Source organism: Colwellia meonggei, assembly GCF_057537295.1.
Window position 1 is genome coordinate 1268773 of record NZ_BAAJLZ010000001.1, and the last position, 87050, is coordinate 1355822.

At 38.2% G+C, this 87050-nt stretch carries 81 protein-coding genes, 4 tRNA genes and 1 pseudogene (1 of these 86 running past the window's edge); 61 read left to right on the top strand and 25 right to left on the bottom strand.

Annotation, left to right across the window (positions count from 1 at the left end; genetic code table 11):
- A protein-coding gene (locus AC27E9_RS05725) for an OsmC domain/YcaO domain-containing protein (RefSeq protein WP_487128092.1) crosses the window boundary here: on the top strand, positions 1-1912 show its 3' portion. It extends 272 nt beyond the left edge of the window; the window shows 1912 of its 2184 coding nt (coding positions 273-2184); its start codon lies beyond the left edge, outside the window; its stop codon occupies positions 1910-1912.
- Positions 1913-1995: 83 nt separating this feature from the next.
- Here the strand turns inward: AC27E9_RS05725 and AC27E9_RS05730 are convergent, their stop codons facing one another.
- Entirely contained in the window at positions 1996-2754 is a 759-nt protein-coding gene (locus AC27E9_RS05730; protein WP_487128094.1) for a PAS domain-containing protein, read from the bottom strand.
- 150 nt (positions 2755-2904) lie between these two features.
- Here AC27E9_RS05730 and AC27E9_RS05735 point away from each other — a divergent pair, with 150 nt between their 5' ends.
- The 10 genes from AC27E9_RS05735 (at position 2905) to AC27E9_RS05780 (ending at position 13418) form a co-directional block, all read left to right on the top strand.
- Positions 2905-4083, top strand: coding sequence for a Gfo/Idh/MocA family protein (locus AC27E9_RS05735; RefSeq protein WP_487128096.1), 1179 nt, complete (start codon positions 2905-2907; stop codon positions 4081-4083).
- Position 4084: 1 nt separating this feature from the next.
- A complete protein-coding gene (locus tag AC27E9_RS05740) occupies positions 4085-5137 on the top strand; it encodes a sugar phosphate isomerase/epimerase family protein (protein ID WP_487128098.1) in 1053 nt (350 codons plus the stop codon).
- A gap of 8 nt (positions 5138-5145) precedes the next feature.
- Positions 5146-6351 carry an MFS transporter gene (locus AC27E9_RS05745; protein WP_487128100.1) on the top strand — a complete coding sequence of 402 codons (1206 nt, stop codon included), beginning with the start codon at positions 5146-5148 and terminating at the stop codon, positions 6349-6351.
- Between the two features lie 34 nt (positions 6352-6385).
- On the top strand, positions 6386-7252 hold the full coding sequence (locus AC27E9_RS05750; protein ID WP_487128102.1) for a sugar phosphate isomerase/epimerase family protein: 867 nt from the start codon (positions 6386-6388) through the stop codon (positions 7250-7252).
- A gap of 18 nt (positions 7253-7270) precedes the next feature.
- Positions 7271-7996 carry a 3-keto-disaccharide hydrolase gene (locus AC27E9_RS05755; protein WP_487128104.1) on the top strand — a complete coding sequence of 242 codons (726 nt, stop codon included), beginning with the start codon at positions 7271-7273 and terminating at the stop codon, positions 7994-7996.
- Entirely contained in the window at positions 7996-9678 is a 1683-nt protein-coding gene (locus AC27E9_RS05760; protein ID WP_487128106.1) for a GMC family oxidoreductase, read from the top strand. The genes AC27E9_RS05755 and AC27E9_RS05760 overlap by 1 nt, the downstream gene beginning before the upstream one ends.
- Before the next feature lies 1 nt (position 9679).
- Positions 9680-10420, top strand: a complete 741-nt coding sequence (locus AC27E9_RS05765; protein ID WP_487128108.1) for a gluconate 2-dehydrogenase subunit 3 family protein — start codon at positions 9680-9682, stop codon at positions 10418-10420.
- 232 nt (positions 10421-10652) lie between these two features.
- Positions 10653-11078 (top strand): hypothetical protein, encoded by a 426-nt coding sequence (locus AC27E9_RS05770; protein ID WP_487128110.1) that lies wholly within the window; start codon positions 10653-10655, stop codon positions 11076-11078.
- A 95-nt stretch (positions 11079-11173) separates the two neighbouring features.
- Positions 11174-12913, top strand: coding sequence for a nitrilase-related carbon-nitrogen hydrolase (locus tag AC27E9_RS05775; protein ID WP_487128112.1), 1740 nt, complete (start codon positions 11174-11176; stop codon positions 12911-12913).
- Between the two features lie 148 nt (positions 12914-13061).
- A complete protein-coding gene (locus AC27E9_RS05780; protein WP_487128114.1) occupies positions 13062-13418 on the top strand; it encodes a hypothetical protein in 357 nt (118 codons plus the stop codon).
- A gap of 108 nt (positions 13419-13526) precedes the next feature.
- Here the strand turns inward: AC27E9_RS05780 and ubiT are convergent, their stop codons facing one another.
- On the bottom strand, positions 13527-14081 hold the full coding sequence (gene ubiT, locus AC27E9_RS05785) for a ubiquinone anaerobic biosynthesis accessory factor UbiT (RefSeq protein WP_487128116.1): 555 nt from the start codon (positions 14079-14081) through the stop codon (positions 13527-13529).
- A gap of 308 nt (positions 14082-14389) precedes the next feature.
- Here ubiT and ubiU point away from each other — a divergent pair, with 308 nt between their 5' ends.
- From ubiU to AC27E9_RS05810, 5 genes are all read left to right on the top strand, one after another.
- Positions 14390-15385, top strand: a complete 996-nt coding sequence (gene ubiU / locus AC27E9_RS05790) for a ubiquinone anaerobic biosynthesis protein UbiU (protein WP_487128118.1) — start codon at positions 14390-14392, stop codon at positions 15383-15385.
- A gap of 54 nt (positions 15386-15439) precedes the next feature.
- Complete coding sequence (locus AC27E9_RS05795; RefSeq protein ID WP_487128120.1) at positions 15440-16321, top strand: U32 family peptidase; 882 nt, start codon at positions 15440-15442, stop codon at positions 16319-16321.
- A gap of 93 nt (positions 16322-16414) precedes the next feature.
- Positions 16415-17557, top strand: coding sequence for a JmjC domain-containing protein (locus AC27E9_RS05800; protein ID WP_487128122.1), 1143 nt, complete (start codon positions 16415-16417; stop codon positions 17555-17557).
- 111 nt (positions 17558-17668) lie between these two features.
- The gene (gene rsuA, locus AC27E9_RS05805; RefSeq protein WP_487128124.1) at positions 17669-18358 is read left to right on the top strand and encodes a 16S rRNA pseudouridine(516) synthase RsuA; all 690 of its coding nucleotides are present in this window, start codon (positions 17669-17671) and stop codon (positions 18356-18358) included.
- A gap of 397 nt (positions 18359-18755) precedes the next feature.
- Positions 18756-19181 (top strand): hypothetical protein, encoded by a 426-nt coding sequence (locus tag AC27E9_RS05810; protein WP_487128126.1) that lies wholly within the window; start codon positions 18756-18758, stop codon positions 19179-19181.
- 142 nt (positions 19182-19323) lie between these two features.
- Here the strand turns inward: AC27E9_RS05810 and blaDIM are convergent, their stop codons facing one another.
- Positions 19324-20112 (bottom strand): DIM/SIM/IMP family subclass B1 metallo-beta-lactamase, encoded by a 789-nt coding sequence (gene blaDIM / locus AC27E9_RS05815; RefSeq protein ID WP_487128128.1) that lies wholly within the window; start codon positions 20110-20112, stop codon positions 19324-19326.
- A gap of 235 nt (positions 20113-20347) precedes the next feature.
- Here blaDIM and AC27E9_RS05820 point away from each other — a divergent pair, with 235 nt between their 5' ends.
- Positions 20348-20635: a hypothetical protein gene (locus tag AC27E9_RS05820; RefSeq protein ID WP_487128130.1), complete on the top strand. Its 288-nt coding sequence runs from the start codon at positions 20348-20350 to the stop codon at positions 20633-20635.
- Positions 20636-20673: 38 nt separating this feature from the next.
- Here the strand turns inward: AC27E9_RS05820 and AC27E9_RS05825 are convergent, their stop codons facing one another.
- From AC27E9_RS05825 to mfd, 4 genes are all read right to left on the bottom strand, one after another.
- Positions 20674-21441, bottom strand: coding sequence for a substrate-binding periplasmic protein (locus AC27E9_RS05825; protein ID WP_487128308.1), 768 nt, complete (start codon positions 21439-21441; stop codon positions 20674-20676).
- 41 nt (positions 21442-21482) lie between these two features.
- The gene (locus AC27E9_RS05830; RefSeq protein WP_487128131.1) at positions 21483-21773 is read right to left on the bottom strand and encodes a DUF1244 domain-containing protein; all 291 of its coding nucleotides are present in this window, start codon (positions 21771-21773) and stop codon (positions 21483-21485) included.
- Between the two features lie 38 nt (positions 21774-21811).
- Positions 21812-23377 carry a CsiV family protein gene (locus tag AC27E9_RS05835; RefSeq protein ID WP_487128133.1) on the bottom strand — a complete coding sequence of 522 codons (1566 nt, stop codon included), beginning with the start codon at positions 23375-23377 and terminating at the stop codon, positions 21812-21814.
- A 163-nt stretch (positions 23378-23540) separates the two neighbouring features.
- The gene (gene mfd, locus AC27E9_RS05840) at positions 23541-27056 is read right to left on the bottom strand and encodes a transcription-repair coupling factor (protein ID WP_487128135.1); all 3516 of its coding nucleotides are present in this window, start codon (positions 27054-27056) and stop codon (positions 23541-23543) included.
- 660 nt (positions 27057-27716) lie between these two features.
- On the opposite strand from mfd, the gene AC27E9_RS05845 reads away from it, so the two are divergent.
- The 3 genes from AC27E9_RS05845 (at position 27717) to AC27E9_RS05855 (ending at position 30166) form a co-directional block, all read left to right on the top strand.
- On the top strand, positions 27717-28376 hold the full coding sequence (locus AC27E9_RS05845) for a YehS family protein (RefSeq protein ID WP_487128137.1): 660 nt from the start codon (positions 27717-27719) through the stop codon (positions 28374-28376).
- A gap of 92 nt (positions 28377-28468) precedes the next feature.
- The gene (locus AC27E9_RS05850) at positions 28469-28960 is read left to right on the top strand and encodes a hypothetical protein (RefSeq protein WP_487128139.1); all 492 of its coding nucleotides are present in this window, start codon (positions 28469-28471) and stop codon (positions 28958-28960) included.
- Between the two features lie 219 nt (positions 28961-29179).
- Positions 29180-30166, top strand: a complete 987-nt coding sequence (locus AC27E9_RS05855; RefSeq protein WP_487128141.1) for a YeiH family protein — start codon at positions 29180-29182, stop codon at positions 30164-30166.
- A gap of 33 nt (positions 30167-30199) precedes the next feature.
- Here the strand turns inward: AC27E9_RS05855 and AC27E9_RS05860 are convergent, their stop codons facing one another.
- On the bottom strand, positions 30200-31066 hold the full coding sequence (locus AC27E9_RS05860; protein ID WP_487128143.1) for a PA4780 family RIO1-like protein kinase: 867 nt from the start codon (positions 31064-31066) through the stop codon (positions 30200-30202).
- Positions 31067-31175: 109 nt separating this feature from the next.
- Between AC27E9_RS05860 and AC27E9_RS05865 the strand changes: the two genes are divergently transcribed.
- Positions 31176-32141, top strand: a complete 966-nt coding sequence (locus AC27E9_RS05865; RefSeq protein ID WP_487128145.1) for a 2-hydroxyacid dehydrogenase — start codon at positions 31176-31178, stop codon at positions 32139-32141.
- Between the two features lie 24 nt (positions 32142-32165).
- Here AC27E9_RS05865 and AC27E9_RS05870 read toward each other — a convergent pair whose 3' ends face one another.
- The gene (locus AC27E9_RS05870; protein ID WP_487128147.1) at positions 32166-33035 is read right to left on the bottom strand and encodes a LysR family transcriptional regulator; all 870 of its coding nucleotides are present in this window, start codon (positions 33033-33035) and stop codon (positions 32166-32168) included.
- Between the two features lie 279 nt (positions 33036-33314).
- On the opposite strand from AC27E9_RS05870, the gene AC27E9_RS05875 reads away from it, so the two are divergent.
- Together AC27E9_RS05875 and fghA are read left to right on the top strand one after the other, a co-directional pair.
- The gene (locus AC27E9_RS05875) at positions 33315-34445 is read left to right on the top strand and encodes an S-(hydroxymethyl)glutathione dehydrogenase/class III alcohol dehydrogenase (RefSeq protein ID WP_487128149.1); all 1131 of its coding nucleotides are present in this window, start codon (positions 33315-33317) and stop codon (positions 34443-34445) included.
- Between the two features lie 61 nt (positions 34446-34506).
- Complete coding sequence (gene fghA / locus AC27E9_RS05880; protein WP_487128150.1) at positions 34507-35346, top strand: S-formylglutathione hydrolase; 840 nt, start codon at positions 34507-34509, stop codon at positions 35344-35346.
- A gap of 170 nt (positions 35347-35516) precedes the next feature.
- On the opposite strand, the gene AC27E9_RS05885 is transcribed toward fghA, so the two are convergent.
- The 3 genes from AC27E9_RS05885 to AC27E9_RS05895 all read right to left on the bottom strand — a co-directional run bounded on the left by AC27E9_RS05885 (position 35517) and on the right by AC27E9_RS05895 (position 39868).
- Positions 35517-36128, bottom strand: a complete 612-nt coding sequence (locus AC27E9_RS05885; RefSeq protein WP_487128152.1) for a class GN sortase — start codon at positions 36126-36128, stop codon at positions 35517-35519.
- Position 36129: 1 nt separating this feature from the next.
- The gene (locus tag AC27E9_RS05890) at positions 36130-38313 is read right to left on the bottom strand and encodes a marine proteobacterial sortase target protein (RefSeq protein ID WP_487128154.1); all 2184 of its coding nucleotides are present in this window, start codon (positions 38311-38313) and stop codon (positions 36130-36132) included.
- 355 nt (positions 38314-38668) lie between these two features.
- Complete coding sequence (locus AC27E9_RS05895; protein ID WP_487128156.1) at positions 38669-39868, bottom strand: serine hydrolase domain-containing protein; 1200 nt, start codon at positions 39866-39868, stop codon at positions 38669-38671.
- A 303-nt stretch (positions 39869-40171) separates the two neighbouring features.
- Here AC27E9_RS05895 and AC27E9_RS05900 point away from each other — a divergent pair, with 303 nt between their 5' ends.
- The 7 genes from AC27E9_RS05900 to AC27E9_RS05930 all read left to right on the top strand — a co-directional run bounded on the left by AC27E9_RS05900 (position 40172) and on the right by AC27E9_RS05930 (position 44131).
- Positions 40172-40546, top strand: coding sequence for a putative zinc-binding protein (locus AC27E9_RS05900; protein ID WP_487128158.1), 375 nt, complete (start codon positions 40172-40174; stop codon positions 40544-40546).
- A gap of 140 nt (positions 40547-40686) precedes the next feature.
- Positions 40687-41196 (top strand): GrpB family protein, encoded by a 510-nt coding sequence (locus AC27E9_RS05905; RefSeq protein ID WP_487128160.1) that lies wholly within the window; start codon positions 40687-40689, stop codon positions 41194-41196.
- 164 nt (positions 41197-41360) lie between these two features.
- Positions 41361-42098, top strand: a complete 738-nt coding sequence (locus AC27E9_RS05910) for an SIMPL domain-containing protein (protein ID WP_487128162.1) — start codon at positions 41361-41363, stop codon at positions 42096-42098.
- A 278-nt stretch (positions 42099-42376) separates the two neighbouring features.
- Positions 42377-42580: a hypothetical protein gene (locus tag AC27E9_RS05915; protein ID WP_487128164.1), complete on the top strand. Its 204-nt coding sequence runs from the start codon at positions 42377-42379 to the stop codon at positions 42578-42580.
- 36 nt (positions 42581-42616) lie between these two features.
- Complete coding sequence (locus tag AC27E9_RS05920; protein ID WP_487128165.1) at positions 42617-43036, top strand: hypothetical protein; 420 nt, start codon at positions 42617-42619, stop codon at positions 43034-43036.
- 104 nt (positions 43037-43140) lie between these two features.
- Complete coding sequence (locus tag AC27E9_RS05925; protein WP_487128166.1) at positions 43141-43485, top strand: hypothetical protein; 345 nt, start codon at positions 43141-43143, stop codon at positions 43483-43485.
- A gap of 46 nt (positions 43486-43531) precedes the next feature.
- Positions 43532-44131, top strand: coding sequence for a GNAT family N-acetyltransferase (locus AC27E9_RS05930; protein WP_487128167.1), 600 nt, complete (start codon positions 43532-43534; stop codon positions 44129-44131).
- Positions 44132-44189: 58 nt separating this feature from the next.
- Here the strand turns inward: AC27E9_RS05930 and fur are convergent, their stop codons facing one another.
- Entirely contained in the window at positions 44190-44633 is a 444-nt protein-coding gene (fur, locus tag AC27E9_RS05935; protein ID WP_487128169.1) for a ferric iron uptake transcriptional regulator, read from the bottom strand.
- A gap of 214 nt (positions 44634-44847) precedes the next feature.
- On the opposite strand from fur, the gene AC27E9_RS05940 reads away from it, so the two are divergent.
- The 3 genes from AC27E9_RS05940 (at position 44848) to AC27E9_RS05950 (ending at position 47577) form a co-directional block, all read left to right on the top strand.
- Entirely contained in the window at positions 44848-45306 is a 459-nt protein-coding gene (locus tag AC27E9_RS05940; RefSeq protein ID WP_487128171.1) for a DUF4442 domain-containing protein, read from the top strand.
- 89 nt (positions 45307-45395) lie between these two features.
- Entirely contained in the window at positions 45396-47003 is a 1608-nt protein-coding gene (locus tag AC27E9_RS05945; RefSeq protein WP_487128173.1) for a methyl-accepting chemotaxis protein, read from the top strand.
- A gap of 199 nt (positions 47004-47202) precedes the next feature.
- The gene (locus tag AC27E9_RS05950; protein WP_487128175.1) at positions 47203-47577 is read left to right on the top strand and encodes a GNAT family N-acetyltransferase; all 375 of its coding nucleotides are present in this window, start codon (positions 47203-47205) and stop codon (positions 47575-47577) included.
- A 16-nt stretch (positions 47578-47593) separates the two neighbouring features.
- Here the strand turns inward: AC27E9_RS05950 and AC27E9_RS05955 are convergent, their stop codons facing one another.
- The 5 genes from AC27E9_RS05955 to AC27E9_RS05975 all read right to left on the bottom strand — a co-directional run bounded on the left by AC27E9_RS05955 (position 47594) and on the right by AC27E9_RS05975 (position 50544).
- Positions 47594-48268 carry a hypothetical protein gene (locus AC27E9_RS05955; RefSeq protein ID WP_487128177.1) on the bottom strand — a complete coding sequence of 225 codons (675 nt, stop codon included), beginning with the start codon at positions 48266-48268 and terminating at the stop codon, positions 47594-47596.
- 230 nt (positions 48269-48498) lie between these two features.
- Positions 48499-49026 (bottom strand): flavodoxin FldA, encoded by a 528-nt coding sequence (gene fldA, locus AC27E9_RS05960; protein ID WP_487080708.1) that lies wholly within the window; start codon positions 49024-49026, stop codon positions 48499-48501.
- A 22-nt stretch (positions 49027-49048) separates the two neighbouring features.
- A complete protein-coding gene (ybfE, locus tag AC27E9_RS05965) occupies positions 49049-49336 on the bottom strand; it encodes a LexA regulated protein (protein ID WP_487128179.1) in 288 nt (95 codons plus the stop codon).
- Positions 49337-49348: 12 nt separating this feature from the next.
- Positions 49349-49570 (bottom strand): DUF2788 domain-containing protein, encoded by a 222-nt coding sequence (locus tag AC27E9_RS05970; RefSeq protein WP_487128181.1) that lies wholly within the window; start codon positions 49568-49570, stop codon positions 49349-49351.
- A 209-nt stretch (positions 49571-49779) separates the two neighbouring features.
- The gene (locus tag AC27E9_RS05975; RefSeq protein WP_487128183.1) at positions 49780-50544 is read right to left on the bottom strand and encodes an alpha/beta fold hydrolase; all 765 of its coding nucleotides are present in this window, start codon (positions 50542-50544) and stop codon (positions 49780-49782) included.
- Between the two features lie 246 nt (positions 50545-50790).
- On the opposite strand from AC27E9_RS05975, the gene seqA reads away from it, so the two are divergent.
- From seqA to AC27E9_RS06025, 10 genes are all read left to right on the top strand, one after another.
- Positions 50791-51351: a replication initiation negative regulator SeqA gene (seqA, locus tag AC27E9_RS05980; protein ID WP_487128185.1), complete on the top strand. Its 561-nt coding sequence runs from the start codon at positions 50791-50793 to the stop codon at positions 51349-51351.
- Between the two features lie 53 nt (positions 51352-51404).
- Positions 51405-53051, top strand: a complete 1647-nt coding sequence (gene pgm / locus AC27E9_RS05985) for a phosphoglucomutase (alpha-D-glucose-1,6-bisphosphate-dependent) (RefSeq protein WP_487128187.1) — start codon at positions 51405-51407, stop codon at positions 53049-53051.
- A gap of 561 nt (positions 53052-53612) precedes the next feature.
- A complete protein-coding gene (locus AC27E9_RS05990; protein ID WP_487128189.1) occupies positions 53613-55328 on the top strand; it encodes an ABC transporter ATP-binding protein in 1716 nt (571 codons plus the stop codon).
- A 288-nt stretch (positions 55329-55616) separates the two neighbouring features.
- On the top strand, positions 55617-56717 hold the full coding sequence (gene astE, locus AC27E9_RS05995) for a succinylglutamate desuccinylase (RefSeq protein ID WP_487128310.1): 1101 nt from the start codon (positions 55617-55619) through the stop codon (positions 56715-56717).
- A gap of 345 nt (positions 56718-57062) precedes the next feature.
- On the top strand, positions 57063-58247 hold the full coding sequence (locus AC27E9_RS06000; protein WP_487128191.1) for a thiamine pyrophosphate-dependent dehydrogenase E1 component subunit alpha: 1185 nt from the start codon (positions 57063-57065) through the stop codon (positions 58245-58247).
- Positions 58247-59224 (top strand): alpha-ketoacid dehydrogenase subunit beta, encoded by a 978-nt coding sequence (locus AC27E9_RS06005; RefSeq protein ID WP_487128193.1) that lies wholly within the window; start codon positions 58247-58249, stop codon positions 59222-59224. The genes AC27E9_RS06000 and AC27E9_RS06005 overlap by 1 nt, the downstream gene beginning before the upstream one ends.
- An 11-nt stretch (positions 59225-59235) precedes the next feature.
- Positions 59236-60810 (top strand): dihydrolipoyllysine-residue acetyltransferase, encoded by a 1575-nt coding sequence (locus AC27E9_RS06010; protein WP_487128195.1) that lies wholly within the window; start codon positions 59236-59238, stop codon positions 60808-60810.
- A 616-nt stretch (positions 60811-61426) separates the two neighbouring features.
- Entirely contained in the window at positions 61427-61777 is a 351-nt protein-coding gene (locus tag AC27E9_RS06015) for a hypothetical protein (protein WP_487128197.1), read from the top strand.
- 208 nt (positions 61778-61985) lie between these two features.
- Entirely contained in the window at positions 61986-63806 is a 1821-nt protein-coding gene (locus AC27E9_RS06020) for a protein kinase domain-containing protein (RefSeq protein ID WP_487128199.1), read from the top strand.
- A gap of 30 nt (positions 63807-63836) precedes the next feature.
- Positions 63837-64217 carry a VOC family protein gene (locus AC27E9_RS06025; RefSeq protein WP_487128201.1) on the top strand — a complete coding sequence of 127 codons (381 nt, stop codon included), beginning with the start codon at positions 63837-63839 and terminating at the stop codon, positions 64215-64217.
- Between the two features lie 67 nt (positions 64218-64284).
- On the opposite strand, the gene AC27E9_RS06030 is transcribed toward AC27E9_RS06025, so the two are convergent.
- The 5 genes and pseudogenes from AC27E9_RS06030 to AC27E9_RS06050 all read right to left on the bottom strand — a co-directional run bounded on the left by AC27E9_RS06030 (position 64285) and on the right by AC27E9_RS06050 (position 68642).
- Entirely contained in the window at positions 64285-64674 is a 390-nt protein-coding gene (locus AC27E9_RS06030; RefSeq protein ID WP_487128203.1) for a bacteriohemerythrin, read from the bottom strand.
- A 33-nt stretch (positions 64675-64707) separates the two neighbouring features.
- Positions 64708-65757, bottom strand: a complete 1050-nt coding sequence (locus tag AC27E9_RS06035) for a patatin-like phospholipase family protein (protein WP_487128204.1) — start codon at positions 65755-65757, stop codon at positions 64708-64710.
- Between the two features lie 3 nt (positions 65758-65760).
- Positions 65761-66828: a serine hydrolase domain-containing protein gene (locus AC27E9_RS06040; RefSeq protein ID WP_487128206.1), complete on the bottom strand. Its 1068-nt coding sequence runs from the start codon at positions 66826-66828 to the stop codon at positions 65761-65763.
- A gap of 254 nt (positions 66829-67082) precedes the next feature.
- A pseudogene (locus AC27E9_RS06045) lies at positions 67083-67202 on the bottom strand (patatin-like phospholipase family protein); the annotation flags it as partial.
- 93 nt (positions 67203-67295) lie between these two features.
- On the bottom strand, positions 67296-68642 hold the full coding sequence (locus AC27E9_RS06050; protein WP_487128207.1) for an anti-phage deoxyguanosine triphosphatase: 1347 nt from the start codon (positions 68640-68642) through the stop codon (positions 67296-67298).
- Positions 68643-68841: 199 nt separating this feature from the next.
- Here AC27E9_RS06050 and AC27E9_RS06055 point away from each other — a divergent pair, with 199 nt between their 5' ends.
- Positions 68842-69630 (top strand): substrate-binding periplasmic protein, encoded by a 789-nt coding sequence (locus AC27E9_RS06055; RefSeq protein WP_487128209.1) that lies wholly within the window; start codon positions 68842-68844, stop codon positions 69628-69630.
- Positions 69631-69668: 38 nt separating this feature from the next.
- Here AC27E9_RS06055 and cmoB read toward each other — a convergent pair whose 3' ends face one another.
- A complete protein-coding gene (gene cmoB / locus AC27E9_RS06060) occupies positions 69669-70634 on the bottom strand; it encodes a tRNA 5-methoxyuridine(34)/uridine 5-oxyacetic acid(34) synthase CmoB (protein ID WP_487128211.1) in 966 nt (321 codons plus the stop codon).
- Between the two features lie 11 nt (positions 70635-70645).
- Positions 70646-71380: a carboxy-S-adenosyl-L-methionine synthase CmoA gene (cmoA, locus tag AC27E9_RS06065; RefSeq protein WP_487128213.1), complete on the bottom strand. Its 735-nt coding sequence runs from the start codon at positions 71378-71380 to the stop codon at positions 70646-70648.
- A 176-nt stretch (positions 71381-71556) separates the two neighbouring features.
- Here cmoA and AC27E9_RS06070 point away from each other — a divergent pair, with 176 nt between their 5' ends.
- From AC27E9_RS06070 to AC27E9_RS06150, 17 genes are all read left to right on the top strand, one after another.
- The gene (locus AC27E9_RS06070) at positions 71557-74391 is read left to right on the top strand and encodes a transporter substrate-binding domain-containing protein (RefSeq protein ID WP_487128215.1); all 2835 of its coding nucleotides are present in this window, start codon (positions 71557-71559) and stop codon (positions 74389-74391) included.
- A 150-nt stretch (positions 74392-74541) separates the two neighbouring features.
- Positions 74542-76323 (top strand): aspartate--tRNA ligase, encoded by a 1782-nt coding sequence (gene aspS / locus AC27E9_RS06075; RefSeq protein ID WP_487128217.1) that lies wholly within the window; start codon positions 74542-74544, stop codon positions 76321-76323.
- Positions 76324-76477: 154 nt separating this feature from the next.
- Positions 76478-77005, top strand: coding sequence for a crossover junction endodeoxyribonuclease RuvC (gene ruvC / locus AC27E9_RS06080; RefSeq protein ID WP_487128312.1), 528 nt, complete (start codon positions 76478-76480; stop codon positions 77003-77005).
- Between the two features lie 121 nt (positions 77006-77126).
- Complete coding sequence (gene ruvA / locus AC27E9_RS06085; protein WP_487128219.1) at positions 77127-77744, top strand: Holliday junction branch migration protein RuvA; 618 nt, start codon at positions 77127-77129, stop codon at positions 77742-77744.
- 66 nt (positions 77745-77810) lie between these two features.
- Positions 77811-78815, top strand: coding sequence for a Holliday junction branch migration DNA helicase RuvB (ruvB, locus tag AC27E9_RS06090; protein ID WP_487128221.1), 1005 nt, complete (start codon positions 77811-77813; stop codon positions 78813-78815).
- Between the two features lie 665 nt (positions 78816-79480).
- Positions 79481-79891 carry a tol-pal system-associated acyl-CoA thioesterase gene (gene ybgC / locus AC27E9_RS06095; RefSeq protein WP_487128223.1) on the top strand — a complete coding sequence of 137 codons (411 nt, stop codon included), beginning with the start codon at positions 79481-79483 and terminating at the stop codon, positions 79889-79891.
- Positions 79881-80564, top strand: a complete 684-nt coding sequence (tolQ, locus tag AC27E9_RS06100; protein WP_487128225.1) for a protein TolQ — start codon at positions 79881-79883, stop codon at positions 80562-80564. The genes ybgC and tolQ overlap by 11 nt, the downstream gene beginning before the upstream one ends.
- 15 nt (positions 80565-80579) lie before the next feature.
- On the top strand, positions 80580-81008 hold the full coding sequence (tolR, locus tag AC27E9_RS06105; protein WP_487128227.1) for a protein TolR: 429 nt from the start codon (positions 80580-80582) through the stop codon (positions 81006-81008).
- A complete protein-coding gene (gene tolA, locus AC27E9_RS06110; protein WP_487128229.1) occupies positions 81008-81910 on the top strand; it encodes a cell envelope integrity protein TolA in 903 nt (300 codons plus the stop codon). The genes tolR and tolA overlap by 1 nt, the downstream gene beginning before the upstream one ends.
- Positions 81911-81926: 16 nt before the next feature.
- A complete protein-coding gene (gene tolB / locus AC27E9_RS06115) occupies positions 81927-83285 on the top strand; it encodes a Tol-Pal system beta propeller repeat protein TolB (protein WP_487128231.1) in 1359 nt (452 codons plus the stop codon).
- A gap of 43 nt (positions 83286-83328) precedes the next feature.
- Positions 83329-83883 carry a peptidoglycan-associated lipoprotein Pal gene (gene pal / locus AC27E9_RS06120; protein ID WP_487128233.1) on the top strand — a complete coding sequence of 185 codons (555 nt, stop codon included), beginning with the start codon at positions 83329-83331 and terminating at the stop codon, positions 83881-83883.
- A 12-nt stretch (positions 83884-83895) separates the two neighbouring features.
- The gene (gene ybgF, locus AC27E9_RS06125) at positions 83896-84684 is read left to right on the top strand and encodes a tol-pal system protein YbgF (RefSeq protein WP_487128235.1); all 789 of its coding nucleotides are present in this window, start codon (positions 83896-83898) and stop codon (positions 84682-84684) included.
- 146 nt (positions 84685-84830) lie between these two features.
- A tRNA-Lys gene (locus tag AC27E9_RS06130) sits at positions 84831-84906 on the top strand.
- Between the two features lie 47 nt (positions 84907-84953).
- Positions 84954-85029 (top strand) — tRNA-Lys (locus AC27E9_RS06135).
- Between the two features lie 73 nt (positions 85030-85102).
- A tRNA-Lys gene (locus AC27E9_RS06140) sits at positions 85103-85178 on the top strand.
- A 169-nt stretch (positions 85179-85347) separates the two neighbouring features.
- Positions 85348-86394, top strand: coding sequence for a quinolinate synthase NadA (gene nadA / locus AC27E9_RS06145; RefSeq protein ID WP_487128314.1), 1047 nt, complete (start codon positions 85348-85350; stop codon positions 86392-86394).
- A 241-nt stretch (positions 86395-86635) separates the two neighbouring features.
- Positions 86636-86723 (top strand) — tRNA-Ser (locus tag AC27E9_RS06150).
- Positions 86724-87050: the final 327 nt, after the last annotated feature.

Below are 87050 nucleotides of genomic sequence, written 5' to 3' on the forward strand. Positions count from 1 at the left end.
GGAATTACCAGAAAGTGTTTCAGAAAAAGACCGTTTAGGTATTATGCGTTCAATTGACCGTTGTACCGTTAAAAAAGTTGTGCAAACGGGGCCTGAATTTAAAGTTGATATAGTTGAAAACTTAGAAGAAGACGCACAAGCTATGTTAATGGGTCACACTGAAAGTGACGCTAGCACATTTATCCTAGGTAAAGACTTACCGTTAGAAGAAACAATAGCCAATATGACCGCACTTTTAGCTGACCTAGGCATGAAAATTGAAATTGCGTCATGGCGTAATATAGTGCCTAACGTATGGTCACTACATATTCGTGATGCAGCGTCACCGATGTGTTTTACTAACGGTAAAGGGGCAACCAAAGAAAGTGCTTTGTGTTCAGCGTTAGGTGAGTTTATTGAACGCTTAAACTGTAATTTCTTTTATAACGACCAGTTTTTGGGTCAAGAAATTGCTAATAGTGATTTTGTTCACTACCCCAACGAAAAGTGGTTTAAGCTGACGGATAGTGATGAACTACCTAAAGGTATTCTCGATGATTATTGCTTAGATATATACAATCCTGATGATGAGTTGCGCGGTTCACACTTAATTGATACCAATTCAGGTATGGCTGAACGCGGCATTTGTGCTATTCCTTATCAGCGTCAATCAGATGGTGAAACAGTCTATTTCCCGTCTAATCTGATTGAAAACCTTTTCTTAAGTAACGGTATGAGTGCCGGGAATAACTTAGCTGAAGCGCAAGTTCAGTGTTTATCTGAAATATTCGAACGTGCGGTTAAACGGCAAATTATTGAACAAGAAATTGTTTTACCTGATGTACCGAAAAGCGTGCTAGAAAAATACCCTAGCATTTTAGCTGGTATTGACGCTTTAGAAGAGCAAGGCTTCCCTGTTGTAGTGAAAGATGCCTCATTAGGCGGTCAGTTCCCGGTGATGTGTGTGACTTTAATGAACCCTAGAACCGGTGGGGTTTTCGCCTCCTTTGGTGCTCACCCAAGTTTCGAGGTTGCTTTAGAGCGTAGCTTAACTGAGTTGCTGCAAGGCAGAAGCTTTGAAGGCTTAAATGACGTACCTAAGCCAACATTTAACAGTATGGCGGTAACTGAGCCTGAAAACTTTGTTGAGCATTTTATTGACTCAACGGGTGTTATTTCTTGGCGCTTCTTTAGTTCACAACATGACTTTGAGTTTTCGGAATGGGACTTCTCAGGTACAACTGAAGAAGAAAATGCTGCCTTATTTGCTATTATGGAAAGCTTAGGTAAAGAAGTTTACGTTGCTGTTTTTGACCAGCTCGGGGCAACCGCATGTCGTATGCTGGTACCTGATTATTCAGAGGTTTACCCTGTAGAAGATCTTATTTGGGATAATACCAATAAAGCACTGCTTTACCGTGCAGATATCCTTAATCTTCATATTCTTGACGACGATGCCCTAGAAAGTTTGGTAACACGTTTAGAAGATAGCCAGCTTGATAATTACATTGATATCAGAACCTTAATCGGTATTGAGTTTGATGAAAATACCGTATGGGGCCAATTAACCATTCTTGAATTGAAAATTCTCATTTACTTAGCTCTTGGTGCCTTAGAAGATTCAACTGAACTAGTGGAAGAGTTTTTACAGTTTAATGATAATACTGTTGCTCGCGGCTTATTCTATCAAGCAATGCACGCGGTACTAGAAGTTGAATTAGATGAAGAAATGGAGCTTGAACACTTTATTGAGAACTTCAATAGAATGTTTGGTAAAGAGATCATGGAAAATGTTGTTGGCTCAATTACTGGCGAAGTGAAGTTCTTTGGTTTAACAAAAACCAGCATGAAATTAGAAGGTTTAGATAAGCATCAACGATTAATTGAAAGCTATAAAAAACTACATCAAGCACGTGCAGTTGCAGCTAAATAGCATAAGTAAATATTACGCAGTTTAATTAAAAAACCGCTTATTTTAGTAAAGTAAGCGGTTTTTATTTCCTCAAACTACTACGGCTAGTTTTCGTTGTTAGACTGAGTTAAAGCTTGATAATTACTTCGTGCTTCAGAAGGCAATTCGCCAAAAAATAAGCGAAATTGTTTGCTGAAATAACTGTGGTCAGTAAAGCCCGTTTCATAGCCCACTTGTGAAATAGGGATATGACTTTCAATTAGTAAGCGACGAGCGTTCTCTAAACGCACCTCATTGATAAATTGCTTAGGGGTTTTCGTGAGGTATTTTTTAAAACGTCTTTCTAACGCACTAACTGATAAATGTGATATTTCTGCTAATTCATCAATGAGCAAGGTCTTTTGATAATTTGCTCTAACATAGTCTACTGGCACTTTGATTGCTTCGACACCAGTCAAAGCCATAGCTTGCTTTTGTAAATGTCGAGTAATGCCGTAAGAGCCTATTATCTCTCCTGCTTTATTTGACAGCGACCGCTTAGATGTCGCATACCATGCGGTATCACCAGTTTGCGTCATGTTTACTTCCAAACGTTCGGTAACTGATTGTCCTGAAAGTATTTTCTCGTCATCACGAATAAATTGTTTTGCAATATGGGTTGGTGAGAAGTCGTGATCGGTTTTACCTATTATTTGGCCTAATCCCTTCACTTTTTTGTGTTCAATAAAAGCCTGATTTGCATGAAGAAAAACATGATTTATATCCTTTATCCAGAACAATACGCCTGGAAGTAAATCAAACATATTGATAACTTGTTCAATTTCAATCTGGTTAAGAAAATCGTGATCTATTTGTGTTGGCATTAATAAACCCTTATTGAAAACTACCTTTAAGCTAAATACGTAAACGCCGAATTTATTGCATCATCAAACGATTTATTAATAACACATTTTTTCCTCTAACTTCTATAGTAGAGCTATATTTTTCAACAGTATTGTTAATATTGGTTAGCTATGAAGAAGATTAGAATGGGTATGGTTGGTGGCGGTAAAGGCGCCTTTATTGGTGCAATACATCGCATCGCCGCTTATATGGATGGTGATATTGAGCTGATATGTGGTGCGTTTAATTCTAATCATCAACGTTGTATTGAATCGGGAAAATCACTCTATGTAGCCGAACAACGTTGTTACGCCACCTATCAAGATATGTTTAAAGCCGAAGCCGCGCTTCCTGAAGGTCAGCGTATGGAGTTCGTTGTTATTGTCACTCCTAATCATTTACATTTTCCTGTTGCTAAAATGGCAATGAAATATGGTTTTCATGTTTTGTCTGATAAACCTGCCACGATCAACTTAAACGAAGCGTTGAAACTCGAAGAAATAATAGCGCAACAAAATACGCTCTACGCACTGACCCATACCTACACTGGCTACCCGCTTATTAAACAGGCAAAGCATTTAGTTGCGCAAGGTGAGTTGGGCAATATAACTAAAATAGTCATTGAATATAGCCAAGGTTGGTTGGCTTTAAAAGCCGATGAAAATAGTAAACAAGCGAGTTGGCGCTTAGATGAAAGTCAATCAGGTTTAAGCTGCTGTATGGGGGATATTGGTGTGCATGCATCAAACTTAGCCGAGTATGTTTCAGGCATGACCATTACAGAACTATGTGCGGATCTAACTTCTACAGTAAACGGGCGAACATTAGATGACGACGGCACGGTACTTTTAAAGTTCTCAAATGGTGCTAAAGGAGTTTTATTGGCTAGTCAAATATCGCTCGGTGATGAAAACAACCTGAAATTAAGAGTTTATGGTGATAGAAAAAGTCTTGAATGGTCACAATTAGAGCCTAATACCTTGTGGTTAAAATCTCACAACCAAGCAAGTGAAATGATCAGAACAGGGGTTGGAGAAATGTGTTTGGCTGCCCAACAAGCTATGCGAACTCCTGCGGGGCACCCAGAAGGATATCTAGAAGCGTTTGCTAATATCTATGCTAACTTTGTTCTACAAATCAAGGCTAAAAAAGCACAGTTACCTTGTGATAATCGGCATTTTGATTTACCTGGAATAGAAGAAGCGGTTAGAGGCATGGCATTTATTGAAAATGTTGTAAAAGCGAGTGTTTCTGAAGAAAAGTGGTGGCCTTTTACTATTGAAAGTAAACTTTCTGTAGGGAGAAAATAATATGTCCCAAATTAAAGGGCCAGGTATTTTCCTAGCACAATTTTGCCAAGATGAAGTGCCATTTAATAACCTAAAAAGTATTTGTGATTGGGTGGCAAACTTGGGCTATAAGGCAGTACAAATTCCTACGTGGGATAAACGATTATTTGACTTAACACTTGCCTATCAAAGTGAAACTTATTGCGATGAAATTAAAGGAATCGTCAGTGAAGCTGGCTTAAGTATCAGTGAATTGTCGACCCACCTTCAAGGTCAATTGATTGCGGTTCATCCTAGTTATGATAAACAGTTTGATGGTTTTTCGCCTGATGAATTTAAAAATAAACCTCAGGCGCGAACGCAATGGGCAATTGAGCAAGTTTCAATGGCAGCAAAAGTAAGTCAATCACTGAAGCTAAATGCTCATGCTACTTTTTCAGGAGCTTTGTTATGGCAAACCGTATATCCGTGGCCACAACGACCGCCTGGCTTAGTGGAGGATGGCTTTTCGGAGTTAGCGAAACGCTGGCTACCCTTGTTGAATAAATTTGAAGATGTAGGCGTTGATGTTTGCTATGAACTTCATCCAGGAGAAGACTTACATGATGGTATTACTTTTGAGCGCTTTTTAGCGGCAACGGGCAATCACAAACGCGTTAATGTTCTATATGATCCAAGTCACTTCTTATTGCAGCAGCTTGATTATTTAGCATTTATAGATATCTATCATGAGCGAATTAAGGCGTTTCATGTCAAGGATGCTGAATTCAGACCTAATGGTCGCAGCGGTGTCTACGGTGGTTATCAAAGTTGGCAACAACGTCCAGGGCGTTTTAGGTCACTTGGTGATGGACAAATCGATTTTAAACAAATTTTCAGTAAGCTAACGCAATATGGCTACAACGGATGGGCAGTATTGGAATGGGAATGTTGCCTCAAGCACCCAGCTGATGGTGCTAAAGAGGGGGCAGGCTTTATTGAAAAACATTTAATACGCACCCCTGATTATGCCTTTGACGACTTTGCTTCAAGCGGTACTGATCAATCTTTAAATCGCAGTATTTTGGGACTTTAGGAGGGCATATGTCAGATCAAACTAGTCATCACCGGTTATTTGTCGCCAGTTGTATTGCGTTAACTGTAACTGCAATGACCTTTGCCATTCGTGCAGGGATTTTAGGCCAACTTAGTCATGACTTTGGCTTATCTAATAGTGAATTAGGTTGGATTAATGCGATGGCATTTCTAGGTTTCCCCGTTGCTACGATGCTTGGGGGCTTGTTCTATAATATTTTAGGAGCAAAAAAACTAGTCATTATTGCCTTCATTGGTCATCTGCTTGGTTTGATGTTAACAATTTCAGCGGATGGTTTTTGGCTGCTTTTACTGTCGAGTTTTTGTATTGGTTTTGCCAATGGTGCCGTTGAAGCCGGTTGCAACCCGCTCATTGCTGATTTGTATCACAAAAAACAAACCACAATGTTGAATCGTTTTCATGTCTGGTTTCCCGGAGGCATTGTTATTGGTGCTTTGATCTCAAAATATATGACTGATATGAGTTTTGGTTGGCAAGCACAAATTGCGGTGATGTTAATCCCCACCCTAATATATGGTTACTTTATCATCAGCCAAAAATTCCCTCAAACCAGCCATATGGATACTTCTACTGTTAATAACATTAAAGGGCTATTTTCACCGTTATTTTTATTTATGGCTTTGTGTATGACTTTAACTGCGACAAGTGAGTTAGGCACGCAACAATGGATTGAGCGTATTTTAGGTTCTTCAGGAGCTTCACCAATGTTAATTATGGCAACGGTGACTGGCGTAATGGCCATTGGTAGATACTTTGCCGGACCTTTAGTGCATAAGTTCAACCCTGCTGGTGTACTGCTTTATTCAGCAATAATGACCTCTATTGGCATCTACACCATGAGCATAGCGTCAGGCAATATGGTCTACATATCTGCTTTGTTCTTTGCATTAGGTGTCACTTATTTTTGGCCAACAATGATTGGATTTGTTGCTGAAAACATTCCCCAATCTGGTGCATTAGGCATGTCAATAATGGGCGGCGTTGGCATGTTTGCTGTCAGTTTATGGAACCCCGTTATTGGCCAATGGATTGATGAAGCGAGAGAAAAAGCGTTAGCTGAAAACTCGACCATCGCAATTGCTGAACAGGTAGCAGGACAAGCGACATTAGCGAACTTAAGTGTTTTTCCTATGGTACTTGTCGTTGTATTTAGTGGCTTGACGATATATATGAAACGGCAGCAATCAAAATAAACAACGCTGTAATAACAATAAAAGAGAAATAACAATGAAAAAAGTTATGCTAAGCATGATGCTGTTAGCGTTATTGTCATCAGTAAACAGTTGTGCAAATGAAGATAAAGATATGCAATTGCCCAAATTAAGTGTGCAATTGTGGTCTGTTAGAGATGATTTAAAAAGTGACTTTAAAGGAACACTGAAACAACTTGCAGATATGGGTTTTGAAGGTGTTGAGTTTGCAGGTGATTTTGGTCCATATAAAAGTAATGGCAAGGGCTTAAAAAATTTCCTCAGCGAACTAGGTCTAAAAGCCAGCGGTGCACATGTTAATTTTAAGCAATTTAATGATGAAAACTTTGATCAATCCGTGGTTTTTTATCAAGATTTAGGTGCCAAGTTACTGATTGTTGGGTCTGATAAAAGAGCTTTTCACCCGCAAGGAATTAAAGCGGTAGTGAATGAACTTAATCGACTGTCAACTAAGTTAGCCCCCTTAGGCTTTAAATTTGGTTTTCATAATCATGACGATGAGTTTAATGACTTTAAAAATAGTACTTACTGGGACTATTTGGCAAGAAATACTGTTCAAGAAGTTGTATTACAACAAGATGTTGGTTGGACGACTTATGCCGGTAAAAATCCGATTGAATATGTAGAACGTTATCCTGGCAGAACCTTGACCACCCACTATAAAGCAAGCTTACCAAAAGGTACCAAAGGCAAATTACCTATTATTGGGGAAGACACCATTGACTGGTTAAACCTTATAAAAAGTAATATGTCAGTGGGCGGTACGTTATGGCTGGTTGTAGAACAGGAAGAATACCCTAATGGCTTAACGCCTATACAAGCAGTAAGAAAGTCTAAACAAGGTTTAGATAAAATACTTAAACAAGTGCAACCCAAAATATAGAGCATTGAGGTGAGGTAAGTGAAGAAATTGTATTTTCGATTAATGAACAACAATGGACGAAAATTGCTTTTGAGTATAGTGCTTTGTGTATTCGTAAGTGCTTGTAGTGCAGAAGACAATACCTTGTCGGTCGAGGAGCGAAGATCGGGGTGGCAATTACTTTTTAACGGCAAAGATATGTCGCAATGGCGTAATTTTAAACGTGATGATATTAATACTAAATGGATTATTGACCAGAATGCTATGCATTTATCCGCAGGCGGTGGCGGTGATTTATTGAGTAAAAAGCGCTATGAAAATTTTGAATTGAAATTACAGTGGAAAATATCTAATGCTGGCAATAGCGGTATTTTTATTCGTGCAGATGAATTAGGTAAACAAATATATTCACACGCTATCGAAGTACAAATACTCGACAACGACCGGCATGCTGATAATAAAGTTAGTTCACATTTATCTGGTTCAATCTATGACATATTAGCTTCACCAAAGGAATCTCATAAGCCAGCAGGGCAATGGAATCAAGTGCGTATTCGGCTTAGTAATAGTGCCTTAACTGTATGGCAAAATGGCATAAAAACAGCGGATATTGTCATTGATAGTAGAGAATGGAAACAGGCAGTTTTGTCTAGTAAATTCAGTACATGGCAAGGCTTTGCACAAACGACAGCAGGTCATATCGGTTTGCAAGATCATAGCGATGCTGTTTGGTTTAAGAATATAAAAATAAAAGAGCTAAAATAATGGCTAAATTAGACTACCAAGTAATTATCGTTGGCTCGGGTGCTGGCGGCGCGATGGCTGCGTATGCGCTTACCAAGCAAGGACACAAAGTGTTGATGCTGGAAGCGGGACGGGATTATGACCCAAAAACAGAAACCCCCATGTTTAAAACTAATGCTCAAGCGCCATTGATGGGCTCAGGCAATGTTGATAAAGACTTTGGTTTTTATGATGCCACTGTCGATGGTGGGTGGACTGTTCCTGGTGAGCCCTACACAACGGGTGAAGGTTCAGACTTTCTTTGGTGGCGTTCGCGCATGTTAGGCGGTCGAACCAATCATTGGGGACGTTATGCCTTGCGCTTTAGCCCTCATGATTTTAAAGGTTTTACACGTGATGGCCTAGGCGCTGACTGGCCGTTTGAATATGAAGAATTAGCCCCTTGGTATGATAAAACCGAAGAATTAGTTGGAATTTGTGGTACCAACACTGGTTTGGATGATATGCCAGATTCTGCTGACGGAATATTACAGCCGCCGCCTAAACCACGAATACCTGAATTGTTGGTAAGCGCCGCAGCTAAAAAACTAGGTATTACCACTGCTCCTATGCACCGTGCCGTGCTCACTCGTCCTAAAGATGATCGTCAAGCATGTTTCTATGCCACTCCATGTGGACACGGTTGTTCAATTGGCGCTGCTTTTCAAACCACAACATCACTTATTCCGATGGCCAAAGCTACTGGACTATTAACCGTTATTACTAATGCTATGGCTAAAGAAATAAATGTTGATGAGTATGGTAAAGTCAATGCCATTACCTATATTGACAAAGTGACAAAGGAAAGTCATAGCCTTGAAGCTAAAGTCATCATATTGGCTGCAAGTGCCTGTGAATCAGCACGAATATTGTTAAATTCCAAGAGCGAGCATCACCCTAATGGTTTAGCTAATTCTAGCGGTCATGTAGGTAAAAATATTATGGATTCAACAGGAGTTGGCTATGGTGCATTAATTCCGGCGCTAGCTGGTCGGCCAAAATATAACGAAGATGGTCACACCGCGAATCACTTATTCATTCCTTGGTGGGGGCATAAACTTCACGAAGAAAAGCAGTTAGACTTTCCTCGCGGTTACCATTTTGAAATAGGCTCTGGATTTCGTGCTCCAGGTGCTGGCGTAAGTGGCAACTTAGACGGTTATGGTCAACCCTTAAAAAATATTGCTAAGCAGGCTTATGGCTCGTATGTCAGCTTGTCGTTGCGTGGTGAAATGCTACCAAATGAACATTGTTATATGGAAATTGACCAGAATGTAAAAGATCAATGGGGCATACCTGTTGTTAAGTTTCATTGGCAGTGGTCTGAACATGAGCTGAAGCAAGTGGATCATGGTTTAAAAACCGCCCGTAAGATTTTAGAAACAATGGGCGCTAGTTTTACTAAACCTTTACCCAAAGCAGAAGACGCTATTCTTAAAGGTGGACAAATTATTCATGAAGTTGGCAGCACTCGAATGGGCGACTCGTCTAAAAACTCTGTTACCAATCAGTGGGGGCAGACTTGGGATTGTAAAAATGTTTTTGTTATGGACGCTGGCGTTTTTGCCTCTAATCCCCATAAAAACTGTACGCTAACTATTATGACCTTAGCGATGAGAAATGCGACTTGGCTAGCATCACAACTTGATAAAGGAGTTTTGTAAGATGGCTGTAGATAAAAACAAATACTCTAGTATTAAGCCTTATCAAAGCACTTTAACTCGCCGTAGCGCATTGAAGTGGCTCGGAGCAATTTCTGTCACTGCTACTTTTCCTGCGCTAATTGGTTGTCAAAGTTCGAGCAAAAATTTAAATACAAGTAAAGGGCATTGGCCAGAACAGAGTTTTTCTCCCATCAATGCAAAAGGCTATGGTAAAGATCCAAACCTTATTATTGCGCCAAAAAATGTTTGGCCGAGAATACTAACTACAAAACAGTTTACATTAGTAGCGGTGCTTGCAGATATTATTGTACCTCGAGAGGGGGATGTGCCATCGGCGAGCGAGGTAAATGTGCCTGATGTGGTGAATGAATGGGTTAGTGCGCCATATTCAGGACAACAAGCTGATAGGGAATATGTTCTTAATTTACTCACGTGGCTCGATGATGAATCAATATTACGTTTTAATGCTTTATTTATTGATGTTAGTGAAGCTAAGCAACTGATGATTATCGATGACATTGCCTATAACAAAGCTGATCTATCTGCGAAATTTACTAAGCCAATGTTAGCCTTTGCTCGTATGCGCCAGTTAGTGTTAGCAGCATTTTTCTGTAGTCCGGAAGGTACGAAAGATATTGGTTACCTTGGAAACGTGCCAATAGTTGGTGATTATCCTGGCCCCACTCAAGAGGCTGTTCAACATTTGAATCAAGCATTGGATAAACTAGGCTTATCGTTATAAGTGAATACAATATTGAAATTATATAATCTGTAAAGGTAATTGAGGCTAAATTTAAAATACTATAATGCTAGTTTTTAGTAGAAACTAGCATTATAGTTTTGATTTGCTATTTCTAATTATCGTCTATTTCAAAGCTTAGGAGTTTGTTATAAAATCACTATTTCAAAGCGCTTCATTTTTTGTTTTATTAGGTGTCAGCACAATATACGGTTTTCTATCGTTAGCCACCGAAATGGGCTTAGCAATTCTAGCTGGCGCACTAGGTTTAGCATTTTCAAATATTGATAAAATATCGAAGTTTAAAGGTGCTGGTTTTGAGGCTGAGATGAACATGGTACATACCATGTTAGAGAATCAAACCGAACCCTCTATCGAGCAGAAAGAGCAAGCTAAAGCACAGGCAGAACTAACCCACGACGAAAACTGCATTTTAGTGTGCTTGCAACAAGCCGGTTATACTTGGCGGTATGCTAAAACAATTGCAAGTGAAACTGGGATCAGTCAAACACAAACTGGCGCTTACCTTCACATCTTGATGGCACGAGGGATCACAAAAAATGGCAAAGGAACAAATGGAGAAATATGGTCGATTACTGCGTTAGGGAAAAGCGTTCAACAGCAGTATTTGTCGAAAATTGAACAAAATAAAAAAACATAAATTGTTTAATCTGATTTTTTATCCAAAACTCAATCAATGTAGCATTAAGCTTCTTAACCTATAAAATTAACATCTATCATTGGAATATGTAAGACATGCGCGTAGCCGTTTCCCAATTTGCCACTTCATCTAATATTCATGAAAACTTAGCAATTTGTCTTCGTATGATAGACAGCGCTGCTGAATGCAAACCTGATTTAATTGTGCTACCTGAATTTTGTAATACGTATTGTTATAGCACTCCCCCAATTGGAGAGAGGTTACAATATGAAAGTCATAATCAAGTTTGGGATGAAGCAATATCTGAACATGGCTTATTTATTAAAAGTATTGCTGAGCGAGCAAAAAAGCATGAATGTTTTATTGCATTGAATGTAACCGTTAAGGAGGATGAGCAGCAAAGCCCTCAACAAAGTGATATTAACTCTAATATTAGTGTTGTGTCATGTTTGATTTCATCTACAGGCAAGCTTATTCAACAAAATAATAAGCGTCTAATTGTAGAAGATAAAAGCATTTTTGTCTCTGATAGTAATGAAGTTGCTCAAGTTATAACTGCGCCTTTTGGACAGTTAGCTTTGCTGAATAGCAATAATGCTGCTCGTTTCAATGATTCTAGGCAATTAGCTAACGCAGGCGCGCAATTATTGTGTCAGTCAACCAGTACATTTTTACGTGACAATAGTGAGTTATATGGCGCGGCGCGCTCGTATGAAAATAATTTATTTATTGCCATAGCAAATAAAGTAAGTTCATTTGAAGTGGCAGCAGGTAATGATGATGAATTACTAGATAGTTCACGTTTGCGTGAGTATTTAGCAAACGTTTGCCAAAGCCAAATTATTGCCTGTGATGGTACGGTATTGGCAAAAATGCCTCACAATAAAGAAGGCTTCATCTTTGCTGACATCGATTTATCAATAGCGGGACTAAGCAACAAATTACGTCCTGATAATACTTGTATAATTAGCCAAATGCGTCCTGAGCTTTATCAAAAGTTGGAAGGGCAAGCCGATTTACCTCTAGCTAAAAAAATCCCTGAAACCGTTAATGTTGCGATATTTGCCACTTATAAAGCTGATGAATTTGCCATTGAGGATGTTTGCCATTATATCGAAAATAACTTGAGTGACATTATTCAATTACCTGAACTATTTTTTGTTAGTGATAAGTCACTTACCCTAGAAGCACAACAAAGATTAGGAATTGAAGGATTATGTGAGCAGCTAGTTGTGCAAATAAGCGCAATGCTTCGACCATTTCAATATGTTTGTACAAGCCTAATTCTTGATGGCGTACATCAGGCGGTTTTGATCAACCAACATGGAATACTTGCTCGCCAACCACAGTTGCATGCTTGTCAAAGGTATCGATGGACAAAATTGGGTGATGAAATAAATATTGTTGAATTGCCGTTAGAGCAAGGAACAGTAAAACTGTCAATGTTGACTGCAGATGATGCAAATATGCCTGAGCTTGTCGATGTTGTAGGCTCTAAAAACATTCACTTACTCTTAGTACCATTTGATATCCAATCATCGAATGAAGTTGAAAGTAGTTTGCTCGCTCAAGCTGTTGAACATAAGTTTTGTGTTGTTGCAGCAACACGGGAAAAAAGCTTTAGCAGGGGGGCGTTAACAGGTGATAGTAATGACAAAACAGAAAAGTCGACCGGTTTTATTGCTAGCTTTCCAAAAACGCGGAAATTATCGAGCTTATTACATTCTAAGAAATTCGATGGTTACCTTGATAAGCCAATAGTGAAGCAACAATACGGCAAAATTACTAAAGCACTAATTCACCCTGTGTTGGAAAATCGAGTTGATTCGCAGTAAAAAACTAGTTAGATAGAAAAATTAACACTTGTTTCAGATGCTTTACCAATATTGATTTCTGCATTTATCAGTAAGCTTTGTACTAGATCAAAATCATTGCTCGCCAAGTCTGTAAACTTGTTAGCGTGTTAGTTACTAAGATGATTTTATGCTGTATTTATATCTAGGTTATGTCTTTGCTCAATCCTATGCGGTAATCGAGAAACTCATTGTTTCTAATATTTCGCCACTTGCGATGTTCTTCTCTATTGTGGTCTTTATTATTTGGTCTACATTTCCAGTTGCAGGGTATTTGATTGCAAAGGCCTTTAATGCAAACGGTAATTTAAATAATAAAGCCTTGTTTGGTTGTGGCTTTGCTTTTGGTTTTGTTGAAAATATACTGTTTTATTTCAATATATTGCCTTATGGCTGGGAAACTGCAGGTACGTTCATCGTATTTATGCTGTCATTTGCTTTAGCGTTTATTCAACTAATGAGACCGAGGCAGTTATTATTGCAATAAAGCTAATTGATTTACGTTATAAACTTAACTCTAGAATAAAAATTTTAAAGGGTGTTTTATTTGAAATACACCCTATTGAACTTTAAGTGTAAATCAGAGCTATATTGCTTAAACAGGTACGCCATGTTTAATTTCTTGTTGAGTTTGTTCAACGACATCCGCAAGGATATTAATAACTTTATGAACACTGCTTGGTAATTGATCTACATCTATCGCGTCAATAAGGTTTTTCACTTCTAAGCCGAGTTCCGTATCCCCTTCAATATGTAACCTTCGTTGAAAGAATAGTGTGTCTGGGTCTTGTTTACGACCTGCAATTAACAATAAGTCATCGCCACTAGCACTAAAACTGACATCTTCTGAAACTGCTAGTTGTGGCGAAGCCATTATTAACTTGCCGTCTGCAAAGCTAAGCCACCAATGTAGGTCAATATCGGTTATTGATATTTTTAGCCATTTACCTGTTAAAAACTCAAAATCACCATCTTCAATCGCTTCTTTAAAAACCGAATGTAATGCTGGTATTAATAAATATTTCTGCAGTGAAAAAGGCACTATTCGTAAGCTAGGCTTGAGTATCTGAGGTACTAAGGTTAGGGCGCGGCGACGAACACTAAAAGGTAATTTTTGCAAGTTAGCCTGTTTGGCGATTTGATTAATCAAAGTAAATCCCATACTTATCAGGTGGCTGTGTTGGTATTGTCACAGCGTTAAATTTATACATTTCAACAATGTGATTACATTAGCATGCAGAGCAAGGCGCTTTTATGAAGCAGATCAAAGTTGAATCACTTGCCTAGTAAACCTTGTTCAGTAAATCCTGTTAAATACGCAGTACAAAGGATAGGGATATCTCGTTCAGTGAGATAAATTATCTTAAACGCTGATAAAGGAATAGTTATTTTATATCAAATAAACCTTGAATGAAGCTAGGTACACTGCCTAGCAAAATAATTTCTGGTTAGGGTGATATGGAGCTCTTGTGTCCCGCAGGTAATTTACCTGCTTTAAAAACAGCAATTGATAATGGCGCTGATGCCGTTTACATAGGTATGAAAGATGATACTAATGCGCGTCATTTTGCTGGGCTAAATTTTAATGACGGCAAATTGGCTAAAGGTGCCGATTATGTTCATCAACACGGGAAAAAATTGCATGTTGCAATAAATACATTTGCTCACCCTGATGGTGAAGAACGCTGGCGTAAAGCCGTTGATAACGCAGTTGCCATTGGCACAGATGCTTTAATTATTGCTGATTTAGGTGTGCTTGATTATGCCGCCACTAAGTACCCTGATGTTGAACGCCATGTTTCGGTACAAGCGTCTACAACTAACTTAGAAGCAATTAAATTCTTTAAAAATAACTTTGATGTTGAACGTGTTGTATTGCCACGTGTTTTATCTGTGCAGCAAGTTCGTCAACTTGCAAAAACAAGCCCGGTTAAGTTGGAAGTTTTTGCTTTTGGTAGTTTATGTATTATGTCAGAAGGGCGCTGTTATTTATCTTCCTACATGACAGGTGAGTCACCCAATACTGCTGGCGCTTGCTCACCAGCTAAATATGTTCGCTGGCAGGAAACAGATAAAGGCTTAGAAAGTCGTTTAAATGACGTACTTATTGACCGTTATCAAAGTGATGAAAATGCCGGTTACCCAACTTTATGTAAAGGGCGTTTTGAAGTTGATAATAATGTCTACCACGCACTTGAAGAGCCGACGAGTTTAAATACCTTAGAGCTTATCCCTGAACTGGTAAAAATGGGTATTGCTTCAGTAAAAATTGAAGGTCGTCAGCGCAGTCCTGCGTATGTTGAGCAAGTTGCTAAAACCTGGCGAATGGCATTAGACCGCTTCGCTGAGAACCCTGAGCAATATAATGTTGAGCAGGCTTGGATGAATACCTTAGCCAACCTCTCTGAAGGCAGCCAAACAACACTTGGCGCTTATCACCGTAAATGGCAATAAATTGTTAAATAATCACTATTGGCTAGTACTGATGGTGAATAATTGGAAATGAATATGAAATTTTCTCTTGGTCCTAGTCTGTTTTTTTGGCCAAAAAATGATGTTGAGGCATATTACCAGCAGGCATTAAACAGTAAAGCTGACATTATATACTTAGGTGAAACAGTTTGCTCCAAGCGTCGTGAGTTACGTGCAAAAGATTGGATTAATCTAGCCAAAGAACTTGCCAAAAATAGTGATAAGCAAATTGTTTTATCGACGATGGCATTACTTGAATCACCCGCTGAAATTCAAACTATGCGTCGTTTATGCGGTAATGGTGAGTTACTTATTGAAGCGAATGATTTAAGCGCCGTGCAAATGATGCACGAGTTGAACTTGCCATTTGTCGCAGGCCCAGCAATTAACTGCTACAACATTGCCACCTTAAAAGTATTACTTAAACAAGGCATGAGCCGCTGGGTTATGCCAGTAGAGCTTTCAGGTGACTGGTTAAAAACACTCTTACAACAAGCACAAGATGCAAATATTCGTGACCAATTTGAGTGCGAAGTATTTTCATGGGGCTATATGCCATTAGCATATTCTGCACGTTGCTTTACCGCTCGCTCGGAAGATAGACCAAAAGATGACTGTAAGTTTTGCTGCATTAAGTACCCACAAGGGCGAAAAATGAATAGTCGGGAAGGTGAACGGGTATTTATTCTAAACGGTATACAAACCATGTCAGGTTATCAGTATAACTTAGTGAACGAAGTATCTGAAATGGCAAATATTGGTGTCGATATCGCTCGTATTAGTGCTGATGATGACAATGCCTTTAACATGCTTGACCGCTTTGGTAACCAGTTAGTTGACGCGAAAAAGTATCCACTGGATGGCGTAGCAGAGTGCAATGGCTATTGGCACAAAATTGCTGGTATGTCAGTCGCATAATATCGTTGTTCAGCAAAAAGGCTGGCTGCATTATATAAATGCTAGCAAGCTTTAATTGCTGTTGATTTACAAGAGAGAATAAAGGTTATTTATATGTATCAGTTAAATGCTGAAGAATTTAATACAGAGCTTTTTTTACGCGAATATTGGCAGAAAAAGCCACTGGTGATTCGCCAAGGTTTTAAGCATTTCCAAGATCCTATCAGCGCTGATGAAATAGCCGGTTTAGCTTGTGAAGAAGAAGTAGAGTCACGCTTAGTTTATAAAAATGGTGAACAATGGCAAGCTGAGTTTGGTCCATTTCAGTCATATGAACATTTAGGGGATAAAAACTGGTCTTTGGTTGTGCAAGCGTTAGACAATTGGTCAGAAGACGCGGCGAAAATGATTGAACCATTTCGCTTTTTACCTCATTGGCGTTTAGATGACTTAATGGTGAGTTTTGCAACTCCAGGTGGGGGAGTGGGGCCTCATATTGATTGGTATGATGTTTTTATTTGTCAAGGCTCAGGTAAGCGCAACTGGCGTGTTGGTGACAAAGGTCAGCACCGTGAATATGCTGCTCATCCTGCTCTTTTACATGTTGACCCATTTGACGCCATTATTGATGTTGAACTAATGCCTGGCGATATTTTATATATTCCGCCAGGGTTTCCACACGACGGTATTACGTTAGAAACTAGCTTAAGTTTTTCAGTCGGGTTTCGTACTCATTCGGCGGTGAGTTTATTAAGTGGCTTTGCGGATCATTTAATTGATAATGAACAAGGTGGGCAACTGATCACCGACCCTGAGCGTCAGTCAACTCAGCACTGTGGCGCAATTAGCTCGGATGATTTTGCAAAAATTAAACAGCAATTAACCTCACTCACCAGTGATGATGAAATGCTACGTGACTTTATTGGCGCCTTTTACACCCAAGCAAAGCATGAACTTGACTTGCAAGCTGATGATGAGTTGAGTGCTCATCACGATATTAAACTAGCGATGGCAGAGCATAACTTAATGCGTTTAGGCGGCGCTAGAGCCTTTTACTTCCCTGAAACCGTTATCAACGGCGTTTGCTATATTGATGGTAAAAAAGTAACTTTTTCTCCAGCTATTGCTGATATTGTCAAATTAATGTGTGATCAGGTAGAGATCACACCAGCACAATTAACCCCATGGATGGCTAGTGATGAACTTATTACTTTTCTTGCCGAACAATTGGCGGCAGGTTACTGGTACTTCTCATAAAGTAACGTAATGAGTTACTACTGAACTTAGCTGCATTAACCTTGCTAAACGTTTAAAAATGGCGATAATAGCGGTCGCCATTTTTAATCTCTCAATAGTGATAACGTCTTTATGCGCCTTGATAAGTTTATTTGTAAAAGCACCGAATTAACCCGTTCAGAAGCTAAAAAAGTACTGAAAATGGGCAAGGTTCAAGTTAATCAAGAAGTAATAAAAGACCCTGCAACACAGGTACATGAAAACAATTCTATTACCATTGAAGGGCAAGAGCTAACAGCCCGTAGTTCCCGATATATTATTCTGCATAAACCTGTTGATACTATTTGCTCAAACGTTGACGAAATGTACCCCTCGTTATTGCACTTGCTTGATGTTGACCGTGCATTTGATATGCATATTGCCGGACGCTTAGATGCCGACACAACAGGCTTAGTCTTAATTACCGACGATGGCCGTTGGTCGCATAATATTATTTCTCCAAAAAAACAGTGCGAGAAAGTGTATCGAGTTTGGCTACGTAATCCGCTAAAAGATGATACTGCAGAAAAGTTTACTCATGGCGTGCAACTTCAAGGCGAAGATAACTTAACGCGACCAGCAAAATTAGAAAAAATTGCTGATAATGAAGTGTTGCTGACCATTACCGAAGGTAAGTATCACCAAGTTAAACGTATGTTTGCGGCTGTGGGGAATAAAGTGGTTGGCTTGCATCGTGAACAAATAGGGCCAATTAAATTAGCAGATCTAGAACTAGGACAATGGCGTTATTTGACTGAAAGCGAAGTAGCTGCATTTTTGTAGAACATGGTATCCGTAGTAGCACGATATTCTTCAGTTTTTACTTTATGAAAGCTATTATTTGTTGCCTATTTAAAGGTAGTAAGTTTAGTTAAATCGTAGTTATTTTAAAGCTTTTACTCGCACCTTAGCTTACGTATTTTATTTGTAATCTTCCGCAAGTTTTTTCATCATTTATTCTTAATAACCTATTAACTTTCTGTACTGGGCAAATACTGGGTTGAAAAGCGTGAGTTTGCTTGCGTAAAGCGATCGGTAAAAGAGGTGAAAGCCAAGATTTAGGCTAAAATATAAGGTGAATATCGTGAAAAACGGCTTTTATTCTATCTATATTCGCAACGATTATAAAGGATGAAGGAGATACAACATGGCTAGTTGTTTTAAGGATTGGTTGAATTGTATGAGAGGATGCTCACGACTGCCTGGTACTGCTGATCAAATAGCATGTGCCGCTGATTGTGACCTAGATCTTGCAAGATGTGTAAGAGATTCACTTTTTATGACCTCATCAGAAGATGCATTAGTTTTAGCGCGAACGATAAGGTCTGGCTTTCCTTTGCCACTTGAGTTTCTAGTAAAGGATGAGTCAAATGCCGCAGTAGACCCCTGTTTTAGTATCAAAGGTTTAGTCGATAAAGCTTATGAAAGTAAACCATTAAATGAAGTTGCTGACGCCTCGGTTTCAGCGCTTAAAGGCGTTACTGCCGCAGATGCAAAAGTACTTGCTGAAAGCTTTAATATTAAAACTGTGCGAGACTTTGCTAATCATGAGTTTGTAAAATATGCTCGTAGCATAGTTGCTCAGGCCGACGTAGGAGATTGTTAACTTAATTCCTAGCTTAGTTTTTATTAGCAATTAATTATCAATAAAGCACTAATTTCTTTTTGAAGTTAGTGCTTTTTATTTGGTTTAATTAGTCGTTACTGCCAAGCTTCGTTGTTATAACGTTAACACTTGAAGTGTTCATTTATTGCGTAAGATTCATTTTATTATGCGCTTCAGTCGCCAATGCTTTAGTATTGGTTAATAATTTCTTATCGCCGATTTTACCATGACCTGGCACAACAATCTTTACCTGTGGGTATTGTTCAATAAGGGTTTGCATTGATATTGGCCATTGTTTAATGTCAGCGTCACCTGTATAACCTAGAGATGTACTTGATAAGCTTTTCACAAAGCAGCCACCAAATAGTATTTTATGCTCTGGTAACCACACCACAATATTATCCATGGAGTGTCCTGCTCCAGGGTAAAACACTTCAACAGTATCGTTAACCATTAATTGCTTCTTTTTAGGGGGGGGCAGTGACAAGCTGTGTTTAGCCACGGCTTTATTACGACTTGCTAATAGCTTATTGGTGAACTCACTAGCATAAGTATCAATGGATAATTTATTTAGGTAAGAAATTCCACCAGCGCGATCATCATGAAAATGGGTAGATATACTGCTTTTTAATGTGAAACCTTGGCTGTTAATCCACGTGACTAATTGTTCTGTATCGGTGTTTGTCCAAGGCGTATCAATAATGTGAGCGTCTTTATCGTTAATGACAACAAGACCAGAAGCTGGCACTAACCCAAAACCTTTAACCTCTTTATACGAAACGTGTTGGAATACATTTTCGGCAATTTTTGAAACGGTAAGTTGATGCTTATCCTTTGTTTGGTTTGAACTTTCGGTATGTGCGTAGCTATTAAAAACGCTGAATATTGTAATAATAGCTGCAAATAGTAATTTCGAATTTTTTTTATCCATGTACCAGTTTATATTGAGTTTTTTGAAGGAATAAACAGCCTATCATTGGCTGTTAGGCTTTGTCGAGAGACATAAGGTTAGCATAAATTATTGGTTACACTTTTCTGAAGTGGCATTTTACTAATAGTGCGTTGGTTGTAGCGAGGTAACAGTTAAAAAAATTAAACTTTTATTTTTAACTGCCGATTTAATGAACAGTTGATAAATGATTTTAGTAAACCGAAAGAGAATTAAAATGGAAGTGTTCACTGATTTACTGCCGCCGAGTTATACCGCGAAAGCTGAGCCTTCGGCTAAAGATAGCAATAAGCATCAACAACAGAAAAAAAGTAAGCAAAAGCAAATAACTAAGCTGGCCGCAGAGCAAGAGTCAAGCGATATTAATTTGTATGTATTGACGGGGGAAGAGCGCCGTACAGGGGATGATCGTAGACAAAATCAAATCAATAGAGGTCGATGGTTAGAATCTCGAGGTCGCAGTGACCGTCGAGCAAGTGAATCTACAATTTTTGTTCGAGTTTAAAGAGTTTATATTGCTATCAGCACAAGAAATTAAGTTAATTACTCGGTGATTACTTCGCCGTAACGCGGCGCAATCTTAGGGACATGTTTATATCTAGCTAAAATGTTTGCAATCTCGCCCGAAGTTTTCAAGATATCAATCGCATTATTTATTCGTTTTAATGTTGCCTCTTTCATGCTTGGCGCAAATACACAGTGTATATCGTTGTTGTTTAAGATAATTACCGAATCTTCTATATCTTTAGTAAAGTAAGACGCCTCAACAGATGCGCTAATAAAGCCAGAAACTTTATTTTTTCTATACTTTTCAAAGCTTTTATCAGGAGATAAACTCGTTACTTCTAAGATATTTTTATTCTCAATATGTGCAATTAGTTCTGGGTAGATATAGCCTAATGTAGTGCCTATTTTTAAATTACTATAATTTGAAAGCTCAGCTATTGAAGTTATGCCTTTTCGATTGATCAAAATGTCAGGGTTTTTATAAAGAACAGGGCTCCAGCGTAACGTTGTAAGTTTGTACCACTTGGGGTTGGCTACACAGTGCATATCAATGATATTTCTGATTAATGATTGTGTAATTCGTTTCCGTGGAATAGGCAAAAGCTCTAGTTTCACAGCCATTTCATTGGCAATCGCATGAGTTATATCGTAAAGAATGCCACTTGTCGGTCTGCCATTTTCATCAAAAAACAATTGTGGCGCGACATTCTGTCGATAATAGGACGTACGAAGAGTTTGCTGATTTGCATAGGAAAAATCAGCTATAAATAGAGATAAAATGACTATTACAGTACTTAGCTTCATCACTCGTTAATATCTTGGTACTTCATCAAAAAAACAAAGGGTTATTTTTTCGGGTTTAATTCATTAAATTTAGCCATTTGCTCTTCGGTTGCCGGAAGTTGATGTTTTTCCTTCCATTCAGTATATGGCATGCCATAAACCTGCTCACGAGCCGCATCTATATCTACCTCTACCCCGAGTTTTTCCGCTTCGGCAACCGTCCATTTAGAAAAACAGTTACGACAAAAGCCTGCTAAATTCATTAACTCAATGTTTTGTACGTCTTTGCGGTTATCTAAATGTGCTAATAAGCGGCGAAAAACTGCTGCTTGAATTTCAACTTCTTTATCCATAGTGTCCTCTACATTATTGCTGGTTAGGCAACAAAAGTTTAATTATTGGTTTCTGCTTTTGGTTTCTTGTAAGGTCTTATTTGTACAATCATGCCCATATAAGGATGATCAAAATAGTGAACCTCACCACTAATCACTCGACGATTTTGCTTAAAGCGAATGACTTTTGCTTGAGTTGGTAGTGCATCACGACTGTTTTGTGAATTAGTGTTATTTATCGCTGGTGAAGCGTCGCTTAATCTTGCGGTCGCAAGTTCAGCCAAGTTTTTATCAAGGACATTAAAGTCAGCAGTAATAAATAAATAATGCTTTAAATGAACGTTAAATAAGCCATCAATAAACCAGTCTTGCACTGGTGCTATTGGAGCGATATTTTGCTCAACATTAACATTTGTCTCATCATCAAGTTGTAGGGATAAATCATCACTTTCAATAGTGTTTAGTAAAGTGTCGGTGTCGTCTGTGATTGCTGATATTTGCGATACAATGTCAGCTATTCTTGTTTGCTTGGCTTGTGCAAGTAAAGCTGCTTTTCTCTCTGTGAGTGAATCAGTTTTTGGCTGTTGCCCGCTAGCGGCGGCTAATGTTTCATTGATAGCAGCCTGTGACATCAATGCATTTTGTTGTGTCTGAAAAGTGGTTAATTGTTTTTCGTAGTCAGCAGCAAAATTATCACCGGCATATACTTTTACTGGAATTGACTGTTTTTTAGGCCGGGCAACTTGCCGCCAACCCATATGAAGTATTGGTCGAAAGTTTTTACTGTATCGTAAGTCAGTAATTACATCCCCCAGTTTTAATGACTCTTTACTGAGTAAATGGGTCTTCGTATTGTTAATATCTTCTGCGGCATTAATTGCTAATGGCATTTTATCGACGGTAAAGCCGTAGTAGTCAAAATCATCATTATCTGATTGTTGCGAAGTAAGTTGCTGCTTATCTATTCGGCACCAGCTTTCAGCTGATTTATCTGTTACCTGTTCAACGGTATAAGGAAATTTAAAATGACTAAATTCATTTTCAGCAGCAATGACTAATGCTGCTATTTCTGCGCGTTCTTCAGCTGAAAGTTCAGAGCTTAACTCTGTTGCAAGTGAGGGCTGTACGCGATTATTTTGCTGCTCAACATTTTCTAGTTCCGTTATTAATGATGAATTTATTGTTTCTACAGGCAAAAGCTCAGCGCCATCACTAAAGCTATCCGCAGCGTTATTTAATTCATCAAATGGTGTGCTTGATTGAGCTGTTAATGCTGGTATGTGCGCTATTTCAGCTAATGATTTTTCAGTGAAAAGAGCTGGAAGTTTTGCATTTTGGCTGACTAAGTTTGCAGCGTAATATGGCGATTCACAACTGGGTAATAACTGTTTTAAGCTAGCAATATCGGGATTTAAGTAGTTAGCAAGCAAGTCTAGGCTACGACGGTACTTTGGTAGTTCACTGTGCTCAGGAAAACTTTCTTTTAATGCACTTTTATCACCTAATTGGCTAAATAAGATAACTTCTATCTCAAACCATCGGTCTTTATTTTTCTTTGACGCAGCATTTGCTGATAGTGGTAATACTATTGCGGCGGCACATAATATAAACTGCTTTAATTTCATTCACTTTCCAGTTATTAATATCCGTTATCGGCAATAAAAATGACGATATTACATTCGGATAATAGCAAAAGTTGATCAATACTTAAATTATCAATCATTTACCTAAGCGTTTATTTTTTTACACAGCTAGTAACTGTCAGTACCGTATCGAACTTTGAGTGAGTTAACCATCAGTACGTAAGTGGTTTGCTAGTTCATTGACCATGGTGGTAATTAAAATAAATCGTGCTTTAGCATCTTCACTTGCTTGGCTAAATTTAAGCTTGCTACCGCCTTCCATTTTATAAATTTTAGGCTGTTGCTGAATTAACTTCATGATAAACATAGGGTCAACTTTAGTATCACTATTGAACTCTATCGCACCACCAGCAGGGCCAGCGTCAATACGAGAAATACCAATTTTTTCTGCTTTTAATTTAAGCTTGGCAATATGAATGAGATTTTTGGTTGCCTGTGGCAATAAGCCAAAGCGGTCTATCAATTCAACTTGCACGTCGTCTAGGGCTTGTTTGCTCTTACAACTAGCGATACGTTTATATAGGCTTAGTCTTAGGCTAACGTCAAAAATGTAGTCATCAGGCAGTAATGCTGGCACGCGTAAATCGACTTCGGTTTGCGTTTTCATGACCTGTTCAAGCGATAACTGTTTGCCGTCTTTTAGGGCTGCAACAGCGGCATCAAGCATTTCCATGTATAAACTAAAACCGACTTGGCTCATAGAGCCACTTTGATCTTCACCTAATAATTCACCGGCACCACGAATTTCTAAATCATGAGTTGCCAAGGTAAAACCAGCGCCTAAATCTTCAAGTGATGCGATAGCTTCAAGGCGCTTTTTCGCATCTTTAGTCATGCGTTTTTCGTGCGGCGTTAATAAATACGCGTACGCCTGATGATGAGAACGACCAACTCGGCCACGAAGCTGGTGTAATTGGGCTAGGCCTAAGTGGTCAGCTCTATCCATTATTATGGTGTTGGCACTTGGCACGTCAATACCGGTTTCAATAATTGTTGTACATACCAGTACATTGAAGCGTTGGTGGTAGAAATCACTCATGATACGTTCAAGTTCACGTTCGCGCATTTGACCATGGGCAGTAATTATTTTTGCTTCTGGTAATAATGTTTGAATATCGGCAGCGGTTTTATCTATGGTATCAACATTATTATGTAAGAAATAAACTTGGCCACCGCGTAGAATTTCACGCAATATCGATTCTCTAATAAGAGCATCGTCGCGTTGCCTAACAAAGGTTTTTACTGCTAACCGTTTTGCTGGCGGGGTCGCAATAATAGATAAATCGCGCATGCCACCCATTGCCATATTTAGGGTTCTTGGGATAGGTGTTGCTGTTAATGTAAGAATGTCGACATTTGAGCGCAGTTGCTTAATTTTCTCTTTTTGCTTAACACCAAAACGATGCTCTTCATCGACAATGAGCAACCCTAAGTCGCTATATTTAATGCTGTTTTGTAATAGCTTGTGAGTACCAATTAAAATATCAATTTGACCAGATTCAACATCTTTTATAACTTGGTTTTGTTCTTTAGCTGTTTTAAAACGAGAAAGTACTTCTATGCTGATAGGCCAGTTGGCAAAACGGTCGCGAAAGTTTTCATAATGTTGCTGCGCCAGCAAAGTGGTAGGCACTAATATTGCCACTTGTTTACCATCATTGACTGCAACAAATGCTGCACGCATAGCCACTTCTGTTTTACCAAAACCAACATCGCCACAAACTAAACGGTCCATAGCTTGAGGCGATAGCATGTCGCTAATTACTGCATTAATGGCTTGTTCTTGGTCTAAGGTTTCTTCAAAGCCAAAGCTGTTAGCAAAAGCTTGATAATCATCTTTGTCACGCTTAAAACTGTAACCGTGATTACTGGCACGTTTTGCGTAAATATCAAGTAATTCTGCGGCTACATCGCGTACTTTCTCTGCCGCTTTTTGCTTGGCTTTACTCCAGGTATCGTTACCTAATTTATGCAGTGGCGCATGGTCGGCGTCAGCGCCAGAGTATCGACTAATTAAATGTAATGCGGCGACTGGCACATAGAGCTTGGCTTCGCTAGCATAACTTAATACTAAAAATTCAGTGGTAATACCGGCGTTCTTTATGGTTTGTAAGCCCATGTAACGTCCAATTCCGTGCTCAATGTGTACTACAGGCTGACCAATACTGAGTTCCGCTAAGTTTTTAAATATTGCATCGTTTTGGATGTCTTGCTGTTTATTGCGTCGGCGGGTTTGACGAACAATGTCACCTAATAATTCAGCCTCGGTAACTAAGGCAATGGCATTCTTTTTTGCGCTGCCTTTTGCTTGGAAGATAAAACCTGCGGTTAGAGCATTTACCGTAATACCTAAGTTACTGTCACTATTAACAAAGTCTTCTATGCTGTCAAAATTTGTCGGCTTAACTTGGTTACGTTGTAGTAACTCTAAAACACTTTCACGACGTCCTTGGTTTTCGGCGACAAAAAGCAACTTTGATGGTGTTTCTTTATCGCTAATAAAGTTGTTAATTAACTCAAATGGTTGCTTTAGTTTATGATCAATTGTTAAATCTGGTAGCGGCTTAACATCGAATTGCACTTGCGATGTTTTAACCTCTTGCTCAATAACTTCTGGCTTTAGGTTAATGCGGTCAAATGGTTTTAAAGCGCTGTATAACTCTTCATTATTGAGAAACAGTTGTTGTGGAGGTAGCAGGGGCCGTGTCGGGTCATAACGTCTGTCTTCATAGCGATATTCTATGTCGCTCCAATAGTGTGCCATCGCTTTGTCAATATCACCGCTAACAATGACTAAGGTGTTCTCAGATAAATAATCGCATAGCGTATTCGATTGTTGGAAAAAAAGCGGTAGATAATATTCAATACCTGCGGGCATAATACCATTGCTAACTTGATGGTAAATTGATTCTTTGTCTATGGTGCTAGTAAATTGCTCACGGTATTGACTACGGAACAAGTTAATACCATCACTATCCGTGGGAAATTCATGTGCAGGTAGTAAATCAATGCCAGCAACTTTGTCACTTGAACGTTGGTTTTCAGGATCGAATAAACGAATTTCATCTATTTCGTCATCAAAAAAGTCTAAACGGTAGGGGGTTTTACTACCCATAGGGAATAAATCGAGAATGGCTCCGCGCGCCGAGAACTCACCATGTTCCATAACTTGATCAACATAACGATAACCGCTAGCTTCAAGTTCTTGCCTCAATTGGTGAATATCTTTTTTATCGCCTTTTTGAATGATAAGGCTATTTGCTTCCAAATACTGTTTAGGTGCTAATCGCTGCATTAACGTTGTTACCGGTACGATAACAATGCCTTGTTTCATTCTTGATAATTGATATAAGGTCGCTAAGCGCTGAGAAATAATGTCTTGGTGTGGAGAAAATGTATCGTATGGTAAGGTTTCCCAGTCGGGGAATAAGCAAATAGGCAATTGTTGTTGATGGTTTAAACTTGACAATTCTTGCTCTAAACGTAACGCAGAAGGCGTGTCGTGAGTTAATAAAAGAACAGGTTGTGATGCCGACAACGCACCATGGAAAATTGCCAAGCTCGCACTACTGCCGGGTAAGTTTTGCCAAATTTTTTTGTCGGCATTTTTACCACGACTTTTTGCTAAAACAGGATTGAATAAATTAACGTTTTTGCTCATGACTGCTCTTTTTATAACATAAATAGCTGATAGCTGCCTTAACCGGTATATGGCTATGACAGTGTAAATTGCGCGTATCTTAGCATGAGTTTCTGTGAAGTTTTAGCGGCTAAAGCTATTCTTGAATATTGCGCTTTATAATTTGCTAAGAATTAGATTTGGCAAGTACAGAATTCACTAGGGGCTGTTGATCTTTCAGTTTATAGCTATGTTGCTTTTGAAAAAGATGTTAATCGAGGTGCTTAATTTAATGTTTGGTTGTTCCAAATGCACTTTAAGCACAGCTTCCGCATCCTGCTCACGCTATGTACCTACATCCTGTAGGCAACAAGAGTAATGCTTTTTCAAGGCAACCCGATGGGCTATGGCTAATTTTCAACCTAACATCGTTGGAAAAATTAACGTACGACTGCAAGGATGCAGAAGGTAGAGCGACTCAGGAGACAAAGACGAGAATAACTACATAACACGATTTCCGCCTTGTTATCTTAAATATTAGCCGATAGCAGAGACCAAAGTGAAAGATCAACAGCCCCTAACCAAATCATGTATAATATCGGCTAATTAAATTATTGTTTTGTTATTTTTTATGTGCTAAATACGCGTGTTAATAAGTAACAGTTGTCAGCTATTGTTATGTTGACGTTTTTGGAGAAGTTTGTGACTAATAACGACGTTTTACGCCGCCTAAGATATACCTTTAATTTTAATGATCAGAAGGTTATTGCCATTTTTGCAGCGGGTGATCTAACCGTAACACGTGAGCAAATAAGTAATTGGCTTAAAAAAGAAGAAGATCCAGCATATGTCAATTGTCCAGACACAACTTTTGCTGCATTTTTAAATGGTTTTATTAATGAGCGTCGTGGCAAAAAAGAAGGTGCGCCAGTAAAAATAGAAAAGCGATTAAACAATAATATTATTTTAACTAAACTTAAAATTGCCTTTAATTTAAAAGCTGAAGATATCATTGAAATGTTGGCCTCAGTAAACTTTCGTTTAAATAAACCTGAATTAAGCGCGTTTTCCCGCAAGCCAGATCATAAGAATTACCGAGAATGTAAAGATCAAGTGTTACGTAACTTTTTGCAAGGTGTAGACAAAAAATTTCATGTACAGCGTCGGGCCAAAGTACAGGTTAAAAACCAAGAAACTGAAACAGCTGATAAGTTAGAGAAAATTTTAGAAAATAAAAATTATAAAGCGGCAAAACCTAATGCTAGTAAAATCTATGTTAATCCAAATAAAAGTAAAACAGAGCGTAAGCCGGGTGAGCGGAAAGTATTAAAGTTAAAACCAAAAGATATTTGGGGCGAATAATTTAGCGTTATAGATTTAGGTTCTTGTGCTATAAATAAGTGACGTAACTTATTTATAGCTTCTTAATAATAAAACCAATAAGGAAAAGAACTATGTCTGACAATAATTCACCTGAGAACTCATCTGGTAACACTGAGCCGGAAATTAAGCCAACACCAACAATAAATACAATACCAAGTTGGTTCAAAACTGTAGCAGTTGTAGCGCTAGTTTGGAATTTACTTGGTGTTATGGCCTTTGTTGGTCAGATGATGATGACACCGGAAATGATTGCTGAACTGCCTCAGGCTGAGCAAGATTTATATGCTACAACTCCAATATGGGCAACTGCCGCGTTTGCCGTTGCCGTATTTGCTGGTGTTTTAGGAAGTTTGGCATTATTGCTAAAGAAAAGTTTATGCTATCAGTTATTTGTCGCTTCATTTGTTGGCGTTATCGTACAAATGTTTCACTCTTTCTTCATCAGTAACTCATTTGAAGTTTATGGTCCAGGGGGCATGATAATGCCAGTTATGGTGATTGTGATTGCCTTTGTTTTAGTGCGTTTTGCCGCCAAAGGTATTAACAACAAATGGTTTAGCTAAGCGATAGTTTATAGCTAAATATTGGATGTTTGAGGCCTGTGATTACAGGCCTTTTTATTGCTGAAATTTAATTTTAAGTACTTTGATAACGGGTGCTGCTGCGGGTAATCACTATTGATTAACGATATTAAAAGCTAGAAATTACAGCTATATTGGCAGCACTAATGGTATAATTTAGCGCGATTTTTAATGATAACTATGCTGCGGTAAAACGAATAAATGTTAGTTAATTTACAAGCAAAATTGCTAGGGGCCGCACTGTGCTCGATAATTGCTATTTTTGCGACAATTGTGGCAACTCGATATCAAGCGCCGGTGATGTTATTTGCACTACTGTTGGGGTTAAGTGCTCACGCGTTTTATCGTCACAAAAAAATCCAACACGGGGTTAATTATTGCTCACGAGAGCTATTGCGGCTTTGTGTTGGCATGTTAGGTGTTCGTATTGCTTTTGCCGACATTGTTTCTTTGGGTATTACCCCGCCATTAATTGTGATGGTGAGTATGGCACTGACTATGATATTTGGTGTGCTATTTTCACGGGCACTAGCGTTACCGAAAACATTTGGGGTACTTTCTGGTGGGGCGGTTGCTGTATGTGGGGTTTCTGCTGCTGCGGCTATTTCAACAGTACTACCAAAGGATAAAGCTCAAGAAAAGTATTTCGCCCTTACCGTTATTGGTATTACCACTTTTAGTACCTTATCGATGATATTTTACCCTATTTTAGCAAGATACTTGGGCTTTTCAGATCAATTAGCCGGCGTTTTTATAGGCGGTGCTATTCATGATGTTGCGCAAGTTGTCGGTGCAGGCTATACCATTTCACCAGAAGCAGGTGATGTTGCCACTTATATCAAACTATTACGTGTTGCGTTATTAATGCCAATTGTGATGATGGTATTTATTGCTTTTAAAGAGCGTGATAGCAAAATGGAAGCAGGAGTTAGCGCTTTTATCCCTGGCTTTTTGATATTATTTTTTGTACTGGCATTTTTGAAAAACATTGGTGCATTACCTATTTGGTTAATCGAAATTATTCGTGGTTTATCAAGTAGTTTATTGGTAGTTGCTATTGCAGCGATTGGCGTGAAAACGTCTTTAAAGCAAGTATTGTCGGTAGGGTGGAAACCGGTATTGCTAATGGGCAGCGAAACGGTATTTTTAGCAAGTTTGATTGTTGGCGGTATTTTATTTTTCTATTAGTGCGTATTAATCGAGTATTAGTTTTATACGTTATTAATAATTGTCTTCGATGGTGTTCGCTTCATTGATACGCTCAAGCCTAGCTTGTTCTTGTGCAAATGCCGCTTTAATTTCTTCTAAAACTGTATCTACATCGGCGCTTACGGCACTTTCTTTAAATAAGCCGGTAAGTTGGTATTCAGGGGTAAGCTCTCCACGCTCAAACAATGCCCACATTTCTTCGGCGTAGCGGCTGTGTTTAAGTTCTGGGCTAAACTGACTGTAATAATTGGTCATGTTGTTAACGTCGCGAATCAACATTGCTTTGGCATTATTGTTCGCAGAGGCATCAACAGCTTGTGGTAGGTCAATGATAACAGGGCCATAATCATCTACCAAAACGTTAAACTCTGATAAGTCACCATGAATAACACCAGAACAAAGCATCAATTTAACATAATGCATGACTAACGCATGATCTTCTTTTGCTTGTTCGTTAGGCATAATAACGTCATTTAACCGTGGTGCCACATCACCGTCGTCATCGGTGACGAGCTCCATTAATAAAACGCCATCAAAACAGCCAAATGGCTGAGGTACTCGCACGCCAGCTTCTGCGAGTTTATACAGAGCATCAACTTCTGCACTTTGCCAAGCAGACTCTTGTTGCTCGCGGCCGTATTTAGAGCCCTTTTCCATGGCTCTTGCACGACGACTGTTTCTACTTTTTCGCCCTTCTTGATACTGCGCCGCTTTTTTAAAACTGCGTTTAATGGCTTCTTTGTAAACTTTAGCACAGCGAATTTCGTCGCCACAACGAACCATATAAACGGTAGCTTCTTTACCGCTCATAAGTTGGCTTATTACATCGTCTACTAAGCCATCGTCAACAAGTGGCTGTATGCGTTTAGGTACTTTCATGGCGTCGTTATACCTTAGTTAAGCGCTGGAAGATATAACAAAATTATAACTTTTTATTTATCTTTAGATTAAAACGCTGCGATGTTGAGATATAGTTGAGGTAAAATAAATGCAAAAATCATTCAACAGATATCTCGATATGATCCCTTTTATCAGTCAATTATCAGCTGCAGAGCAACAGATGTGGCTTGAAGCATTAAGTATTGAACTACCTAATGAAAACATTGTTTTAGCCAGTGATGTTGCACCAGAGCAACGACAATTATGTACGATTGCGATTGTTGCTAATCCTGACATAACTACGTTATCTAGCTTTAACAATTTAAGCTGGCTACATAGTGTTTGGGCAGGCGTAGAAAAATTAATGGCAAATTTGCAATCTTCCGACATTAAAATAACTCGCTTGATTGACCCTATGTTAAGTCAAACGATGGCTGAAGCAGTTCTAGCTTGGAGTTTGTACTTGCATCGTGATATGCCAATCTATGCCAAGCAGCAGCAAGAAGCTACTTGGCTACAGCATCAATATACGCCAGCAAATGAAAGGCGAATTGGTATTCTAGGTTTAGGTGAATTAGGGTGCGAAAGTGCACAGCGGTTACAGCAAAATGGCTTTGACGTGATGGGTTGGAGTCGTTCCACGAAAAATTTGCCGAGTATTAGTACTTTTAGCGGGCAAGAAGGTTTATTAGCAATGGTATCAAGGAGTGATATTTTAGTTTGCTTATTGCCATTGACAGCAGAAACTCAAGGGCTAATTAACACTGAGCTACTTGAGCAGATGCCAAAAGGCAGTTCTGTGATTAATTTCGCACGTGGCGGTATTATTGATACTGATGCTTTATTGCATACACTTGTGAATAATCATATTAAACATGCGGTACTTGATGTGTTTGACCAAGAACCATTGCCGACAGATAGTAAACTGTGGCAACAGCCAAATGTGACTGTATTGCCGCATATCTCAGCACCAACACAATTACAGTCGGCTTGTAAAATTGTTGCTAATAATATTATTGAGTATCGAAAAACTGGGCACCTACCGGCATGTGTTAATAAAGCTAGAGGGTATTAATTTTATCTTTATTTTTTTAGAAAGTTATGGTTTAAGGTACTCATCTAGATAGTCAACTAAGGCACGAATTTTAGGGGATAGTTGTCGGTTGTGAGGGTATACGGCCCAAATACCTTCTTCAGGCTCTTGAAATTGCCTAAGTAAGGGAATGAGGTTGCCTTTAGCTATATCTTCTTTTACATAGTAGTCGGGCAGTTGCACTATACCTAAGCCTTTTAAGGCTGCGTCGGTTAAGCCAGTACCATTGTTGTATCTTAATGCACCACTAACTTTAATTGTTTTTTCTTTTCCTGCTTCATTGAAGCGCCAATAATCTAATGTACCTAATAAACAGCTATGATCACTAAGCTCTGACAATGAGTGCGGCATACCATATTTTTCTATGTACAGTGGCGAGGCGCATAAATAGTTAGTTCTAGTGCCAAGTTTTTTGGCCATCAGTGTTGAATCAGCAAGTTTTCCTAAACGTATTGCTAAATCAAAACCTTGTTCAACTAAATCAATATTTTGGTTACTCAAATAAGCACTAACATTCACTTCACTGTGCTGCTGAATAAAATTATTTATTAGCGGCAATACTTTTTGCTCACCATATGTCACTGGGGCTGTAAGCTTGATATGTCCTTGAGGTTTTTGTTGTAAATTAGTAACCAGACGTTCAGCTTCTTCAACACCATCAACAAGGTTACGGCAATGTTGGAAAAATAATTGCCCTTCTTGGGTTAAGGAAACCTTTCGAGTGGTGCGATAAAGCAGTTTTATATTAAGTCGTTGTTCTAGCGCTGTTACCCGACGGCTAACATGAGCAGTTGAAATATCGAGCCTCTTTGCTGCTTGGGTAAAACTTGAGGTTTCTGCAACATAAACGAATTCACTAATACCATCAAAGTTCATGTTTATCTCTCATTTATCTAATGTTTACCTTTTTATTGTTACATATAGGTAAAGGTGAATTGTTATTTGTTTATATTATCATTTAATCAGAAATAAATATAATAACACCACTAAGACAAATTATTACGCGGTTGAGCACATCAGTAGTTAAGTTATTCAACTATAGTTATTGCGATGTTTTTAATTAAGTTGTTGGCAACCAGTTCATGTTTAGCGGATGTAACAAACAAATATTATGGCTTTACGGTGTGAAAGAATTAATTTTATTGAGGATTAAAAATGACTGACAAATTTATTAAATCAAAAGCGGCGATTGCTTGGGGCCCTAAACAGCCATTATCGGTTGAAGAAGTTGACGTTATGTTACCTCGCAAAGGCGAAGTATTAATTAAAGTTATTGCTTCTGGTGTTTGTCATACCGATGCCTTTACCTTATCTGGCGAAGATCCAGAAGGTGTTTTTCCTGCAATATTAGGCCATGAAGGCGGCGGTATTGTTGAACAAGTCGGTGACGGTGTTACTAGCGTACAAGTAGGTGACCATGTTATTCCTTTATACACCCCTGAGTGTGGTGAGTGTAAATTTTGTTTATCAGGAAAAACTAACCTTTGTCAGCAAATTCGTGAAACGCAAGGTAAAGGTTTAATGCCTGACGGTACCACGCGTTTTTATAAAGACGGCCAACCTATTTACCATTATATGGGCTGTTCAACATTCTCTGAATACACGGTATTACCTGAAATTTCTTTGGCAAAAGTTAATAAAGAAGCACCATTGGAAGAAGTTTGTTTGCTAGGTTGTGGTGTTACTACTGGTATGGGCGCAGTAATGAATACTGCTAAAGTTGAAGAGGGCGCAACAGTCGCTATTTTCGGCTTAGGTGGGATTGGTTTATCGGCAGTTATTGGTGCAACAATGGCAAAAGCGAGTCGTATTATTGCTATTGATATCAATGAAAGTAAGTTTGATTTAGCTAAAAAGCTAGGTGCTACTGACTTTATCAACCCGAAAGATTTTGATAAGCCAATTCAAGAAGTGATCGTCGAAATGACCGACGGCGGCGTTGATTACTCTTTCGAGTGTATTGGTAATGTTAACTTAATGCGCTCAGCTCTTGAGTGTTGTCATAAGGGGTGGGGAGAATCAGTAATTATTGGTGTTGCTGGCGCTGGTCAAGAAATCTCAACTCGTCCATTTCAGCTCGTTACTGGTCGTGTTTGGCGCGGCAGTGCATTTGGTGGTGTAAAAGGCCGCAGTGAATTACCTGATTATGTTGAACGTTACTTACAAGGTGAATTTAAATTAAGTGATTTCATCACGCATACTATGGGCCTGGAAGATATTAACGAGTCATTTGAGTTAATGCACAAAGGTGAAAGTATTCGTACTGTTATTCATTTCGATAAATAGTAGACAGCATACAAAACCCTAGTGTTATAGCTAGGGCGTAATGATTTTTGGAAGGCTTAAAATGACATTAGAAAATATTAGTTCGAATAAAAGCTTTGGTGGTTGGCACAAGCAATACTGCCATTATTCGAGCAGCGTTAATGGAAATATGCAATTTGCTATTTATCTACCGCCACAGGTGTCACAGGGCGTAAAAGTGCCAGTACTTTATTGGTTGTCAGGGTTAACATGCAGCGATGAAAATTTTATGCAAAAAGCCGGTGCACAGCATATTGCTGCAGAGCTTGGTATTGCCATCGTTGCTGCTGATACTAGCCCTAGAGGACAAGATGTTGCTAACGATGATGGCTATGATTTAGGCCAAGGTGCAGGGTTTTATGTTAATGCCACACAAGCACCGTGGAATAAGCATTTTCACATGTATGACTATATTGTGAATGAGTTACCTGGGTTAATTGAGTCTAACTTTCCTGTCACTAAGCAACGTGCTATTTCTGGACACTCGATGGGCGGCCATGGTGCATTAATGATCGCCCTGAAAAATGCAGATCGATATAGCTCTGTCTCAGCCTTTAGTCCTATCTCTAACCCCGTAAATTGCCCTTGGGGTAAAAAAGCGTTTGCAGCATATCTAGGCAACGATAAATCAACGTGGCAGGAATTTGACAGCAGTAAGTTAATGCAAAAGGCAAGTGCTCATGTACCTGCTAAAGTTGATCAAGGTTTAGGTGACGATTTCTTAGTGGAACAACTGAAACCCGAAACATTAATTGCTGCAGCAACTGAAAATAATTACCCATTAGAGTTAACTCAACATGAAGGCTATGATCATAGTTACTACTTTATAGCGAGTTTTATTGAGCAACATTTGCAGTTTCATCACAAGCATTTTACTCAATAAGCTTACGATTAAAGAATAGCCCAATATCGTGTAAACCTTGCATGAGAGTGCATTTTGAAGCTAGCTAGAAGCTATTTTTTAGCTAGCTTTTCTTAGCTAATTTGGGGGCTAATTTTTTTGTTATTAGCTGAAGTTATTATTACTTATCAAAGCACAGTCTTATTTATGATTCATAATCGTTTTGCTGTTATCACATAGCGTTCATTGGTATCACTTCCAATGCTGTTAAATGGGTAGCAGGTAATTAGTATTAAGTTACTATTGTCAGCTAAAACAGGCAGTGGCCCTTTAGAAGCATCCACTATTTCTATCGCTTCTACTTGATAAAGTTGATTGATACCTGATGGGTCAGTCATTGAGATGACATCTTTCATAATTATGTTCTCCAAAAATGCAAAGTGGCTGTCGCGATGGCCAGCTATAACAAAAGGTTTGATTGCGTGAATTTTGTTAAATGGTGCTACCGCACCAGCGGAAAATGCTAACGTTGTTGGGTCGCCACCATTTAAGATCACTACTTTCTTATGTAAGCGCTTGATTGATAATTCACCAATAGGAAACGTATCTGCCCATGGCCAAGGTTTAACAGCAAATGTTCTAGGCTGATGCGCACTCTGCTGGTTTGTCTGCTGAGTTGTTTGCTGCTGGTAGTTAGCCATTGATTGTTTCCAACTATATTGAATTAGCTGTTGTGATAACCAGCCTTTAGCTGGCAACCAGCTAGCATGGATGCTGAGCAAGCTGCCGACTAATAGCAGTATTTTAGCCACTATATTGATCATGTTATTTTGACCAAATACGTAAAACTAAAGGTGCAAATAACATTAATAGCAGGCCAATAATTAACTGCTGATGCCAGCCAAGTGCAGTTTTAGGCATAGCTACCATCAAACTTTCGTGGGCTTTAGCGAGCATGTTCTTCTGACTACTAAACATTTTTGTTTGTTGTTCTGCTGTTAACGGTGAAAGTTCCTTCGGCTTTTCTATCGCAATAAAACTGGTATAAGGAGAAATGATTTGATGAGCAATAGAGGTAGTAATTACTTCTTGCCTTACTTGCTCTTTATCATTTCCAACCACTAAACCGTCAAGTAAATCTTCAATTTTGTTCCTTGCCCAAAGGCTTGAAATCCCTTGGGCGGCTTGGCTATCGTCAATAATGATTTGTTGATACCAAGGTAGGTCGGCTGTGTCACCAGAAAGTTGCACGCTGGTAATGGGAAACTTAGATTTAATGGCAACTTGCATTGGCTCGCCCATGTATAAATCGGTTATTTTTTTCGGGTAAATATCGACTTTCTGATGAATTTGATTATCAAACATCAAATTAATGTTACTGACTGCTGGTTTGCTAATTTTATCCATTAGTGCTGACATATTGGTCTGGACATCATGGTTGTTCTGAATGAAGACATAACTACCTCGGCCAAACTGCGCTGCCTTTTTCATAAAATATCCGTTCGGTGCTGCGCCAATACCGACAGTGAATAATCGGAAATTGTTTTGTGCACCTTCCAGTAATTGCATTAATTCAAATTCATTAGCGACTGCGCCGTCGGTAATAAATACCACTTGTCGAATAGCTTGTGAGCTTTGCTGATCACTTTTTGCCATAACTAACGCTTGGCTTAGCGGCCGATACATTTCTGTGCCGCCATTAGCCTGTAAACTATTAATAAAGCGCTTTGCTTTATTAATGTTGTACTCAGTTAACATTTTAGTATTAGCAAATAACAACTCGACTGAACCATTAAAGGCAATAATATTAAAACTGTCTTTGCTATTTAGTAGTGACAATGCATGTTGCAAGCTAGACTTAGCTTGTTCCATTGAGCTACCTTGCATAGAGCCAGAGGTATCAATGATGAAAATTACATCTCTAGTTAATATTGTCGCGTTATATGTTGTAGGCGGGAAAAATGTTAGTAAGGTAAAGTACTCATCAGCCACTTGTTCGGTAAAGCTACTAACTTGTGGTTGCTGACTAGGCTCTAATTGCCAAGTTAAATTGAAATTTCGATTAGCAATGCTTTTCGCTTTGGCTAGCGAGATTAAATAAGATGATTGCTGACTACCTAATGCCTGAACATTAATATTATGGCTACTACTACGGATAGTTTTAACTGCAACGCCTGTATTTAGTTCGATGTTAATTGAGGCTTGGCTTTTCGCTAGCACCTTTCTAACGGTTGGATTAAATACCGTATGGTTATCTTCATCAATATCATTGAAGTTAATGTTATTACTATTTTTGTCGCTTTCCGCTGGTGAATGTTGGTAATACTGTGGCTGATATCGGCTTGTAGTTGCTAGCGGTAAATTAAGGCTTAGTTCGTCATTAAAAAAATTTACTGGCGTGATAAAGGTTAACGTTACGACAACGCGAGACTGAGCAGGAATGTTGGCAATATTATTGGTAAATAAATTGGCTCTTTGTTGTTGCACTAAGCTGGCTTTTTTACCTTGACGCTTCGCACGTTGGTATACTGCTTTTGCAGCTTTTTTTTCCATAATCTTACCGACAATTTCTTTGTCGGCAACTTTAACGAGCAAATGCTTTACGGCTGCGTCTTCAGGCAATGGGAATTGGTATTTTGCTTCTAATTCAAGATTATATGGGTTAATGAAAACTTGTTTTATTTGCGTATGAGCCACCAAACCGTTAATTTCAATATTAGCGGTTATATCTATTGGTAATGCTACTCGCTGGCTTTTATCAGGATGATTAAATTGTAATTGTGGGCCGTTAATAAGGCCATTTCCTTGGCTTGATGTCGGTTGTTCTTTATGTGCTGAAGCCAATGTTTGACTTTGTGCCAATGGTACAATAATCACTACTAGTATGATAATTAGTGTGAGTAGGGCTGTTACTTTTAACCACTTTTGACGTCGTTTTTTGCGCTTTTGTTGATAAAAGTATGAATCTTGATAGTCAATTAATCGTAAATTTTTGTTTGAACTAAACATCTGTCTTCTCCAATATCCTTGTGATATTGGTTATTACAGCAATATAAAGCGTCTTGCGAACGGCGACATTAAGGCAAGCTAGTGAGCAATTGTGGCAAAATTATGGCGAAAGGGCACAGCAAAAATTATCGAAGAAAAACCAATCTATAGCATTTAAATATGCTCCTTAGAAGTATAACTGCGCCTTTTTAGTTCGTACTTATAATTCATCACTATCAAAACAAGCGAAATTTTAAATGCTAATTCAACTGCCTTATACCTATACAGCGCTATTTTGCGGTTGTGTCGTGCGCTATTAAAAACAACGGAAAAATATTCTTAATAGCTTACACTTACACCTTTATATATTTTGATATTAACTTTTTGCTAGTAGTGTTTGTTGTGCACTAGACCAAAACTGGCTAGTAATTTTATTAATAACGTTAGACTCAGCATTGATAAGCACCGCAAAGCCAATGCCTAATTCAGGGGAGTATCCAATGTCGGCGCGATAACCTGCCACCCAGCCAGAATGATAGATGATTGGCACCTCTCCAAACTGATAAATGCGCCAACCATAGCCGTAATGGGCGTCTGTTAAGTACTGGCGCCAATGTCGTCGGCGTAAATCTTTTTTGGTTTTTATGCGTGGTGTGGTTAATTCATCTAACAATGCAGGAGAAAGAATTTCAGGTTGGTGGCCTAAATTTGCAATTAGCCATTTTGCCATATCTGTAATGCTGGCATTAACACCGGCTGCGGGAGCTACTTTGTAGTAGTCAGGCTCTACAGTTACGGTTCGCCAAACATATTTTCTAATGTCTTTGCCGTTTTTATCTTTTTTGCCTGTTTTGACGCTTTTTCTCAAAATATGCGGTTTAGCGGTATTGTCACTTTGACGAAAAACATCGATGCCCACTGAGGCATTACTCATTTTTAGTGGTGAAAATATACGTTCATTTAGTAATTCTGAGTAACTTTTAGTTTGGCTTGCTTCAATTGCTGGCTGCAAAAAGCCATAAGCAATATTTTGATAGCCATAGCATTTCGCCGGCTGACAAATAGGGGTTACACGGTCAAAGCGATTGATTATTTTTTCCATACTCCAGTTTTCATGCAGTAAATTATCGTAGGCGTTCGGCATTAGTCCACTAGAGTGACTAAGTAAATGCTTTAGCTGAATTTTCTCTGCAGCACCTTTTGTTGCTAGGGTAAAGTTTGGCACATATTTAGTGATAGGATCTGAAAGGTTAAGGCGTTGTTCTTGCGCAAGCATAGTGGTAATGGTGGCAGCAAAAGGTTTTGATACCGAAGCTAAGCGAAAAACAGTATCGTTATTTACTTTATGTGATTTTTTAGTATCAGTATAACCAAAGTTCTCTAAGGCAATAATTTCATCACCTTTAACAATAGCGTAAGCCGCACCGGGAATATTGTGTTTTTTTAGCTCGGTAGCAAAATTAGCGGCTAATTCTTTATTAAACTTTTTAAGGTCAGTTGCATGTGAACTCAATGTTAAAAAGTTTAACTGAAATACTATTAAGGCGAGAAAGATGGTAAAAGAATGCGTGCGCATAAACTGAACTCTAAATGAAAAACAGTTAATTCTAGCGATTTCAAAAGTAAATACCAAGTAGAAATGCGATAGCTATGAAATCCTTTATAAATTATTTCCACTTGAAAAAGTAAGGTGAGATCTGTGACAAGCAGTATCTTTAATTTTTTTGGTAAAACCAACGAACTTTGATTTATGTCAAAGCTACAGTTACTAAGGTGATTAAAATGACATAATGCGCAAATTATCGTTTCGATAATTTGGACAAGATATAACTGACAATTTGCTTTTTTGACTGGCAAATTCATATTGTGGAGTTTTTAAATGATAAACACTAAACCTTTAGTTTTTGCATGCTCAGGCTGCTCGCATTTAGCGACAATGGCAAATGATATTGCTTTAACCCTAGATAGTGATGGCATTGCTGAAATGTCTTGTATTTCTTGGTTAATGGCTGCACCTGAAGCAAAAGTTAAAGAGAAGTGTGCAATGAGAAAAGTTATTCTTATTGAAGGTTGTGGTGATTCATGCAGTCAAGAATGTTTGGATAAAGCTGGTGTTGAAATTGACATACATTTTAACCTTTCCGATTTGGGCTTTATTGCCCGTTCTGCGAGCGATTGTTCATTGCAAGAGAACAGCATAGCGATGAACCACATTTATGAAAAGCTTACCGCGCAGGGAATAGCTGTTAATTAGTTTTATCTACCGTTTATCTCTATGAAATAGCAAGCTGTTAGCTTGCTATTTTTTTGTCAAAAAGGCCGTTACACTGAGATATCTTGTTATTGTTATGCCTCTACTTTCTATGAGGTGAGAAAAAGTAGCGCTGAGAATATATGAACAAACGTGTATTAACAGTTTTGCCTAACCATGCGAGCTGGCCTGAAAAATTTAAAAGTGAGCAAGAACTAATAGCTAAAACCTTGCCGCTAAAAAACGTTACCATTGAGCATATTGGCAGCACTGCTGTTATAGGGTTAATGGCAAAACCTATTATAGATATTTTAGTTGAAGTTGATTGTTTATCTGTGTTTGAAAAATATGCCGCGGCAATGTCCGCAATTGGTTATGTGGCAAAAGGCGAAAATGGTATTGTTGGTCGTCAATATTTTCAAAAGGGGGGCGAAAATCGTAGTTTTCATCTGCACGGTTTTCTGCGCGGAGATATCCATGCTAGGCGACATGTAGCATATCGAAATTACTTACGTTGTCATCCAGATGTAGCCCGACAATATGGCGAGCTTAAGCAGCAATTAGTGAAAAAAAGTGCTAATGATATGAATTGCTATATGAAGGGGAAAGATAGCTTTATCCAGCATCATCTTTTAAAAGCGATGTCGCAATAGCGCTATCAGTAAAAACTATGATCCTTGTTCAGCTGGGATTAATGTTGGTGCGAATAAACTACGAAAAGTAGGCGGTGAGTAAGAAACTTTATCATCGTGCTATGGTCAATATGGTACTTGCCAATAATCGTGCTATTAATAATTTTTACTTTTGAGGACTGCTGATGAAATACTTTTTCTCTTTTACCCTGATTACTTTGACTGCGTTAACCTTTTCAACTTTATCCCTTGCTAATAGCAGTTTACCCAATAACCGCCATATCACAGTCACAGGTAATGCAAAAATGATGGCATTACCTGATATTGCTATTGTACATTTGAATGTTGAAAGCAGTAAAAAAAGTAGTTTAGACGCAAAAAAAGATGTAGATGAACGAGTTAACAATTTACTTGATGGCTTAGCCCGTTTTGAAATTGATGAAGCTAATGTTTCAGCGTCAAATATCACTACCGAAGTACGTTATGCTTATGATAGAGGTGAGCGGGATAAAGTGACTGGTTATTTTGCACGCCGCTCGCTAAAAATAACATTAAACGATCTTGATAAATTAAATGCATTTATGGATTTCGCCTTAAGTGTGAAAATTAATGCCATTCAAAATATCCAATTAAAATCATCCGAAGAGCAAAAGTTAAAGGCAGAAGTTAACGCCTTGGCTGTCGCGAATGCAAAAGAGCAGGGAAAAACGTTAGCGAATGCCTTTGGTGCTAAATTAGGGAAAATCTATAGTATTAATTCTAGTGCGAATCAAAACCACCACAGGTACGGTGCTAACAGTAAAGTTGAGCACTATGATGTTAGCATGCGAATGGGCAGCAGTAGCGCGAAACCAGGCCGGTATTTGCAAGAGAATATCGTATTTACCTCAACCATAAATGTTGTTTTTGACCTAGAGTTATAGTTATAAGTTAGCCCTAATGTTGACGCAATAATGTCGTAAATAACTGGCAGTATTATACTGTCAGTTTTTTTAGGAAAAAGCTTTAACTTACATTTTTCCCCTATATGAAATAACAGCTATTTACTTGATAAGAAAAGCTTTTGTGAAAAAATATAGAGCTGCTATTATTAAATTAACTCGCTAGTACTTTAGCAAAGTGAGTTAATGTGTATGTTGATATTTAAAAAGGAAACTGGCTCGTTTGTACAACCCGTTAAATTATAGGGTATGGAGGCAATATGGATATCGTTTATTGGGGCAAGTATGTAGTAATGATACTCTTTAGTATCTTATTGATATTATTGTCATCACGTGAATGTCTGGCAGCATTGAATTTAACCGTCAAACCTCAGCAATGGCTATTGTTGATGTTACGCTACTTGGGATGCTTCATCTTGGTTTACAGCAGTTATTGCATAATTATTGATATTATCGTTTACTAATGACCTTGGTCATATTCAATGAGCTATAGGGATTAAATGGAATATCATTATGCTGGTCATTGCCAATGTAAGCAGGTTTACTGCGAGATTAAATTACCTCTAAATCTTCAAAATTTTAGCGCCAGAGCATGCGATTGTGATTTTTGTACTGAACGAAAAATCAACTATCTATCCGCCAGTGATGCAGAGATATTTATTAAAAGCAAAGCGCCTCTTCTTACTTTACAACAAGGTTCAAAACAAGCAAAGTTTCTGACATGTTCACAGTGCAAAACCGTTATTGCTGCCGCGATTGAACTCAATAACGCTCTTATCGGTGCAATAAATAGGACACTTCTTTCTAATGCACAACTGCTTTTACCAAGTACAGTTGCCTCTCCTAAATTATTAAGTAGCAAAGAAAAGTTCGAACGCTGGCAAAATGTTTGGGTGCCTATTTCTTTGACGATAACATAATACTATGTATTATAACGTGCTGGTAAAAAGTAAGTCTGTAAAGCCACTTTTCTTAAAGCACTATTCGTTGTGTGATAATTCATTGGTATTCTTAAAAGACATTTATGAGCTATAAAGCAGTAGCGGTAAAAATATATTTTCTCAAGCCAATGCTTAATGTGATTAGTATTGGTTGTTTAGGATTCATTGCTTACCTATTCTTGTTTTCGACTATTGCACGGCAAAATCAATACGGTTTGCCATGTTTAGTGATAGCCGCGTGGTGTTTGCTGTTAAGTGCGTTACTGGGGTTGCTTGTAAACGCACCCGCATTAGCTGGTGACAAGTTAAGCTGGTTTGCTCGAATGCGTTTCAAATTAATGAAAAAGTTGTTTGCGCTTGCTGTGATCGTATTTTTTGTTTTGACCTTAGCTTTACTGTATTTGTCATTCAGGTTATTAAACTTATGATCGTATTAATCATTATTTAACAGAAAATGTTTAAAAAGGAGAAAACATGGCCACTAACTTTTCGCAATCTAACATAAGCTTAACTGGTGAAAAGGTAATGTTAAAGCCTTTTCACGCAAGTTACAGTGACGAATTGGTAGCGCTTTCTGAATTAACGAATATGTCTTCGCTTTGGTTTACGCAAGTGCCAAATAAAGCAACTATAGCGGATTATATCGAAACTGCTTTATTACAAAAAAGTGCCAATAGCGCTTTGCCTTTTGTTGTGATTAGTAAAGAAAGCGGAAAAGTTATTGGTACAACTCGTATCTGTAATGCCGACTTTGTTCATCGGCGATTTGAAATTGGCTATACTTGGTATGGCGAAGCTTTTCAAAAAACGGCTGTAAATACTGAGTGTAAATTATTGCTATTAACTTATATATTTGAAGAGCTTGATGCGATTGCTGTTGAGTTTCGTACCCATTGGCATAATCATAAGTCTCGAGCTGCCATAGCAAGGCTAGGTGCCAAGCAAGACGGAGTTTTGCGAAACCACCGTATTCATCCAGACGGTGAACTGCGTGATACAGTCGTATTTTCTATTATCGCTAATGAATGGCCGACTGTGAAAAAATCGCTAAGCTATAAGTTACTGACAAAATAATAAAGCCCTCGCTAATTGCTTAGCTAGGGCTTAATAATATCTAGGTTATTCTTTACGATTAGAGTTGTGATTTTCGGTATGCTTCACATGCCTCTTCGTCTTCACATTCTCCATATAAATATAAGCTGTGGTTCGTTAGCTTAATTTTATGTGACTTTGCAATGTCTTCTTGGCGCTGTTCAATAACATCGTCTTCAAACTCAACAACCTTGCCACAATTTAGGCAAACTAAATGGTCGTGATGTTTTTTATGGCTTAATTCAAAAACTGACTTACCACCTTCAAAATGGTGACGAGTCACAATACCAGCATCATCAAATTGGTTTAAAACGCGGTAAACGGTTGCTAAGCCGATTTCTTCTTGCTGTTCAAGTAATATTTTATATACATCTTCCGCGCTGATGTGTTGATTGTTTGGATCTTGTAAAATCGCCAATATCTTAATGCGGGGCAGAGTAATTTTTAATCCGGCTCTTTTTAGTTCTTCATTTTGTTCAGGCATTAATTTAAATCTCTGTATTGGGCTTTCAAATTATAGAAAATTATAGGTTGTTATGACCTTGGTGGAAAGCGATAGTTGCAACTGATTATTAATTTCATTGGTTTTATTGCTTTAAATGGTCATAATATCACGACTGATCCGATGAGTTAGTGTTTATTAGACCACAATATTATTGCGGGTACTTACCTTTTTAGCTATTCAATAAGGAATGTTTATGTTTAAAAGAGCTTGGCTATTGAAATTACTACTAAATATTTGGCCACCGTTTTGTTTCAGTGGCATTAAAGTTGTAAATTTGTCAGCAGATTTTAGAAATGCAAAAGTTCAGTTAAAACTTGGTATGCTCAATAGGAATGCCGTTGGTGTACATTTTGGTGGCTCACTGTTTGCAATGACAGACCCTTTTTATATGCTGATGATTTTGGCCTGCTTAGGAGACGAGTATATTGTCTGGGATAAGTCTGCGGATATTGACTTTATTAAACCTGGTAAGGGTAAAGTAACCGCAGAGTTTATGATCACCGATGCTTTACTTAACGATATTATTGCTCACACCGCTCATGGTGAAAAATACCTGCCAGAGCTGCCTGTATTTGTTAAGAATGAACAAGGTGAGGTGGTGGCTAAGTTAAATCGAAAATTGTATATTCGTAAGAAAAAATCAGCACAATAATTGAAGTAAAACAAACTTTTGTTCGGTATTTGGTATTACCTTAGTGTTTTTAAATATACTTATTCCATTTTAATCAGGACGATTTCATTATGTTCGTACAATTATCTTTAGCAAAAAAAATTAACATTGTTTTGGTTATTTTTGCCATTATCTTTTTAAGTACAACGGTTATTTTCTTTTGGTTTGATGAAAAAGCTTTGAGTGAAAAGTTTGTTAAACACAACCTCGAAAACTTGGCACTAAACTACTTTGATTCCGTTAACACTATGATGATAACCGGAACTGCAGCTAATCGAAAAATTGCTCAACAAAAAGCGCTTAGTCAAGAAGAAATAGTTGAAGCTCGTATTATTAGAGCGCCTGAATTAATTAAAACGTTCGGTAAAGGTTTTGACGACCAATCAGCTACTAATGATTTTGAACGTAGCGGTTTAGTTGGTAATAAAGAATTTAAGCATGTAGTACAAGATGGCAAAAACATGATGAGCTTTATTATGCCAATTGTTGCAAAAAGTGATTACCGAGGCACTAATTGTTTAACTTGTCATCAGGTCGCTGAAAATGAAATTCTTGGTGCAGTTAAAATTACTTATGATTTAACGCTTGTAGATAAAGAAATTCATCAGTCAATTATTCAAGCTGGTTTATTACAACTTGTTATTACAGTGATATGTTTTGGCTTATTAAGCTTTATGTTTAGTAAACTAGTTATCGCTCGTTTACGTCGATTAAAGAGAACCATTAATGATGTTGAAGCCAACTTAGATCTCAATAAAACCATAAAAGTTAATTATGATGACGAGTTGGGAGCCGTGAGTATCGCGCTTAATAGTATGATGGATAAGTTTAAAGTGAGCTTTTTATCTTTCTCAAGCGCTACGGAACAGTTAATTGGCTCAGCAAAAAATGTTGATGAAATATCAACGTTAACCCGTGAAGCAGTGTTGAACCAGAAAAACGGTACTGATTCTGTTGCAGCTGCGATTAATGAGCTTGATGCCTCGGCTGATGAAGTACAAAGTAATACCGGCCTAGCTGCTGAGAAGTCAGTGCATGCAAGTGAAAGCGCCTCACAGGGGTTGGCTTTAGTTGATAGTGCAAAAAATGGCATTAATCAGTTACGAGATCAAGTGGTAGAAAATACCGCAATGATCACCGAATTAAGCAATAAAACTAATGAAGTTGGTACGGTTTTGGAAGTTATCACCGGCATTGCTGAACAGACTAACTTATTGGCGCTTAATGCTGCTATTGAAGCTGCACGTGCGGGTGAGCAGGGCAGAGGCTTTGCGGTTGTTGCAGATGAAGTTAGAAGTTTAGCAACCCGTACTCGTGAGTCTATTGATCAAATTCAAAGTACCATAGGTAGTTTACAAGTTGATGCAAAACAAGCAGTAACTTCTATGAATGATGTTAGTGAACAGGCAAGCGAAAAAGCACAAGATGTTACTAATGTTGCTAGCCTGCTTGAAGGTATTGCTAACCAAATTAAAGAGTTGGATGAGTTAAACTGTCAAATTTCTGATGCGGCTAAGCAACAAAATATTGCAGCTGATGAAATTAATAAAAATGTAGTTGATATTAGCAATGTTGCTGAACAATCAAGTGAAGATGCAATTAAAGGCAAGCAAATTAGTGAGGAACTACTCGAACTAGCCTATGAGCTAAATAGTCAGCTTTCTAAATTCAAATTATAAGTATATTTTTATCTAGTTAATCGTTTTTAAGGTCATGTGATACATGGCCTTTTTTATAATTGAGTTGATTGATGATAAGTAATAAATTATTAATGTAAAAATAAAAAATAAAAAATAAAAAATAAAAAATAAAATGAAGAAAAATACTTACATAATTCAATATGCCCCGCCTACAGTTTCGGATTTTATGGCACTTCGTATGTCGATAGGCTGGGAAGTAATCGACTCTACTATGTCGAAGGCAAGTTTAGATAAGTCGCTTTTTCATGTCACTGTGTACCAACAGTTGGCACAATCAGAAACTTTGGTTGCGATGGGTCGTGTTATTGGCGATGGTACAATGTATTTTTACCTGCAAGATATTATTGTTTTACCTGAGTTTCAGGGGCAAGGTCTTGGCCAATTAGTCATGAGCGAAATTGAGTCATATTTGACACAAACAGCTAAAAGTGGCGCAACTATTGGGTTACTTGCGGCAAAAGGTAAGGAGAGTTTTTATCAGCGCTTTGGCTATATACAACGGCCAAATGAGCTATTAGGTAATGGCATGTGTAAATTTATTCATGATGAATAAACGTTAATATAAAAGCTTATTCATTTTCAGCCAGTGCCTTTAGCCTTAACTCAATGGCTTGAGATAATGCTGGTTGCAAATGTTGATGCTTTTTATTTATGACATGGTACGCCTGATATTGTCCTAAATTAAAGTGTGTAAACTTAACATCAGTGAAACTAGGTAATGCATTGTTCCCAGTTGGTAATATGCCGTATTTTATACGGCCATTTCTTATTAGCTGAGCTATTTTCGTATGGTTGTCGAATACCATCACTTGTGCTTTAAGAGCTATTTTCGGCATTCTATTTTCGGAACTTTTTAAAGAGACAATCGTAGTCGCAATAATATTATTTTGATCGGATAATATTGATTCATTGCATATCTCAGATTGAAAGCAGTAAAGGGTAATATTGGTGCTAACTAATGGGGGCTCGACGAGTATGATATTTTTGTGGATAAGAGTAACGGCCTTATAGCGAACAACATCGGCATCTGTCAATCCTTCACTCAACAGCTTTAACCCTTGCTCTGTACCTACCTGCGTAAATTTAACCTCGATTCCTATATCTTGGTATGACTTATAGATAAGGTCTTTATAAATAGCAGCAACTTTTGGATGGTCAATATGTCCAATTGTAAAACTGCTCTGTGTTGAAAGGGTTTCAAGAGAGGTTAATAACAGCAAGAAGGTTACTACAATTTTGCGCATGCATTAGTCTTTTATTGGTAATTTTAAGCAATCGCTAACAATTGATTGCATATTAGTGATTCAATTGAAGTATAAACCACATTAGCCACTTTACTGATTAATTACTATATGTTTATAAAAAAGTGTGATTTCCTGCAGGCATGGTGTTAGTTAGAAGATAGATTTTTAAATAGAAAAAAACCAGCTAATTGCTGGCTTTTTCATACAAACTAAATGCAATTTTGCAAAAATTAATCTTCTAATTCAGCTAAACACAGTTCGTCATAAATTTGTTTAACCCAAGCATCAACACGAGCTTCGGTTAATTCTGGTTGACGGTCTTCATCAACACATAAGCCAATAAATGTATTCTCGTCAATTAATGCTTTTGAGGCTTCAAATTCATAGCCTTCAGTTGGCCAGTTACCTACAACAATGGCACCTTTTGATTCAACGATGTCACGTAGTGGTTCCATGGCATCACAGAAGTACTCAGCATAATCTTCTTGATCGCCTAAACCGAAAATTGCTACTAACTTATCAGTGAAGTCTATTTCTTCTAGTTCAGGTAAAAAGTCATCCCAGTCACATTGGTTTTCACCGTAATACCAAGTAGGAATACCTAAAATTAGTAAATCAAACTCTGCGATCTCTTCCTTGGTGCTTTTGGCGATATCTTTAACATCAACTAGCTTTTTACCCAATTTCTTTTGGATCATTTTGCCTACGGCTTCGGTGTTGCCTGTATCACTGCCGAAAAATAAACCTACAATTGCCATGAATCTAACCTTTTATATCTAACTAAACTTTAATATTGTTGGTGTCGAGCGACTGTACTAATAGCGATTCTATTAATTCACTTCGACTAACACCCTTATCTTTTGCTAAAGCGTCTAAACGTTCAAAAACGTCTTGATGTAATTTAAACTCTACTCGCTTTAAGCCATTGTTCTTATCACGCTTTACTTGATTGCGTTTATTAATCTTAACTTGTACGCTGCGTGAATGCGGGTTGGTTTTTGGTCGACCCGGACGCTTTTCATCGCTAAATAAGTCAATGGTTGTTAAATCTGCTACTTCTTTTGCCATCTTTCTACTTACTTATCCAACACCTTGGCTTTCCCAAACAAACTGAATAACGCCTTTAGCAATAAATCCAGCACATCCTAAAAATAAAACAAAATAAACAACCATTTTGCCCATTTTAGGGACATCGTTCTTTTTCATTACATCATGGATTGATAACCCAATGAAAATAAAGATAAAAGCAAAAAATAAATTCAGCCCAATGGCTTCAACTAATTCAAAGTGTTCTGCTAACATAATCAACCCTAAAATTTTCAGGGCGCACTATAGCATATCGTTGCTTTTAAACACATTAAATTTACATCTAGATAAATGAGTTTATTGATATCACGCAACTGTTTTTTGCTTACTAGACCGAGTGTTCGATATTTTAAGTGTTTCGATTATACAAACTTTACTTGTTCAAAATTAGAACTAGATCAATTAGTTTGTCGTAAAGCCGCAATTTAGCATAAAAAGCTTTCAACGCTGCGATTAAAGGCTGCGGTTTTTTCGGCATGTAACCAATGCCCAGCACCTTGAATTACACGAGCGCGGCTTTGTGGAAATAAACGTAGAATCTCCGCTCTGTGCTCAGGTAAAATATAATCTGAATTTGCACCTTTAATAAATAATGTTGGGCCATTATAACTTTTATCACCTTGATAGGTTTTCATAATGTTAGAATAGTTACTTTCAATATTGTCAAGATTACATTTAAACGAAAACTGATTGTTGTTACTGGTTAAATTTCCCAATAGAAATTGACGAACACCAATCTCGTCAACATATTGAGCAAGTTGCTGGTCAGCATCTTTACGTTTGGTAACACGATTAAAATCAATAGCTTTAAGGCCTGCAATAATTTTATTGTGATGAGGTGGATACTCAACTGGGGCAATATCAGCGACGATTAGCTTTTCAACTAATTCAGGCGCCGTTAATGCCAGCTCCATAGCTATTTTTCCACCCATAGAGTGCCCAAGTATGATGGCTTTTTCTATGGCTAGATGTTGCATTAACTCTACAATATCTTGTGCCATGGTAGGGTAATCCATGTGTTCATGATGAAATGAACTGCCGTGATTACGTACATCAACACTAGTTACGCGATAATTTTCAGCAAGTTGTTTTGCCACCATATTTAGATTTTCTAAACGACCAAATAAGCCATGTATTAGAATAACGTTTTTGCCGTTACCAAGTTGTTGATAGTTTAATTGTGTCACCATTGATGGATATTACCTACTTGAATTGAAGATTTGCTTTGTACTAATTTTCATAGTCAGAAATTGTGCGGCTTTTTACTTTTTGATGCAAATTATAAAGTAATATTAATCGTGACAGGATTTTCGTAATCGATGTTTTACAGCTGTATTTTAAAAAAAGTGCGAGCAATTGTTAATCCACTATAGAGACTTGCTATTAACGTAAGTATAATCTTGCCGCGATCTATAATAATTTTCCTAGGGTCATCAATGAAAAACATCGAAATAGATGAAGAACTTTATCAGCACATTGCCTCAAATACTCAGTATATTGGCGAAAGTGCCTCGTCGATTTTACGTCGTCTAATTAACTTACCTGAACAAGCTAATGCCGAACCTGAGATTCAGCCAGTATCAGCATCAACTGCTGTTGCAGATGAATCACCAGAAGAAGATGTAGTTGATACAAAAGAGCCGGTAACAACAGATGTTGATGGCAGCGTATTTAATTATATTAATAAAGAAGAGTTGGCAATGCAGCGTGGCGCTGTGGGTCGTTTTTTATTAATTTTAGCTGCGCTTTATCGAGTTCATAATCAGCAGTTTTCTGCGGTTTATCAAATACGAGGTCGTGACCGATTATATTTTGCTGCTAGTGAAGCAGAATTAGCCGCGAGTGGCAGCAGCACGAAACCACGGCAAATTCCTGATAGCCCATATTGGGTGATCACGAACTCTAATACCACCCGTAAGAAAATGATGCTGACAGAAGTAAGTCGAGCATTAGGGTATAACGAAGATGATGTCGAAAGTATTCGCGATTTATTATAGTAAGGCATTGCATTTCATGCGTGGTCTACGTTTTTAAGCAACAAGGAATTTACATGACAATTCATCATCACGCTGGTAAGCCAGCAAGACCTGAAGATAGAATTAATATTGGTCGTTTAGTTAGTGATTATTTTCTACAAACGCCTGATATTGGAATTGCCGAGCAGAAAGTTACTTTTGGTACATCAGGTCATCGAGGTAATGCCAGTAAATTAAGCTTTAACGAAAATCATATTGAAGCCATTTGTCAGGCCGTTGCTGAGTATCGTCAGGCGCAAGGTTTTCAAGGGCCGCTATATTTAGGCAAAGATACCCATGCTTTATCTGAGCCTGCATTCGCATCGGCAATTTCGGTATTGATAGCTAACAACGTGCCTGTTGTTATTCAAGAAGATGAAGGCTTTACGCCGACACCGGTTATTTCACGGTTGATCATTGCTCATAATAAAAAACTCCCTGCACAGGCCGATGGTTTGATCATTACACCATCGCATAACCCACCAACAGATGGCGGTATTAAATATAACCCACCACATGGTGGCCCGGCAGAAGGCGCAATAACTAAAGTTATTGAACAACGTGCTAACGATATTATTGCCAATGAACTTGTTGATGTTAAACGTGTTAATTATACGCAAGCGTTACAGTCACCAATACTGAAACGTGAAAACTTTATTGATTTTTATGTTAATGAATTAAGCCAAGTTATTGATATGGAAGCGATTGCTAAAGCAGGTGTTCATATTGGTGTTGACCCGCTTGGGGGCTCTGGTATTCATTACTGGCCGGTAATTGCGGAAAAGTATGGTTTAAAACTTGATGTCGTGAATCCTGTTGTCGATGCTAGCTTTGCTTTTATGCCGTTAGATAAAGATGGAAAAATTCGTATGGATTGTTCATCGCCTTATGCTATGTCGGGTTTGATTGCGTTAAAAGATAAGTTTGATGTTGCTGTTGGGAATGACCCAGATTTTGATCGCCACGGCATTGTGACCAAATCTGGTGGGTTAATGAACCCAAATCATTACTTGGCTGTTGCTATTCACTATTTAATGACACACAGAAACTGGCCTTCAACGGCTAAAATTGGCAAAACACTGGTTTCAAGTTCAATGATTGATCGTGTTGCTAAGCTTATTGACCGCCCACTTTCTGAGGTGCCGGTTGGCTTTAAGTGGTTTGTTGATGGCTTACACGACTCAAGTTATGCCTTTGGTGGCGAAGAAAGTGCTGGCGCGTCATTTATTGCTCGTGACGGTAGTTGCTGGACCACAGATAAAGACGGCTTTGTAATGACCTTACTTGCAGCTGAAATGATTGCAGTAACAGGTAAAGATCCTTATCAGTTATATCAAGAATTAGCGCAGCAGTTAGGTGAACCATGTTATGGGCGTGTTGAAGCTGTGGCTAATCTTCAGCAAAAGCAAGTACTAACATCTTTGACGCCTGACGCGATAACCACTCAAATGCTGGCAGGTGAGAAAATCACGCAAATATTGTCGCACGCACCAGGTAATGGTGCTGCTATTGGCGGTATTAAAGTGTGTACTGAAAACGGCTGGTTTGCAGCTCGTCCATCTGGTACTGAAGATATTTATAAAATATATGCTGAGAGCTTTATTGATGAAGAGCATTTACAGCATATTATCGGTGATGCTCAGCAGTTGGTTAGCGCAGCTTTTGTTACTGCGGGCTTGTAATCTTCCTTGCTGATGCTATAGCAAAGTTATAGCAAAGTTATAGCAAAACCATTGAAAAATCCGTTACAGAATAAATCGCTATGTTAATTTAAGAAAAGGTGCCTTAGGGCACCTTTTTTTTTACTTTTATTTGGACAATTATTGGTGCTAGGAAGTCAAGTAGCTGGTAAATTACTGTTATTGGAGAAAGCTATTTTCAATAAGAAACAATCTTCAATGAGGAACAACTTTAGTTTATTAAAAAGGTAATCACGTGGAATATATATTTATCTTTACCTATTCGGTGATATTGGCGGTAATGTGTGGGCTGCTGGTTGGTGCTATTGTGGCGCTATTTAGTAGAGTTAATAAGCTTAAAAACTTTCAAATTAGCTTTTGTTATAGTTCGTTGATTACCGCGCTTTGCCTGTTAGTTTATATATTTTTATTAAATTGAAGAGGTTACTAGGTTAAGTTTACCTGTAGGTAACGAATTGAATTTAAAGTAATCGTTTTGGTTGATGGTTGATATCAAGTTTTAAACCCTTATGTTAGTACTATTATCATTTACAGGAAGTCGTTATGGAACAGAGCAAGGATGACTCAAAGTCATTGTGGAAACTATTATCTCCTCACAAACCTTCAGTTAAATCATTTGTTTATCTCGTTGTCTTAGTCATAGCATCAACCAGTCTTGAGCTAGTTTTACCCTTATATTCAAGTTATTTAGTCGACTCTATTAGTAGCGACGGACTTGAAACCATTATTATTGTTGGCCTCGTTGCCATAGTATTAATTACTGCTGTTTTTGAGGCAATGTTAGGTTGGTTTGGCGGTCGAACCGGCCATCAAATCAGTTTCCGGTTACGCTTTAGTTTGATTGGCCGATTATTGCATAGCCAAAGCCAAAGTTTAGATCTTGAGCACAGTGCTGAATTGAGTGCTCGTGTAGTGAATGACTCGAAAGAAGTGAAAAACGTTCTTGCAGAGGACTTAATCGGTTTGCTTAGCGGCGTGGTGTCGTTGTTTGCTGTTATTACCATAATGTTTGTGCTTGATTGGCGCTTAACATTAGTACTGGTAAGTTGTGTGGTTGCTGGTTTTGTGCTTATTACGCCAATTGCGTTGATGATGAACAATATTGGTAAGGCGACACAAGCTGCAGAAGCTAACTTATTAAAATATGTTACTGAATGGCTACGTTACGGTAAGTTGATTAAATCTCATAATGCAGGATCGCAATTGCATCAACAGTCAAATGAACTGCTAAACGAGTGCTTTGTACAAGAAATGCGGGCAACTAAAGTGCTTGCGCTTATTGGGCCCATTGCCAATCTTGTTTTGATGATCAGTATGATCGCCATTTTAGCATTTTCGGCATATTGGCTAAAACAAGGTTCAATTACTTTAGGTACTGTAACCGCATTCTTACTGTATTTGTTTGGTTTGGCTTTCCCGTTAATGTCGATGGCAATGTTTTTTAGTAACTTGAATAAAGCCATGGGCGCGGCGAGTCGATTATCGGAAATTAACAAGCTACCGCTTGAACATAATGACGCTCCTGAAGTACTAAAACAAGTTTCAACATTAGCAGTTAAAAACTTGAGTTTTGTCCGCAACGATAAATACATTCTTAAAGATATTAGTTGCCAGTTTTCTGCCGAGGGCTTAACGGTTGTGCTAGGTGAGAGTGGAAGTGGCAAAAGTACTTTACTTAACCAGTTTTTAGGTTTTTACCCGGAAACCCATGCCTCTGTGTTTATTAACGGTAAAGCACTCAGTCACTATAACCTTCACTCCGTTCGGCAAGTGATTGCTTGGGTTGACCAAGAGCCTAAATTACTACATGCCAGCATTCGTCAAAACCTTACATTAGGTTTGGATAACACCATTAGTGATAAACATATTTTGGATGTTTTAGTCTCGGTTGGTTTACAAAGCTGGTTACAACGAATTAATCAAAATTTAGAACAAATTGTTTCAGAACAGGCACATCAATTTTCTGGCGGAGAAAAGCAACGTTTTGCTATTGCACGGGCAATACTGCGTCAAGCAAAAGTATTATTACTCGATGAACCTACATCTGCGCTTGATAGCAGAAATAAAACTGAATTAATGGCTTTATTACGACGTTTAGCGACAGAAATGCATGTAATCATGATCAGTCATCATCGAGAGTTAATCCAACCACAAGATGATATTATTGAAATTGCTGATGGTGAGATTATTAGTTCTGCTATTGATAGCACTATTGATAGTAGCATAGATAGTGGTGCTAACTTGGCAGAGTCCAAATAGATTAAGTACTTCAACGCAGCCCTGCGTTTATGGGCTGCTATTCTCTCCACCTTTTTTCATAACAAGCCTTGCTAACGCTCTGTTCGCAATATTAACTCTATTTAGCTGTTTAAAGATTAGCGAGCAGGGAAGACTGTACTATTTTGTCGGTGATGCACATACATCACAGGCAAGACGTATCTCGCGAAATCCTGTACAATAGCGCGCAATTATTACAGTGTATGAAAGTTTTTAAATTAAAATTTACCATACAACAGATACAACAATAGGTGATTCGGCGTGAGCGATATAACAAATTCAACAGCTACTTTGGCATCAAGATTACAACAAAGTGGTGACTTCTTATCTATAACACGTGCCAATGAATGGTCGCTACCAGGTGGCGAATTCAGCTTTGAAGTTGTTCATCAAGCATCGCAATCAAAAAGCAAAGTGTCAGTTTTAGAAACAGGGTTAATTACCTTTGAACCACTTGATCGTGAAACTAGTCAAGATATTGTTTTATCAAGTGCGGTGCATGGTAATGAAACCGCGCCAATTGAAATTTGCAGTGATATTATTGGCCAGCTAATTCGTGGTGAGTTAATGCTAGCTGAGCGAGTATTGTTTATTTTTGGAAATCCAGCATCAATGAACATAGCTGAGCGCTTTGTTGAAGAAAATATGAATCGTTTATTTTCAGGTGGTCATTCACAAGACCAAGGAAACGGCTCAGGCCTAATTAATAAAGAGCGCCACAGAGCATTATTGTTAGAAAATACTGTACGTGAATTTTTTGAAGCTGGCAGTAAATTACCTTGTGCAAATGGTGGTGAACGTCATCGATGCCACTACGATTTGCATACGGCAATTCGTGGCTCTAAATGCGACAAATTTGCTGTTTATCCGTTTCTTCATGGCGCACCACGTAAAAAATCTCAACTTGCATTTTTAAATGCTTGTGGTGTTAGTACTGTGTTGCTTTCTCATTCGCCAACGACCACATTTAGCTATTTTTCTTCAAATGAATTTGGTGCTGATGCTTTCACTGTAGAGCTAGGTAAAGTACGCCCATTTGGCGAAAATGATATGACGCAATTTATGCAAGTGCGTGAAACTTTAACACGTTTAGTATCAGGGCAAGATCTTGAATTAACGCCGTATCAAGCAGAAGATTTTAATTTGTATGAAATATCGCAAGTGATTGATCGCCACCATGAGGACTTTTCCTTAACGTTTGCTGATGACGTTGAAAACTTTACGGATTTCCCACAAGGGCATGTGTTGGCTGTTGATGGTGGTGTTGAGGTGAAAACCCAACAAAACGGTGAAGCCATTATTTTCCCAAATGCTAATGTGGCAATTGGTCAACGTGCTATGTTAACCGTTACACCAACAACACTTACTTAAGCGAATTAATAACTTAGCTTTGACTAATATAAATAGTGCAGATGCTATGTATATTGAATAACAAATTATTCCTGCATAACTAAGCATCTGGTCAGGTATTTATGTGCGGGGATAACTGTAAAGAATTATGCTCGCCGTTATACAAATAAAAGCACTAACTTTGATCACTAAACTTGTTTTTCAGTTTACGTAAAGGTAAAGTGCTTGCGATTATTACAACCAACAATTCATAACAATGACATAAATATTCACCTCACCGTGAAAGCTTCTATACTTTCAATGGTAAATAATTTGTGAATGTAAAATGTCACCTTGTCATTCAAGGTTAATAAAAAAGAGAAGGCTATGAACACTGACGTATATAACGAAAGCCCGGTAGTACATCAACCAGCTTTTATTGATGGTCATTCAGTTGAAATTCCAATCCTTAAAATATTGAAACAAGATGGTAGCATCTATGAAAATGCTACCATGCCAGAAATTGATCAAGAACTTGCCACTAAAACATACAAAACGCTCGCATTTCATCGTGTTTTAGATGAGCGCATGGTGGCGGCACAACGCCAAGGTCGCATCAGTTTCTATATGGCAGCACTCGGTGAAGAAGCCGCAAGTGTTGGTGGTGCTGCAGGCCTTAAAGATCAAGATATGATCATGGCGCAGTATCGTGAACAAGGCGCATTAATGTTTCGAGGTTTTAGCCTTGAAGACTTTATGAACCAAATGTTCAGTAATGAAAAAGATTTAGGTAAAGGTCGTCAAATGCCAATTCACTATGGTAGTAATGAATTGAACTATATGACGATTTCATCACCGTTAGGTACACAAATACCACAAGCTGCTGGTTATGCCTACGGGCAAAAAATGCAAGGCTTAGACGCTGTTACCATTTGTTATTTTGGTGAGGGGGCCGCTTCTGAAGGTGATTTTCATGCCGGTTTAAATATGGCTGCCGTACATCAGTCGCCGGTTATTTTCTTCTGTCGTAATAATGGTTATGCTATTTCAACACCGTCTGATGAACAGTACGTAGGTAATGGTATTGCTTCACGTGGTGTTGGTTACGGTATGAAGACTTTACGTATCGATGGCAACGACATTTTAGCGGTAATTGCAGCTGTGCAACTTGCGCGTGAATATGCCGTTAAAGAAGGTAAGCCAGTATTAATTGAAGCTATGTCTTACCGTTTAGGTGCGCATTCAACTTCAGATGATCCATCAGGCTACCGTACCCGTGAAGAAGAAGCTAAGTGGCAAGAGCATGATCCTATTCTTCGTATGAAGAACTGGATGTTGGCGCAAGGTTGGTGGAATGAAGCACAAGAAACTGAGTTGTTTGAAAAACTTCGTGAAGAAGTTTTAGCTGCAGTGAAAGTGTCTGAAAAAATTGACAAGCCGCCAGTTGAAGACTTAGTGACGGACGTTTACGACCAAGCTCCACCGTTGTTACAAGAACAACTTGAACAGTTAAAAGTACATATTAAAAAGTATCCGCAAGCTTACCCGTTTACTGCAGGGAGAATTAAGTAATGGCGCAAATGAATTTATTACAAGCGATTAATAATGCGCTTGATACGGTAATGGCCGAAAATGATCGTGCAGTTTGCTTTGGTGAAGATGTAGGACACTTTGGTGGTGTTTTCCGTGCAACCAGTGGTTTACAAGAGAAGTACGGTAAGAACCGTTGTTTCAATACGCCATTGGTAGAACAAGGTGTTATTGGTTTTGCTAATGGTCTAGCTGCACAGGGTAGTACGCCAATTGCTGAAATCCAATTTGCTGATTATATATTCCCAGCTTTTGACCAAATTGTTAATGAGTCGGCTAAATTCCGTTACCGTAGTGGTAATGAGTTTGATGTTGGTAAACTCACTATTCGTACGCCATACGGCGGTGGTATTGCTGGTGGTTTATATCACAGCCAATCACCTGAAGCTTATTTTGCGCATACGCCAGGTTTGAAGGTTGTAGTACCTCGCAATCCATATCAAGCAAAAGGTTTGTTATTAGCATCAATTCGTGACGATAACCCAGTAATATTTTTTGAGCCTAAGCGTTTATACCGTGCATCAGTTGGCGAAGTACCTGAAGAAGATTACCAGTTACCACTAGGTAAAGCTGAAGTAGTGCAACAAGGTAGCGATATTACGTTGCTAGCGTGGGGCGCTCAAATGGAGATCGTAGAAAAAGCAGCAGAGCTAGCCTCAGCTGACGGTATTTCATGTGAAATTATCGATTTACGTACCATTTTACCTTGGGATGTTGAAACTGTTGCTAATTCAGTAACGAAAACAGGTCGTTTTGTGGTTAGCCAAGAAGCGCCGTTAACGGCAGGTTTTGCCAGTGAAATAGCGGCAACTATTCAGCAAGAATGTTTCTTACACCTAGAAGCGCCAATCGCTCGTGTATGTGGTATGGACACGCCATACCCATTAGCACTTGAGAAAGAATATGCTGCAGATCATTTGAAGATCTACGAAGCCATTAAAAACAGTATGAATTACTAGGACTTTATCGCATGAGTATTGATTTTATATTACCAGATATTGGTGAAGGTATTGTTGAATGTGAACTAGTTGAATGGCTAGTAGCAGAAGGTGACGTGATTGCAGAAGATCAGCCAGTAGCTGATGTAATGACGGATAAAGCGTTAGTGCAAATTCCTGCGATGCATTCAGGTGTTGTTGATAAACTTTATTATGCAAAAGGCGATATTGCAAAAGTGCATCAGCCATTATTTGCCATGACACCAGCAGGTGAAACAGCAAGTGCGCCAGTAGCAGATGCTGTTGTTGAAGAGCCAACTGTTCAAGCCGTTGCTGAAAGCAATGTACCTGCAGCATCAGGTAGTCAAATTGAAGACTTTATTTTGCCAGATATTGGTGAAGGTATTGTTGAATGTGAATTGGTTGAATGGTTAGTGGCTGAAGGCGATGTGATTGAAGAAGATCAACCTATCGCTGATGTAATGACAGATAAGGCGTTAGTGCAAATTCCAGCTATGCATAATGGTAAAGTGGTTAAGCTTTATTATGCTAAAGGTGAAATAGCTAAAGTTCATTCGCCTTTATTTGCCGTTGAAATATCTGGCTCTGTCACTGCTAGTGTTGCTGTACTTAATGCCGAAGCGCCAAAAACTGAAGCTGTGAAAGTAGCACCAGCTGCACCAAGTAAACCTGCGCCAGTGAAAGCCAATGCTAAAGTTGTTAATGAAAAAGCTGTAGCAAGCCCAGCAGTGCGCCGTGTTGCTCGTGAGCTGAATGTTGATATTCATCAAGTTCCAGGTAGTGGTAAGAAAGGCCGTGTTTATAAAGAGGATGTTGTCGCCTTTAATGAAGTACCAGCAGCTACAGAAGTTAACACTGCAGCTGTAGGAAAGGTTAGTGGTGGTACTAGAGTTGAGCCTATTCGTGGTGTTAAAGCGGCGATGGCGAAAGCTATGGTGAATTCTGTATCAACGATTCCTCACTTTACTTATTGTGAAGAAATTGACATGACTAATTTGATTAAACTTCGTGGTGAACTTAAAGAAGTTTACGCTAAGCAAGATATCAAATTAACTATGATGCCGTTCTTTATGAAAGCAATGTCGTTAGCATTGAAGCAGTTTCCATTAGTTAACACGCAAGTGAATGAAGACTGTACAGAACTAACTTATTTTGATGATCATAATATTGGTATGGCCGTTGACTCAAAAGTCGGTTTATTAGTACCAAATGTTAAACAAGTACAAACTAAATCAATTATTGATTTAGCTGTTGATATTACGCGTTTAACAAATGATGCGCGTTCAGGGCGTGTGCCAGCAGAAGATTTGAAAGGTGGTACTATTACCATTTCAAATATTGGCGCTATTGGTGGTACCGTGGCAACACCTATTATTAACAAGCCTGAGTCGGCAATTGTTGCTTTAGGTAAACTACAAAAACTACCTCGCTTTAATGATAAAGGTGAAGTTGAAGCTCGTTCAATTATGCAAGTAAGTTGGTCTGGCGACCACCGTACAATTGATGGCGGTACTATTGCTCGTTTTTGTAATCTATGGAAGTCATTCCTTGAAGAGCCAAGCAATATGCTAGTGCATATGTCTTAGTCTTTACTGATTATTTATTATTAAAAAGCCTGCACTATGCAGGCTTTTTATATTCAGGAAGAATGGTATGCCCCGATCACATGGCCTTTCATAGCCATCCATGGCTACAAGGCATTAATACCTCCATGTATGTCGATGTGAAAGAGCGTATATGTACAAGATGTAAGGTCAGTTTTTAAGTTCCAGACAAAAACTAAGTACCTACATCCATGTAGGCAATGCCTTGAGCACATGCGCCTTTACAGGCATCCGGTCTTAATATAACAATCGCTAATCAATTAATGAAAGGACAAAAAAAAGCCCCAATTCAATAGCAATTACTATTAAATTAGGGCAATAGACATAGGGAAAGTCCAATAAAATTCTAGAGAGAGTTCTGTTCTACATATCAATGCTATGCAGGGCTATGATACTTTTTCACTGTGACATTAATGTTACATTGCTTAATAATATTTGAACTTTTTTACTTGCTTGCCATGAAAGTTAAATTTCCACCAAATAATTTAATAGCTTAGGCTAAATTTTAACCGTACAAATTTTTACTTTTTGTTTCATCATCGGGCAACTTCCATTGGTCAATTTTTATAAAATAGGCTATTCAAAAGTGTCACCATGTTTGGCAATTAGTACTAAACGTTTACCTGAAATGAATTACTGCAAAGTTAGCTTTTTTATTATGCTGATATTTTTATCGGCATGTAGTCATACATTAACGAGCCCAAAAGCTATTTATTTAGCTGCAAATGATTTAAACAACCAAGACACAACTCGGCAGTTGCTCAAGCAAATAAATTTCACGATTAACCACAGATTAGAGTATCAGTTAGATCAACAACAATACGGTTTGTCTGATTATTGGGCTGCACCGATTGAGGTGTTAAAAAGTGGTAAGCATCAAAAGTCTTTGGTGAATAATACCGATATACTGCCTAAATTCACCGCGTTAATCTCACGCCAGCAACACTAAAGTTAATTATTATTTTTACCTTAACGCCATTGCTAAGCTTTATTTTTTATTAACCTCTAATCTTGAAAAATCATGGTATGATTTTATTCAGACAATACAGGCGGTTATTTTCTTCTCTTTTGCAGTCGTTTATCGAATAGCCAATGACTTGTGTTGTGCTTTTGATGATAGATAAAATAATTACAGTGCATTTTCTTTGAGGTTGACGGTGGTAGAAAAGAAACTCCAGCATTTTTATATTGCCGAAGAGCAATCAATATATTTACTTAATCATGAAGATGCGACCAAGTTAAAACAATGGGTTGAGCTTTGTCAGCAACAATTAAGTTTGTTGGGTTATAAAAATATTTCCTTAATTGGTAAAGGGGCATTCGGTTTTGTTTTTGGCGGTTATGATGAAGCAGGGCAGCCCCAAGTTTTTAAGTTTTCTCGAATAAATTTGCCACAACATGTGCAAGACCGTTTAGCAGATGAAGCTGAAATTCAAGGTGAACTTGCTCATAGTCGCATTCCTAATATTATTGAATATTACAAAATTAAACGGCAATCCATTGTTCATATGCAGCGTGCGCCGGGAATAGATTTAGAGCAGTTATCGCATAAAAAAGGCCCGTTACCGGCAGAGTTAGTGGTAAAAATTGCCTTGCAACTTGCTGATATTTTGCATTATCTACGTGACCCCAGCCAACATGTTAAAGGTAAACCTTATGTGCATGGCGACATAAAACCGTCGAACGTAGTATTTGATGAGAAAACTGAAAAAGTTTATTTGGTTGATTGGGGCTCAGCAGTTACCGCACAGCTTGATATATACGGCCACACAACGGCGAATAATATCATGGACTTAATGAGCAGTGACTTACAAAATAGTAATGCCCGTTTAGGAGATGTTTATTTCATTGGCCCTGAGCAAATTAGTGGTGAAATGTCATCGCCACGATTTGACGAACAAGGCCTAGCTGCAACTTTATATGCCATAGCTTCTGGGCAATCTTGTCGTTATGGTAGTGCGGTTATTCCCCCTTCGTCTTTAGGCTTACCTAAATTGTTAGCACAAATATTAACGGGTATGCTCAGCAATGATAGAGCGACTAGAAATAAAGCCGGGGATTACTTTTTTCAGCACCTTAGTTTACTAAAAAATACTGTATTAGCTGACCCGCCACTAGCCATTGAAATTTCACCCTTAGTGCCAGTGTGGTGTAAAAATTATAATAAAAATATCGATACCGTTGTTTATGGCTCGCGAAAGTCATTTTTACGAGAGTCTTCTGATCGAGAGCAATTAAGTGGTATTGATGATGTGCAATTGGAAAAATATTATAAAAACTTTCTTATGGGGATGGGAGACACCGAAAAAGCCTTTATTGCTGCAGTAAGTCGCTTGGCAAACTTCCCTGTGGTTGGTGGCTTAGCCGTACGCTGGGAAAAGGATGGGGTTTATATTGATTCGAATTTATCGTTATTTGATCCGAAATTAAAAACATCCTTTCAAAGTGCAGTGAATAACATGGTTCGGTTAGCACAGGGTATTTTCCGAGTCGGGGTTTTTAAAAGTTGCTTGTTTGATGCTCGTAATACTCTGCACGTAGAGCGCGAAAATGAAGCGTTACCATTTAAAGCTGCGAGTGAGCAGTTTATCCCATATGACATTAGTGATGTTGCTGATATCGATGATGTTACTCGCCTACATTCTTATTTTGAAGATGGTAAAGATCCCGACGAATATTTGTATCTACCCGATGAAATAATGGCCGTTTTGGCAAGAATGAATCAAATTCACCATACCGGTTGTATTATTTTTGAAGTATTACCAAAACATTTGAAAATTCATAGCTATTTAATGTTACTAAACCACGACAAAGAAGCAGAATTTAAGCAGTGTCTAACTGAGTTACTACAGTTGTTACCTACCATTACTGGTTTTGGTATTTCTGGCTTTATGAAGCTACCTTATAAAGACACACGTTTTTTCGAGCATATAAATGCCTTACCTGACAAATTTTATCCGAGAAACCCTAAAATTTAATTAAGCGAACGATATCACCGGAGAGAGATAATGAGTGAAAATAAAATAGGTACCATGGCGTGGCTTGATTTATCGGTCGAAAATGCTGGCGAAGTAAAATCATTTTATCAAGATGTTATTGGCTGGAAAACAGAAAGTGTTTCGATGGGAGATTATGACGATTACGCTATGCTTGAACCCATTAATGGTGACGCTGTTAGTGGCATTTGTCATGCTCAGGGCGTAAATAAGGATTTACCACCAGCGTGGTTGCCTTACTTCTTAGTTGCCGATATTGATGCCTCAATCGCGGCGGTGAAAAATAACGGCGGCGAATTAGTAACGGAAATTAAATCAATGGGTAGTGATAAATATGCAGTGATTAAAGATCCCGCTGGTGCCGTATGTGCTATTTATCAGAAAGCTTCTTAAATTAAAATTTTTTAAAGTACAGTTTCTTCAACAAAAAGAGTAAGTGCATCTGCTGTTGATTCATTAGCTACTGGAAGAATTTTTTATCTTCTATTTGTATATGATGTAGCAGCCAATCGGTTAAAAAATAAAGTAACTCTTCGGAGATTTTTATTGTTTCGCCGAGCGCTATGATGCGGTTAAGCTCCTCAATAAAGTGTTTATGTTGCAACTGATGTAATAAGCAGTCATTTTTATTAAGGGCACGTATATAAGTTTCTTCTGTTTGAAAGTGGAATTGTGTGTAGTCACAAAGCTTATCAAATAATGCCGACATAAGTTGTTTATCTTGTTTATTATCAATAGCCCAAGCTAAGTGATTAATGTAGCCAACTAATATTTTATGTTGGCTATCAATTTCTTCTATCCCTGTTGCAAAGGTATTGTTATCCCAAATTACCAGTGGTGGCTTAGCCATATACTTATCATTCCCTGCTTTGACCAATTTAGGTTATTCTATCAACCTGATATTTTCAGTTTTTGATGTTGCTATAACTTTGGCGAATTCTTCTGCTAAATAGTCAGATTCTTTTAACACAGTTTGCCAATAATCTAATCGCGTTTTTGCATCTAAATCAGTGAAGTCTTTTCTATCGGGTATTTTTGCAAACGGTAACCGAGCGATAAACTCATTCGATGGCACTAGCATCACGGTATTTTCATAGTGCTTGGCATTAACCTTTCGATCCAAGTTTTTGTCAAACCAACCGGCCTTCGGCATAGAAGAAAAGTGCGGATAAAGTGTTAGACCGTTAGCTGGCGTAATATCAAGGTCAAAATGATAATCAATAATACCACCATCGCGATACATGCCTTTTGGTGAGCCAGTAATATCCTGTATGCCCTTCATTACAATGGGAATAGAGCCAGAGGCTAATAAGCTTGTCGCTAAATTTTCTTGGTTTAATGGTTGATATTGGGTGTTGAAGTTAAAATTGTCGTGTACTTTAAGTTTGCTATTTGGATGGTGGTAAACAAAACGTTGATATTGTTTCGCGAGTAGACCACGGTCAACTTGGTTAAATACCATGCTGGCCACTAGTCCTAACATTAATGGAAATTTATGCTCAAATGATGTTAAGCCTTGGCATTTTGCAACGACAAAGTGTGCTTTAAATATCGGGTTGTTGATAATTTCATGACAGCCTTTTTCGCCTAATACCTCGTTCAGTAAAGTAATGGCTTTGTCGGTTATTTCAGTTGCATCAGCATTTTGAGAATATTGTGTTTGTGAGTATAGTGTTGCTAAGCGTGTAATGGCCTCAACAGGCTGTTGTTGACTTAGCGCAGCAAATCGAAAAGCACCTGCAGAAGAGCCAATTAAATTTAGCTCTGTTGCCCTATTTTTAAAGTATTCGCCAAATAAAAACTTGTCTAAGCCAAATAATGAAAACCATTTAGGGCCACCGCTAGCACCGAGCATAGTGGTAAATAGTTCTTGTTTAAAACCGTGTTGTTGAATTGTTTTTAAGGCATTTTTACCTGCATAAATATCTAGCATAATTTAGTTTTTGTTTCTAATACCTAAAAATGAATCTAATATATTAAACGTTAATTCTTTAAAGCGTTCTTCGCAGTAGTCATTCACACCACAGTTGGCAAAAGCAGTAATACTTATATCACCATCAGGTATGTAAATATTTTGAGTGAAATAGCCAAACTCTGTTCCACCATGATGATATATCGTTGTACCATTTATTTTCTCTATAAATAGGCCTAAACCGTAATATAGTTCTGAAGAGCTATAAAATTTAGCTCCCCATGCCTTTACAAGGTTTTTCTGACCGATAATATTTTCTCTTATATTGTTTTTCACAACTTCAGTTTCTATAACAATTGATTTTAAAAGTTTTGCCATATCTTTTACCGAGGAAGCAAGTGGTGCATCAGAAAACGCAGAGCTACCAATTACATTCTTTGTATCAAACCATTTATTCATAGGAGATGGGAAGTTAGCGTCACCATCATTATAGAAATAGCCTGATATAAAATCGGGTTTATGCTCTTCAACCCCTTTAACATAACTTGAATTTAAGCCCAATGGTTTTAATATTTTTTTCCTTATAGCCATTGAAGGATGCTGATTTAATACATTTTCTAAAATTAGACCTGTTAAAGCATACCCAGTATTTGAGTATGCCCAACTTTCGTTTGGTTTAAAGCTTGCGGGTTGATTAAAGGCAAAACTTAACGGAAAAATGTCAGTTTTTAACTTATTTGTTTGTGTAAATTGTGCCTTGAAAAATGCATAATTCTTAGCATCGTTGTATTCGAAAATCCCACTTGTATGATTCAGTAACTGCCTTATCGTCATATTTTTGGAATTTTGAATTTTTTCGATAATCTTTATTGGTAAGTATTGAATAATCGAAGTATCTAAATCAATGATGCCTTCGTCATGAAGTATTGCAGCTAGTAGTGCAGTCAACTTTTTTCCTGCGCTACCATTAGGCATTATAGCTTCAGGTGACATTACTATGCCTTGTTCTATATTTGAAAGTCCTGCACTACCAATAAAGGAAGTGCTAGGTGTTTCAACGAAAAGAACAATACCAGGAACTTTTTCCGACACGAAACTTTCTATTTGGGCTTGGTAGTTTTCATTTAAGTTAGCGAAACATTGGAAGACATTGAAGGTACATAAAAAAAGTGTGCTCTTAATATACTTATACATTCAAATCATCCATGACAAAACACTCGCAAATTAATATCAAAAATGACTATATCAGAGCAAGAATAAGTTTATCAATTCATTAGAGGATATATAATAAGAGTAATTAATTTCAATGCTCCACGGCTCAATAAGTCATTTGTCGGTGTTTAGCTATACAAAATAAACCATTTAGCGCCACCGCTAGCACCGAGTATAGTGGTAAATAGTTCTTGTTTAAAACCGTGTTGTTGAATTGTTTTTAAGGCATTTTTACCTGCATAAATATCTAGCATATTCGCCATTAGTAGATAACTTCTCTTTTGCTCATTTATGTTGAAAATTCAGTATTAAATTTTTTATGTCATGCTTGTGATGATTACTATGCACTAGTAGTCATGTTTACCAAAGCCAGTTTGCCCAATAGGTAAAAATAAAGTTTGGTAGAGGCGAGTGGCGTATTCATCGGTCATACCTGAAACATAATCGGCAATTACTCGATATGAATTTGTTCTATTTTCTTGTGCTTGTTGCCAGCGTAATACCGTGCTTTTCGGTAATAAGCGTTCAGGATCGGAAGCTAATGCCTCAAATAGCTCCATAACCACTTGTTGACCACGATACTCTAATTGCTGAATTGAAGTTTGTTTTATAACATATTGATATACAAAATCTTTAAATATTTGTAAGGTTTTTTCTGCAATTGGAGGATGCACGGCATTATATTTAAGTAGTGGCTCCTGAAAGTCGACAGATTTCTCTCGGCTTATATCCACTAGCTCTACTGCAGTAATTAAGTAATTCACTAAGCCACCGATCACTTCTTTTTGAATAAAACGTTGGTTGTCAAAAAGTTTGCTGGCTAAATTTTCGCTGTATGACTTTATCCAAGGCTCATCTAGTTGTTGCAGTTTAACAATAACCTGTTGGTGAAAGTCGTGCTGTGAAACAACGCCGGTAACAATAGCGTCTTCTAGATCATGAATGCCATACGCAATATCGTCTGCTAATTCCATTATCGAGCAGTCGAGTGATTTAAATTGAGTTTTCTTGTGAGCACCGGGTTTTACAATAGCTTGTTGAAATTGCTCTTTATCTTCGCTTGATAAAGGCGATAATACCCAATCAATCATCTCGCTATCGTCTTGATATAAACCTTTAGGTGGGTGCCATTGACTTGCTTTTAGTTGCCTTGTTGTATTAGGAGCCAAAGGCAACGGTTGGCATTGTAGCTCATCAATAACTTGAGGGTACTTGATTAACCCAAGAAGCGTTCGACGGGTTAAGTTCATGCCAAAGTTTTCACTAAAGGGTTCTAAATGGCTAACAATACGAAAAGTTTGGCCATTACCTTCAAAGCCACCATGATTGCGCATCATGTAATGTAAAGCAACTTCGCCGCCATGTCCGAAAGGGGGGTGGCCAATATCATGAGCTAAACATAAAGATTCAATTAAGCTGTCGTCTGTTGGGAAAAGTTGCTGGCTTTGTTGTGGATATTTGTTACGGATTTGCGCAAGAATTCCAGAGCCGATTTGAGCAGCCTCTAATGAATGAGTGAGGCGAGTACGATAAAAGTCACTTTGGCCACTGCCCATTACTTGTGTTTTTGATTGTAGTCGGCGAAAAGCGGCTGAGTGCAATATTCTTGCGCGGTCACGCTGAAAAGGGCTACGGTGATCTTGATGTCGATTTGCAACACGTTCTAGTCGTCTTACTAGCCAAGGATTGTCCATGATACCTCTACGTTTCTTTGAGTTAACAGTAATGTTACATATAGTTTATTATTATTTACAGGAGCCTAATTGAACGTTAGATTAAGATAATTGTATTCTGAGCACAATGTAGTTACATTAGCGAACTTTCCTGGGCTAGCGCAATAGCTAGCATGTTTTTTACATCAGCAAATAGCATTAACGTGGAGCAGTTTTATTCGTGAGAGATTACCGTAATATATTTTGCCTGGTTGTTTTATTATTTTTCTTGTTGCCAATTAGGGCTATAGGGGCTATTGATAATGCAACTGAAGTTATTATCGATAAAACTAAGCCTATTTCTCCACAAATAGATATGTTAGCAGGCTTACCTAAACCACCATTTATTATTGAAGAGAATGGCGCTGGCTTGCAGCTAGATCTTGTTCGTGAAGCATTTATTAGTGTTAATCAACAGGTGAATTTTACCCATTTACCATTAGGGCGAAGTATTAGCGGTTTTAAACGGTTTAATGCTGACGGAATTACTACACTGCCAGCAGATTATCAGCACCCAAGCATATTTGTTTCTAAACCATATATTAAATATCAAAATGTTGCCGTTAGTTTAACAGATAGTGAAGTTCGCGTAGATTCAGTAAAAGGATTGTCTGGAAAAAGTATTGTAGCCTTTCAAAATGCAAAAAAGTTTCTAGGCGATGATTATAATGCCAGCGTTAGTTTATCGACTGATTACCGAGAAATTGCAGATCAAAACCAGCAAATAGAAATGTTATTCTCGCGCCGTACAGAAGTGATTATTTTGGATGTTAATATTTTTAAGCACTTTGTTAAAACACATGTTGGTGGTCGTTATAATCAGCACTTTATTATTCACCAAATTTTTGATGAGCGAGAGTATTCTGCCGGTTTTAACAGTGCACAACATCGAGATTTATTTGACCAAGGAGTCGCGTTAATTAAAGAGCAGGGTGTTTATCAATTGGTATTAGACCGTTACCTACAATAAAACAGGTAACGGTAATATGGCTAAGCGCGGCAATCCTGCTATTTATTAGCAATAAATATGGCCCTTTTCGGTGCAGGGTAACCTTCAATCGTTTTACTGCTGTCATTTGGATCAAGAAAGTCTTGCAGTGATTCAGTATCTATCCAGTCTGTTTTTCGTTGTTCATCCAATGCGGTTACATCGGTATTTACCACACGAATGTTTTTAAAACCACAACGTTCAAGCCAGGCGCACATAGCATCACAACTTGGTAAAAACCATACGTTACGCATTTTCGCGTAGCGTTCACCGGGAACTAAAACCGTGTTTTTGTCGCCATCAACTACCAAGGTTTCAAGCACTAATTCGCCGCCTGGGGCTAATTGAGCCTTTAATTGGTATATAAAGTCGATAGGCGAGCGGCGGTGATATAAAACGCCCATGGCAAATACTGTATCAAAAGCTTTTAACTCAGGAAGTTGCTCAACACCTAACGGCAGTAAGTTAACATTATCGTCCTGTACAAAATGTTGAATGGCTTGAAATTGAGTTAAAAATAACTGTGTTGGGTCAATGCCTACGACAAATTTGGCACCAGCGCCACGCATTCGCCATAGGTGATAACCACTTCCGCAGCCGATATCGAGTACATAGCGATTCTTTAAGTCGCTAATATGTGGTGCTAAACGCTGCCATTTAAAGTCAGAACGCCACTCAGTATCTACATGTAAGCCATGGATATGATATGGTCCTTTGCGCCAAGGTTTGAATTTTTTTAGTAAATTTTCTATACGCTTGTATTCGCCGTCATTAATATCGCTACGTTCACCTGCGCGAACGGTGGAGCTAATATCAACACTTGAAGGTGATGTTTTAGGAAGGGCTGCTATGGTTTTTTGCCATTGAGCAAATTCTCCATGCAAATGATGCTCTTGCCATTGCGTTAATTGGGCTGGTAAGGTGTTTAACCAGTGATTTAAACGGTTGCCGGCAATTTTTTGATAAAAGTTGTTAAATGAAATCATAGTTTGAGTAATTATTTGATGGCGATAAGCGAGAAAAAATTAAAACACTGAAACCAAGGTGTGGTGTGGTTAAAGCCTGCTTGCTGTAGACGGTTTAAATGAGTGTCTAAGGTATCAATACGCATGACATTTTCGAGCGCGGTACGCTTTTGTGCTATTTCTAATTCGCTGTAGCCGTTGGCACGTTTAAAGTCGTGATGTAAGTCAATCAGTAATTCATTACAAACTTGATCATCGTCGGCAATTTTTTCTGATAGCAATAGTAACCCACCAGGCTTCAAGCCGTTAGCAATTTTAGTTAATAACTGTTGGCGAAGTTCAGGGGAGATAAATTGTAAAGTAAAGTTCAACACCACCATGGAAGCATTTTCAATATTGATATTAAGAATGTTGTCTTCAAGTATTTCTACCGGAGTTTCGCCTTTAAAGGCATTTACATGCATTTTACAGCGCTCGACCATAGCACTGGAACTATCAATTCCAATAATTTTACAATTTTTGGCGGTTATTCCTTTACGCATTGCTAGTGTGGCAGCACCTAAAGAGCATCCTAAATCATAAACATGGCTGTTATCAGTAACAAAGCGCTGGCTGAGTCGACCAATAGTGTCAATAATAGTATTATAACCGGGTACTGAACGGCTGATCATATCGGGAAAAACTTCAACGACTTGAGCGTCAAATGCAAAGTCTTTGATTTTACTTTGTTTGTTAGAAAAAATTAAATCGGTATCTGATGCTTGCATGATGTCGAAACTATACTAACGTTTAAATTAAAGCAGTATTTTACCTGATATTTGCAACGATAAATACGCTAAACAAAGTTAAGCATTAAATTAGCTATATTTATTGGAATTCAGTTAGTTTTTAAGGTGCTAACAAATGACGAGTTTAACTATAACAATAATCATGAGTATATAATTTGTTAAATCGAACGGCACAGCTGCTGAAAATAATGCTGACGCTTTGTGGTTTTTTGTTTACTGCTAACTTATGCGCACAAGAATCTATTACTTCTTATAGTGTCGCCATTAATAAAACCTCATATCCTTATCATTTTATTGATGATACTCGTAAACCTCGTGGTTTAATGGTTGATATGTGGCGACTATGGGCACAAAAGCAAGGCGTTGAAGTCAATTTTGTACCAATGAATTGGGAGCAAACTATTGAGCAGGTTAAAAATGCTGAAGTAGATATTCATGCTGGATTATCTAAGAATCTCGAACGAGAGCAAATACTAAATTTTAGTAAAGCTTTTTTCGACCAAAGTCGGCACTTATTTTTACATCGCTCCATTGCTAATATCCGAGAAATCTCCCAGTTAACACCTTATACAATTGGTGTTGTTGCTGGCTCAAGTCATGAGATAACTATTAATAATAAGTATCCGTTTTTAACGGTACGAAAATTTTCTAATCGTCATGATCTATATAATGCCGCTATTAAGAATGAAATATTAATTATTGCCGGTGTTGAAAAGCTATCCAAAAATTTTTCTGCTTATGCATTGCTAAATCAAAATTTTCCAGCATTTGCCCGTATCCCCTATCACAGTAATGGTTATAGTACTGCCGTAGCAAAAGAAAATGAGCCATTATTAGCGTTTGTACAGCAAGGTATTGATAAAATAAGCGCTGAAGAAAAGTCAGCAATTGAGCGCAAGTGGCTAGGTATCGATAAGTCAGACAACTTAATTACCTTGTCATATTCTGGTATGCAAGCACCGTTTTCCGAAACGTCATTAACAGGTAGTGCGCAAGGTTTTTTTATTGAACTATGGCGACTTTGGGCGCAATACAATGGCTTAGAAGTTGAGTTTCTTTTGGATGATTCACCTGAATTAAATCAACTAACACAAGGTCATGCCGATATTCATATTGATAATGTGCTTGGCGCTGAGGCTAGTAAAAAAGCTTTTCTTGGACCGGTAATTTATAGTGTCAATTATGGTTTGTTTTTAGCAAACGATATTGAAAGAGTCACCCATATTTCTGAATTAAAGAGCAAAACTATAGGCGTATTATCTAATAGGGAGTTTATTCAGGATCTTAACGAAAATATTAACCAAGTTAACATCGTAAGTTTTAATAATTATACGTCATTGTTTGAGTCTGCAGAACGAGGTGAACTTGATATCATCGCTGGTCAAAGAGACTTAGTTGAACACTATTTAGTGCAAAGTAACTTACAGTCATCGTTTACTCAGTTTGATGATTATCAATTTACGCGTAATATCAGTGCGCTTTTAAATCAGTCACAACCCGAACTTGCCCAATTAATTCAAGAAGGTTTTGATGAAATTCCATTAGAGAATTTGGTTGCTTTGGAAAAAAAATGGCAGTTAGATAAATCATCTGGTTTTTATAAGCGCCAACTCGCTATGCTTAAACTTAGCGAGTCGGAATCTTTATGGCTGAAACAACATGGTACTATTAAATTTGGTGTCACGAAAAAGTGGTTACCGATTGAGTTTGTTGATAAATACGGTGACTTTAAAGGCATAAACTTAGATATTTTCAACTTAATTTCACAACGATTGAATGTTGATATTAATTATACAGCTTACGATAATTTTGAAGCTCTTTATCAAGCACTACTTGAAGGTGAAGTTGATGCTATTGGCAGTGTTATGGCAACTGAAGCACGTAAAAAACAAGTATTATTTACTGATTCATATTGGAGTATGCCTTGGGTTATTATTCACCCACGCGAGTTAGGTAACCAGTTAAATTTAGATGATTTTAAAGGGCGCTCATTAGCGATCACTAAAGGCTATTATTTAGTGTCTGTGATCAGAAATGAATTCCCAACAATTTCGCTAAAATTAGTTGATGAAACAGAAGAAGGGTTACTTGCTGTGCAAAAAGGCATGGTGGATGGTTTTATTGATAGTTTATCATCGGGAACTGAGTTACTTAAACGCGAGAGCATGGTTAGCTTAGGTATGTCAGTGTTAGATGAGGTGGATCGCAACGGCAATTATATTGCGGTCAACGAAAAGCTGCCAATACTTGCAACAGTACTCAATAAAGCGGTGTTGACAATCACAGATGTCGAAAGCCAGCAAATTTACGAAAAGTGGTTTGATATCAGTATTGAAACGGGCTTGGATAAAAACGTAGTGGTTCGGGTTGCTGCGCAAATTGGTGTGCTTATTGTGATTATCATCATTATTATTATGATGTGGAACCGCAGACTCTATTTGGAAATTAAAAATCGTAAGCGTCTCGAACAGCAAATGAAATATATGGCGACTCACGATGATTTAACTGGACTTGCTAACCGTATATTACTAAAAGATCGACTAAATAAAGCTATTTCATTTCATCAACGCCAACAATTATCAATTGCAGTTTTATTTATCGATCTTGATGGCTTTAAAAATATTAATGATAATTATGGCCATGATATCGGTGATGAGCTTCTCATTGAAGTAGCAACAAGACTAAAAGGCTGCGTGCGAGACTCTGACACCGTTGTTCGTTTTGGTGGTGATGAATTTGTGCTATTGCTTACAGGGTTGCATAATCAAGATGAAGCGGCTTACATTGCTGAGAAAGTATTAAAACTTATTCAGCAACCGATTGAATTATCTTCTGATATATCAGCAACTATTGGTAGTAGTATTGGTATTGCTATGTATCCGGATGACGGTGATACTGATAATGATCTATTAAAAGTCGCCGACTCTTTGATGTATAAAGTTAAGGCATCAGGCAAAAACAGTTACGTCTTTAACCAGCCAAAAAACTAACCGTAAAAATTACTCGTATTATTCAAAGAATGTCAGGTGACTTTGCCTGACATTGCTTTATAATGTCGGCAATTTTTTATCATTAAAAGTGATAGATTCGAGTCACTGTTGACTAATTTTCTGTTACTCATTTGAATTCAAGGTAAATACATGCGCGATCTTTATTGTGGTGAGGTAAATGAATCTCACATTGGGCAAGAAATAACTTTATGTGGTTGGGTGAACAAGCGTCGAGATTTAGGTGCTGTTATATTTTTAGACTTACGTGACCGTGAAGGTATTGTTCAAGTTGTATATGATCCTGATTTACAAGAAGTATTAAAGAAAGCGAATACCTTACGTAATGAATTTTGTGTACAAGTTAAAGGCAAGGTTCGTGCACGTCCTGAAGGTCAAGTGAACAAAGACATGGCAACCGGTGGCATTGAAGTATTAGGTTTAGAATTAACTATTCTCAATAAAGCTGCACCGTTACCACTAGATTCAAACCAGAAAAACTCAGAAGAGCAACGTTTAAAATATCGTTACTTAGATTTACGCCGTCCAGAAATGACAGAGCGTATGCGCTTTCGTGCAAAAGTGACTTCTGCGGTTCGTGCATCATTAGAAACACAAGGCTTCTTAGATATAGAAACGCCAATTCTAACGGCTGCAACACCTGAAGGTGCTCGTGACTACCTAGTGCCAAGCCGTACACATAAAGGTCAATTTTTCGCATTGCCACAATCACCACAATTATTTAAGCAATTGTTAATGATGTCAGGCATGGAACGTTACTATCAAATCGTTAAATGTTTCCGCGATGAAGATTTACGTGCTGACCGTCAACCAGAATTCACGCAAATTGATATTGAAACGTCATTCATGAACTCAGATCAAGTAATGGAAGTTACTGAAACTATGATCCGTGAATTATTCCAAACTATGCTTGACGTTGATTTAGGTGAGTTCCCACGCATGCCTTACTCTGAGGCTATGTCTCGTTTTGGTAGCGATAAGCCTGACTTACGAAATCCATTAGAAATTGTTGACGTTGCTGATATCTTAAAAGATGTTGAGTTTAAGGTTTTCTCAGGGCCTGCAAATGACGATAAAGGCCGTGTAGCTGTTCTTTGTGTGCCTCAAGGTGCATCTAAATTCTCACGTAAAGGTCTTGATGAATTAACTAAGTATGTTGGCATTTATGGTGCTAAAGGTATGCCTTGGTTAAAAGTGAATGACATTGACGCTGGTATGGAAGGACTGCAGTCTCCAATTTTAAAATTCTTATCTGAAGATGCCGCTAAAGCCTTACTTGAGCGTGTGAATGCTAAAACTGGCGATATCATTTTCTTTGGTGCTGATCAGTACAATGTAGTAAGTGAATCACTTGGCGCATTACGCCTTAAATTAGGTGAAGACTTAGACTTATTACAAGGTGACTGGAAACCTCTTTGGGTTGTTGACTTCCCAATGTTTGAAGAAGTTGATGGTCAAATGCATGCCATTCATCACCCGTTTACAGCACCAACGAATTTAACTGCACAAGAATTAGAAGCAAACCCTGTTGGCGCGCTATCTGATGCTTACGATATGGTTTTAAATGGCTGTGAACTTGGCGGTGGCTCGGTTCGTATTCATAACCAAGACATGCAAGCAGCAGTATTTAGAATTTTGGGTATTAGCGATGAAGAAGCTCAAGAGAAATTTGGCTTCTTACTAGAAGCATTGCAATACGGTGCTCCACCACATGCTGGTTTAGCATTCGGTTTAGACCGTTTGGTAATGCTAATGACAGGTGCAAGCTCTATTCGTGACGTTATGGCGTTCCCGAAAACGACTACCGCGGCATGTCCATTAACAAATGCTCCGGGCCATGCAAACCCGGAACAATTAACTGAGCTAGGTATTACTCGCATAGAAGAGCCCACAGCAGAAGAAAAAGCAGAGTAATTTTACAAAAAAGTTATTTCTGTCGGTGAATGCCAGACAGTAAATTCAATAAAACGCACTTATAAATGCTAGGTAGGCTTTATTAGTGCGTTTTTTTTCATTAGCATTATTACTGTTATACGTATCAAGCGTATTTAGTGAAGGTAAATTCTTAGTGACTATAATTTTAGGTATAGATCCTGGTTCACGAATTACAGGTTATGGCGTGATCAAGCAAGATGGCCGGAATTTTACTTATCTCGGCAGCGGTTGTATTAAAGCGATTGCCGCTGGTGATGAGTTAGGGCCGCGCTTACAAACTATATTTGCTGGTGTAAGTGAACTTATTTTGCAATTTAGCCCTGACATGTTTGCCATAGAGCAGGTTTTTATGGGAGTAAACCCAGGAGGAGCACTAAAGTTAGGGCAAGCCCGAGGTGCTGCTATAGTTGCTGCTACCAATACAGGACTGAGTGTAGCTGAATATTCTGCACGACAAATTAAGCAATCTGTTGTTGGCACTGGCGCTGCTGATAAAGCTCAAGTTCAACATATGGTTAAAACTATTTTGAAATTACCTGGTACACCGCAAGCGGATGCCGCCGATGCATTAGCAGTTGCTTTGTGCCACGCCCATAGCCATGACTCCATTACCAAAATGTCAGGCCAAGCCAGTAAAACAGTGAGAGGGCGCTTACGTTAGCGTTGAAAACTTACTACTTGGATACGCTGTCTTATTAAAAATAATGACATCAAACTTTACTGTATAAATATCTAGTGTTATGGTGGCGAACATTATCACAACTAAGTTATAGGTTAAGGCAGTGATCGGACGTTTACGCGGTATTTTAGTAGAAAAAACAGCACCTGAAATTTTAATTGAATGCCACGGCATTGGTTATGAGGTCACTATGCCCATGACCAGCATTTATGCATTGCCAGAACTTAATCAAGAAGCAACCCTATACACACATTTTGTTGTGCGTGAAGATGCACAGTTACTCTACGGCTTTGCCAATAAAGTCGAACGTAAATTATTTCGTTTATTGATCAAAGTTAATGGTGTTGGGCCAAAGTTAGCATTAGCTATTTTGTCAGGAATGTCGGCAGACCAATTTGTAAGTTGTGTTATTCATGACGATTTAACAACGATAGTTAAAATTCCAGGGGTCGGCAAAAAAACTGCTGAGCGCTTATTAATTGAAATGCGCGATAGACTCAAAGATTGGCAAACCGACAGTAGTGATGCGTTATCACATATGATGCCAATGAATGTTAAACAAGAGAATAGTTTTGTTAATGATACGAAAGGCGATGCTATTAACGCATTAGTTTCATTAGGTTATAGTCAACAACAAGCCGATAAAGCTGTTAAATCGGTATTTGACGCTGATAAAAATAGTGAAGACTTGATCCGTGATGCGCTAAAAGCAATGTTATAATTATTGCAAAAGCTATTTACTAACTGAATTACTTAACCGTAAAGTTAAATTTTCCAAGAGTACAACATGATAGAAGCAGATAGATTAATAGAGCCAGTAGCGAGCCGTGAAGATGAATCGGTAGATAGAGCTATTAGGCCCAAAATGTTGTCTGACTATACAGGGCAAGCGCACGTAAAGTCACAAATGGAAATATTCATAGCAGCGGCATTAAAGCGTGAAGAACCACTTGATCATCTTCTTATCTTTGGCCCTCCTGGTTTAGGTAAAACCACATTAGCCAATATTGTTGCTAATGAAATGGGGGTGAATATCCGTACAACCTCGGGGCCGGTATTAGAAAAAGCCGGAGATTTAGCGGCGCTGCTAACAAACCTTGAAGAAAATGATGTTTTATTTATTGATGAAATTCATCGTTTAAGTCCTGTTGTTGAAGAAATCCTTTACCCTGCAATGGAAGATTATCAGCTTGATATCATGATTGGTGAAGGGCCGGCTGCTCGCTCGATTAAACTAGACTTACCGCCATTTACCCTAATTGGCGCAACAACACGCGCTGGTGCTTTAACTTCTCCACTAAGAGATCGTTTTGGTATTGTGCAGCGATTAGAGTTTTATAGTACAAAAGACTTAACCGAAATTGTTGTGCGCTCTGCACATTTTTTGAATTTGGCTATTGACCAAGAAGGCGCTTTTGAAGTGGCAAAGCGCTCACGTGGCACGCCTCGAATAGCAAACCGGTTATTACGTCGCGTGCGCGATTACGCTGATGTGAAAACAGGTGGCGTGGTTAGTAAAACTACTGCAGCGAAAGCACTAGATATGCTTGAGGTTGATAATGAAGGTTTTGATTTAATGGACCGTAAGTTACTTGAAGCCATTATTGATAAGTTTAATGGTGGCCCTGTAGGTTTAGATAATGTTGCTGCCGCCATTGGCGAAGAAAGAGAAACCATTGAAGATGTCTTAGAGCCATTTTTAATTCAACAAGGTTTTTTACAGCGTACACCACGAGGGCGCATTGCCACGAGCCGAGCTTATTTACATTTTGGTTTGGACTTCCCTAATTAAGATATCTGGCATTTGTAATATAAAGCCTAATAATAAAAAAGCACCTACGGGTGCTTTTTTATTATTAGAGATACCTACTTTGCTCAAGCCAGCTAATAGTAACGTCAGAAAATTAATGAGGGTAAGAAAAGAGAATGAAAAATTATTATGCCGTATTATTTGTGATTGTGGCGCTAAATACTAAGCATGAAAACGTATGGTAAATTTTAGGCAAAAAAAAGCCCACATAAAACTATGTGGGCCAACTTAGAATGTAAGTTGATAGAAGGAAATTAGGTTCCCAGGAAATATGTCAGAGAGAAAGGTAACAATACCTATTCAAAATTCATGGGCTATGGGGAATATTCGTCAGCGAAACAAACATTCTGCGCTAGCTCAGAAAACAAAGGTATTCTAGTCCGATGAGTGAAAATGGACAAACGAATTAAATTTATATTAGTCATTAGAAAAACTAATGCGAAATGTTTTTGATAGGTTCACTTGGCCACAACTTTTGATGTGTTGCCATTTGCAGACAAGTTTTTATAAATATTGGCATATGCGAGCTAATTGGAAAATATTGCAGAATTTGTTACAAAGATTCGCGCTTAACCCTTGTGAGACGTGAGGTTTATCTATTACTATAGACCAATAAAATTTTTACCTAAGAATATTAGAAGTTATTAATGTCATTAAGTAGTCACCAGCACGCGATTCGCGTTTATTACGAAGATACCGATGCTGGTGGGATCGTGTATTACGCAAACTATTTAAAGTTTTTTGAGCGAGCTCGCACTGAGTGGTTACGTGCGCTTGGTATTAATCAATCAATATTTTTAGAACAAAACATTGGCTTTGTGGTCACAAAGGTAGAAATGGACAATAAAGCATCGGCAAAATTAGATGATTTATTGACGATAACAACCACAATAAGCCGATTAAAATCTGCCAGTTTGGTATTTTCTCAGCAACTTGTTAATCAGCATCAGCAAATATTATGCACTGCTGTTATTAAAGTTGCGTGTGTCGATTTATCCATTGCTAAACCCTGCATTATTCCGAAAAGCATATTAGGAGCATTAAAACGTGTCAGCTGAACTCTCATTTTTTGATTTATTTATCGAAGCAAGTTTATTGGTTAAATTGGTAATGTTGACCTTATTAGGGTTTTCTATTGCCTGTTGGGCAATGATCTTTCAACGTAGAAAAGTACTAAATGCTGCCCGTGAACAATTGCAAAGTTTTGAAGATAAATTTTGGAGTGGCGCTGACTTAAGTAAGCTTTATAGTGAAGTGTCTGCAAAAGAGCAGGTAGATGGTATTGAAAACTTATTTGTTTCAGGCTTTCGTGAATTTGCCCGTTTACGAAAAACACATGCTTATTCGCCACAAATTATTGTTGATGGTACCCATCGTGCAATGAGAGTTGCACTTTCTCGCGAGGTTGATAGTTTAGAAACTCACTTACCATTTATGGCCACAGTAGGCTCTATTAGTCCTTATATTGGTTTATTTGGTACTGTTTGGGGCATTATGAATTCGTTTATTGCCTTAGGTGCGGTTGAACAAGCAACGCTTGCTATGGTTGCACCGGGTATTGCCGAAGCGTTAATTGCCACAGCTATGGGGCTATTTGCAGCAATTCCTGCAGTAATGGCATATAACCGTTTTAGTCATAATGTTGAAAAGCTAGAAAATAGTTACGGCAACTTTATGGAAGAATTTTCGAGTATTTTGCAAAGACAAACAACCGCTGAACAACAAGCTTAAGGTTGGTATTAGCTTATGTATAATCGCGTTAGGCGCCGGAAAGTCGCCGAGATAAATGTCGTACCTTATATCGATGTAATGTTAGTGCTTTTGATTATCTTTATGGTAACTGCACCGTTAATTACCCAAGGGGTGAAAGTGGATTTACCTCAGGCGGATGCAGAACCTTTAAGCAAAGATAGTAAACCACCGCTTGTTGCCTCGGTGGATGCTGAAGGAAACTACTATTTAGCAGTTGGAACAAGCAAAAACGAGCCTATGTCGGCAGAAGAAGTTGCCACATTAGTTGCAGCACACTTAAAAGTGGAGCCTGAAACACCTGTAGTGGTAAATGGTGATGGTGCAGTGTCTTATGATGCCGTTATTCAACTTATGGTTATGCTACAAACAGTTGCAGGTGTACCTTCAGTTGGCTTAATGACAGATACACCGGAGAGCAACTAGTGTCTTCAAAGTATACGCTTCCAATCGCCTTAAGTTTCGGTATTCATACCGTTTTAGTTGCGGTATTACTCTTTGGCGATTTTTCTACCGCCCCTAAGCCAACACCTACTGCTGTGCAAATGGAGCCTATTCAGGCGGTTGCTATTGATAAAAGTAAAGTTGAAGCGCAGCTCAATAAGATTAAAAAACAGAAGGCTGACGATGCTAAAAAGTTGAAAGATCTTGAAAAGCGTGTAGCGGCGGCGAAGAATAAGCGTAAGAAAGAAGAGCAACGAATAAAAAACCTTGAGCAGCAGCGTAAGAAAAAAGAGCGCGAGAAAAAAGCGGCTGATAGTGCAGCAAAAAAAGCTAAGGCAAAGGCCAACGCTGCAGATAAACTACGTAAGCAAAAAGAAAAAGAAAAACGCCTAGCTGATAAAGCGGCAGCAGATGCAAAAGCAAAGCGTCTTAAAGAAGAGCAAGCCGCTAAGAAAGCCGAGCAATTGCGCAAAAAGAAAGCCGCTGAACGTAAACGTAAAGAGCAAGAAGCACGAGAGCGAGCTGCTCAGCAGAAGTTGTTAGAAAAGCAAATGGCAGAAGAAATGGCAACACGCCAAAAAGCTCGCCGTCAGCAAATGATGACTGAGGTAAGTCGTTTCCAAGCGTTAATTGGACAGGCAATTCAGCGTCACTTCTTAATTGATGAAGCGACAATGAAAGGTAAGTCTTGTAAATTGAACATTAGTCTTGCACCATCAGGCTTTGTTACTAACGTTGTTATCGGTAAAGGTGATCGTGCAGTATGTGATGCGGCTAAAAATGCGGTTTATAAAGCGGGTACATTACCGGTATCAAAAGACCCTGAAGTATTTAAAGAAATGCGCACGATCAGTTTAACAGTAGCACCAGATAAATTTAATTAAGTTTAATATTAGGAATATGACGAACCCTATGAAAAAAGTAACCTTATTTTTACTACTCTTTATCAGTTTGTTGTCAGTAAAAGCTATGGCAACATTAGAAATTGTTATTACTGAAGGAGTTGATGGAGCGCGCCCAATAGCTGTAGTGCCATTTAAATGGACAGGAACAGGTGTAATGCCTGAGCGGTTATCAAAGGTTATTAGCGATGACTTATTACGTAGTGGTAAGTTTAGTCCAATTAATGACTTACGTTTTCCACAGTCGCCAAGTGATGATAGCGAAATTGATTATGCAGCATGGGCTGGTGAAGGCGTAGAAGCGATAATTATTGGAGAAGTCAACGAAACATCGATTGGACGTTACCAAGTTAAGTACCAGTTAGTTGATGTTATTCGTGGCCAGGTAACTGGTGGGCAAACACAAATGTTAAGCAATGGTGAGCTAGTTCGTACATCTGATCATATTTTAGATGAAAGTACTGTAGAAATAGGTAGTGACCAATTTCGTCGTTATGCTCACCGTATCAGTGATGTTGTTTATGAAAAACTTACCGGCACACGTGGTGCGTTTTTAACAAAAATTGCCTATGTTATTGTTCGTGATCAAGGAGATTACCCTTATCAATTAGTTATCGCTGATTATGATGGCTTTAATGAACATGTTTTATTAAGCTCTAAAGAACCTTTGATGTCGCCTGCATGGCACCCAAATGGTAACCAATTGGCATATGTGACTTTTGAAAACCGCCAAGCACAAATACATGTTATTGATATTTACTCAGGACAACGTAATTTAATTAGCTCTTTTGAGGGAATAAATAGTGCGCCACGATGGTCACCTAACGGTAAGCAACTTGCGATGGTATTATCGAAAGATGGTAATCCTGAGTTATACGTTATGGATGTGGCAAGCAAAAAGTTACGCCGAATTACCCGTCATCGTGCCATTGATACTGAGCCAAGTTGGACACCAGATGGAAATTCATTGGTATTTAGTTCAGAACGGGGTGGAAAAGCGCAGCTATATCGCGTAAATTTAGTCGATGGTAAAGTTAGAAGGTTAACTTTTGATGGTGAAATGAACCTAGGTGGTTCATTAACGCCAGACGGACGTCAGTTAGTTATGGTAAATCGTACACGCGGTCAATATCATTTAGCTAAGCAAGAATTTGATTCGGGGATCTTCCAAGTGTTAACAAAAACACGTTTGGACGAGTCACCAAGTATATCACCTAATGGTGGGATGATAATTTACAGTACACTACATAATAACCGCCAGGTGTTAAGCTTAGTTTCTGTAGATGGAAGGTTTAAGGCGAGATTGCCAGCATTAAACGGTGAAGTGAAGTCACCTTCATGGTCACCGTTTTTATAATAATTATTAGTAATTTAATTTGTAAACATTAAGGACACATAAAATGCGCTTGAATAAAACAGTAAAAGCCCTAGCGGTTGCTTTACCAATTATGGCTTTATCAGCTTGTAGTTCATCAGACTCAGCTAGCGAAGATGCTAGTGCAGTGCAAACTAACGAAGCAGCTATGGCTGAGCAAAAAGCTCGTGAAGAAGCTGAGCGTGTAAAAGTTGCGGCAATGCAAAAAGCTGAAGAAATTGAACGTCAGAAACAACGTGAAATTGATCAGTTACGCACTAACCACATTGTTTACTTTGATTTTGATAAATCAACAGTAAGTGCTGAGTTTGCTGCAATTTTAGAAGCGCATGCTAAATTTTTAAATGAAAATTCAAATGTTAATGTATTAATTGAAGGTCACTCTGATGAGCGTGGTACTCCTGAGTACAACATTGCTCTTGGCGAGCGTCGTGCAAAAGCTGTTGAAACCTTTTTAGAAAATATGGGTGTTTCAGCTTCACAACTTAGCACAGTAAGCTATGGTGAAGAAAAGCCAATGGTTAAAGATCGTAGTGAAGGCGCGTTTGCCAAAAACCGTCGTGCAGTATTGGTATACTAATCAGGTAATTAAATGAAACCCAATAGCATTCTATTTGGGATGTCCTTTGCTGTTGCTGCAAATATTGCAGTAGCGGCAGAACCGGCTCCTGTTATTGAAGTTACTGCAGGTAACTCAGTAAGCGGCAATTCTTCAACTTTAAGTGAACAGCTTGGCAATCTTGAGCGTAAATTAGACGCGCGTAACCGAGCCCAAGTTAATGTGCAACGTCAACTCGATGATTTACAAAACGAAGTCAATGAGCTACGTGGCATAACAGAACTGCACACCTATCAATTAAGCCAAGTATTAGATCGTCAGCGCGAATTGTATCAAGAGCTTGATCGTCGAGTATCTGAAGCATTAAAACCTGCAAACCAAGTTCCTACATCTATAAGTGCGCCAACTGATAATGCCGGGTCGGTAAATTACAGTTCTAACCTAACTGAAAATGAAGCCTATGACCGTGCGGTAAATATGGTGCTTAAAGATAAACGTTATGAACAGGCTATTCCTGAGTTTGAAGCGTTTAATCAAAAGTATCCTAATTCAAGTTATGCAGCTAATGCTCATTATTGGTTAGGTCAGTTATTGTTTAACAAAGGTGAGTTAACTAGAGCGCGCCAAGAATTTGATGTGGTTGTTAGTCAATTCCCTGATTCAAGTAAACGTAGTGATGCTTTGTTAAAACTTGCAATGGTTGAACAGAAAGAAAATAACAAAGGTAAGGCAATAGCTATTTATCAAAAGTTATTAGCAGAATACCCTAATTCAAGTGCAGCTAAGTTAGCTCAACCAAGATTAAAAAGCTTAAAACAGTAAAAGTTGCTGTTAACTTATGCGTTTTGCTGTCTTTTTGTTCGAACAGACAATAAAGTTTAAAAAAGCTGAAAATTGTTGTTGCACTTAAAAAAATTATGAGTATTATATGCCCCGCGTTGAACGAGTAGGGCAACGCAAACAAATGTCGGTCGTTAGCTCAGTTGGTAGAGCAGTTGGCTTTTAACCAATTTGTCGAAGGTTCAAATCCTTCACGACCGACCACTTTCTTTACCAAGGTTAGTGTTTGGCATTTGTTTCAGAGTATATATCGGTCGTTAGCTCAGTTGGTAGAGCAGTTGGCTTTTAACCAATTTGTCGAAGGTTCAAATCCTTCACGACCGACCACTTTTTCTAAACTTTAGAATAAGTGATTTGAATTTACTTTCGTAAATTCATCAAAAAATTGAAAGTAGTTTATCGGTCGTTAGCTCAGTTGGTAGAGCAGTTGGCTTTTAACCAATTTGTCGAAGGTTCAAATCCTTCACGACCGACCACTTTTAATTATCTTATAAATTTCGATTTCTGCTTTACCTTATTAAACTCATTTTGATTATTCTTGTTTACTTATCTTAATCTGTTCTTAGCTAGGGTATATTCTTAGTACACATTTAATCTTCTATACCTTATAATTCACGCGATTTTTAGGTACACATGAGATTAGACATGACACAAGCAAACTTAGCCGTAGACTTTGATTTTCAGTTTCCGCAAAAACCTACGCCATTAAGTGCAAAAGAACGTGAAGAATATAAAGTACGTATTAAAGCCTTACTGAAAGAAAAGAATGCTGTGCTTGTTTCACATTATTATACGGATCCTGAAATTCAAGCGCTGGCTGAAGAAACGGGTGGTTGTGTTGCAGATTCTCTAGAAATGGCAAGGTTTGGTAATAATCATCCCGCAGAAACGTTAATTGTTGCTGGTGTTCGCTTTATGGGCGAAACAGCAAAAGTCTTAACACCGGAAAAAACGGTGATAATGCCAACATTAGAAGCCACATGTTCTTTAGATTTAGGTTGTCCAATAGAAGAGTTTAATGCTTTTTGCGATCAACACCCGGATAGAACTGTGGTTGTTTATGCGAATACATCGACTGCGGTAAAAGCCAGAGCAGACTGGATTGTAACATCGTCATGTGCTTTAGAGATAGTTGAACATTTAGATGAGCAAGGTGAGAAAATTTTATGGGGCCCTGATCGTCACTTAGGTGCCTATATAGAAAAACAAACCGGCGCTGATATGATCATGTGGCAAGGCGCATGTATTGTTCATGACGAGTTTAAAACTAAAGCATTAAAAGATATGAAGCATTTACACCCTGATGCTGCCATTCTTGTTCATCCAGAGTCTCCATACGAAATTGTTGAATTAGCAGATGCTGTTGGGTCAACCAGCCAGCTGATTAAAGCAGCTCAAGAATTGCCAAATAAAAAGTTTGTTGTTGCAACCGATCGCGGTATTTTTTACAAAATGCAGCAACTATGTCCAGATAAAGAATTTTTTGAAGCTCCTACAGCTGGTGAAGGTGCAACATGTCGTAGTTGTGCTCATTGCCCTTGGATGGCAATGAACGGTTTGCACGAAATAGAACAAGCACTATTAAACCCAGAAGGAAGAGAAGTGTTTGTTGATATGTCATTACGCGATGGCGCATTAAAGTCTTTAGATCGTATGCTAAGTTTTAACGCAGAACTTAAGAAAAATAAGTAATCGCGAGTTAGTTGTTGCTAAAATAAGCAACTACTTGAACTTTAGACAAATTAGGTTGCGCTTTGATAATTATTTTCCTACCATAGCGCAGCTTAGAGCTTAGAGCTTAGAGCTTAGAGCTAAAGTCAAGAATGGTGAGCTGTCCAAGTGGCCGCCAAGTTGAATTGACACGTCATGCGTGTTCATCGGCGTAGAGCCAGATCGTGAAGATACCACGTTAACATATCTAAATAGTTTATATGGTGAGGTGTCCGAGTGGCCGAAGGAGCACGCCTGGAAAGTGTGTAAGGCGCAAGCCTTCGAGGGTTCGAATCCCTCCCTCACCGCCATACATAAAGTTCACTACTTAATAGTGAAACTCAATAAAAAGCCGCTATCGAATTAGCGGCTTTTTCGTATCTATATATCCTACACTTTAGCTAAATAGCATATTCCGTCACAAGCAAATTACCTACTTGTGACTATTGAAATACAAAGAGTGTGGTCAAAATTGTTTTTATTATTAAGCAAACTTATATTAACTACTTAATTTAAGGAGTTTGAGTTGATTAAATATCGATAAACAGCGCAATAAAACCACGGTCTGTACAAATAAGAAGCAAACAAACAATTTTCTCCAAATTAAATGCATTTAGCTGTTGACGGCGAGCCAAAAG

Coding starts and splice junctions, on each gene's coding strand:
- AC27E9_RS05730 (WP_487128094.1), bottom strand. CDS start 2,754: ATGCCAACACAAATAGATCACGATTTTCTTAACCAGATTGAAATTGAA.
- AC27E9_RS05735 (WP_487128096.1), top strand. CDS start 2,905: ATGAAGAAGATTAGAATGGGTATGGTTGGTGGCGGTAAAGGCGCCTTT.
- AC27E9_RS05740 (WP_487128098.1), top strand. CDS start 4,085: ATGTCCCAAATTAAAGGGCCAGGTATTTTCCTAGCACAATTTTGCCAA.
- AC27E9_RS05745 (WP_487128100.1), top strand. CDS start 5,146: ATGTCAGATCAAACTAGTCATCACCGGTTATTTGTCGCCAGTTGTATT.
- AC27E9_RS05750 (WP_487128102.1), top strand. CDS start 6,386: ATGAAAAAAGTTATGCTAAGCATGATGCTGTTAGCGTTATTGTCATCA.
- AC27E9_RS05760 (WP_487128106.1), top strand. CDS start 7,996: ATGGCTAAATTAGACTACCAAGTAATTATCGTTGGCTCGGGTGCTGGC.
- AC27E9_RS05765 (WP_487128108.1), top strand. CDS start 9,680: ATGGCTGTAGATAAAAACAAATACTCTAGTATTAAGCCTTATCAAAGC.
- AC27E9_RS05770 (WP_487128110.1), top strand. CDS start 10,653: ATGGGCTTAGCAATTCTAGCTGGCGCACTAGGTTTAGCATTTTCAAAT.
- AC27E9_RS05775 (WP_487128112.1), top strand. CDS start 11,174: ATGCGCGTAGCCGTTTCCCAATTTGCCACTTCATCTAATATTCATGAA.
- AC27E9_RS05780 (WP_487128114.1), top strand. CDS start 13,062: ATGCTGTATTTATATCTAGGTTATGTCTTTGCTCAATCCTATGCGGTA.
- ubiU (WP_487128118.1), top strand. CDS start 14,390: ATGGAGCTCTTGTGTCCCGCAGGTAATTTACCTGCTTTAAAAACAGCA.
- AC27E9_RS05795 (WP_487128120.1), top strand. CDS start 15,440: ATGAAATTTTCTCTTGGTCCTAGTCTGTTTTTTTGGCCAAAAAATGAT.
- AC27E9_RS05800 (WP_487128122.1), top strand. CDS start 16,415: ATGTATCAGTTAAATGCTGAAGAATTTAATACAGAGCTTTTTTTACGC.
- rsuA (WP_487128124.1), top strand. CDS start 17,669: ATGCGCCTTGATAAGTTTATTTGTAAAAGCACCGAATTAACCCGTTCA.
- AC27E9_RS05810 (WP_487128126.1), top strand. CDS start 18,756: ATGAGAGGATGCTCACGACTGCCTGGTACTGCTGATCAAATAGCATGT.
- blaDIM (WP_487128128.1), bottom strand. CDS start 20,112: ATGGATAAAAAAAATTCGAAATTACTATTTGCAGCTATTATTACAATA.
- AC27E9_RS05820 (WP_487128130.1), top strand. CDS start 20,348: ATGGAAGTGTTCACTGATTTACTGCCGCCGAGTTATACCGCGAAAGCT.
- AC27E9_RS05825 (WP_487128308.1), bottom strand. CDS start 21,441: ATGAAGCTAAGTACTGTAATAGTCATTTTATCTCTATTTATAGCTGAT.
- AC27E9_RS05830 (WP_487128131.1), bottom strand. CDS start 21,773: ATGGATAAAGAAGTTGAAATTCAAGCAGCAGTTTTTCGCCGCTTATTA.
- AC27E9_RS05835 (WP_487128133.1), bottom strand. CDS start 23,377: ATGAAATTAAAGCAGTTTATATTATGTGCCGCCGCAATAGTATTACCA.
- mfd (WP_487128135.1), bottom strand. CDS start 27,056: ATGAGCAAAAACGTTAATTTATTCAATCCTGTTTTAGCAAAAAGTCGT.
- AC27E9_RS05850 (WP_487128139.1), top strand. CDS start 28,469: ATGTCTGACAATAATTCACCTGAGAACTCATCTGGTAACACTGAGCCG.
- AC27E9_RS05855 (WP_487128141.1), top strand. CDS start 29,180: ATGTTAGTTAATTTACAAGCAAAATTGCTAGGGGCCGCACTGTGCTCG.
- AC27E9_RS05860 (WP_487128143.1), bottom strand. CDS start 31,066: ATGAAAGTACCTAAACGCATACAGCCACTTGTTGACGATGGCTTAGTA.
- AC27E9_RS05865 (WP_487128145.1), top strand. CDS start 31,176: ATGCAAAAATCATTCAACAGATATCTCGATATGATCCCTTTTATCAGT.
- AC27E9_RS05870 (WP_487128147.1), bottom strand. CDS start 33,035: ATGAACTTTGATGGTATTAGTGAATTCGTTTATGTTGCAGAAACCTCA.
- AC27E9_RS05875 (WP_487128149.1), top strand. CDS start 33,315: ATGACTGACAAATTTATTAAATCAAAAGCGGCGATTGCTTGGGGCCCT.
- fghA (WP_487128150.1), top strand. CDS start 34,507: ATGACATTAGAAAATATTAGTTCGAATAAAAGCTTTGGTGGTTGGCAC.
- AC27E9_RS05885 (WP_487128152.1), bottom strand. CDS start 36,128: ATGATCAATATAGTGGCTAAAATACTGCTATTAGTCGGCAGCTTGCTC.
- AC27E9_RS05890 (WP_487128154.1), bottom strand. CDS start 38,313: ATGTTTAGTTCAAACAAAAATTTACGATTAATTGACTATCAAGATTCA.
- AC27E9_RS05895 (WP_487128156.1), bottom strand. CDS start 39,868: ATGCGCACGCATTCTTTTACCATCTTTCTCGCCTTAATAGTATTTCAG.
- AC27E9_RS05900 (WP_487128158.1), top strand. CDS start 40,172: ATGATAAACACTAAACCTTTAGTTTTTGCATGCTCAGGCTGCTCGCAT.
- AC27E9_RS05905 (WP_487128160.1), top strand. CDS start 40,687: ATGAACAAACGTGTATTAACAGTTTTGCCTAACCATGCGAGCTGGCCT.
- AC27E9_RS05910 (WP_487128162.1), top strand. CDS start 41,361: ATGAAATACTTTTTCTCTTTTACCCTGATTACTTTGACTGCGTTAACC.
- AC27E9_RS05915 (WP_487128164.1), top strand. CDS start 42,377: ATGGATATCGTTTATTGGGGCAAGTATGTAGTAATGATACTCTTTAGT.
- AC27E9_RS05920 (WP_487128165.1), top strand. CDS start 42,617: ATGGAATATCATTATGCTGGTCATTGCCAATGTAAGCAGGTTTACTGC.
- AC27E9_RS05925 (WP_487128166.1), top strand. CDS start 43,141: ATGAGCTATAAAGCAGTAGCGGTAAAAATATATTTTCTCAAGCCAATG.
- AC27E9_RS05930 (WP_487128167.1), top strand. CDS start 43,532: ATGGCCACTAACTTTTCGCAATCTAACATAAGCTTAACTGGTGAAAAG.
- fur (WP_487128169.1), bottom strand. CDS start 44,633: ATGCCTGAACAAAATGAAGAACTAAAAAGAGCCGGATTAAAAATTACT.
- AC27E9_RS05940 (WP_487128171.1), top strand. CDS start 44,848: ATGTTTAAAAGAGCTTGGCTATTGAAATTACTACTAAATATTTGGCCA.
- AC27E9_RS05945 (WP_487128173.1), top strand. CDS start 45,396: ATGTTCGTACAATTATCTTTAGCAAAAAAAATTAACATTGTTTTGGTT.
- AC27E9_RS05950 (WP_487128175.1), top strand. CDS start 47,203: ATGTCGATAGGCTGGGAAGTAATCGACTCTACTATGTCGAAGGCAAGT.
- AC27E9_RS05955 (WP_487128177.1), bottom strand. CDS start 48,268: ATGCGCAAAATTGTAGTAACCTTCTTGCTGTTATTAACCTCTCTTGAA.
- fldA (WP_487080708.1), bottom strand. CDS start 49,026: ATGGCAATTGTAGGTTTATTTTTCGGCAGTGATACAGGCAACACCGAA.
- ybfE (WP_487128179.1), bottom strand. CDS start 49,336: ATGGCAAAAGAAGTAGCAGATTTAACAACCATTGACTTATTTAGCGAT.
- AC27E9_RS05970 (WP_487128181.1), bottom strand. CDS start 49,570: ATGTTAGCAGAACACTTTGAATTAGTTGAAGCCATTGGGCTGAATTTA.
- AC27E9_RS05975 (WP_487128183.1), bottom strand. CDS start 50,544: ATGGTGACACAATTAAACTATCAACAACTTGGTAACGGCAAAAACGTT.
- seqA (WP_487128185.1), top strand. CDS start 50,791: ATGAAAAACATCGAAATAGATGAAGAACTTTATCAGCACATTGCCTCA.
- pgm (WP_487128187.1), top strand. CDS start 51,405: ATGACAATTCATCATCACGCTGGTAAGCCAGCAAGACCTGAAGATAGA.
- AC27E9_RS05990 (WP_487128189.1), top strand. CDS start 53,613: ATGGAACAGAGCAAGGATGACTCAAAGTCATTGTGGAAACTATTATCT.
- AC27E9_RS06000 (WP_487128191.1), top strand. CDS start 57,063: ATGAACACTGACGTATATAACGAAAGCCCGGTAGTACATCAACCAGCT.
- AC27E9_RS06005 (WP_487128193.1), top strand. CDS start 58,247: ATGGCGCAAATGAATTTATTACAAGCGATTAATAATGCGCTTGATACG.
- AC27E9_RS06010 (WP_487128195.1), top strand. CDS start 59,236: ATGAGTATTGATTTTATATTACCAGATATTGGTGAAGGTATTGTTGAA.
- AC27E9_RS06025 (WP_487128201.1), top strand. CDS start 63,837: ATGAGTGAAAATAAAATAGGTACCATGGCGTGGCTTGATTTATCGGTC.
- AC27E9_RS06030 (WP_487128203.1), bottom strand. CDS start 64,674: ATGGCTAAGCCACCACTGGTAATTTGGGATAACAATACCTTTGCAACA.
- AC27E9_RS06035 (WP_487128204.1), bottom strand. CDS start 65,757: ATGCTAGATATTTATGCAGGTAAAAATGCCTTAAAAACAATTCAACAA.
- AC27E9_RS06050 (WP_487128207.1), bottom strand. CDS start 68,642: ATGGACAATCCTTGGCTAGTAAGACGACTAGAACGTGTTGCAAATCGA.
- cmoB (WP_487128211.1), bottom strand. CDS start 70,634: ATGATTTCATTTAACAACTTTTATCAAAAAATTGCCGGCAACCGTTTA.
- cmoA (WP_487128213.1), bottom strand. CDS start 71,380: ATGCAAGCATCAGATACCGATTTAATTTTTTCTAACAAACAAAGTAAA.
- aspS (WP_487128217.1), top strand. CDS start 74,542: ATGCGCGATCTTTATTGTGGTGAGGTAAATGAATCTCACATTGGGCAA.
- ruvB (WP_487128221.1), top strand. CDS start 77,811: ATGATAGAAGCAGATAGATTAATAGAGCCAGTAGCGAGCCGTGAAGAT.
- ybgC (WP_487128223.1), top strand. CDS start 79,481: ATGTCATTAAGTAGTCACCAGCACGCGATTCGCGTTTATTACGAAGAT.
- tolR (WP_487128227.1), top strand. CDS start 80,580: ATGTATAATCGCGTTAGGCGCCGGAAAGTCGCCGAGATAAATGTCGTA.
- tolB (WP_487128231.1), top strand. CDS start 81,927: ATGACGAACCCTATGAAAAAAGTAACCTTATTTTTACTACTCTTTATC.
- pal (WP_487128233.1), top strand. CDS start 83,329: ATGCGCTTGAATAAAACAGTAAAAGCCCTAGCGGTTGCTTTACCAATT.
- ybgF (WP_487128235.1), top strand. CDS start 83,896: ATGAAACCCAATAGCATTCTATTTGGGATGTCCTTTGCTGTTGCTGCA.
- nadA (WP_487128314.1), top strand. CDS start 85,348: ATGACACAAGCAAACTTAGCCGTAGACTTTGATTTTCAGTTTCCGCAA.